Here is a 115,343-nt window from a genome sequence, read left to right as displayed (position 1 = left end):
ACTCGAACCCCCACGGTCTCCCGCCAGAACCTAAATCTGGTGCGTCTACCAATTTCGCCACATCCGCTCAAACTTACAAGCTAATAACCTTATACAAGCGGCGTCTCTATACCATTAATTACGGGAAAAAAGCAAACAAATATATTAAAAAAAACAAAATCTATGCTTTTCATACATAACTGCTTACGCTAAAAGTCAATTATGTTAAAGACATTCGATATCCCAATTCATATCATCGGTGGCGGTCTTGCGGGGTGTGAAGCAAGCTGGCAAATCGCTCAATCAGGAATTCCTGTTGTTTTGCATGAAATGCGACCCGAAAAAAAATCAGATGCCCATAAAACCGATAATTTGGCAGAACTGGTTTGTTCAAATTCATTTCGTTGCGATGATTCATTAACAAATGCCGTAGGGCTTTTACATGCTGAAATGCGATTAGCGAAATCGTTAATTATGAAAGCTGCTGATGCCAACAAAGTTCCCGCAGGTAGTGCCCTTGCTGTTGACCGTGATGGATTTTCAAAAACCGTTACGACAGCAATCGAAAACCATCCTCTTATAACAATCAAACGTGAAGAAGTTCAAGAAATTCCTAAAGCTTGGAAACATGTTGTCATTGCAACGGGTCCCCTTACATCACCTGCACTTGCTCAAGAATTACAAGCAATAACCGGTATAAAAGCTCTTTCTTTTTTTGATGCGATTGCACCTATTATCCATACCGATAGTATTGATATCAACATTTGTTGGTATCAGTCTCGCTATGATAAAATTGGTCCTGAGGGAACAGGAAAAGATTATCTTAATTGTCCCCTCAACAAAGAACAATATAAAACATTCGTTGAAGCATTAAAAAATGCTGAAAAAACAGAGTTTCGTGACTTTGAAAAAACGCCCTATTTTGATGGATGCCTCCCCATTGAAATTATGGCTGAGCGCGGACTTGAAACGTTAAGACACGGTCCTATGAAACCTATGGGCTTAACCAATGCCCATAACCCTACAGTTAAACCCTATGCTGTCGTTCAATTACGCCAAGATAATAAACTTGGAACGCTTTACAATATGGTCGGCTTTCAAACAAAACTGAAATATGGTGAACAAATTCGCATTTTTAGAATGATTCCCGGTCTTGAAAAAGCAGAGTTTGCGCGTCTTGGTGGTCTTCACCGCAATACCTACCTCAACTCGCCAATTATTCTTGATCAAACCCTTCGTTTAAAACAAAAAAAACAACTACGCTTTGCAGGGCAAATTACCGGATGTGAAGGTTATGTAGAATCAGCGGCAATAGGGCTTCTTGCTGGACGTTTTGCTGCTGCCGAATATCATCATATTTCCCCTTGCCTACCCCCACAAACGACAGCATTCGGAGCCCTTTTGAATCATATTACAGGGGGACACATCATAGATGAAAAAGCAGAAACACAGTCCTTTCAGCCAATGAATATCAATTTCGGACTCTTTCCCCCTATTGCTTCTATTAGACATTCAGGAAAACGCTTAGCAAGTAAAGAAAAAAAATTAGTAAAAAAACAAGCCATCACAGCAAGAGCTCTCAATGATTGTACTCAGTGGTTAGCAGATAAAGAATCAAAGAGTTCCTTATAAAAAACACACGATTCGCCTCTCATCTACTGAATAGATCTTTATGACTCTCGTGAAAAAATCATTCTAAAGCCTTTTAAAGACTGCTCCCCCAATCAATAAATACTACTCTACGTTTCACCATTTATTTAATTATGTAGGTGCTTGTAAAATAACTTTTGGCGATAAAAAACCTTTACCGCTATCAACAATTTAATCTGATTTAATGACTAAAAATAAAATAATCATATCAATATATTATGAATAATAAAAAATTAAATAGATGGAAAATACACAAACAATACTGTATTATCTCTATTGAGAGTTTTTATATTACGTAATATACATTATTTTATAAGGGTAATTTTTCTGTTTTTTAACTTCCTTCATCAAAATTTGTGTTATTCTCTCACTTTAACTTTTGTGTGATGAAGAAAAAGCGCTCGCTTGCATATCACAAGTGAAATAGGGATATGGAAAAAATATTTGTAGGATAGAGCTGGATCTATCTCTTCCCTCTCAAATGCCAAGAAAAATCACAATATTGAAAGTGAAATCTAAATATCATAAGATTCTTTCATTTCAGAATCTCTTATAATAAATCAATAAAACTTATCCTCTTGGTGCGTCACAAGCAAGGTTGGCGTATAAGTAAAAGAATAAAACTATTCCTTATGCACTCATCTCAGATGTTAAGGGCTAGTCGCAACATTATAGGAACTGAGAAAAACAGTACGATGGCACCAACATGCACTTTTATTAAGCGTAAATGGCGGTATATAATAACTTTTATAGACTTTACAGAGTTTTTTGCCTCATACTATTTACGGATCTTGTTTTGAAATAAATACCGTAACTCTTCAGCGTAATAAAAGTTAACATTACATTTTATAAGCCACACGGGTACTGCATTAATACAGTGCAATATTTTACTGAAAAGGCTAAAAAATATATTTTAAGCTGACAGTATTTTATACAACACTTAAAATTATTTTCAAAAATACCAGCGATACATAAAAATAAAAAATACCGCAAAAATCTCAACGTGTTATATGAAAAATGGGCATAATACATGTGCTAAAAAAAACCCGCTTATAAATAAATCGGGTTTTTTTATGTAGCTTAAATTATTTTTTATTAACTGCTTCTTTAAGGCTTTTTCCTGCAGAAAATTTGGGTACAGAACGTGCTGGAATATCGATTTCAGCACCAGTTGAAGGATTACGCCCCTTTGTTGCGGCACGATGAGAAACTTCAAAAGAGCCAAAACCTGGAAGACGAACATCTCCCCCTGAAGCCAAAGCTTCTGTTATAGAAGCCATAAAAGCATCAACAACAGCACCAGCTTGCGCTTTCGAAACACCTGCCTTTTCAGCAACGGAGCTAACCAATTCACTTTTATTCATAAAATATTTCCTTTCCCTATATTACCTGACAACATGACTTAATCATGTTATTGGTCAGTTTATTGAAAAGTACAGCAAACAGAAGTCTTATTTTTATCCAAAACATTGTTTTTTTAGCAATAATCACAGTTATTCACGGAATTTTTTACTTTTTCCAACAAAAAACAGAATAATAACCTCAACAACGCCTTCTACCACCTAAAAAATGCCGTTATAAATGAGATAAGTGAATCAGTGTGCAATCTGTATTCCTTCACTATCACTGCTCTCTGACCGGATTGGGACAGCCACCGTAGAAGGTTCTTTCCATTCAATAGTGTCTGGAAAACGAACCAAAGCGTGTTTCAAAACTTCACTTACATGATTTACCGGAATAATTTCCATATTATTTTTGACATCGTCAGGAATATCAACCAAATCTTTTGCGTTTTCTTCAGGAATAAGTACCTTTTTTATCCCTCCTCGAAGAGCTGCTAGAAGTTTTTCTTTTAATCCACCAATTGGTAAAACGCGTCCACGTAAAGTAATTTCACCAGTCATTGCAATATCTTTATGCACAGCTACTCCTGTAAGAACCGAAACAATTGCTGTCACCATTGCAATCCCAGCAGATGGGCCATCTTTTGGCGTTGCACCCTCTGGAACATGAACATGGATATCGCGTTTTTCAAAAAGTGGAGGTTCAATACCAAAATCAACAGCACGAGAACGTACATAAGATGCTGCCGCTGAAATGGACTCTTTCATAATATCACGTAAATTTCCAGTTACAGTCATCTTACCTTTGCCAGGCATCATAACTCCTTCAATGGTCAATAACTCTCCACCGACTTCTGTCCATGCAAGTCCTGTCACAACACCAATTTGATTTTCTCCTTCAATCTGATTGTAATGATAACGTTTAACACCCAAGAAATCATGAATATTACTTTCTGTAACTTTTACAGATTTTTGATGTGTTTTGAGAATTTTTGTAACGGATTTGCGGGAAATTTTCATGAGTTCACGCTCAAGGTTACGAACGCCTGCCTCACGTGTATAAAACTGAATAATTGACCTTAGTGCTCCATCAGAAATACTGAGTTCTTTTTTAGACAAACAGTGATCTTTTAGCGCCTTTGGTAAAAGATGCTGTTTAACAATTTCCATTTTCTCACATTCAGTATAACCAGCAATACGAATAATTTCCATACGATCCATTAACGGACCTGGAATATTAAGCGTATTGGCAGTTGTGATAAACATGACATCAGAAAGATCATATTCAACTTCCAAATAGTGATCAATGAATGTACTGTTTTGTTCAGGATCAAGAACTTCTAATAAAGCGGATGAAGGATCTCCACGAAAATCTTGTCCCATTTTATCAATTTCATCAAGCAAGAAAAGCGGATTAGATTTTTTGGCTTTTTTCATAGACTGGATAATTTTTCCAGGCATAGAACCAATATATGTTCGGCGATGTCCGCGAATTTCTGCTTCATCCCGCACGCCTCCCAATGAGATACGAACATACTCACGCCCCGTCGCCTTTGCAATAGAGCGCGCTAATGATGTTTTCCCTACACCAGGAGGACCTAACAAACAAATAATAGGACCTTTTATCTTTGACGCGCGACTTTGTACGGCCAAATATTCAATAATTCGCTCCTTAACTTTTTCAAGACCGAAATGTTCATTATTCATGACCTTTTCAGCAAAATCTAAATTGTTTTTAATCTTAGATTTTTTACCCCAAGGCATTGCTAATAACCAATCAAGATAGTTACGGACAACTGTCGCTTCTGCAGACATAGGAGACATATTCCGTAATTTTCTCAATTCTGCCCCAGCTTTTTCCTGTGCTTCCTTGGATAGTTTTGTATTCTTGATACGTTCTTCTAATTCAGAGAGTTCATCTCGGCTATCATCACCTGCCCCTAATTCTTTTTGAATAGCCTTCATCTGCTCATTGAGATAATATTCTCGTTGGTTTTTTTCCATTTGCCGTTTAACATGCGAACGAATACGTTTTTCAACCTGCAAAACAGAAATTTCTCCTTCCATGAAGGACAGAACACGTTCAAGACGGGCCCGTACAGGTAAGAGCTCTAGTATTTCCTGTTTTTCTGCAAGTTTTATCATCAAATGAGAAGCAATCGTATCGGCAAGCTTAGAAGGATTATCAATCTGACCAATCGCATTAACAACTTCAGGAGAGATTTTTTTATTAAGCTTTACATAGTTTTCAAAATAAGCAATCACTGACCTTGAAAGAGCTTCAATCTCAACATCACTTTCTCTAGATTCTTCTGTAACAGTCGCATATGCCTGATGATAACCTTCACTTAAAGCAAATTGACTAATTTTTGCACGTGCAGTTCCTTCAACCAAAACCTTTACAGTACCATCAGGAAGCTTTAAAAGTTGAAGAATATTAGCAAATGTACCAATATGATAAATATCCTCTGATTTTGGATCGTCATCAGAAGCATTTTTTTGTGTCACCAATAGTATTTGCTTGTCAACCGCCATCGTTTCTTCAAGAGCACGAATTGATTTTTCGCGGCCCACAAAAAGTGGAACAATCATATGGGGGAAGACAACAATATCACGAAGAGGTAAAACAGCATAAACCCCATCTCTTACTTCATCTGTCTTTTTATCAATATATCGCATAACTCTCCTTTCTGGAGCCTATGAGCTATCTACAACAACCAGCCCACCTTTAAAAAACCTCAGCTCTTCACAATACATGAAGTTGTAATTACTAATACATAAATCAAGCATTATAATGATATTATTATAAACACCCATCAAATACCGTTCATTACCACCTTTCATATTGTGCTTAGCACAATATCATGCTGATACATTTTCTTTATCTTCTGCACGTTCTGAGTAAATATAAAGAGGACGCGCTTTCCCATCAACGACATCACTCGAAATAACCACTTTTTGAACGCCTTCAAGAGCCGGTAGCTCAAACATCGTCTCAAGAAGGATCTTCTCCATAATAGAACGTAAACCACGAGCACCAGTTTTACGTTCAATTGCTTTCTTCGCAATAACACGTAAAGCATCTTCATGAAATGATAACTCGACATTCTCCATTTCAAAAAGACGCTGATATTGCTTTACTAAAGCATTTTTAGGTTGTGATAGAATTTGCATGAGGGCATTAACATCTAAATCCTCTAAGGTAGCGACTATAGGAAGGCGCCCAATAAATTCTGGTATTAAACCAAATTTTATAAGATCTTCCGGCTCTAAATCGCGAAAAATTTCACCGACACAACGCTCATCAGGAGCCTTAACGGTCGCAGAAAAACCAATAGAGGTTTTTTCACCACGCCCTGAAATAATCCGTTCTAAACCTGCAAAAGCCCCTCCACAAATGAATAAGATGTTTGTGGTGTCAACCTGAAGAAACTCTTGTTGCGGATGCTTACGTCCACCTTGAGGAGGAACAGAAGCAATCGTTCCTTCCATAATTTTTAATAACGCTTGCTGAACTCCTTCCCCCGAAACATCTCTTGTAATAGAAGGATTGTCTGCTTTACGAGAAATCTTATCGACCTCATCAATATAAACAATGCCACGTTGTGCACGTTCAACATTATAATCTGCTGCTTGAAGAAGTTTCAAAATAATATTTTCTACATCCTCACCTACATAGCCTGCTTCCGTCAAAGTGGTCGCATCCGCCATCGTAAAAGGCACATCAATAATACGTGCTAATGTTTGTGCAAGATAAGTTTTACCACAGCCCGTTGGACCAACAAGAAGAATATTTGATTTAGCCAACTCAATATCATTGCTTTTAGACTGATGCGCCAACCGTTTATAATGATTATGAACAGCAACAGAAAGAACACGCTTTGCATGCTGCTGACCAATAACATAATCATCAAGAACTGTTATAATTTCCTGTGGCGTAGGAACACCATCACGCACCTTAACCCCAGAAGACTTATTTTCTTCCCGAATAATATCCATGCAAAGCTCTACACATTCATCACAGATAAATACAGTAGGCCCCGCAATGAGCTTACGCACCTCATGCTGACTCTTGCCGCAGAACGAGCAATAGAGAGTATTTTTTGATTCGTTCCCGCTATTGCTAATTTTGCTCATTTTTCTTTCCTTTCACCACGATATATGAATACTTTTCCTTTTCAAAGGAAGCTTTTCATCATGAAAACTAAAAGACATATAGAAAACCATGCATGTCTCAATATTTTTAGGTGTTTCTCTTATTTTGCGATATTTTTTATAAAACTCTGTGATTTAAAGTAGCTGTTTTTTCTATAAAAATTCTTAATCTTTTTCTTCTTTTTCAGTTTCTGCACGATATTGTATAACATCATCAACTAAGCCAAACGCTTTGGCTTCTTCTGCTGTCATAAAATGATCGCGATCGAGAGTTTTCTCAATAATCTCATAATCTTGACCTGTATGTTGAACATAAATTTCATTTAAACGCCGTTTCATCTTTATAATATCTTGCGCATGTCGCTCAATATCTGAAGCTTGACCTTGAAAACCACCGGATGGTTGATGCACCATAATACGTGCGTTTGGCAATGTAAAACGATGACCCTTTGCTCCAGCTGTTAACAATAAAGACCCCATAGATGCCGCCTGCCCCATGCAAAGCGTAGAAACAGGAGGGCGAATAAACTGCATAGTATCATAAATAGCCATACCAGATGTTACGACACCACCTGGAGAATTAATATAAAGACTAATTTCTTTTTTAGGATTTTCCGCTTCCAAGAAAAGCAATTGTGCACAAACAAGCATTGCCATACCATCTTCGACAGGACCATTAATAAAAATAATCCGCTCCTTTAAAAGACGGGAAAAAATATCATAGGCCCGTTCACCACGATTGGTTTGTTCAATAACCATAGGAACAAGGCTTAATGCTGTTTTCATTGGATCACTCATATTTCTACTTTCCGTTCATATAACAACCGCTCTTTACACATTCAATGTTTTTATCCATACGTTAACATTACTCTCTTGTGCAAGCTACAATCAAGAGCTGTTTAAGATAGATTAAAATCCCAATAGTTAAAATAGCAATAATAACTCTACTTAAACAAATGATGAACATCAGGAATGCGAGATACCGCCCAATGGTAAAAACTTCCTTCCCGAGGTCTTTTCGTGGTCTTTGTCTTTCTGTGAATATGAAAGCCTATCAAGCGTGAATCTGTAAGCGGCTTTACGCCAAAAGCTGGTTCAAAAATACGTTCAGCTTTTCGCCCAGTCCAATAATAAAAAGTTTCCTTTTCCTTTGCTTCATGAAAAAAACCATATCGTTTTGCTAATCGCGAAACACCATCATTGCCAAATATCGTAACGCCAAGAGTTCCTGGCAAAATCGGTATTTTTTTCCTCTTTAACCAGAACGGTCTCCAAACACGACGCTTAAACCCAAGCCAATGAGGAATAATTTCTGTGCCTGCCCAATAATCTTCAAATACTTTTATAATAGGATTATTAGGCGGAAAATAAAGTGCAGAAACGCCTACTCTTGTATTATTTTCTCTTGCCAACCAAACCTTATCCGCATCTGGATGAAATTGTTTAACAAGGTAAACATCTGTATCTAACCAAACACCTTGTTGATATTTCATCAGCATAACACGAAAAAAATCCGAAAACTGAACAATTGTACACCCTAGTTTATCATCAGAAAAATCGGGATCAAGGCGATAAATTGCTGAGCGTGGTAAAATTGATTCGGCCTCATGCAACTCAACACCGGCAGGGAGATTATCTATTTTTTTATCATAACTAAAAAGCTTAACGCGCTGTCCAGTTTTAACCATTGAGGACAAACAAAGCCTATCCACCAATCTTAATTGTCCACTATACCAAAAAGTACAAATATCCATAGATAATATATCAAAAATATTCTAAACTTACGCGAAAGAGTTGTTCAACATCACGAACCCTATCAGCAAGAGCAAAAATCACTATTCTATCACCAGACAAAATGCGCGTATCTGCCGAAAGCTGTATTATTGTCTTATTGCGATAAATTGCACCAATTCTCAAACCATCTGATAAATTGAGCTCTGATAATGACTTACCAACCAATGAAGATGTTTGCATCACTTCAGCTTCAATAATTTCTGCTCGGCCATTAAAAACTGAATGAACAGAACGAATACGCCCACGGCGCATTTGTTGCAAAATTCTCGATATTGTAACGCTATGGGGATTAAGATATGCATCCACACCAACGGCACGACTAAATTCTTGGTAGGCAACATTATTAATCAATACCATATTGGCTTTGCAGCCCAATCTTTTAGCAATAATAGCGCTTAAGAGATTAACCTGATCTTGATTGGTCAATGTAATCATTAAATCGGACTGATCAATTCCCGCATCTTGTAGAATCACTGGATCTAACACGTTACCGTATAAAACTGTTGTTTTTTCAAGCTGATCGGCAATTGTGAGAGCTCTTTCTCTATGTGATTCTATAATCTTCAATTTTAATTTATGGAAACGCTTTTCAATAGCCTGTGCAACATAAAGACCAATGTGACCGCCCCCTGCAATAATCATGCGATGGGCATCTTGTTCTTTATGACCAAAAAGCCCAACAGCACGACGCATCTGTTCACGAGAAACAACAAGATAGGTTATATCACCAACGCGTAATTGCGTTTCTGAATGTGCAACCAATAATTCCGCGCCACGTTTAATAGCGGTAACCGTCGTATGAAGATCTGGAAAAAGCTCTGTTAATTGACGCAAAGGTGTATTAATAACTGGACAATCTTCCATGCATTCCAAGGCTAGCGCAACAACATCATCATTACAAAAATAAAGAACATCTATTGCACCAGGTAAAGCAATACGGCGCAAAACCATTTCCCCAACTTCAACTTCTGGCGAAATAACCACATCAATGGGAATATTCTCTCTGGAAAAAAGCGTCTTATAACGTGGTTCTAAATAAGATTGTGAACGAATACGAGCAATTTTTGTGGGCACATTAAATAATGAATGTGCTACTTGGCAAGCTACCATATTGACTTCATCAAACAAAGTGACAGCAATCAACATATCAGCTTTGTCTGCATCTGCAGCCAAAAGAACTTCAGGACGTGAGCCGTGACCAACAAAACCTCTCACATCCAATGTATCGCGAATCTTTTCAATTAATCTCGTTTCAATATCAATAACAGTAACATCGTGATTTTCAGCAGCAAGACGCTCTGCTATCCCATAACCAACCTGTCCTGCTCCGCAAATAATAACACGCATAATCTACGAAACTCCAAGCGCTTTAAGTTTACGGTGCAAAGCTGAACGCTCCATGCCTATAAATTCAGCAGTACGTGATATATTTCCACCCAAACGCCCAATCTGTGCCACTAAATATCTCTTTTCAAACAATTCTCGTGCTTCACGTAACGGCAAATCCATTATACTTTCATCTGAATCCATTTGAAGACGTGGCAAAGAATCACTTACTTCACTGGGAAGAAAGTCCGCTGTTATAGGACCATCACCATCCCGCACAAGAATAAGAAGACGCTCAATATTATTACGTAATTGCCGCACATTACCCGGCCAAGCATGCGTTTGCAAAATAGCAATCACATCATCACTGATTGCACGCGGTTTAATCCCAACCTGCTGTGATATTGTTTTTACAAAATGATGTACAAGTTCTGGAATATCTTCACGACGCGCTGAAAGAGGCGGAACAGCAATAGGAACAACGGAAAGACGGTGGAAAAGATCTTCTCTAAAGCGCCCATCGGAAATGAGGTTTTCAAGATTTTGCGCTGTCGAAGAAATAATACGGACATCCACCTTAACACGTTTTGTGCCGCCGACTCTTTCAAATGTCTGCCCCGTTAACACCCGAAGAATCTTACCTTGAGTCTCACGTGGCATGTCAGCAATTTCATCAAGATATAATATACCACCATGAGCTTCCTCTAAGGCACCAATCTTGCGCTCTCTTCCTTCCATTTCACTGCCAAACAGCTCTATTTCCATTCTTTCCGGAGTGATCGTTGCAGCATTTATTGTAACAAATGGCCCATTCGAACGCGTTGAGAGCGCATGAATAGTTCGTGCAACAGTCTCTTTTCCTGCCCCTGAAGGACCTGTTATCATGATGCGACTATTGGTTGGTGCTACTTTTTCTATGATTTGACGCAAATTTTTTACAACTGTCGATTTTCCGAGCAACTCTAATGACTCGTTCGAACGCTTTCGCAATTCTAAAAGCTCACGTTTTAAATTTGAGTTTTCAAGTGTTCTCTCTGCAACCAATACAAGTCTATCAGCTTTAAAAGGTTTTTCAATGAAATCATATGCCCCTCGTTTTATAGCGGAAACAGCCGTCTCAATATTACCATGACCAGAGATCATAACGACCGGAAGAGCTGGATATTGCGTTTTAATTTCATCAAGCAGTGCTAAACCATCGAGACGACTGCCCTGTAGCCAAATATCCAAAAAAATGAGCTTTGGAATACGCTCACTAATTTGAGCCAATGCTTCATCAGAATTACAAGCAACACGCGTTTCATAACCTTCATCATCTAAAATACCAGCAACAAGCTCACGAATATCTGCTTCATCATCAACAATCAAGATATCTGATACCATACTATTCCCCTATCTTATGATTTATGGCTTGTATAATACTACCCTGCTTACCCCCATCCACCGGAAATATCAAACGGATCATCGCACCACGACCTTCATAAAAACTCTCCGGTGCGTCATGAAGCTCCATGGAACCACCGTGATCTTCAATAACTTTGCGCACAATGGCTAACCCGAGCCCTGTTCCTTTTTCCCGCGTTGTTATATAGGGCTCTAATAACTTTTGTCTTTGCTCTTTAGGAAGTCCTTTCCCATTATCAACAACATCCACAACCACCCATTCCTCTTGACGATAAGAACGAACAAGAATATGACCGTGAATATTTTCCTCTCGCATAACTGAATCTATAGATTCGCTCGCGTTTTTGATAACATTGCAAAAAGCTTGTACAATGAGACGGTTATCAAATGCACCCATAAGTGGTAGACTTCCTAAATCTTGCTCAAAATGAATATCATGTCGTGTCACTTCTATCAAGAAACATGCCTCGCGCAACAATTCTCGTATATCTAAAATATGCATTTGTGGTTTAGGCATACGTGCAAAAGAGGAAAACTCATCAACCATACGCCCAATATCTCCAACCTGTCGAATAATTGTCTCAATACACCGCTCAAAGACCTCTCTATCTTGTGTAATAACTTTGTTATAACGTTTACGAATGCGTTCAGCGGATAACTGAATGGGTGTGAGGGGATTTTTTATTTCGTGTGCAATACGCCGTGCAATATCCGCCCACGCCGCTGTACGTTGTGCTGCAACAAGGTCTGTAATATCATCAATTGTTAGAACCCAAGATTGCCCCTGTCCATCATCCTCTTCCATCGTAACTTGAACATTACAGACACGCTCTTTTCCTGCAACGTTTAAAGTAACCTGCTCACGATGATTTTTACGATCCAATGAACGTGAAAACTGAAAAACCTGCCAAATTTCAGCACTTAAAGATAAAAGACTTTGTCCAACAACCTGTTCAGAACGAATATCAAACATCGCTTCAATAGACCGATTAATAATTGTAATATCACCATTATCATCTATACCTGCTACTCCTGCTGTTACACCCGATAACACTGCTTCAGAAAAACGCCGTCTCTCATCAATTTGATCACGCACTGCAATCAACTCATTGCGCCGACTTTTTAATTCACTGACCATGTAATTAAAAGTTTTGGATAATTGCCCAATATCTCCATCCTTCGCGCGTACCGGCACAAAAATTTCCATATTTCCAGTAGCAACATCATCAGCAGCACTAATGAGAAGACGAATAGGACGTACTAAGCGATCAGCAACAGCAATAGCGGCCCAAATAGCTGATAGAAATAAACTAAAAAAAAGACATAAATAAAGCATACCAAATGCAATTTGCGTCAGCAGGCGATTTTCATTTAAATCACGATAACGATCTGTATTAACTTCTGTCAAACGCAAAGCAGATAAAACACCTTTATCAACGTCACGCACCAAATATAAAAATGTATTTGGAATGTTGGTAAATTTTAAAATAATACCAAAATAATCATGCACGCCTGGTTGAAAAGAAAAAGGCCTCGCACTGGTTGCACGTTCAATAAGATTGGAAGGAGGAATTGGCAGTTTATCTTCATCACCAAGAGCACTCGATATAAAAATAGCTCCGCTAGAACTTAACAAAAATGCACCACGCAAATTGCGTCCTATAGCATGACGCGTCAATTGCATCCTATATTCAGCTGGATTACGTTCTAAGAGTTTTTTGTTATCAAGTGCAAATGCCATCGCGTAGGATAAATTTTTTAAATTTTGAAGCATTTCATCTGCATAAGCATTTGCTAAATCAATAGAAGAGCCCACAATTTGCCGCGTTGTTGTATCAAACCATCGATCAAGTCCTAAATTTAGTGCTGGACCCGATACAAGAGCTACAGCAACAGCCGGCATTGTCGCAACAAGTGCAAACAATGAAATAAGGCGCACATGAAGACGCGATCCTGCACGCCTTGAACGCCAAGCACGAATGATCGGAATCATCTCATAAAAAACGATGACAATAAGCCCTAAAACCCAAAAACTATTAATCCCTATAAGAATAAGGGTTACTGTTCTACTGGGAATAACAGGGGTTAGTCCAATAAGAATAATAAATGAAACAGAGGCCGTAAGTAAAGCCAATACAATAATTGTAATCCCTAAAAAAATATATACCTTACTTAAACGATACAACTCATCGTTATAAGTATTTTTATCTATGTCTTGAAGATTTGTCACAGATGTTATATTCGTCATGAGCTTACATACCTTTATCCCATTATTCTCATATAAACTTTTGTAGCAAAAATTGACAATACTAATACTACATTTAAAATAGGGCAAATATAGTCAATGAGAAAGAACTTCTACATTTTGCAAAATATCTTAAAATAAACTGTGTTCGACGATAATTTACAAAGGAAATGAGATGCGATTAACAAAACAAACAAATTATGCTCTTCGAATGCTCATGTATTGTGCAGATAATCAGGGAACTCTCAGTCGTGTTCCAGAAATTGCTAAAGCATATGCCGTTTCAGAACTTTTTTTATTTAAAATCCTTCAGCTGCTTGTTCAAGCAGGTTTTATACAAACAGTGCGTGGACGCAATGGTGGAGTTAGATTGGCGAAACCCGCAACAGAGATTTCAGTCGCTGATGTTGTGAAAGTAACAGAAGACAACTTTTCCCTAGCAGAATGTTTTGATACTGCAGAACCAACTTGCCCCTTGATCGATTTTTGTGGTTTAAATACCGCACTTCAAAAAGCATTAAATGCTTTTTTTGAGGTGTTATCCGTGATATCCCTTGCTGATCTACAACAACCATCCTTTCAAAATCATTTTAAAATTAATGACAAAAAGGCAAACTAAGATTATAATACAAGGAGATTAGGTATTTCTATTGCAGCAATAATATTAGCCGCTGGACGCGGTGAAAGAGCAGGCTCTCCCCATAAAATTCCAAAACAATATCGGCTTCTAGGACAAAAGCCGATTATTTATCATACCGTGCATTGTTTTTTGCAGCATCCAGCTATCACAACAATTATTCTTGTTATTCATCCAGAAGACCGTCAAATCTGTGAACAAGCTATTGGTGATTTTAAAGAGCGCCTTATTATCGTTGAAGGAGGAAATACACGTCAAATCTCTACCTTACATGGACTTCAGGCACTCAAAAAATTCAATCTCCAATATGTGCATATTCATGATGGTGCACGCCCCTTTATCGAAAACAAGCTTCTTGATAACATTCACAACACAATCACGCCTCAAGAAGGTATTCTTCCTGTTCTTCCCATCTCTGATACCCTTAAACGTGTAAATAATCAGCATGTTTTAGAAACAATTCCTCGTACCCATCTTTACAGTGCACAAACTCCACAGTGTTTTCCTTTTGAACATATCTTAGCGGCCCATAAACAAGCAAAACAAGCTTGCAAAAAAGAATTTACCGATGATTCCGCAATCGCTGAATGGTTTGGAATTCCTATGCGCACCGTTCCTGGGGATCCTAACAATATAAAAATTACATGGCAGGAAGATTTTAATACTGCACATTTATATCTCCAAAAGAAAATGCAAATGTTTCCTGATATCCGCACCGGCAATGGTTATGATGTTCACTCTTTCGAGGATGGTGATTTTCTTATTTTATGTGGTATAAAAATCCCTTTTCATAAAAAATTAAATGGACACTCCGATGCGGATGTTGCTCTTCATGCGCTAACAGATGCCCTGCTCGCTACGCGAGGTGCTGGAGATATTGGCACACATTTCCCTCCCTCTGATCCTCAATGGAAAAATGCATCATCAGAAATTTTTCTCCGTCATGCTCTTGATATTCTAAAACAAGCAGGTGGTCGTATCGCCAATGTTGATATCACAATTATCGCTGAAAATCCTAAAATTGGTCCCTATCGTCATGCCATGACAGAAAATCTTATGACAATACTTTCAATGACACCTGATCGAATCTCTATCAAAGCCACAACAAATGAAAGGCTTGGATTTATTGGTCGCGGTGAAGGAATTGCTGCTCTTGCAACAGCAAGCGTTCTTTATTCAGGAGAACTTCCCCAATGACATATCTTTGTGAAAAACAAGCACATGAAGTCCTTAATACCTTTCGCCAAAAAGGTTTGCTATTAACAACTGTAGAGTCTTGTACAGGAGGACTCATTGCTGCAAGCCTCACAAATATTGCAGGCTCGTCAGATGTTCTCGATTGTGGATTTGTTGTTTATTCAAATGAATCCAAAACACGCCTTGTTGGCGTTTGTGCTGAACTTATAAGAACTTATGGTGCCGTTTCAAAAGAAGTTGCTCTTGCAATGGCTGAGGGTGGATTAAAACATTCACAAGCTGACATTGCAGTCTCTGTAACAGGAATTGCTGGTCCAGGAGGAGCAAGTCTTGATAAACCTGTAGGACTTGTGCATTGCGCAATTGCTTATAAAAATCACTCCCCCCTGCACAAAGAAATGCACTTTGGTCATCTTAACCGCAACGTTGTTCGCCATGCAACTGTTGAAAATGTTTTTAAAATGATTCTGGAATTGCTTCACTGAATTCCCCATACTAATTTCAAAGCTCTCTATTCCACATTGAGTCTATAATCGTCAACATCTTGGAAAAATGATTTATTGCATCACAACTTGAAATTGCAATTAGTCAAATTTATTCACTTGCACACCACAAGAAAAAAACTTTATAAATAAAATGATTAAAGAAAGGGATACTTGTACCTCTCTCAAATGCTAAGAGCTGGCGCAACATCTTGAGAGATGGCAATAAATGGTGCAGGCTAACTTCTTCATAAGTGTAAAAATGTGGATTTATATACTTTTACGAGGATCTATACTATTTATTATGAGCGCTATTATGAAATGGATATGACGCAAGCATGTCCTATTTGGGCGTTTTTTTGGATGGGCCTCTATTAAAAAAGGAAAACAAAAGCGTGAAGCTGAGCATCATCTTAATCATTTAAAATGATATTCCTTTCATATGCTTTTCAAAGCTGAAAAAGCTTAATTAAAAACAAATAATAAAGATGGAAACCGATTTTCACCTTCACGCTATTATAAGCAATACGTATTGTTAAAAAATAACAGAATAGACTATGTTATCGCAGAGCCATAAATCTGATGCGCACGCTTCTCAAAAGCATCGGTAAATTTACGAAACGCAATATCAAACATTGAGCCCATCACTAATCCAAGCGTTTTACTTTTAAATTCATAATCAATAAAAAACTCTACATTACATGCATTGGTATTTTTAATATCATGAAAGTCCCAACGATTTTCAAGATATTTGAATGGACCATCAATATATTTAACTTCTATAAGATTTTTTTCCGGCTGAAGAAATACTTGAGTCGTAAAAGTTTCATGGATAATCTTATAGCCAACGGTCATATCCGCAAGAAGCAATGTTTTTTTCCCATACTCTTTTCGAGAACGTACTATTAAAGACTCACACATTGGTAAAAATTCAGGATAACGCTCTATATCTGAAACCAGATCAAACATTTCACTGGCACTATGGGTGATCTGCCGATGTATTGTAAAAATCGGCATAATTATCTCTGTAAGGAAAATTTTTCATCACGCGCTTTTTGCAAAATAGCAAAATCATCTCCAGCATGATGAGATGAACGCGTCAGAGGATTGGAGGCCATATGTAAAAATCCTTTTACTTTACCAATCTTGGCAAAAGACTCAAATTCTTCAGGAGGCACAAAACGAACAACTGGATGATGTTTTCGTGTAGGCTGCAAATATTGTCCAATCGTCATAAAGTCAACATCAGCAGAGCGCAAATCATCCATCAATTGCAAAATTTCATTTCGCTCTTCCCCAAGACCAACCATAATTCCCGATTTTGTAAAAATTGTTGGATCAAGTTCTTTAACGCGTTGTAATAAACGAATTGAATGAAAATAACGTGCCCCTGGACGAACCTTCAAATATTTAGAAGGAACTGTTTCTAAGTTATGATTAAAAACATCAGGCTTAGCAGCAACAACAACTTCTAAAGCGCCATCCTTATGGCGAAAATCAGGTGTCAGAACTTCAATTGTTGTTTTAGGAGTTTTTTGACGAATCGCATAAATAACTTTTGCAAAATGCTCAGCACCACCATCAGCAAGATCATCACGATCAACAGATGTAATGACAACATGTTTTAATTCCATCCGTGCAACAGCATCGGCTACACGTTCTGGCTCATTATCATCAACGGCAAGTGGAATACCTGTTGCAACGTTACAAAAAGCACAAGCACGCGTACATATTTCACCTAAAATCATAAAGCTAGCATGCCGCTGGCTCCAACATTCGCCAATATTAGGGCAACCAGCTTCTTCACATACAGTCACTAACTTATGCGTACGTACAATACTATGTGTTTCCTTATAAATTGGTGATGTTGGCGCTTTTACACGAATCCAATCTGGCTTTTTTTGAACGCTTGTATCAGGACGATGCGCCTTTTCAGGATGACGCAAATGTCTATTTGTAACTCTATCAACAACCGTAACCATTTAAGCCTTTGCCTTATAAATACGAAATAACAATCAAAAATAATAAATCTTTCATACAATCTAGTCATCAAGCGTTTAAAACTTGACCATAAGCATCCAATACACTTTCTTTCATCATTTCCGATAAAGTCGGGTGTGGAAAGACAGTATGCATTAATTCTTCTTCTGTTGTTTCAAGATTCATGGCAATAACAAAACCCTGTATCAATTCTGTCACCTCAGCCCCTACCATATGGGCCCCAAGAAGCTGTCCCGTTTTTTTATCAAAAATAGTTTTCACTAATCCTTGATCTTCCCCTAAAGCAATGGCCTTACCATTAGCGGAAAAAGAATAACGACCAATACGTATATCATAGCCAGCCTCTTTCGCTGCTGCTTCTGAAAGCCCTACAGAGGCAACTTGTGGTGTGCAATATGTACATCCTGGAATTTTTCTTTTATCAAGCGGATGAGCGCTCTTCAGACCTGCAAGATGTTCAATGCATATCACACCTTCTTCTTCTGCTTTATGTGCTAACATAGGAGGACCGGCCACATCACCAATAGCATAAATGCCTTCCACACCCGTCCAACCCCATTCATCGGTTATAATGCACCCGCGATCAGTTTTTATGCCCAACGCTTCCAATCCAAGATTCTCAATATTACCCTGAACCCCAACAGCTGAAATCAGCCTATCAGCTGAGATTATTTCTGTCTTACCCTTCACATCAATATGCGCAGTGACAAAATCGGAAGCTTTTTCAACCTTTGTTACTTTTGCTTGTACAAGAATGCGGATGCCTTTTTTCTCTAACTGTTTACGAGCAAATGTTGAAATTTCAACATCTTCAGCCGGCATAATGTGAGGCATCATTTCAACAACAGTCACCGCTGCTCCCATATCATGATAAAAAGAGGCAAATTCAATACCAATCGCCCCAGAACCCATTACCAAAAGCGACTTCGGCATGGTATGTGGGATCATAGCCTCAAAATAAGTCCAAATGAGCTTTCCGTCTGGCTCAATCCCAGGAAGAGAACGAGGACGTGCACCTGTTGCAATAATGATATGCTTTGCTTGATAAGTTCCCTCCCCTAACGTCCCTTTAGGGATTGGATTTTGCGGTTGCATAATCGGTTTGGAGGATGAAGAAACCATAATTTCCGCAAGCTGGCTTCCTTTGGCTCCCCTGGTTAACTTTGCTTCACCCCAAATAATGTCTATTTTGTTTTTTTTCATCAAAAAACCAACGCCAGCATTTAAACGCGCTGAAACCCCGCGTGAACGTGCTACGACATCTTTGATATTGGCTTCAACTGAACCGTGAAGCTTTAGTCCATAATCTTTCGCATGTTCAGCAAAATGCTTCATTTCCGCCGAACGCAAAAGTGCCTTGGTTGGAATACAACCCCAATTTAAACAAATCCCACCAAGATGTTCACGTTCAACAATTGCAGTCTTGAAGCCGCACTGCGCTGCACGAATTGCGGTTACATATCCGCCTGGACCTGATCCAATCACAATTACATCATAAAGATTTGCCACAGTAATTCCTCCATGGATATATATAAAACGGATATGCATTTTTTGAACTTAAGACTGTAAAACAACATCACAGAATTATCTTATGTCTTTTTCTTTAAGCTTCACGTAAATGCTTTACCCAAACCAGAAATAGCAATAACATTGCTCTTCAAACTCTTAAATTTGTTTTTATTCTCTTAACACACTCTCTCACAATTTACGTGAAGAACTGTTAAACAGTTCAAACCAACATTGCTAATGGATTTTCAATCATCTTCTTAAAAGTCCGCGCGAGCTCTGCGGCTAAAGCACCATCGACAGCACGATGATCCGCAGAAATTGTAACTGACATAACTGTCGCAACAACTAATGCACCATTTTTAACAACGGCGCGTTGCTCCCCTGCACCAATCGCAAAAATCGTCGCATGCGGTGGATTAAGGATAGCCGAAAAACTTTTTATACCATACATCCCCATATTTGATACAGCTGTTGTTCCACCCTGATATTCTTCTATTTTTAATTTTCTCTCACGCGCACGCTTTGCAAAATCCTTCATCTCTTTGGAAATAAGTGATAACGACTTTTCCTCTGCATGGCGAATAATCGGCGTAATTAATCCATTGGGAATAGAAACAGCAACCCCAACATCACAATGTTTATGATGAAGCATTCCGCCTTCAAGCCAAGAGACATTCGCATCAGGAACAGCTTTCAAAGAAAGTGCGACAGCTTTGATCACCATATCATTAACAGAAAGCTTATAAGTAGGCTGAGTTTCTTCCTGCCTCTTAATCATTGGTGCAGCAGCATTCAGTTGTGTACGCAGTGCTAATAGTGCATCAAGTTCACAATCTACCGTTACATAGAAATGTGGAACTCTCTGTTTTGATTCCATCAAACGTGTTGCGATTGTTTTACGCATATTATTATGGGGTGCGAAGATATATTCATCCTCTTTAAAGAGTTTCAGTATCTGTTTGTCAGAAGCACCTGTAGCTACTAGCTCCGCTATTTGTGATGAATAAGACACTTTAGCAATATCACTACTCACAGCTTTTTCTACATCGCGCTTGATAATACGCCCATGCGGACCACTTCCAGAAATAAGGGATAAATCAAGACCTTCCTGAGATGCTAATCGCCGCGCTAAGGGAGAGGCAAAAAGCCGCGCTTCCTTTTTATCTTGCTGTATTAATTGCTGAGCTGATGATTCATGAGACATTTTTGTACCCTTTGAGTCCATCTGTTTCAGAGAATCTGTCTGTTTTACGCCCTCTGGTTCTTGTTTTGTAGAAGAAGAGATTTCTTCTGAAACTTTTGCAGCTTCAGCTAAATCTTCACCTTCTTCTGCTAAAACAACAATTAAAGCATTTACTTTAACGCCTTGTGTTCCAGCAGGAACCACAATTTTGGCAACCCTACCTTCATCAACGGCTTCGACTTCCATTGTCGCTTTATCCGTCTCAATTTCAGCAATAACATCACCAGAGGAAACCTTATCTCCCTCCTTAATATTCCATTTTGTTAAATTTCCCTCTTCCATCGTAGGGGAAAGTGCTGGCATTGTAATTTTAATGGGCATTATACTTTCCTCCGTCATGCTCTGTATGTCACAGCCTTAACGGCCTCAATAATCTCAGCAGTATTAGGCAAAGCCAACTTCTCAAGATTAGCAGCATAAGGCATCGGGACATCTTTGCCAGAAATCGTAGCAATTGGCGCATCAAGATAATCAAAAGCCTGCTGCATAATACGCGTTGCTATTTCAGTTCCCACGGATGACTGAGGAAATCCCTCTTCAATCGTTACCAAACGACCCGTTTTTTTAACTGAAGAAAGAATTGTTGCAAGATCCATCGGGCGAATGGTTCGTAAATCAATCAATTCAACATCAATACCAAGTTGTTCAATTTCCGGCAACGCTTGAACGGCATAATGCATTCCAATTCCACACGCAACAATCGTCACATCTTGTCCAAACTTATGAATACGCGCCTTACCAATAGGCAAAACAAAATCATCCAGTTGAGGGACATCAAATTGATGCCCATACAAAATCTCATTTTCAAGAAAAATAACAGGATTATCATCACGAATAGCAGCTTTCAGCAAACCTTTTGCATCTGCAGCACTATAAGGCATAACAACTTTCAGACCTGGTACATGACTATACCATGCAGCATAGCATTGAGAATGTTGAGCACCAACACGGGCAGCCGCACCATTGGGACCTCGGAAAACCATAGGAGCGGTCATTTGTCCACCAGACATATAACGGGTTTTTGCTGCGGAGTTAATAATTTGATCCATCGCCTGCATCGCAAAATTAAAGGTCATAAACTCGACAATGGGACGTAACCCTCCAAAAGCAGCCCCAACAGCCAACCCAGCAAAGCCGTGCTCTGTAATTGGGGTATCAATAACGCGGCGCTCTCCGAATTCTTCCAATAAACCCTGACTAACCTTATAGGCACCTTGATATTGCGCGACTTCTTCCCCCATGAGAAAAACCTTTTCATCACGCCGCATTTCTTCAGCTAAAGCCTGATTAAGCGCTTCACGAACTGTCATTGTAACCATTTGTGTTCCCGCTGGAATATCAAAATCAGGAGACGTATCAAAAGTAGGTACCTGCGGAACTGACAAAGGCAGAGAAAGTGGAGATTCCTTGGGTTTTTGTGTTATATCCGTAGGTTGCGAAATATCCTCAGCACGCTCACCTTCTTCTAACAAAATCGCAATAACAGTGTTAACCTTTACACCTTCAGAACCTTCAGGCACAAAAATTTTACCAAGAGTACCTTCATCAACGGCCTCTACTTCCATTGTAGCCTTATCCGTTTCAATTTCAGCAATAACATCGCCAGAGCTAACCTTATCACCTTCTCTCTTGAGCCATTTAGACAGTTTACCTTCTTCCATAGTTGGTGAAAGCGCCGGCATCAAAATATCAATAGACATACTTGCTTCCCTCGCATCAAACTAAAATATCAGTATAGAGCTCAGAAGCATCTGGCTCTTGATCACTTTGTGCAAAATCCGCCGCATCAGCAACAATTGCACGAACCTCTTTCTCAATAGACTTTAAATCATCTTCGTTCGCCCAATTCTTCTTAAGAATCCGACTTTTTACTTGATCAATCGGATCGTGTTCCTCTTTTATTTTTTGGACTTCTTCCTTTGAACGATATTTTGCTGGATCAGACATGGAATGACCACGATAGCGATAGGTCTGCATATCAAGAATGATCGGCCCTTTACCTGAGCGTGCCCAAGAAATTGCTTCATCAGCAGCTCCTTTTACTGATCGAACATCCATACCGTTAACAACAATACCTGGAATTTCAAAAGAAAGACCACGGCGAGAAAAATCAGTTTCTGCAGATGCACGTGAAACTGACGTTCCCATAGCATACTGATTATTTTCAATAATATAAACAACGGGAAGCTTCCAAAGTGAAGCCATATTAAAACTTTCGTAAACCTGCCCCTGATTTGCGGCACCATCACCAAAATAAACCAATGTTACATTATCTTTACCAAGATATTGATTCGAAAATGCCAAACCTGAACCAATTGGAACCTGCGCACCAACAATACCATGTCCTCCATAAAAGTTCTTTTCTTTAGAGAACATATGCATCGAGCCACCTTTCCCTTTGGAAAAGCCACCTTGACGTCCCGTTAATTCTGCCATGACACCACGTGGGCTCATCCCAACGGCTAACATATGACCATGATCACGGTAAGACGTAATAACCTGATCACCTTCTTTTGCCGCTTTCAATGTTCCTATAACAACGGCTTCCTGACCAATATAAAGGTGACAAAATCCCCCAATAAGCCCCATACCATAAAGTTGTCCTGCTTTTTCTTCAAAACGGCGAATTAAAAGCATTTCACGATAAGCATCAATTTCTTCTTCTTTTGTAAAATCTGCTATTGGTGCTTTCTTTGTGGTGCTTGATAATGCAGTGCGCGCCACCGACGCAGAATTTTTTTTAAGTCGTTCTGCCATATTAAACTCCCTTTTATGATTATTTAGGAATAACCTTTACGAACAAAAGTTACAAGCCTTATCAATCGGCTTAAACAATATCATTGCTGATTGTTGTTTAAATTAAGCGATTTTTCATTTACCTTTGGTATCATTTCAAGGTATTAAGATTGTCAGTTCATTTGGCTTAGAAAAGTTCAAATTCTTTCGGACATACTCATCCAGCATATCTTTTTCTATATGTCCATTGCGTAAAAGAGAAATACGCTTTTCCATGAATATCCGCTCAGCTTCTATTTTATGAAGCTCCTTTTCTAATTCGCTAATATGCTGATTAACTTCACTGCGTGAATACAATCCATACTCACCATGATAAATGTGATAACTGAAATAGCTTAAGACTCCCACCGTCATAAGAGGTAGTACAAAGCGCACTTTGATTGATCGACGTTTCTGCTTTGTCCACATAAAATAGCACAGTCTTTACAGCACAAATTTTTTAATATTTTGCCCAACTATGCACGATTTTGATTAATACCTCATTACCAAATCTATACACTCAAACAATTTGTTATCACCAATTTATCCCCCCCCTTAAATACAATCAAAGTAAGCTGAATGCCCCACTTTTTGTATTACAAATATTGGATATCCCACTAACTTGTGATTTTACACCCATCTTTGTCTTTAAAATTTCCTGTTAAAATGACTATAAAATCAATCAATACCCAAGGTGTAATTATCAAAAAAATTCCTATAAGCCCTACCGGCATAAATATTACACTTATTATAAGTATTACACTTATTATATTTATAAGAAGCATTGCAATGCCCGTTCCAACTTTACCAACCATAAAACGATGAATTCCTAGTCCACCTAGAAAAAAACAAACGACCGCTAACGTCACTTTTGATTGCTGTGACTGACCTTCAGTCAAGATAGGGAAAATAGATTTAATGGTATCCCCTTCACACACAAAATCAACGACGTCACCAACTTTCGGCGGCGTTTTTCCTGACCAATCCCAATTCGCAAACTGATAGCGCTTACCATCAGCCCCTGAAATGAAATAATCTCCTTGATCATGACCAATAATCTTACCTTTCATCTTCACCACCTATAAAATTGTTATTCATAAAGAAGCTTTTCTTCTAATATGATAATATGTTGAATAAACCTCACAGCATGAATACAGTCTGTATTCACCGTGATATATGACAATTTAAAAAGCTAAAAATCCCCCAACAACTTAAAATTCCCGCAATTACAAGTGGTAATACAAAGCACGCTGTCCGATTTGCACCTTTGCTTTTTTCATATGAAATAGTACAGTCTTTTTCAATAGTTTTATTTAAATATTCATAATTTTCTTTAATGTTTCACATTTAAAGACATATATTAAAATAATTTACATTATTAAATTAATATATTGACAACATTAAAAGTAAAGAAAATTCCTAGCTCTTTACATTTTATATTATTCTAAAATTTCTACCAATTTATAATTTTATCCCCGTTTTCATCCCTAAAATATCCGGATAAAATAACTATAAAATCGATAAACGACCACGGTATAGTAACTAACAGCCCTATACCTGTTATCGTTATAAGAAGCATTGCAATGCCCGTTCCAACTTTACCAGCCATAAAGCGATGAATTCCCAACCATCCAAAAAACCAACAAACAAGTGCTATCGCCAATCTTGATTTTTCTGACTGCGATTTACTCAAAAGAGGGAGAACAGATTTAACAACATTATCTTCATATACAAAATCAACGGTATCCCCTACCTTTGGTGGTTTTTTTCCTAACCAATCCCAACTCGTAAATTGATAACGCTTACCATCAGCCCCAGAAACAAAATAATCTCCTTGATCCTGACCAATAATCTTACCTTTCATCCTCGACCACCTATAAAGCTTCTCCTCATGTGTTATTCATAAAGAGATTATTTCTTTTTATAATATGCTGATTAACCTCACGGTGTAAATAAAATTTGTAGCAGCCGTGATAAACGTGAAATTAAAATAGTTTTGATTCCCCCCCAATGAGCTAATGTTTTCTGCTGCTATAAGCAGCAATACAAAACACACCTTAGTGGATTTACACCGTTGTTTTACCCACATAAAATAGCACAGTCTTTTTCAATACTTTTATTCAACTGTGCATATTTCTCTTAATATCTCACATTAAAGAAATAGAGTACAACAATCTTGCATTATGCAGCTTACTATATTGATCAAAATAAAAAGTAAACTTAATTATTTTCTTTTTATTATAAATTTTTAAAAATCTGTAATCTGATTTCCATCTTTATCCGTAAATCTTCCACCAAGAATGAGTATAAAATCAACAATTGCCCAAATACCGGTAATTATCAATCCAAACAATGATAAAGATAGAATCAGCATTAAAGCACCAGTCCGAACTTTACCAACCATAAAGCGATGAACACCAAAGATACCTGAACACCAACAAAGGAGTGCGAACATTATCTTTGAATTCTCTGTACCTGGTCTCAACAATGGAAAAACAGAACTGACAACACCCCCCTCACAGACAAAATCAACAGTATAACCGATCCTTGGCGAATTCTTTCCCATCCAATCCCAAGTCGCAAACTGATAACGTTTACCATCATCACCCGAAACGAGATAAGTTCCTTGATCTTGACTAATAATTATACCTCTCATCTTAATCCCTATAAATTTAAACACTTAAAAATTATTGCGTATATGCCTTTGATAAGAAATCTCAATTTCATAGTCTAAATGATCTTATACTTTCATATTTTGCACTCACAACTATACACGATATAAATCACCAGCATAACGCGCTTGGGCTCCTAGCATTTCTTCAATACGAATAAGTTGATTGTATTTTGCTAATCTATCCGAACGTGCAAGAGAACCTGTTTTAATTTGTCCACAATTTGTTGCAACCGCAAGATCTGCAATAAAAGAATCCTCTGTTTCGCCTGAACGATGAGATATAATGGCACGATAACCTGCTTTATGTGCTACTTCTACAGCATCAAGTGTTTCACTCAATGTACCAATTTGATTAACTTTTATGAGAATAGAATTGCCTACCCCCATTTTGATGCCATCACGCAAACGTGCTGAATTCGTTACAAACAAATCATCGCCAACAAGCTGACATTTTCCTCCAATTGTGTCAGTGAGTAACTTCCAACCTTCCCAATCATCCTCTGCCATTCCATCTTCAATTGTAATAATAGGATAATTTTTCACAAGCTGCGCTAAATAATCTACCTGCTCTTGGATGTCACGGCATTTCCCCTCACCTTTATAAAAATACGAACCATTTTTATAAAATTCGGTTGAAGCACAGTCTAAACCAATGGCAATTTGTTCCCCTGGTTTGTAGCCACATGTTATAATAGATTCCATAATAAAATCAATTGCTTGATCAGCACTTTTAAATTGAGGTGCAAAACCACCTTCATCACCAACATTGGTATTATAACCCGCATCTTTTAAACGCTTTTTCAACGCATGGAAAATTTCAGCGCCATAACGGATAGCTTCTCTTACAGTAGGGGCTCCTATAGGAATAATCATAAACTCCTGAAAATCAATCAAATTATCAGCATGAACGCCGCCATTAATAATATTCATCATAGGGGTTGGAAGAATATGCGCTTGTGTACCACCAATATAACGATACAAAGGTAAATTTAATGAATCCGCAGCTGCTTTTGCAACAGCTAATGAAACACCAAGAAGTGCATTAGCACCAAGACGGGCTTTGTTTGGCGTTCCATCCAAAGCAATCATTGCTTGATCAATAGCGATTTGATTTGTTGCATCCCGCCCACCAAGTTCTTCAAGAATTTCGCCATTAACTGCAGCAATCGCTTTTTCAACACCTTTCCCTTGATAGCGCAAACCACCATCACGAAGCTCTATAGCCTCGTGTGCTCCTGTTGAAGCTCCCGATGGAACCAGAGCACGACCAAAAGCTCCATTCTCCAAATGAACATCAACTTCTACCGTTGGATTACCACGGCTATCAAGAACCTCACGTCCAATGATATCGACAATTATAGTCATATGTGTTTCCTTATCCAATAAAAGTCTCGATTCATTTCTAATGCCCTATTAATAAAATATTTTTTCTCTTCTTAATTCAACTTCTTTGACAAATAATCAAACTCCATTAAAGTCTCAAGCAATCTTTTTAAATTATCAACTTTAACCATGTTGGGTCCATCAGAAGGTGCATTATCTGGATCTTGATGCGTTTCTAAAAAAATACCTGCTACCCCAACAGAAACAGCCGCACGTGCTAAAACTTCAACAAATTGACGCTGTCCACCAGATGAAGCACCCTGTCCACCAGGTTCTTGAACTGAATGCGTTGCATCAAAAATAACAGGAGCACCAAATGAACGTAAAATAGGCAACGAACGCATATCAGAAATAAGTCGGTTGTAACCAAATGACGTGCCGCGCTCACAAAGCATAACATTCGGATTACCACTGTAAACAACCTTTTTTAAAACATTCTCCATGTCCCACGGCGCTAAAAACTGACCTTTTTTAATGTTAATAACACATTCTGTTTTGGCGGCTGCTACCAAAAGATCTGTTTGACGACATAAAAAAGCCGGTATTTGTAAAATATCAACCGTAGAAGAAACAATTGTACATTGCTCTTCTGTATGCACATCAGTTAATATGGGACAATCAAACTCCTTTTTTAAATCAGAAAAAACAGCCATTGCTTTTTCAAGACCAATACCACGTGCCGCCCCTAAAGAAGTTCGGTTAGCTTTATCGTAACTCGACTTATAAACAAACCCGATACCAAGCTGATCGGTAATTGTTTTAATACGACCAGCCATTTCAAAAGCATGATCGCGACTTTCCATCTGACACGGCCCTGCAATTAATGAAAGAGGCATTTCATTTGAAAAAATAATATTTCCAACTTTCACACGGGCATTTGGTTTAGTCATTTTATCCCTCAAAAGCAAAGTAACCCAATTTATGCATTAAACCAATCGACTTTGTTCTACAGCGGCTTCAATAAAAGAAGAAAAAAGCGGATGTGGATCAAAAGGACGGGATTTTAATTCTGGATGATATTGAACACCAATAAACCATGGATGATCTGCATATTCTATAGTTTCTGGTAAAATACCATCAGGAGACATCCCAGAAAAAATCAAACCACACTGTTCTAACTTATCCTTATAATCAATATTGACTTCATAACGATGACGATGTCGCTCGACAATCTTGGTCATCCCATAAATTTGAGCAATATGACTCTCTTCTTTTAATTCAGCAGCAAAAGCACCAAGACGCATTGATCCGCCGAGATCACCATTTCTTGTACGTTTTTCAAGAACGTCTCCTTTAAGCCATTCTGTCATTAAACCTACAATTGGATTTTCTGTTTCGCAAAACTCACTTGATGAAGCATTCTTAATTTGTGCAATATTGCGCGCAGCTTCTATACAAGCTAATTGCATCCCAAAACAAATCCCTAAAAATGGAACTTTACGCTCTCGTGCAAATTGAATTGCTCGAATCTTTCCTTCTGCCCCTCGTGCCCCAAAAGCACCTGGAACCAAAATTCCATGGGCTTTTTGTAAAGCTGAAACAGAATCTTCTTTTTCAAAAAGTTCTGAATCAATCCACTCAATATTAACTTTTACTTTATTCGCTAAACCACCATGCGCAATCGCTTCAATAAGAGATTTATAAGCATCCTTTAAACCCGTATATTTTCCTACAACAGCAATCGTAACTTCTCCTTCAGGATGGTGAATACGATACGTAATATCTTCCCAACGATCCATCTGAGGGGAAGGTGCCGAATCGATTCCAAAAGCGCAAAGAACTTCAGAGTCCAAACCCTCCTTATGATATGCCATAGGAACATCATAAATTGTTGGCATATCTAATGCCTGAATGACTGCATTGGAGCGAACATTACAAAAAAGTGATAATTTGCACCGTTCTGTTTCTGGAATAGATCGATCTGCACGTACAAGCAAAATATCAGGAGAAATACCAATTGCTTGCAATTCTTTGACAGAATGTTGTGTTGGTTTCGTTTTTAATTCACCTGCCGAAGGTATATAAGGCATTAATGTGAGATGGACATAAATGACACTTTGTCTTGGTAGCTCATTGCGAAGCTGACGAATCGCTTCTAGAAAAGGCATTGCTTCAATATCACCAACCGTTCCACCTATCTCACACAAAACAAAATCAAACTCTTCATTTCCCATCGTAATGAATCTCTTAATTTCATCCGTCACATGAGGAATAACTTGGACTGTTGCCCCCAAATAATCACCACGCCGCTCTCGTTCAATGATATTGCGATAAATACGCCCTGTTGTGATATTATCTTGGCTATTTGCAGAACGCCCAGTAAAACGCTCATAATGACCAAGATCAAGATCCGTTTCTGCACCATCATCGGTCACAAATACTTCACCATGTTGATAAGGTGACATCGTACCTGGATCAACATTTAAATAAGGATCAAGTTTGCGAAGACGTACACGATAGCCACGAGCCTGTAATAACGCTGCTAACGCCGCCGCTGCGATGCCTTTTCCAAGGGAAGAAACCACACCACCAGTAATAAAAACATAACGTGCCATGGGCTTATGGTGATAAGCAATTTATAATGATTTTTCCAGCAAAAAATGCAAAAAGAAACAATTTTTCTTCTAAAATTAAAAAGGTGAAAAAATCACCTTTTTAATAAAGTCTATATTTTCTTAAAAAACTATTTTGTACTGTTATCCGGAACTGTATTTTCAAGAACCGGTGGAACTGGACTTTCTGCTTCAGGATTTGTGGACTGTTTCTGTTCCTGCGGAGAATTCGAATTGCCTCCTAGCTGTTCAAGAATAGAAGGGGAAGACTCACCATCTGATGATGGGACTGATTCTGAGCCTTTCTTGGTAGAATTCTGCTCTGAATTAACCGGTATACGCTTTAAAATATCAGAACTAGAATTTGATATATTACCCACCACGGTAAGCCCAATAGACACAACAAAAAAACAACAGGCTAAAATAGCAGTCAAACGTGTTAAAGGATTTCGAGATCCACGAGTTTTCATCAACCCTGAGCTATTACTCACACCTAGCCCACCACCTTCTGAAGGTTGGATTAATATAACACCAACCAAAGTAATCACAATCAACAAATGAATAACTATAAGTACTGTTTGCATAAATCCTGCTCTTCAAATAACTCTTTCATAGCTATTTACACATAAATAACACATAATCCAAGGGGAAACTCAAATTTCTCTACTATAGTTTACGACAAACATCGCAAATAGTTAAAAAATCAATCGCTTTTAAGCTTGCTCCACCTATCAAAGCACCATTAACATGAGAAATGCTTAAAAGCTCAAATGCATTGGATGGCTTTACGGACCCACCATAAAGCAGACGTATCTTATTGCCTTCATCACCAAAACGAGAACGCACCTTATCACGAATGAAATGATGTACTTTTGCAATATCTTCTGGAGTCGCTGTATTGCCGGTGCCTATCGCCCAAACAGGTTCATAAGCGATAATGGTATTCTCTGCTGTTGCATCATCTGGTAAAGATTCTTCAAGCTGCTGCGTGAGAATATCCAGCACTTTATTATTATTACGCTCCTTCAATGTTTCACCAATACACACAAGAGCCACAAGACCTGCTCGCCACGCAGCTTGCACTTTGGCACAAACAATCGCATCATTTTCCTGATACACTGTACGACGTTCTGAATGCCCAATAATGACATGACTTGCTCCTGCTTCTTTAAGCATAAAAGCTGAAATATCTCCAGTATAGGGACCATGATCATCAAAATGACAATTTTGTCCTCCCAAAAGGAGATTTTCACCATCCAGCATATCAGAAGCACGAGATAAAAGCGTTGCTGGAACGCAAATAAGCGCCTCAAAAAGATGACTGAGATCAGAGCTAACGCCTGTAGCAATAGCACGCAACTCTCCAAGTGATTCACTCGTTCCATTCATTTTCCAATTTCCAGCAAGAAAAGGCCGAGTATTTGGAGACATATTTTCACCTCAAGAGCTCTTAACAATACATTACAATACACTGTTTATCTGTAGTTACCAAATTATAACATGAAAGCAAGTCTTTAAAGCTTGCATCTTTCATCTCTTTATTGCAAATTCCATTACAGCTTTGATAATAATTCACATTAAAAATGGACTTGAACAATGCTTGACATCATAAGAAATGCTACAAATTCTTGGATTTCTAGAATTTTCCTTGCTATTTTACTCTTATGCTTCATTCTTCTATGGGGAATACCGCAATTACACAAAAAAAGTGAAAGAGATCTTATTACTTCTGGAAAGTCCACAGTAACTGTCGATGATTATCGTCTTGCACTTGCCGATCAAAGCGCTCGTTTAGCATATGCTGCTCATCTTGGACGAATGTTTACAGCAAATGAAATGCAGCAATACCAAATTCCTGCTTTTGTGTTTAATCAATTACAACAAAATGTATTGCTTGATGAACAAGTACGTAAAATGAAAATAAGTCTTTCAAAAGATACAATAGCTCATACGATTGGTTCTGATAAGATGTTCCAAGTAAATGGCACTTTTGATAAAAATTTGTTTTATAATTATCTTCAGAATTTACGTATTAGTGAAAGTGCTTTCCTTAATTATTACACCAAACAAGAAAAGCGTAACCAACTTATTTCAGCTTTACTCTCTGATATGAAAGCACCAAATCTCTTTTATAAAGCACTTGCTCTTTATCAAGGAGAAATGCGTATTGCTGATTATCTCGTTATTGATCTAAAAGAAAAGAAAACAATTGCTGATCCTGATTACGAAACATTACAAAAATGGTTTGAAACACATCAAAGTCAATTTCGTGCTCCAGAATACCGCACTGTCTCTTTGCTATCTATGGAACTTAATGATTTTGTAAAACCTAAAGATATCTCAACAGATGAGGCGAAAGCCTATTATACACAAAATGCTTCACGTTTTGTAACGCCTGAAAAGCGTACATTTGAAGAACTGCGATTCCCCTCACGCGAAGAAGCCGATAATGCAGCAAAAAAAATAGCTGATGGATTGAGTTTTGATGAACTGGTAAAAGCTGAAAAAAAGACTCTTAATGACATAAAAAAAGGGCCTCTCGCAGAAAATGAACTTCCTAATCATCTGACATCTGAAGTTTTTGAACTTCAACAAGGACAAGTCAGTCCTGTAATAAATGACTTACAGGGACCTGTTATCATTCGCGTCACGCATATTGAACCTTCAAGCTCTCTTCCTTTTGAAAGTGTCGAAGAAAATATTTGCCAAACACTTGCCAAAAATCGTGCTACTGATGATATCCGTAACAATTATGTAGCCATTGAAAATGCTCGTTTTGAGGGTGCTTCTCTCAAAGAGTTAGCTGACAAATACAAGTTATCTTTGCGCACAATTACCATTGATAAAACGGGAAAAACGCTTGAAGGTGCAATACTCACGGATTTACCTCAAAAAGATATTTTACTGAATGCCATCTATCAATCAAACGAAGGAGTCGATCTTGATCCTCTCTCTTTTCAAAATGGTGGATATCTCTGGTATAAGGTCGATAAAATTATTCCTGCCCGCGATAAGACACTTGAAGAGGCTAAGCTAGATGTTCTTTCTCAATGGAAAAATGAAGAAATCCAACGTCTTCTTGATGAAAAAGCCCAAAGTGCTCTCAAACAGCTCACGGAAGGAAAAAGTCTTGTTGCTCTTGCTCGTACTCTTGGTGTTACAAAACAAACAACACCAGCCCTCCGGCGTCAAGACTCATCTGAATCCCTTGGCGTTGAAGGGATTAAAGCATTATTTTCTGCTCCCAAAGGTCATTATGGCATCATAAAAGGTCCAGTTGCAACAAACCGTATCATTTATCAAATAAAGACTGTAAGCATGCCTAAAGATATCACGCCTCATACTCTTTCAACTGAGGTCCGCGCCAATATAGATACGATGATACGAGAAGATCTCAAGCTAGAAATACTACAGGTTGCCAATAAAGAACATCCTTTGGAAATTAATAGCACAAATTATAATCAGATCTTTAACGCTCTTCAATAAAAAGGTTGTGCATAATTTAAAGAACTTATTTGATAGAGTTTCCATCAGCTCTTCGTCCATAGTTGAAGAGGTAAGATAGGTTTCTTGTTTGCATATCTTAGGGTCAGCATTTGTATAATGATTAATTCTCTCGCAAATCAGTGCATGTATGGATTTGCGAGAAAATATTCAACGGAACGCAGAGTCGTTTTCGCAACGCCTTAAAAAATGTTATCCATCCAAAGGTTGTAAAAGTTGTCGCCCACTAAGCTATACCCATTAGCTATAAATGTCATCCCTATCGTCATTCATTTATAGCTCATCGTATTGCTACCCTTAATATTCATTCATAAGGAGCGTATTGCTTCTTCTTTAAATGATTTCATTTACACACCCAACTTATAATATACAAAAAACTATTTTTAAAATTCATTATAAATCAATATATTCATAAATCATAACAGTCATCAATTATGATTTTATACTTTCTCAAAAATAAGGGTTTTTTATAGTCCCATAGACTGCCAAGATAACTTCTCTCATAAAATTTCTTATTCTTTTGCGCTTATAACAACCAAAACATCAACATTTTTTATAACAAAAAATGGTTTGGAATCACAATAGCATCTTTTTTTATATGAGAAAATCAGTCTATACGTTACGCATTTCAACGTGGTAATATTCTTTTACAATATCTTTGGAAAATTGCCGCTTATTGCTGCTTTTGTTATCAACCAATAGCGATATATCAATGGCAACGTTGCACTCTCTTGAAAAATTACAGCACCTAGCTGTATAGCTTTTTGAAGAGAAGCCGGTACAATGACCAATGGAAGAAAAGCTGGCTTAAGAACTCTAGGTAAAGCACAAGAATACTCGTAAAATTGGGTATAATGATCGCGCGATAATGCTACCATAGCTTCAACAATACGACCCTTTTGTTGATCACTGAGACGGTGAGATTCCAAATCTTCCCTATTCACTCCTACAGCCTTTAATATATCAGTAGGTAAATAATATTGATATCGTGATTGCATGAATGATAAAAGACGTAATATACCGCTTAATCCTTGAGAAATCCCTCCATGTTCATAGATATCTGTAAACTCTTGTGCAGTATCAGGATCTAATATCTGACAAGAAAGCTGTAAAATTATGCTTGCTGTCTCACCACAATAATGCTCTAGATCATGAAGTGTTTCTATTGGATTGTGATAAAGATCTAAAATTTGTGCATTACAATAACGTAAAAAAGCTGCCTTAGGTAAATTAAAAAGAGTCATTGCTTTCAATAAATCACTCAAAATCGGATTATTTCCACTCGTTTGCATTTCACCATGAGCAATAGAATCATACCACCAACGTAACCGTATTTCTCCTATGAGTGGATCATGTACACTTTCGCGAATACGAGAAACTTCAGCGTTAAATACATAAAGAGCAGCCAATGCTTGGCGCTTTTTTTTAGGCGCAAATAAAACCGATATATAGCGATCACGATCTATGGTACGTAAAATATCAAGACAATAAGGAAGAGAGCCTATCATTCGAACCTATTAACGTCCCTTTTTTAGTAATGAAATTAATATCCTCTTTTTATTCATATTAAAAAATGAGGGATAAGCAAATACAGTTCAGAAAATAAGATTTTTAAATCTGTCTCTTAACTGTATTGTGAATTAAAATTTCTTTTCTAGTCACTTTTCGTTTTAGAAAGAAAAAAATTAAATAAATAACTTTTCTGATAAAACTTATCTTATCGGACTTCAAGTTTTCATTTACAGTAAAAAAACTAAAAACTAATCGTAACATGCATAGTGAAACTTAGAATAACAAACAACGCAAAATACTTTTTCACTGAATAGATGACAATGTTATTTTATAAAAAATGCACTGATCACAAAAAATTCATCAAATCATTGACATCCTCCCCATCCTAAAGGACAAAGATTCTTACCAATACCAATTTGTAAAAAATCCAATTGCTCTCGGTGAGTTTCTATTACTATCAACACATTTATTTATAATGATAATTCATTGTTTTATATGTTAAATTAGAATCCCAAATATCGTAGAATGCTTTCATTTCAAACCAATTCCATGTTGAATCAATCAAAACTATTCCCTTGCACGTCACAAGCGAGGCTGGCTTGTAGGTAAAAACTGTATAAGAAAAAATTAAAATGCCTCTTATGAACTGTCTCAAGTGCCAAGAGTTGATCACTCATGTGATTCATTGAACTACGAACAAGCTCTGCCCTGGATACTTGCTGCTGTATTTAAAAACACTTAATGTGTTAAGTTATGTATATTTTATTCCCCTTATATCAGCACTTTAAACAACGGTATTTTACGGCGCAGTAAAATAACCATACAAATCTTTCATACTAAACGAGAGCATTTGTTTTATTAAACAATACTCTAATCTACCGCAAATAATAATGCCGCAACAGCGCGATCTTCAGCCAATAAAACATTAAATGTACGCACCGCCGCTCCCGTACTCATTGTATCTGAGGAAATACGTTTTTCCCATAAAAGACCCCGTAACTCTTCAGGTAATCGCAATAATTCAATTCCAGTACCTATTAATAAAACTTCGATTTCAGAAGCTTCTTCTAAAATACGAGATATATCCTCTTGAGTGGGAATAGGCCCTGCCATGTCAATGCCATAAATACCTGATGGTACACAAATAATAGAACCTCTATGAGACATATCAGCAAAACGAAATCCACCATTTCCATAAGCATCAATAGGTGCGCGACTTGGAAAATGTGCTTCACGAATTTGAATTGCATCGAACATGAACAAGCACCCTTTATTTTTGAATAATCCAATTGTCTTTGCTACTTCTCACCATAAAAATTAAAGGAAGGCTGATATAAACATTGATATCTTAACCATAGCCTAGTATTGAAGTGGAAATTTTATATAACCCCCTAATCTTCTCATACAACAAGTATATGAAAATTTGATAATAAACCGCAATCAAATTGCTATACCTGCTTCAATAAATCTATCTTTTAAAAAGTTTTTTTCAGCTTATTTACTCGCAATTTTTTTTATAGAAACAATGATCTTGTTGCGCAATATTCTATAAATAAAGCAACTATTTTAATAATCTCAAGGAAACAAAAACTCCATTTTCTGTAGCCACTATAAAAGATACTTTTCCAATGAAATTGTCCTGATCTTGCCAAGCTTTTTATAAAAATGCTTAAAAAATGTAATAAACTGCCATTACACCTTAAGATTCATTTTCTTTTGATATAGCTTTTTTCTCTTTAGAGACACTCATATTTTCTTTCGTTGTCGTTTTAGATTTAGACTTTTGTGATGTTTTTGCTTTAGCATTAAGCTTTGATTTTTTTTCTGCAATCGGCTCACCTTTAACGCGCACATCAGCTAATGTTGAGCGAATAACACGAATATTCATACTCTCACCAATTTCAACCTCTAATTCACCACTCTCGTCGTGAACCTTCGTAACTTTGCCGATAATACCACCACCCGTTATAACTGTATCACCACGACGTACTGCATTAAGCATTTCTTGGCGTTTTTTCATTTGGGCACGCTGTGGACGAATGATAAAAAAATACATAATTGCAAAAATTAAAATGAGAGGGACTGCGCTAACAAATGAAATTCCACCGGAAACATCGCTTGCAACTTGAGCATAAGCGTTCGTAATAAACATTTTTATCTCCTATAGTTAAACTTCAGGTATTTCCCACTCTATTAAAATAAAATTCCGATTCAGAAAAAAATTCTTAAAGAATTTATCATAAAAAGCAATAACTACATAATCTAATCACAGCTTTACAAAAATGCAATAAATCCTTAAGAGACAGGATACCAAAATACAATGAGAAAAATCTTAAAAAATAGATTCATTTTCCCCTATTATATATCCTACAATATAAATCTTTTCACTAACTCAATAAATGATACAAGATAATTTTTCTAATGAAAAAACTTTAATTTATATAGATAATTTATCGTTTTGATATCGAATAACAGATCTAAGTACAGTCAAATGCTCCCATTTCAAACCCTCTGAATTAATCAAAACGATTTTCTTGCACGTCATACATATGAATGAAATGAGCCTGTAGATAAAAACCTTTTAAGAAAGGCGTGAAATATCTTTTTTCATGCTTCTCTCAAATGCAAGAGCCGTTGGAACACTGAAAGCTGACAAATAAGTATGATACTATTGTTTTACACTTTCATAAACACAAAGATAGTAATATCTAACGATCCCAACGAACTACTCTCCTTAAACCAATGATTTTTTGCTGAGTGTTATTGATTTAAGAAAATCAATTGTTTTTCATGAAGTTTCTATAAACTGTAAGACTATTCAAATTTAAAAGTCATCAATAAATTAGTTTTCTAAATATTTAAGGGGATCAACAGGTAATGAATTCTTACGCATCTCAAAATATACACGTGGCGTTTTAACATTTCCTGAAACACCAGATTTAGCAATCTCATCACCGCGTCTTACCCTTTGTCCTTTGTTAACAACAAGCTTACTGTTACATCCATAAATAGTGATAATATTATTTTCATGTCGAATCATCACAACATTACCAAGCTCTTTTAGTCCATCTCCCGCATAAATAACCACACCATTTTCTGCCGCCTTTACCGAAGACCCTTCAGGCACTGCAATATCTATTCCTCGATTCATTACTGTTCCCTTTTTTTGACCGAACTGGCTTAATAAACGCCCTCGTACTGGCCAACGCATCTTAGAAATTCCTGTGGCTTGCGGAGTCGTCATATTATCTGTATTCGTAACAGTACTTGACAAACCAGCCTCATGTTTCAATTGCGTCATCTGTTTAGAAAAATTTTTCTCAGAACTTGATTTGTTCATCTTTGCAGAGGGTGGCGTTGTTACAGGAGCTTTATATATAGGAGAGGACTTCTTGTTTTTTATAGAGGACATCACTTGAGACTGGGATGCAGATTCTGTTGTTGACACTGCCCAATCGTTATTATTGTGTGCATTTGAAGCTGCTAATGTACGCCTGCTTGGAACAACAAGTACCTGACCGATATAAATGGAATTGCTGTTTATACCATTTGCTAATTTTAATGCCTCAACACTAACCCCTACTTGTCGTGCAATACTGAGCAGTGTATCTCCACTCTGAACAATATAAGAATTCCGCCGAAAAATAGGAGATTTATCCATTTGTGAACGAGAAAGTGTTCCAAGATTACGTGGAGGGGCGCCCATAACGCGACCATCAGAAGAAGTTATCCTACCTTGATGTGGAAAATTATAGGGGGAATTGTCATCTCCCCACGAATCATCGCTTGATTCCACAGGTGGCAATTCAGTGCTTTGTATCATACCACTACCGTATGATAGCATTCGCGGATCTGTATACATAGTGCTTGATATATTTGATTGAGATGATACCGTACGATGAGAGACAATGTTGGAAAAACGCTGTGTACCAGAACTACAACCAGCAACAATAGTTACCACCGCTAACAAAGTTATTCTCTGAGAATTATGCTGGAAAATATTATCCAAAGCTTTTAGACACATCGTTTTGCTCACTCATCAATAATCAACTCACTCCATTAAAGCTTTTTTAAATTACCGAAGAGTTAAAATGAGATGTTTTATTCATAAATATCTTTATATAAGATCAAAATGAATTTAACGTAGACAATTTGCAGAAATTTCTTAGCTTTTAAAAATTAAAGTATTTCTGCAATGCCTTTAATAAAAGGTTGGTAACGCACTTGGAACAGTTCTAAACACTCAAATCGACTACCAATTTTTGTATAGCGCGTCACCGTTTGTACCCCTTCGTCAGGTCCTATCGCCTGAATGAGAATTCCATTTTCAGCTAAAAGTTCTAAAAATTCCTTTGGTTCATCAAAACGTGATGGCCAAATAAGAATGCGATCAAACGATCCCAAGCCCGTCACACTATGACTTCCATCAATCTGCCGTATAACAATATTTTCAATTCCTAAAGTTTGAAATTTTTGGCATGCTAAATCAACAAGCGTTTTATAACGATCAATCGTTGTCACACGGTCACTCAGACATGCCATAAGAGCAGTACAAAAACCAGATCCTGTACCAATTTCTAAGACACGATGCCTTTTTTTCAACGATAATGCCGAAAGAATTAAGAGTTGTTCTTCCAAGCGTTCCATATATTCACCACACTCAAGGGGAATAACTTTATTATCGTAAGCGCTATTAAACCAAGGAGCAGAAACAAACTGTTGACGCGGAATTTTCTCTAATGCCGAAAAAAATCGCACATCATCAATGCCTTTGCTACGCATTTTCAGTACAAGAGCGGCTAACTCTTCACGAAATTGTAAAATACCCTTTTGCCCCATAGTATCATTCAATCTCCAATGGAGCTGCACTTTTATCATACTGACAAACTGCTTCTTTTAAAATGGCAAAAACTTGCGTTTGCATATCATCACCTCTTGGCAATAAACGCATATTGTCTCTCCTTTCGTAAAATTAAGCAGTAATACAACGCATGCCTCCCATATAAGGTTGTAAAACATCTGGAACAATAATTGATCCATCAGCCTGTTGATAATTTTCAAGCACGGCAATAAGACAACGTCCAACAGCTGTACCAGAACCATTAAGACTATGAACAAAATGCAATTTTTTATCGCCTTCTTTACGATAACGCGCATTCATACGACGACCTTGGAAATCTCCACAAACTGAACAGCTAGAAATTTCACGATAACATTCTTGACCAGGAAGCCAAACCTCGATGTCATAGGTTTTACGCGCTGCAAACCCCATATCACCTGTAGAAAGCACCACTGTGCGAAAAGGCAAACCAAGTCGTTTTAATATATCTTCTGCACATTCCGTCATACGTTCTAATTCAATTAAAGACTGCTCTTCACTGGTAATCGAGACCATTTCAACTTTCCAAAATTGATGCTGACGCAACATACCGCGTGTATCACGACCGGCTGCTCCCGCCTCTGAACGAAAACAGGGAGATAAAGAAGAAAATCGCAGTGGTAAATCTGATATTTCAAGAATTTCATCGTTGACCAAATTGGTTAATGGCACTTCTGCTGTAGAAATAAGCCATCGACCATCTGTTGTACGAAAAAGGTCTTCAGCAAATTTCGGCAATTGTGCTGCTCCGTAAACAATCTCATCACGAACAAGAAAAGGTATTGAGACTTCTGTATAACCATGCTCATTGACATGCACATCAAGCATAAATTGGCCTAATGCTCGTTCTAGCCGTGCTAACGCCCCTGAAAGTATTGTAAAACGTGTTCCAGACAAACGACTAGCTCGTTCAAAATTCATCTGCTTGAGATCTTGACCAAGATCAAAATGTTCCTTTGGTGTAAAATTAAATGTTGGAGGTGTACCAAAATGTCGAATGACGACATTATCACTTTCATCTTTACCTTCTGGAACATCATCTAATGGAATATTTGGAAGTGCTGAAAGAATTTTTTCAAGACTCTCCGTCAGCTGTTTTTCTTCCGCTGTTGCAGAAGAAAGAAAGACTTTAATCTGTTCACCTTCAGCTCTAAAACTTTCAGCCATTTGCTGATCAGATACAGCTAAAGCCTGTCCTATTTCCTTTGAAACCACATTGCGACGCTCTTGCGCCAATTGCACCTTAGCAATATGCGACCGACGTGCAAGATCAAGTTGTATTAACCTCTCAGCTTGTGGCTCAAGACCTCTACTTACGAGTGCTTTATCTAATTTCTCAGGATTATCACGAATCCACTTAATATCAAGCATAAAAACTCCTTATTTATATTGTTTTTATTCATTTCTTATCTCATAAGATTATACATTTTTCTTAAGCGGATTTTCTTCTCTTTTCTATACTGTAAGCAATTAAAATTGAAATCTCGTAAAGTGCTATCGTTGGTAAAGCCACTGCAAACATCGTAAAAAAATCCGACGGCGTTATGATTGCCGCAATGATAAAAGAAAGTAAAATAGCCCATTTTCGTTTAGACGCCAAATCATGAGACGTTAAAAATCCAACTTTTGTTAAAAGACTGATGACAAGAGGTAATTGAAAAATCAAACCAAAAATTAGGATAAATGATGTCATAAAGCCCAAATAATCAGAAATACGCACTATAAATTCTATTTTTAAATGAACATCTGGAAGAAATTGTTGAGAAAGGCTAAACCATAGTATTATTGGCGCTAATAGACCATACACAAACGCTCCCCCAATACAAAATAAAATAGGCCCCCCAATGAGAAATGGTAAAAAAGCCATACGCTCATTTTTATAAAGCCCTGGTGCAATAAAACTATAAAACTGAAAAGCCGTATAGGGAAAAGATAAAATAATTCCCCCAAAAGCAGAAAGCTTCATCTTCGTTAAAAAAGTTTCCCATACTTGCGTTGATTGCAAACGAATACCCTCAGGATTACCCTCTGCTATTTTCATTGCCCACTGATATGGCCATAGTAAAAAATTTAAGATATAATCTTTAACAAGAAAACACATCATAAAAGCGATCATAAATGCAACCAAGGCAGCAATAATTCGCTGACGAAGTTCAATTAAATGTTCCAAAAGTGGTGCCATATGGGCATCAACCTCATCTTTCTTAACATTCATGACACATCTTCTTTATCTTTAGAAGCTATAGATCCTGTCATATCTTTATTGGTTACGTTGTGATCGCATTCCAAAATTTCTTTACCTTTTTCTGATTTATGGTGTGTTGCCTTAACATCCAAATTATCGTGGATATCTTCTAATGTATTTTGAATGGGATCAAAAGTCTCTGTCAACTTCTTGCTTGAATCGCTAATATCCGAACATGTTTTTTGCAAATCATCGAGCTCGATTTGTCTTATTGCATCATCAAACTGATGACGAAGTTCATTTGCCATTAAAAACATATAAGCTCTTACCTTTGCTATTGTCTTTAATATTTTAGGTAAATCTTTCGGTCCAACAACAATGATGAGAACAAGTAAGATTACGACAAACTCTGGTCCATCAATCCCAAACATCTCTTAATTCGACTTCCTCATCAAAAAATAACGCACAATGATGATTACGTTTTTGTTATTTGACACGCTGTTTTTTAGCAACAGATGTTTTGCTTCTTTTAGAAGCAGAAGAAGCCTTTCTGCGCGCTGTTACATGTTTTACCGATAACGGCTGAGATTGTTGAGATTGTTGAGATTCTACATCAATTATTTGGGAAGTAGTAGCCATTTCAACTTTATCCTCAATGCCGTCATCTTCTTCCTTCATATTTTTTTTGAAGGCTTTAATTCCCTTAGCAACATCGCCCATTAATTCAGAAATCTTACCGCGACCGAAAAGCACAAAGATAATCAGTAAAATTATAATTAAATGCGTTGGTGAAAAAATATTACCCATTACTCTCTCTAACTTTATGCTTTTAAATTTGATCTCATTTATTCATGCTTCCTCTGAAGAATGTATCAAATATAATATCTTAATTATATATTTTCTTCTTAACTTAAAAACAATCACACGCTTTTATTGCAAAAGAACTTTTTATCCTCTCATCCCTTCTTAGCGTATTATAACACAAACCATTCAAAAATGATAAACCGCTTCATACAAAATTCAAAAGGATTAAAAACTTTTCTAAAATAACTTCATCTGATCTCTTAGTTACCCATCTTCCTGTAAATACTATAGCTCATGTCTTTCCTTTTAAACAATGTTGTACCATTACAAACATTTCCTCCAAATTATCCGTTACTGATAAAAATCATACCATGCTGTAAAAAAATTTACGTATTCAATTAAAAAATTCAGAAAGAAAAATCTCTAAAAAACTTTCTTGACACATCATCAGTCTCTTCAAAAACTATCATCTTACGCATAAGATTTATTCTTTGCGTTGGTGGGAATTTTATCATCCATTATTCCATATACAATACGAAATATGAGCCATCATCGCATTCAATTAAATATCTGACGTGTAAATAAAAACTATTAGCGGAAAGCGTAAAAATGCACTTTATGAATCAGGTCAAGTGCTAAGAGGTATGGCAATACTGCTAAAAAATAAAAATGGTACCAGCTTGCGCCTTTATTCAGTAAAATATCTCCATATAACCAGCTCTTTAAACCGCTGCATATCATAACTATTACAAGTCTCCGGATTCTGGGCATGCATTCTCATAATATCATGTGCTTAACCTATCTCAGTATTGAAAACAGAATGGGCATTAATAGAAACTTACATTCAATCAAAAGCATGGAATCGAAGCATAATCCATGTAAAAGAACTTCTTATTCTAGTCTTTTTATAAGATTATCTCATAAATCAGCTAGATAATACAGTGTTAGAGATAGATAAACCTATTTACTTTAGTTAAAAATCCCTCATTTTATTGAGATCGCTTGCAGAGAACATATCACTTTTCAAAAGTTTTATTTTAGCATCATACACAATAACCTAGCCATTTAGCGTGTATAATATAAAGCTTGGGCTCCGCTTAAACCAATGAGATTCATCCACACTTTTACAAAAATCTATCACTATAATACCAGCACTTTATTGCTCTATCCATAATTTTACGCTCGCTAAAAAACTGATAAATGTAACAATGTTTTTATCAAGCATTTTAAATTCTTTAATCTTTAAACAAGTAAATTTATGAATGAATTTGAAAGATAACCTTAATTTTTTTAACAAACTTCACTAATATTCTCGTTAATTGCTTGTCTTTTATATTTTTCCTGAAAGAGTCCGTAATCATAAGAAACTTCTCTTACAACACAACTATCTCTATTGAAATGTTTGCCCTCTTCCTATCTATTTTTTATATAAAAAATTTAAAATCTTAACGATGAATCTCATAATATAAAAATAGCCCAGTGAATAAATACTCCCATGACATTAATATTTTTTCTGTAGGGTATTATTTGGGAGTGAGGGTATTATTTGATTTCTATAAGAGTATTTTTATGGATATCAATTCTAATATTCTATGCTAATAATCCGGTACAGTTATACATATGATAGAGTTTACTCCATGAATTATCGGCATATTTATCATGCTGGCAATTTTGCTGATGTTTTTAAACACATTATTGTCACTCGCATTGTAGAATATCTCAAACGCAAAGAAAAAGCTTTTCGCGTTATAGATACGCATGCTGGAATCGGTATTTATGACCTTTCTTCTTTAGAAGCACATAAAACAGGAGAGTGGCGCGAAGGTGTCCAACGGCTTTTTTCAACACCTATCCCAGAGGATTTAAGAGCACTCCTTCGTCCATGGTGTAATATCATTGATGCCCTCAATAAAGGGAAAAAAGAAATTGTATTTTATCCTGGATCTCCTGTTCTTATTCGTCAATTATTACGGAAACAAGATCGCCTCACCGCAATAGAATTGCACAACGAAGATTATCATATTTTAGCAAAAAACTTTGCAGGAGATTATCAGACAAAAGTTTTGCATTTAGATGGTTGGCTTTCTTTAAATTCTCATGTACCACCAAAAGAAAAACGTGGACTTATCCTTGTTGACCCTCCCTTTGAAAAAACTGGAGAATTTTCCCGCCTTATTGAGGGATTAACGAAAGCCTATCGTCGCTTTTCTGGAGGGATCTACGCTTTATGGTATCCTGTTAAATATGACAAAGAAATTGAAAGTTTTCTTCACGCGCTTTATCAAACAGGAATTCCTAAGATTCTACAGCTTGAAATGCGTATCCGAAAAAGTGTAAGTCCACCGACAATGAATGGAAGTGGTATGATTATTATTAACCCTCCCTACCTTTTGGAAGAAGAAATGAAAAAACTCAGCCCCTTTCTTATCAACCGTCTGGGACAAGATGAAAATGCCAAAATAACGCATAAGTGGCTTCAAAAAGAACATCTATTATGTTAGATCTTTCTCATATTTTTCCTAAATCAAATATCATGTTGTAAGATACAAAGGCATAAAATGATAAAGTTCTTTGATTTTTTAAATAATATCAATATATTATAATGATAAGCTAATAACGATCAGCGTGAATTAATTTTTTTCTTTTAGAAAGTCTATCTTCTTAATCATCATGAATTTCCTATTCCAATCATTTTAATGGATAAATTGGGCAAATTTATAAAGCTGTTTTAGAATAACAACTCTCATATTTTTTATGAAAAACCGGCTCTCTAAAATCGTACTATTATGCTATAAGCATATTATTTATAGAAAAAATTATAAAGATATAAATAATCATTATTTAATAAAAAAGAATATTTCATATATTAAACAAAAAACATATTCTTAATAAACGGAATGGTTCTGAAAAATAATATAAATTGTCCGAAAAATGAGCGGGAAAAGCTTTCTTTTCTCTCTAACATTACATGGAATAATGCCAATCAAAGTAATGAGAAATATCAATTCCAAGGTGTCAAATTCATACAAGAGTTTGTTAGACACCTTCCGCATAAGCCAGGGGTTTACCGGATGATTGGTAAAAATGGTGATATTCTCTATATTGGCAAAGCTCGTAATCTCAAAAAACGTGTTTCAAATTATACACGTGAACAAGGACACAATAATCGTATTACCCGCATGATTCGTGCAACATATCATATGGAATTTATCGTCACCCATACAGAAACAGAAGCACTCCTTTTAGAAGCCAATCTCATCAAAAGATTGCATCCACATTTTAATGTATTACTCCGTGATGATAAAAGTTTCCCTTATATTATGATTACAGATGATCATCGAGTGCCTGGACTTTACAAACATCGTGGTGCCCGAACACGAAAAGCTCACTATTTTGGTCCTTTTGCTTCTGCTGGTGCAGTGACACAAACAATTCATGTTTTACAACGCGCCTTCTTATTACGAACCTGTACTGATTCAGTTTTTGAAAACCGTACACGTCCCTGTTTGCTTTATCAAATTAAGCGATGTTCTGCACCTTGTACCCATGAAATTAGTGACAGTGATTATAAAGAACTTCTGAGGGGAGCAAAAGCGTTCCTTTCGGGAAAAGATCAATCTGTTAAAAACAATATGGTTCAAGCTATGCATAAAGCCGCAGAAAATCTTGATTTTGAACAAGCTGCTTCCTATCGTGACCGCTTATCAGCCCTTTCTCATATACAAAGCCATCAAGGTATTAATCCTCAAGCGATAAAAGAAGCGGATGTATTTGCAATTGCGCAAAAAGAAGGAATGACCTGTATTCAAGTGTTCTTTTTTCGCATGGGACAAAATTGGGGAAACCGTGCCTATTTTCCTAAAGCGGATCCCTCTTTTTCCCGTACTGAAATTTTAGCGAGTTTTCTTGCCCAATTTTACGATGATAAACCACTTCCCAAAAGCATCCTTTTATCTGAAGAAATTGAAGAAAAGACACTTCTTACAGAAGCATTGAGTCTCAAAGCAAATCACAAAGTGTCTCTCTCTTTACCCAAACAAGGTGAACGGAAAACTCTTGTTAATCATGCCTATCTCAATGCTCATGAAGCACTTGAACATAAGCTTTCTGAAACAGCTACTCATACAAAATTGCTTCAAGGTCTTGCTAAAACATTCCAACTACCTTTTCCTCCACGCCGAATAGAAGTCTATGACAATTCTCATATCATGGGAACAAATGCTGTAGGGGCTATGATTGTTGCTGGTCAAATGGGATTTGTTAAAAATCAATATCGCAAATTCAACATTCGCTCAATAGATATCACGCCTGGCGATGATTTTGGCATGATGAAAGAAGTGATTAAACGAAGATTTTCACGCCTTATAAAAGAGCATGATCAGCCCAATAGAAGTCATGACATAAAAGATAATGATCTTTTTCCCATTTGGCCTGATCTTATCTTAATCGATGGTGGTGAAGGACAAATCAATAGCGTACATGCAATACTTGCTGAATTACAGTTAAATGACCTCTTCACAGTTGTTGGAATCGCCAAAGGTGTTGACCGTCATGCGGGACGTGAACGATTTTTTATAAAAGGTATTCCCCCCTTTACACTTCCTCCACGTGATCCTATCCTCTATTTTTTGCAACGTCTGCGTGATGAAGCACACCGTTTTGCAATTGGAGCTCATAGGATAAAACGAAAAAAAGAAGCATTCAAAAACCCACTTGATGAAATCGAAAATATCGGTCCGACAAGAAAGCGTGCGTTGCTTCATCATTTTGGAAGTGCCAAGGCTATTGCTAGTGCTTCACTTGAAGATTTAAAAAAAGTTACGGGAATCTCTATGACAATTGCACAAAAAATTCATAACCATTTTCATGAAAAATAGGCTTGTTTCATAACCTTCGCCTTGTTAGGTTTAGGTAATATATTCTCTTTCACAAGAATTAAAAATGGCTCCATGAAAAATCATACTTTTTCTTTTCCAAATATTTTAACTTATGCACGAATTGTTGCAGTCCCAATGGTTGTTGCATGCTTTTTTTTAGAAGGGCGATTACAATCAAGTGATATCACTCGCTGGATTGCTGTGTCCATTTTTATCGTTGCATCCATTACTGACTTTCTTGACGGTTACCTTGCTCGTATTTGGGAACAAACATCCAATATTGGTCGCATGTTAGATCCCATTGCTGATAAACTTCTCGTCTCTGCTTGTCTGCTCTTGCTTGCCGCAGATAGTACCATCGCTGGGTGGACACTATGGGCAGCTATTATCATTCTTTGCAGAGAAATTCTTGTATCAGGATTACGTGAATATTTAGCTGAATTAAAAGTTAGTGTTCCTGTCTCTCGTCTTGCAAAATGGAAAACTTTTGTACAGATGATCGCTATTGTATTTCTTTTAGCTGGACCAGCCGGTAATAAAATTTTCCCTTACACAGTAGAGTTTGGCATTACTATGCTGTGGATTGCTGCCCTCCTTACATTGTGGACAGGATGGGATTATTTTCGTGCAGGTTTAAAACACGTCATCCTATGAATAGTATGGAGATTTATCTTTTTGTACTTAAATAAGAAATGAGGATAGCATAAGATTGATTCATTTTAAATCTATCAATGATAAATCAATAAAATACTTTTTTGCACATTACAAGTAAGGGGGCATGTAGATAAAAGCTCTTCAAAAAAAAGAGTAAATAGATTTTATATTCTCACAAAAACAGTTGCAATATTAAAAGCTGAAAAAACGATGAATGCTCCCTATGCTTTCAAAAAATTCTATAATCTTAAAAGCAAAAATCCGAAATATAGTGTTTCGGATTTTTGCTTCCTGTATACGCTTTATTATTATAAACGCTTTATTAACCAACAATTTCTACCTCAGAAAACCAAAAGGCGATTTCTGTTTTTGCCGTTTCAGCGCTATCGGATCCATGGACAGAATTTTCGCCAATCGATAAAGCATGAACCTTACGAATTGTCCCTTCTTCTGCATCACTAGGATTCGTAGCCCCCATTATTTCACGGTTTTTAGCAATTGCATTTTTGCCTTCCAAAACTTGTACAACGGTTGGACCAGAAGACATGAATTCAACCAATTCACTAAAAAAAGGGCGTTCTTTATGAACAGCATAAAAATTTTCAGCCTCACGTTTGCTCATCCAGACACGTTTAGACGCAATAACACGTAGCTCCGCATCCTCAAGCATTTTAGTAATTGCGCCAGTCAAATTACGACGGGTTGCATCTGGTTTAATCATCGAAAAAGTACGCTCTAAAGCCATTTAACCACCTTTATTTCATTTATAATATTCTCTAGCCATTTCTATAGCGAGCAAGGAGCCCTTTGCCAAGTGACACTGCAAAAATCTACACAAATTCTCAAAAATATAGAATAAATTATAACGAAAACTATAAAAATACCTGTAATTGCTCATCCTATCATAAAGATGCGCTACCGACTCTCAATGAATATTGAACCTTCTTGCATAATTTTAAAGGCCTCTCATCAAATTTATCATTGAAGCAATAAAGAAACATAAGAAAAAACATGCAAAATATATACCTTTTTGAAAGCATTCTTCTTTAAAGAGGATGAACCTAGATACTTCGATCTAGGTTTGAAAATCCTTCTACACACATTGAGATCAATCAAAAAATAACCATATAATTAAAAACTATAGCGTACACCTAAAATACCCTGAAGGGACTGTTTTGTTTTACGTCCTTTAACATAATGTGCCTCACCATATAACTTTAACTTCTCACTCACTAAACTGCTCAAACCGATTCCTAACTTACCTGCATTCCCTGATAAGTCAGTGGTAAATGAATGCCGTTGATTAATCAATGTATGGTTATTATCTTTATTCTCACGCAACCATGCTGCTGTAATGTACGCAAGTGATGAGGAAGCCATGCGAGAACCAAATTCATATCCTAAAGATATGCCAACCTCACTGCGTAATGAAGTGAATGGACGCATGTTACCTATCATGTCATTCGATAATTTGATTTCTTTACCCTCAACTTGCAACCATGTAAATTGTCCATAAGGCTGCAACCAACTGCTCTTTGACGTCTTAAGTCGATAACCTGCTTCAAAGGAAGTGCCCACCGCCCATTGCCTATAACTTCCCTCAATCCCTAAACCATTCGTTGAAACTGCCTTTAGAGTATTCTGATAATGATTATATTTTAAAATACCATCTAAATACCATCCACTATGATCCAAATAAGTGACATAAGCGCCAATGCCATAAGTATTGATACCGCTCATACCACCCCGTGCATGCCCAATGCGTGCGCGGTCATAACTGCCAAAACCACCTATATAAAATTCTCCGTTTTCCCACTCACTTAAACTATTGATCCCTAAAACAATACCTGTCTGATCCAACTTAAAATCTATATGCTCTGTAGCAATACTCTCTTTAGACTTGATCGCATAGGTCCATAAAGCTGCATTCTTGTTACTTTTATCTAGAATTCCTCTTCCCGCACGCACGGTTTGCATTTCATTGTGAAAAACCATCGCTGGAACCACAGACATAGACAATACCGCATCTGTAGAAGGAGTGGTTAAAAAGTGAGAAGCTGAAAGCGTCTCTCTCAATTGTGGAGAAGGCTGTTCTTTATGAACTGGACGCAAAATCATTTGATCGGATAAAGATGGTGAAGATTCTGAAACAATAGCCTGTTGCTTTCCATCAGAAAAATAAAGAGGACTTGCTGGAGGAGACTTCACATGAGTGCGATTTTCTTGAGAGGGAGATACCGAAACACTAGAGACATTCTGTCTTTCTCTTAAATGACGTGGAGGACGTGGCTTAGATTGCTCTTTTTTAGTAGGTTTACGAGGTCCGGTATTTTTTCCTCCAGAAGGAAAACTTTGATCTGATAATGCAACAGGGACCTTCGTTTTCTTGTTTACACACTGTGTTTCAGTATTCGAACGTGTCGTACCTTCAGAGGCTCTACTTAAATACCAAATTGCAGAATAACCACTAGAACTAGCACATCTTTCTCTCTTCAGCAATTGATACTGATAGGTTCCACCATCGACAGCTGTAATGTCCTTGCCCAAAAGATCTTCCAGAGTAAAAGAAGCTCCACCATCTTGGCTTCTATCGGTAACTAACGGAATCTCAGTACCCAAACTATTTTTTTGTGAAAAAAGACCTGTGATTTCACGACCAGAATCTGTAACGCTTATTTTATGATTACCTGCGCCGTAATCAATTGACAAGTAATCACTCAAATCTCCCGTAGCACTAATATTGAATCGAAAATGCAAACTTCCTGAAAGTCTCTCAACATGAAGTGAAATATGACGTCGATCATATGGAATAGAAGTAAAAATAACAGTTCCATCCTTCCCCCCTAAATCTTCAATTTCAATCTGAGGCTTTTCTCCTATATTCCGCTCACCAACCTCAAATATTGTTTCCTCAGGTCTTCCTTCTATAGGAATCTTTTTCTTAGTCGTATGATTTGTCCTATCACCAGCAAATAAATAAAGTTCTCCGTGATCATTGACCCTTACTTCTCCAACAACTTTCTGAATACCAGAGTGAAACCATGACCTAGCAGAATCCGTAATTGTTAAAGTATTCACAACCCCTTCAGGATATACAACTTGAATAGCATGATCTTTCAAATTAGTAGCATAAGATTCTCCTAACGCTAAGACGTGCTGTCTCCCATTCCCAGAGACCTCAGCATACATTGATTTTCCCCCCTCTTTTCTTTCTCCCGAGTAAAGATTTTGTTCTCCATCTTTTCCTACTTTCGTATTCCAACCCCATGCTCCATCATACACATTTTGCTGTCCCACTACTCCATCACTACCAGTAACTGTGGAATTATATGCACTACTTTTTCTCTCCACGCTTGTAAGATCAAGACCTTTTTCTTCATGAATAAACTGCTTACCACCAAGGATTTTAGCATCTATTGCATTTCCTCCACGCGTAACTATCTGCATCCCTCCTTTTTTAATAGAGGAACCCACAGAAGTTGCTCCATTTTCAACAATCTCAACACTGCCATCTCCAATTTTACTCTTACTACTGGGAAAACTATTTGTAATCAGTGCTGAACCTTTTGGTATCTCTGCTCCATTTCTTACATGTTCTACTATTGTTAGCTCTCCATTCCTGTTTTCAACTGCACTTGCAACTTGTACAAGACAACTACTGATCATTAATACTGAAAAACTTAACTTATGTTTATACTGCATTATCGACACTCCACTCTCAATTATTTAGAAAAATATCCCACGGCTACGTAGGTAACTCGTCTTAGATTGTATCGTAATGTGTTTTATTTATGTTTAAAAACACTTTTTAAGTGTATTTTTTAATATAGACAACTTCAAGTTGTGTGTCTATAAGCAGCTAGAAAGTTCTAACTTAAGGCAGAAAATCTGAATAAAATTCAAATTGTTAACTTGAATTCAAGAAACAATTTGCAATATTTGAAGTTATAGATGAAAAAAACGCTCGTGCCTTCAAAGGAGAGTATAAAGATATCCTTACTATTTGAGAAGATCTCTACACTCTCAAGAAGATAAAATCGAGCGTTATCTGTTTAAACTTGCAAAACAATTACATTCATAAAATTAATCAGCCGTGTACACACATATTTAGAAACTATAGCGTAATCCTAAAATAGCTTGAAGAGCATTCTTAATCTTATGTCCTTTTAGATAATGTGCTTCTGCATAAAGTGTCAGTTTATCATTGACCGAACCGTTTACACCAATTCCCAATTTACCTGCATTACCCGATAAGTCTGTAATAAATTTATGCTGGTTATTAATTGTCGTATAATTATTATTTACATTCTCACGCAACCAAGCTGCCATAATGTAAGCTGTTAATGAAGTTTCTGAATTCACAAAGAATTCATGTCCTGCAGTTAATCCAACTTCACTGCGGAATGAAACCAATGGGCTTAGATCACCTATCATTCCATTTGAAAGTTTTATTTTTTTACCTTCAACCTGCAAACCTGTTAGCTTGATATAAGGCTGCATCCAAGTATTCTGTGCCGGTGTAAAATAACAACCAATTTCAAATGACCCACCTATCGCCCACTGATTGTAATGACTTTGAATAGCTAAGTCATTCGTGGAGATAGCTTTCAAATTATCTCGGTAATAATTATATTTCAAAACACCGTCCATATACCATCCACGATGATCAAAATAAGTTGCGTAAGTTCCAATGCTATAAGAGCTCAGATCACTATTACCACCTCGTGCATGAGAAATACGTGCTTGATCATAACTACCGAAACCACCAATATACAACTCTCCATGCCCTAATTCACTCAACTGATCAGCACCAAAGACTAAACCTGTCTGCCCAAGCTTAAAGTGTGTATGGCCTGTCGCAATACGTTCTCTGCTCTTAATCGCATAAGTCCATAGTTCGATATCTTTCCTATTTCTGTTCCAAATTTTTCTACCATTCCTTACAATTTGCAACTCATTGTTAAAAACAAGTCCAGGAACTACGGACAACGTTAACACTGCATCTGTAGAGGGTGTTGTTGATGTCTCACCAGGAACAAAAGGATTTTCCGGATCTGGAATAGAGGTTTCTGGTCCACTAAGGCGGTCTGCAGATAAAAACCACACTTTTCCATTTTCATCCTTTCTTTCTTTCAAATCATACATATAAGTTCCACCATCAATGGCGTTAATTTTGTCACCCTTAAGATCTGTCAGCGTAAAATGTGCGCCACCACTTTGATCCATAATTAAATCACGCTTATTTGAAAAAGGATCCGTGATTTCAACTCCAGAATCAGCAACACTTATCGTATGATTCCCAGCACCTTTCTCAACCAAAAGATAATCACCACGGTTATGGGCAATCGTAGTATTGAACGCGAAATGTAAATTTCCTGAAAGATTATTCACATGAAGCTGAGAATAATATGGATCAGAACCTGTAAACGAAAAAATAACACTCCCTTCACCACTTAATTTTTGTATCAAAGAACTTTTTCCATCAAACTCATCAGTAATAGAGTACAGTTTTGTATCTTTTCCATTTAAAATAATATCTTCTACTATGGTACGATGTTGATCATTCCCAGCATAAAGATGAATCTGCCCAGAATGATTTACCTGTGTCTTCCCTTCTAATGTGGCCCCAGCATGCACCCATGATTTTGTTTCATCATTCATTTTTAGATTTTTTACAGATCCATCAGCATATATTTCCTGAATAGCGCTCTCATTTAAAGTAACTCCTATAGCCTTACCGCCTTTAAAGATACGCTGTTTACCACCGCCAAAAACTTCTGTATCAAATGCAAAACCACCATTTTTAGCACTTTGAGATTTTTTTCCAACCTCTTGTACGCCCCCTCGCATAACTTTCGTATCCCAAACTTTTCCGCCATCATATACTTTTTGTTGGCCTAGTGTTTCATCTTGACCATAAATGATAATATGAAAAGCACTACTCCCATTAACTTCTCCTCCAACATCCCCCTCCCCGAAAACAAGTTGCTCACCACCATAAATTTTAGTCCCCTCTACTTTTCCTCCATTTCCAACACTTTGTCGTCCTCCTTCTTTAACGACAGCATTTTTTGAAAAGCCTTGTTTTCCCTTTAAAGCCTCAACATTTTCAATTCCACCATGTTCAATTTTACTATTCTCACTGAGACCTCCTGCATACACATAAAGCTCTGCACCATTCCTTACAGTGTTATTAATGGATCGCCCTGGGCTATCACTCTCCCCATCATTTGAAATGTATGCTTTACCTTCATTATCAAGGACATAATTTTCTAATAGCGCCCCATCTTTAATGAAGATAAGTTCAGGTTTTTTAAGAAACGCAATATTTTGTTCTTGTACATTATACCTGACATTGTCACGACGACTGCTGTCAAGCTCCTGTTGACTCGCAAACACTCTAGTGCCCTTATCCTCAGTAAAATCGCTAGGCTTTTTTAAAAAGCCTAATTCGTTGCGCGCACTTATAATAACATCATTAGATGCTCCGAGTATGCATCTTCCTGTTTTCATATCCTCGTTGTATTGATCCTGAAATATTTTGCCATTTTCATAACTTGAAGATTGACAAAAAAGTGGTATTCCCCCCTCATTTGCAGCAGCAGCTTGTACAAAACAGCTGCTCAACATGAGTATCCAACAATGTCGTTTCCATTTATATTGTAGAGCCATATCCTCCCCCCCTTCACGCCTGCATAGACACTAAACGTAATTAGCTCTACAAAACATATTTTCAACCTTAGATTGCAAACAATCCTTCTTAAAAATCCTCCTTATCTCATACAAAACTGTTCTCTACAGGTTTTTTAATACTTTTTTGATCAAGAATATAAGGGCGTTTTTATAGTGCTTTTTTAGCATTTCCTTGGAGTTTTCTTATCAAAGAAAAAAGTAATGCATAATTAAAGTATATAAGGGTATACAGTCTATCATGAAAAGCGAAGCTGCATGCTCTGAAAAATTGTTTTCTGAACCTTCATTAAAGGCCTTTACAAATAATCATATATTTAAAGATAACTAAAAAATAACCATATAATTAAAAACTATAGCGTACACCTAAAATACCCTGAAGGGACTGTTTTGTTTTACGTCCTTTAACATAATGTGCCTCACCATATAACTTTAACTTCTCACTCACTAAACTGCTCAAACCGATTCCTAACTTACCTGCATTCCCTGATAAGTCAGTGGTAAATGAATGCCGTTGATTAATCAATGTATGGTTATTATCTTTATTCTCACGCAACCATGCTGCTGTAATGTACGCAAGTGATGAGGAAGCCATGCGAGAACCAAATTCATATCCTAAAGATATGCCAACCTCACTGCGTAATGAAGTGAATGGACGCATGTTACCTATCATGTCATTCGATAATTTGATTTCTTTACCCTCAACTTGCAACCATGTAAATTGTCCATAAGGCTGCAACCAACTGCTCTTTGACGTCTTAAGTCGATAACCTGCTTCAAAGGAAGTGCCCACCGCCCATTGCCTATAACTTCCCTCAATCCCTAAACCATTCGTTGAAACTGCCTTTAGAGTATTCTGATAATGATTATATTTTAAAATACCATCTAAATACCATCCACTATGATCCAAATAAGTGACATAAGCGCCAATGCCATAAGTATTGATACCGCTCATACCACCCCGTGCATGCCCAATGCGTGCGCGGTCATAACTGCCAAAACCACCTATATAAAATTCTCCGTTTTCCCACTCACTTAAACTATTGATCCCTAAAACAATACCTGTCTGATCCAACTTAAAATCTATATGCTCTGTAGCAATACTCTCTTTAGACTTGATCGCATAGGTCCATAAAGCTGCATTCTTGTTACTTTTATCTAGAATTCCTCTTCCCGCACGCACGGTTTGCATTTCATTGTGAAAAACCATCGCTGGAACCACAGACATAGACAATACCGCATCTGTAGAAGGAGTGGTTAAAAAGTGAGAAGCTGAAAGCGTCTCTCTCAATTGTGGAGAAGGCTGTTCTTTATGAACTGGACGCAAAATCATTTGATCGGATAAAGATGGTGAAGATTCTGAAACAATAGCCTGTTGCTTTCCATCAGAAAAATAAAGAGGACTTGCTGGATATGCTCCTTCAATAATTTGACTTCCAAGAGTTGAAACAGTTAGAGATACAGAAGCTGGAGATTTTTGCCTTAAGTTTTGGCGGTTTTCTCTTCGATGTGGCAACTTAATCGTATGCTCTTTTGTAACGGTAATAGTTGAAAGAGAAGAGACTAATTGATTTTGATTTAAATGCCGCGCAGACCTGCTCCTACTACGCGGCAAACTGTTGAGAAATGAAACATTATCAATAAATACCGCAGATAAATACCAAACTTTTTCACCCCCATCCTCATCAATTCTCTGTTTTAAACCATACGTATAGGTTCCGCCATCAATAGTTTTAACATTTGCACCAGAAAAGCTTCTCAGAGTAAAATGTGCTCCTCCACTTTGATCAACAATTAAATCAAGTTCTGTTGAAGAAGGATCAACAATTTCAATACCGGAATCTACAATACTTATTGTGTGAAAACCCCGGCCATTCTTGATAAAGAGATAATCACCCTCTCCTTCTGCAAGGCTGACATTAAAATCAAAATGTAGACTCCCCAAAAGATTATCAATATAAAGCTTAGAGTAATGTAAATCGGATTCTGTAGAAGTAAAAATAATATTTCCCACACCGCTTAGCTTCTTAATATAGGTTTCTGTGTTTCCATATCCAGTAGAAATAGAGTATAATTTGGTGTTTTCTCCCTCTAAATTAATATCGTCTACTGTTGTCTGATAATTTTTATATTCAGTATAAAAGCTATTATTTCCAGCATAAAGATGGACTTGTCCAAAATCATGAATCTTTATTTTTCCTTTCAACATAGCACCAGCAAAAACCCATGAATTGGCTCCTTCTTTAATTGTTAGATTTTTTACAATGCTACCAGCATGAACTTCTTGAGCAGCATGGCGGTGTAAAGTCACAATATCCGCCTCTCCTCCCGCTAATACCCGCTGTACCCCACCCGCGAAAACCTCAGTATTCAGGGCTAAGCCACCACTTTTTTGTATAAAACTATCATCATCTGCAAACCATTTAGCAAGAGTTTGTATTCCTCCACTCATCACTTTTGTTCCCACAGCCATCCCATCATCATATACATTCTGCTGTCCCAGCGTGTCACCTTGACCATAAAGTGTCGTGTTATAAGTGCTGCTCCCCACAATTTCACCATTTACGTAACCATCTCCGAAAACAAGCTGCTCACCACCATAAATTTCAGCTCTCAATGCGGATCCTCCTCCCTCCACTCTTTGTTTTCCACCCTCGTAAATAATCGTAAATTCTGAGATCCCCTGTTCCCCTACAATCTCTGAACCACCATTTTCAATTGTTGTATTCTTACTAAAACCACCAGTCTCAACATAGAGTGTTGCAGTTTCTGGAACTGTATTATTAATGGATAATTTAAAATCATCCATTTCTCCATCACCAGCAATATACACTATGCTATTGTCACTGAGTATGGAGTTTTGCAAAATTTTTTCACCTAGACCAGTAATGAAATCCTCTGCATAAAAACTGAAATCACCTGTATAAGAATTGGCTATAGAATCTTCCGAAGGAGAAATAGTATCTTCTTGCTCAAAAGAGTTATCTATAGGCAACTCCGTATGAGATGGAGGAAAGATAGGAGTAGAAATTTTTTCCGATGTAGATGGTGTCGATAAAGACCAAATCTTTCCACCGTTATGATCTTTTTTCTTTAGAGCGTACATGTAGACTCCGTTATCAACAGTAGCTATCTCTTCACCCAAAAAATCTATCAGAGTAAAATGCGCATTTCCGCTTTGATCATGAATTAAATCAAGCTCCAAAACTAAGTTCTGATTTTGTAGAAGAGAATTGGTCATTTCAACACCAGAATCGATAACACTGATGGTGTGATGACCTGCTCCTTTTTTTATAAGAAGATAATCACCGCGCTGTTCTGCAAAATTAGTATTAAACCGAAAATGTAAATTACCTGAAAGATTACCGACCTCAAGTTTAGAGTAATGTGGATTAAACACGGTAGAAGTAAAAACAACGCGTCCATTCCCGCTTAGATCCTCAATCAAAGAGCTTTCACCATCCATCTTGGAAGCAATAGAGTATAATGTGGTATCTCTGCCATTTAAAACAATTTTTTCTACTTCAGTATGAGATCGCGCAGCACCAGCATAAAGATAAATCCGTCCAGAATCATGAATTATGGTGTTTCCTTCTAATGTTGCACCAGAATGTAACCACGATTGTGCTTGATCCTTAATCGTTAAATCTTTTACATAACCTCCTAAATCTATTGCTTGAAAAGCATTCCCTTGTAAGAGAACACCAATCGCAATTCCTCCCGCTAAAACGTGTTGTTCTCCACCAGAAAAGATCTTCGTATCAAATGCAAAACTGCTATAATGGTCTAGATCTTCTTCCACAAAAAGATTTTGTACCCCTCCTTCCATGATCTTTGTGCTAAAAACCTCTCCATCATCATATACATTCTGGTAGCCTAGCACTCCATTTTTACCAGAAACGACAGTGTCATAGGCGCTACTCCTTACCATCTCACCTTTGATATCAGACTTTCCTGAAACAAACTGCTCACCACCGTAAATTTTAGCCCCTTCAGCTTTCCCCCCATCTTCAACCTTTTGTTTTCCGCCTCTCTTAACTGTACTATCCTGTGAAAGACCCTGTGTTCTAATAAGTTCAGTACCGCCTCTTTGAATTGTCGTATACAGACTAAAACCACCGTTATAAACGGAAAGCTTTCCAGCATCTTTAACTATATTACTAATTGAAGTTTCTCCATTGCTATCAACTTTCTCACTGTTACTATCAAAGCTAGGATCAGCAATCGTAACAATCATTCCCTTTTCAATTGTGCGGTCTGTGAGATCATTCGAGAATGAGGCCAGAGCAGATGATTGCAAGTTAAAATCAGAAAATAAAGAGGTATTTACCTCATCAAGAGCATAATTCGCATCTAAATACCAAATTTTACCATTTCTTTTATTTTTTCTATGTTTCAAACTGTACATGTAGGTTCCGACATCAATAGCTCTGATTTTTTCACCAAAAGTGTTTGTCAGAGTAAAATGAGCGTTTCCACTACGATCAGAAATTAATTTAAGCTTTTTGTAGGAAGGGGTTGTAACCTCACTTCCAGAATCAGTAATACTTATTGTATGATAACCTGAACCACTTGCTTTAATAACAAGATAATCACTAAGATGCTTGGCAAAGTTGACATTAAATTCAAAATGTAAAGAACCTGATAGGTTACCAATATTAAGCTTAGAGTAACGCTTATCAGCCCCAGAAGATGTAAAAATAACTCTGCCACTTCCAGTTAAATTCTGGATATTAACCTGAGAGAGAGTAGCGTTATTTTCAGTTGCAATAGAGTATAGCTTGGCATCTTCTCCATTTAAAATAAGATTTTCTACTTCCGTAACAGCTTCAACATTCCCAGCATAAAGATAAAGGTTGCCAAAATCATTAACATTTGTATCCTTATCCAATATCGCACCAGCAAAAATCCATGATTGTGCTTGGTGATTAATTGTTAAATTGTCCACGTAGCCAGAATCATATATCTTCTGAGTAGCTCTATCATACAAAGTAACTTCGCTCGCATTCCCTCCTGCTAAGATATTCTGCGCACCATTTTTAAAAAGTTTGGTACTAAGTGCAAAAGCCCCCTCATTGATTGTAAAATCCTCAATTTCTGTATCAGCTGTATCAGTATCTTCTGAGAATCCATTATTAAAATTCTCTTTACCATCAAGATTCTGGACACCTCCTTTCATAACCTTTGTGTCAACAACCATCCCCCCACTATAGACACTTTGTAGTCCTAGGATTCCATCTTCAGCATAAATTTCGGTGTTATAAGCACTACTTCCCTTATCTTCACGCAACAAACCAGTTCCAAGGACCCCTTTACCAAAAATAATCTGCTCACCACCATAGATTTTAGCCCCCTCAGCATTTGCACCACTCTCAACAATTTGTTTACCACCTTTTTTAACAGTGGCATATTCTGAATTGCTCAGATTTTTGACAAATTCAATACCACCACTCTCAATTGTCGTATCCCTGCTAACACTTGCTGCATCAATGTAGAGTTTTCCACCTTCTCGAACCGTATTATTGATAGAATAGCCTGCATCTTCATATTTAAAGCTATTTATTTCAGAATCTTCAGAGTCACGATTAGTAATATAGATAGTAGCACCATCACTTATTATTGAATTTGTGAGTACTTCAAAGAATAGGTTTTCTAATCTCTTCCTTTCCTCTTCTGAAGACTTATTTCCTTCTACTATCTGTTTATTCTCTATCCTTTTTGATCCCCCTTTTTTTTCTTTTAATCCCCTCACTTCCGATAACAATTTTTTTGTCTCTTCTAGATGTTCACTGATACTTACTGGTGTTAATAACTTTTCTTTTGGTGTAGCTACTCCATCTGCACTCGCAATCTTGACAAAAAAACCACTGGTCATTAATGCACAAAAACTTAATTTCAAATTGCGTTGCATTATTCACACTCCATAATTTCAAATTTAAATTCCCCCATTTAGAAAAAAGTGCATAGACCAAAACAACTCAATGCAATTGCTCAACCTCATGTTTTTTAAGATAACAAAGCGTTGATGGATTAAACTCTGATAAATCAAATATACACCCTGTGTTTTAAAATGCATGCACAACTAAAAGATTTAATTTCTTTTAGATACGCTTAAAAAGTGTTATAATTACATCTATGAAAAATATTTTTGAGATACCAAAGGCTGATCTATAAATAAGATTGATCCCTCAATAGATAAAAATGGCATTAAACATTAAAGAAAACAGTAATGTTAATGAGAGCGGCCTTTGTATCCACATATTTCTTCCTCTACAGCATTTAAAACAGTGTCTTTATTCTACTTAACTTGGATAATCTAAAGAACACTTATTCATGCTCATCAAGCCATAATCATTGTTCTAATATATAAGAAACGTCATAATACCGACTCGACAGTGATTTGAAATTTTTATAATTATAGTCAGTTAACTCATCATTTGATTTGTCATATACTGAAAGGGACATTCTATTCATGTCTATAAACTTAGAAATGCAAGGTACAAGAAACAGAAATTCCCCTCGTCGCATTTTGTTTGCAAGCCTTATTGGCCCAACAATTGAATTCTTTGATTTCTATGTCTTTGCCACTGCCGCAGCTCTCATATTTCCTCATGTGTTTTTTCCAACACAAAATGATCAGATTGCCATTTTACAATCTTTCCTGATCTTTGGAGCGGCCTTTTTTGCTAGGCCCTTTGGATCAATTGTTTTTGGACATTTTGGAGATAAAATTGGAAGAAAAGCAACACTTATTGCTTCTCTTCTCACAATGGGTCTTTCAACAGTCATTATTGGTTTTCTTCCTACTTATGAAACCGCTGGATGGTTTGCCCCTTTCCTCTTGACCTTGTGCCGTATTGGACAGGGAATGGGATTAGGAGGAGAATGGGGAGGAGCTGTTTTGCTCGCAACAGAAAATGCCCCTCCAGAAAAGCGCGGCTGGTACGCGATGTTCCCCCAATTGGGTGTTCCAATCGGTTTATTTTTATCTATTGCCGTTTATTTAGGTCTGTTGCATTTCCTTGATCATGAGGAACTTTTAGCTTGGGGATGGCGCATTCCTTTTATTGCTTCAGTTGTTTTTATGATTATAGGATTATGGGTCCGTCTTTCAATCAATGAAACTGTTCAATTCAAAAAAACTCTTGAAAGTAAAGAACGTGTCAAAGTTCCTATCATCGATGTCTTTTTAAAATGTCCACGAATCCTATTTCTTGGAATATTTTCTGGTATGGCAACATTTGTTTTGTTTTACTTGGTCACCGCATATTTGTTAAGCTACTCAACAAACCATCTGCAATTGCCATTTTATCAAGCTCTTCAAGTCGAAATTGTTGGTGCTATTTTTTGTGGAATTTTTACTGTCATCACTGGAAAACTCGCTGATCGTATTAGACGTAGAACTTTGATGATTTGGGTTACAATCATCACCGGTAGCTATTCTTTTGCAATTCCTTATTTCTTAAATTCTGGAGTTATAGGAGTCCTTGCAATGTCTGTTATCGGTTTGTCTATCATGGGGATGATATACAGCCCTCTTGGTGCTGTTTTGGCTTCACCATACCCAACAGCAATTCGATATACTGGTTCTTCTATTACTTTCAACTTATCGGGTATCGTAGGAGCCTCTCTTGCGCCTTATATTGCAGAATATCTGGTACAACATTTTGATACATCTTATATCGGCTATTATTTGCTTCTTGCTTCTTTTATTTCACTGATTTGCTTCGTCGGATTTACAGATGATGAAATATCCAACTAAAATATAATAAAGAAGAATAAAATAAGTACTGGCAGCAAAAATGCTGCCAGTTTCATTTTTAAAGACATGGGTTGCGGTATTTTCCACCACAATATTCCCGCGAACAAGGCACTCAAAAAGAAAAATAAAAAATCTGCAATATTGCTTATATAAGCAACAGTAAACATTCCTGATAGGATATGTGTTGTTCCCAACCACGAAACGCAAAAAAAAGCCAATATCACAGCCCATAAAACAAGCAAAATCCGATCAATTATCATGATGCCGTTTCATTTTTTTAATTGTAGACCATATCTTTAATATGCCTAAAAGAAAAATCACAATAAAAACCCAACGTCCTCCCCCTGATCCTTTCGCAATAAAAAGCGCTGGATTTACTATACCTACCAATCCTATAAAAATCAGAACAACAGAGATGAGACGCATTAAACTTGTTTTTCCCAACAACGATCTTCAGTCTGTTGCCAATACGTTAAATTATGATTTTCCATTTTATATTTTTTCCACTGTGCACGAACAAGACTCAACTGCTCATCATCTCTACCATCAAATATCACAACAAGCCGTTGATAAGTATCAATATTCGAACATACGGCTCCCTCTATGAGAAAACGAATCTTTGAATCATTCGGATTTTCTTGTCCTGTCGTCAGAAATACAGGCTGAAAGTTTGAATATTGATCACACTCAGTTCCATGTCCAATAAATGATTCATCCGCATAAACCCATAAATGCATATCCATAGAATCGCGTTGTTCTTCACTTACACATTGTATTGTTACCTTACCAAAACGAGCCAATGCACGCTCTACAAGCGTTGGCAAAATATCTTTCAGCGTTGACTGCGACAAATGATAGAATAGAATATCCAACCTCTTAAGCCCTCATCACTCTTTATAAAAGCTAACATCTTTTTTAGAGAAACTTCCATACCCACAGTATAAAAAGAAACAGTTCAAGATATAAACCCTCTTTTTTGATTGAGATGCATTATCTTTTTGCACGTGTCTTTAAAAGACAAAAATTTTTAATTTCAACGTTAATAAAAAAGTTTTTTAAGTTATTTTCTAGATTCTTTGTAGACTATAGTTGAAAATAAAATATAATGTATGGGAAATTTAAAGAGGACCTCATAGGCAATTTTATATTATTTATTTGGTTAAAATATCCAATTCATGGAAGGATGTTTTTTCAAACTTTATTACATTTTAACCGAAAGCAGTACAAATATTTGCTATCGAATTAAAGACTGAGGATTTTCCCCAATTTATGCGTATTATTGAGTTCTACATCCTGAAACGTGTCCTTGTTTTGTTTAGTTCTGTCATGATTGCGGCAGTGGGCGTTAGTTGGACGGTACAAATTCTCGCACGGATAAACTTTCTCACAACAAGTAAACAAACACTCCTCACAGTCTTACAATTTTCACTCTCATTGGTTCCTTCTGTTGTTTTTCTTGTCATTCCATTTGCATTAGTGATCGCAATTACAACCATCCTTTCAGCAATGCATCAAGACTCAGAACTTGCTGTCATCAATGCCTCTGGTTTTCCTAAAAGTACTGTTTGGAAACCTATTCTTCTTCTTGCTATTATTGCATCCTGTATCTCCTTTTCTATAGCTAATTTTGTTGTTCCTCAAGCGCGTCTTCATATGCGACAAATGCTAGCAAGCGCTCATTTTGACCTTATTAATCTATTCATTAGTGAAGGAAGCTTCCAAAAACTCGCCAATAACCTTTACATAGAAATTGGCGAACGAAATCCAAATGGAACACTTGAACGCCTTTTCATTGCCGACCAGCGTGATCCTAAGACTGATCTTTTTTATTATGCAACAGACGCATCCATTGTGAGCAATAAAAACGGTAGTTTTTTGGTTCTCAATAACGGTGAAATAGAAAGAGTCAACCATCAAAATAACAGTGTTTCAATCGTTCAGTTTAGCTCATATACTTTTAGCCTAGGAGAGTTTATCCCCAGTGATAAAGCACCTACTCTTTATCCAAAAGATCGATCTCTTTCTTATTTACAAAATCCTGATCCAAAAGATCCCTACTATCAACGAAAACCACTCCAATATAAAGCTGAGTTTCACCGCAGATTAACACAATGGCTCTACCCTATTGTTTTTTCACTTATTGCATTAGCAGCAGCAGGGGATGTATGCTCCCATCGACAAGCTCGTCATTCCGCAAATTTCTCAGCAATTGCCCTTTCTTTTCTGGTGTATTGGATAGGATATTTTTTCGCAGAAAAAGCAAAGAACGATCTTGCATACGTTCCACTCCTTTATATTATGCCCATAGGGACAAGTGCATTTGTCTTTTTTATGCTTTTAACGAATCATAAAATTGGGCTCCCCACAAAAGTTAATGAGATTATTCAAATCACTTTCCAAAAAGTAATGAACAAATTTGAACATCGAAAATCTCAAGATTCCTCGGATGAAACATCATGATTGGGTGGACACTTGGACGATACTTTTTTATACGTTATCTTAAAATAACTTGTTATTTCTGGGGAAGCATTTTTGTTCTTGCTCTTTTAATCGATTTCACAGAGAACTCCGGTAGGCTATCCTCCATTCCACATCATACAGCAAAAGATGCATTTTTCCTCTCTGTTTTACGCATCCCTTTTATCATGCAACAACTTATCCCTTTCATTGCACTCTTTTCTGCAATGGCAACACTTATCTCGCTCAACAAAAAACTTGAACTTGTGGTGACTCGTTCAATCGGTGTTTCTGCATGGCAATTTCTTATGCCAGCTTGTTTGGGAGCTTTTCTTTTGGGATTATTTTCAATTCTCCTCATTAATCCACTTGCTGCATGGGGATTTTCTCAAGCAGAAAAAAAGATGACTGAATGGCGCAATAACAATGTACTAACACCTCTTCATAATACAGGTATCCACTGGTTAACACAACGTACAAATTTAGGCAGAACAACCATTGGTGCTAAATTTATCACCGACCAAGGACTTTCTCTTCTCGATGCAACCTTTGTACAATACAATGACAACGCAACCGTCAAAAATTGGATTAACACCCCAAAAGCAACCTTGACTAATGGATCTTGGCTATTAACAAACGGAACAATCTATAAAATAGGGCATCCTCCTGAAAAATTTACCGTGTTGCAAATAAAAACCAATCTAAAACCTGAATTTTTAACGGAACGTTTAGCGAATCCCGCGACTATTCCATTTTACCAATTGCCAAAAAAAATTATGATTGCACGTTCATTTGGCTATTCTGCTAATAATTTTGATATGTATTTCCAATCTTTGATTGCATTACCGGCATTGCTTGTGGCAATGACCCTCATTGCAGCAACTGTATCTTTAAATTTTACGCGTTTCGGACAATCTAGAACGTTGATTCTTGGTGGAGTAATAGCTGGGTTTATGCTTTATGTTATTTCCGTACTTGTTCAAGCTTTTGGTAATGCTGGATATATTCCACCAATTATTGCAGCTTGGACACCCGTTGTTATTGCGTTATTCTTAGGAATCTCTTTTTTACTTCATAAAGAGGATGGCTAAGTGAAAGCATTAACACTTAAAAAAATTATTTTAAAAAAATTAAGTGCTCTCGCTTTTAAAAGTGTTATGGGGGTTATTTTAGGAGGCGCTTTGTCTTATTGTGCGCACGCTCAAAGCCTTATGTCTCCTTCTCAAAGTCGCATTCGAAATCCGGAACGTCCTCTTTTGCTCTCTGCGGATGAACTCATCTACAATCGTGATGAAAACACTGTTTCTGCACAAGGTAATGTCCAAATCGAATATGATGGCAATAAAGTTGTCGCTCAAAAAATTATTTACAATCAAAAAACAGGACGGCTTATAGCACAAGGGAACGTTGAAATTACTGAAAAGGATGGTAATAAAATTTATTCCAACCAAATTGATATGACCAAAGATCTTGGCGAGGGTTTTGTAAACGCCTTACGTATTGATACAGCCAACAATGTTCACTTTTCAGCCCAAAATGCTACACGCAAAAACAATCACATAACAGTCTTTGAAAATGCAACCTATACAGCCTGTGAACCTTGCTCTTATAAACCAGATAGAGACGTCCTATGGAAAATTAAAGCAAGAAAGATCATATGGAATAATAGCATCAAAAAAATTCGGTTTGAAAATAGCAGTTTTGAAGTTTTTGGTGTCCCGATTATAAAATTTCCAAATTTTGAGATCTATGATCCAACTGTCAGGCGTGCTAGCGGTCTGCTTACTCCTCATTTTTTTTATACTGATTATCTCGGTATGGGGATAAAGAATTCTTATTTTTGGAATCTCGCCCCTCACTATGATTTTACCCTTTCTTCTACCGTTTATACCCAACAAGGGCTTTTAACCGAAGGAGAATGGCGTCAACGTTTTAAAATGGGCAGTTATAATATTCGCTTTGCTCATATATACCAAATGAAACGGCATAGATTTGATAATGATACGATTGACGCACAGCATAAAAACCGTTATATGCTGGCAACAAAAGGGGACTTTCGTATTAATTCACACTGGACTTATGGATGGGATATTCTTGCACAATCAGATCGGCATTTTAGTCGTGCCTATAAACTTGAAAACTATAGCAATCCTACACAACTTTCTCAGATCTATCTGAATGGTCTTGCAGGAAAAAATTATTTTGATATGCGTTTTTATCATTTTAAAGTTCAAGATTCAATATTGAATGATCCTCATTATGAACGTCACTCTCGGCAAGCTTGGGTCCTACCGCGCATCGATTATTTTTTCACACCAGATGAACCCATTTATAATGGAGAGCTTACCTTCCATAGTAATATGCAATCAATTTATCGTCGTCATACTGACTTCAGTTCTACCGACCAAAACGGAAACCCGCTCAACATAGTAAGACTTTCTGGTATGGCTGGAAACAGTTTGCGTTTAACAAACGAGCTTCAGTGGAAAAAGCGCTTCAACACGCACAACGGACTCATCTTAACCCCCCTTCTCTCTCTACGAGCTGATATCATTACAACCAATGCAAGCGAAAATTATACAGCTTCTACAGAAAACAATTCCTCATCCGCAATTCATGGTTCAACAATTCGTGGCATGGCAACAGCAGGGTTAGAACTACGCTATCCCTTCCTTATTACAGCGGATCATTCTACACATATTATAGAACCAACCGCACAAATTTTTATACGCAATAATGAACAATATATTGGACAAATTCCTAATGAAGATGCTCAAAGCTTTGTCTTTGATGCAACCACTCTCTTTCAACGAGATAAATTTTCTGGTTATGATCGTGTAGAAGGTGGCACAAGAGCCAATATAGGTCTAAGATATTCTGGAAGCTTTAATGACAATTGGTCTCTTTATGGTCTTGTTGGACAATCCTTTCATCTAGCAGGAAAGAATTCTTTTGCAGAAAAGGACTTTGTCAATGTCGGTATTCATTCTAGCTTAGAGGCAAAACGTTCAGACTATGTTGCAATGTTTGGTGCAACCCATAAAAGTGGTTTTTCCTTAGAAACGCGTGGACGCTTTGATAAAAAAACAGGAAAAATCCGCCGTAGTGAAATCGAAGCATCACAAAAATGGCAAAATTTTTGGGCGGCTCTACAATATGCCTATATCGCAAAGCAACCAGATTATGAATATCCTCAAGAGCGCCAAGAAATTTCTTTTCAAACAGGACTTAAACTGGCAGATTATTGGTCTATTAATAGCAACGCCGGTTATGATTTAGTATCTGGTACATTTGTAAAGCGAGGAATTAGCTTGAATTATACAGATGAATGTTTCGGGTTAACATTCGGTTATCAACAGGTAACGAATCCAGGCAGGAAAACACCCTTGCAAAACTTTAATTTCTCTCTTTCATTGCGTACGATTGCAGATATCGGAAAAAAGATAGATTAATTTATAAAGAGAATGTATCAGTCATTTAACTTATCATTGTTTTTATGAAAAAAAACGTATATTTTGAGTAACTGATAAGAATTGATAAACAATGCGAAAGCCTATTCACATGAATAAATTGAAAAAGCGTGTTCTTGCTTTATTTTATATTGCGTCTTTGAGCATAAGTAGCCTGCTAATAAATGAATTTTTGATTCCAACGGTCTTTGCGCAGACTTCTATTGTTGTTACAGTTAATGGCAACCCCATCACAAATTATGATATACAAAGGCGCCTAGCTTTTCTCAGATTACAACAAAGGCAAGGCAATTTGGTGGCCCAGGCTAAAAAAGAGCTTATCGATGAAACGCTAAAAAATATTGAAATAAAACGTCGTAATATTGAAGTAAGTAATGATGAAGTTGATAGAGCTTTTGAGAATTTTGCGACACAAAATAATATGACGATTGATCAGCTCAACCAGATTTTGATCCAAACTGAGATCACTGTGCAACACTTTAAAGATTACATCCGTGGACAAATAGGATGGGGGCGTCTTGTTAGTGCACGCTATCAAGCTGAAACAGGTATGATTAGTGAACAAGAAGCTGTACGCAGGATATTAAAAAATGGTGGTGTAAAACCTTCAACCAATGAATATACATTACAGCGAATTGTTTTTGTCATTCCTGCACATCGTCGTTCAGAAATTTTTGAAAGACGTCAAAGAGAAGCAAGCAATTTTCGCGCACATTTCCGTGGATGTGCCAATGCTCACAATCAAGCAAGAGGTATTTTAGACGTTACTATCCGCCACTTAGGAAAGTTTCTGGAGCCCCAACTTCCCAATGCATGGGAACAAGCTATTCTTGCAACGCCTGCTGGAAAAATGACAAAATTACAAGAAACATCTGATGGAATCGAAGCAATTGCTGTCTGCAAAATAAAAAGAGTTTCTGATGATTATGTCGCTCGACTGATATTTTCTCTTCAAGATAGTAAAAAAAGAAGCCCGCAAAAACTTGAAGAATTAAGCGACAAATATTTAGGAGAACTGCGGCGAGTGGCACGCATTCAAAATTCATAATGGCTGCTCTTATTGTTAGCGGTGGTGATCCTGCTGGAATTGGTCCTGAAATAGTACTAAAAGCGTGGAATTTGCGTGTTACGCGCCAAGTTCCACCTTTTGTGCTTCTTGCTGATCCAGATGTTATTCGTTCGCGCGCTCGTTTTTTACAGATTGATGTTGAGGTGCAATCTGTTTTAATCAATAATTCCGCAAAAAATTTTCAAAATGCTCTTCCTATCATACCGTTAAAAAACAAACAAAGTGACCAATTAGGTATACCTTCATCGAATAATGCCGCTGGAATCATTGAAGCAATTCAACGCTGTGTTCAATTGATTCAAAATGGCCATGCATGTGCACTTATCACTTGTCCTATTGCAAAAAAGAATCTTTATGATGCCGGTTTTCAATTTCCAGGTCATACAGAATTTTTAGCCGATTTAGCCCATAAAGCTTTTCATAAATGTTACCATCCAGTTATGATGTTAGCAGGACCTCGATTAAAAACAGTACCAATAACTGTTCATATTCCATTTAAAAATGTTCCTTCACAGCTTACCCGTGATTTAATTATTCAAACGGTACTTATTACTGAATGTGACTTAAAAACACGGTTTAAAATAACGTCACCCCGACTAGCTGTTGCTGGTCTTAATCCTCATGCTGGAGAAGGAGGTGCAATGGGAAAAGAAGATATTGAAGTTATCACTCCTGCTATTGAATATCTTAAAAAGAAAGGACTCAATATTGCAGGACCGCTGCCTGCCGACACAATGTTCCATGAATGCGCAAGAAAGGCATATGACGTTGCCATTTGTATGTATCATGATCAAGCCCTTATCCCTGTTAAAACATTAGACTTTGATAGTACTGTTAATGTCACGTTAGGTCTCCCTTTTATTCGCACGTCTCCAGATCACGGAACTGCTTTTGACATTGCTGATAAAGGGATAGCCTCTCCCGAAAGCTTTATTGCTGCTCTTAAACTTGCAAATCAACTTGCCGAAAATAGTTTAATACCATGCCAATAGATAATCTCCCTCCTCTACGTGAGGTCATTGATATATATGGATTACAAGCGCATAAATCTTTGGGGCAAAATTTTCTTTTTGATCTTAATTTAACATCTAAAATTGCTCATCACGCAGGTAATATAGAAGGAAAACCTGTTCTTGAAATTGGTCCTGGTCCTGGAGGTCTCACACGTGCCTTGCTAGCAAAGGGCGCCATTGTAACAGCAATAGAACGCGATGAACGCTGCATACCAGCTCTCTTAGAAATAGAAAAACACTATCCTAAAAAATTAAAAATTATTTGTAATGATGCACTGAAGCAAGACTTCTCAAAACTCTTTGAAACAAGCCCAGAAAAACCTCGCATTATTGCAAATCTTCCCTATAATATTGGGACACAACTCTTATTAAATTGGCTTTTGACTGAACCATGGCCTCCTTTTTATGAATCAATGACATTGATGTTTCAACGTGAAGTTGCCAAACGGATTACAGCTAAACCTCAATCTACTCATTATGGACGTCTTAGTGTCTTAACTGGCTGGCGTACCACTGCTAAAATTGCTTTTGATGTGCCCCCTCAAGCCTTCATACCAATACCTAAAGTAACTTCTTCCGTTGTTCATATTATTCCGCGAATACAACCTCTTGCCTGCTCTGCACAAAAACTAAGCCTCGTCACAAAAACCGCCTTTGGACAAAGACGAAAAATGCTTCGTCAAAATCTCAAAACACTTGGAGGTGAAGTGCTGTTAGAAAAAGCTGGAATTGATGGAACACGCCGTGCTGAAACGCTATCGGTTTCAGAATTTGTAACTTTAGCGCATCTAGTGCTCTAAAAAACTGCACTTTTTGTTATGCAACCTTTTTTAATCAAGACATTTATCGATCTTTTCAGCAATAAGCCCATCAACAAAAGAGTCAAGATAAGAACAGCGCTTGCGTTTTACGGTTTCAGCTAAATAAATTGATTTAATAAAAGATAAAGACTGATCTAAATCTTCGTTAATCACAACATAATCATAAGAACGCCAATGCGTTAACTCCGTTCGTGCATTTTCCAATCGTAAATTGATAATATCTTGACTATCTTCTGCTCGACGATGTAAACGCGAAACAAGCTCTTTCATTGATGGTGGAAGAATAAAAACAGATACAGTGTCTCCTAGCATCTTTTTTTGCAGCTGCTCGGTACCTTGATAATCAATATCAAATAACATATCACGGCCAGCACTCAATGCTTTTTCAACAGTTTCATGTAAAGTGCCATAATAATTTCCGTGAACTTCTGCCCATTCAATAAATTCATCTCTATCACGCTTATATTCAAACTCTTCCTTTGAAATAAAGTGATAATGCAGTCCATCTACTTCACTAGGACGCCTTTTCCTTGTGGTCATACTTACGGAAAGCTCTAATTGTCCATCTTTTAGAAGTAATCGAGAAATTGTTGATTTACCAGCACCTGAAGGTGAAGAGAGAATAAATAAAAAACCGCGGCGTTGATTTATTTTTATAGCACTCAATTTACTTTCAAAGACTGTCATTACATCACTCTACTTTGTTCATAAATGTTTCTCCAAAATTTGAATTATACATTATCTCAACCTTTCCCCTAATCAATGTGTTTTCTTAGCAGTTCTCAATGTTATTCTGCTCTTTTTTGAGATAAGTTATTAGCAGTGTATTCACTGCTTTCTTAAATATTTTTATCCATACGCTAATCCCACTTGTGACAGACAAGAAAATGATTTTTATCATTCTCATAAAAAGTTTAAAGAGAAAATTTTTACGATATTTTGCATTCTCATTTACGATGCAAAAAGATGTGTTATCATTATAAATTCAATGTCTCGCCTTTAATTCTCGCCACTTGCGAACATTCATATTATGTTCCTCTAAAGTTCGAGAAAAAACATGTCCTCCTGAACCATCCGCAACAAAATAAAGTGCATCACTGCTTGGTGGATGTGCCACCGCTTTCAAAGAATCTCGACCTGGATTTGCAATAGCTGTTGGAGGCAAACCATTAATTTTATAAGTATTATATGGTGTTTCCTTCTCAAGATCTGAACGATAAATTGCACGACCTGATGGTTTTCCTTTTCCTCCAAAGAGACCATAAATGACTGTTGGATCCGATTGAAGACGCATATGCTTTGTAAGGCGGTTATAAAATACCGCAGCAACCATTGGTCTTTCTGCTGCAATTCCCGTTTCTTTCTCAACAATTGAGGCTAGTATAACAAATTCATCAATTGATTTAATGGGTAAATCAGGTGAACGTGTAGCCCATATAGCATGAATTAATTTTGTCTGCCCTTCACGCAACCTGTTTACAATCTCTTTACGCGTTGTCCCCCGAATAAAACGAACAGTATCCGTCATTAAACAGCCCTCTGGAGGCAAAATTTTTGGAAGGTCTCCAATCAAAATTTCATTCGCAGCTAATCGATCGAAAACTTGCTGAACCGTTAAACCTTCAGGTACTGTAAATGTATACTCAATAGATTTTCCTTTCACAAGAATATCCATAATATCCTGCATCGAGGAATGAGCCGGAATTAAATATTCACCAGCCTTCAGATGCGTTGTTTTTTGATGATAACCAACCCCATAAACAAAAATATCTGATGATCGAATGAAACCACGTTTTTCTAGCAATGAAGCAATTTCACGAATTCCCGTGCCAGGATGGATAAGAACAATTTGTTCTTCCTCAATTTTTCCCTTTTCTTCAAAAATACTTTTTCCAATATAAAGAGGAATACTTATGGCGAAAAGAATAACCACAATCAGCATAAGAAAAAAATGACCGAGAATAACCAACGGATTACGGACGATAGATGATTTCTTTCGTTTTTTATGTACTAACATGTCATAACTATCTGCTAAATGATTCGAAGAGGAATCACTTACGTCCTTTAATGATTTTCCTTTTTTCACATCGGACATAACCCCTCAATAGCGATTAAGGACAATATTATAATTTCTCATTCACCTTATAACAAAGTAGAAAACTCAAAAGCAGAAATTAAATAAAAATACTTATTATCCCCTAAAACGTCGCATCACCAACGATGCATTTGTCCCGCCAAATCCGAAAGAATTAGAAAGAATCGTATCAATCTTTCGTTCACGCGGTTTGTGTGGTACAAGATCGATTTTCGTTTCAATCGATGGATTGTCAAGATTAAGTGTCGCTGGAGCTATATTATCCCGTATAGCTAGAACAGAAAAAATAGCCTCAGCAGCACCGGCGGCACCAAGTAAATGCCCGATAGATGATTTCGTTGATGACATGGATACTTGTGGTGCATAATTCCCTAAAACACGCTCAACAGCTGATAGCTCTATGGAATCAGCCATCGTTGATGTACCGTGAGCATTAATATAATCAAGTTCACTCACATTCACTTGTGCACGCTTAAGAGCAGCCATCATACTACGCTGAGCCCCTTCACCACTTTCTGAAGGCGCTGTAATGTGGTAAGCGTCACCAGATAAACCATAGCCAATAACCTCAGCATAAATACGCGCTCCTCGTTTTTTGGCGTGTTCCAGCTCTTCTAAAACAACAATTGCTGCTCCTTCCCCCATCACAAAACCATCACGATCAGCATCATAAGGACGAGATGCCCGTTCAGGATCATCATTGCGACAAGTAGAAAGAGCTCTACAAGCTGCAAAACCTGCAAGAGATATCCGATTTATCGGAGACTCGGTCCCCCCTGCCACCATGACATCTGCATCACCAAACATAATCAAACGTGCTGCATCACCAATCGCATGCGCCCCTGTCGAACAAGCCGTTACAACAGAATGATTAGGCCCCCGTAAACCATATTGAATAGACACATAACCAGAAGCAAGATTAATCAAACGACCTGGAATAAAAAAAGGAGAAACCCGACGAGGTCCCTTATCACGAAGCGTATAACCAGCTTCAACAATGCCCTCAACTCCCCCAATTCCCGAACCAATTAACACACCTGTACAAATCTGATCTTCATCACTCTTAGGAAACCATTCGGCATCTGCAAGCGCTTGGTTAGCAGCAGCCATTGCATAAACAATAAATGCATCAACTTTACGTTGCTCTTTAGGTTCCATATACAAATCAGCATTATAGGTCCCCTCTGTTCCATCCCCTACGGGGATACGCGCAGCAATCTGGCATGGCAAATCTGACACATCAAACTCAGTGATACGTCGGACACCACTTCTTCCTTCAAGAAGTCGTTTCCAACTATATTCAATATTACCAGCTAATGGAGATACTAATCCTAAACCAGTAACAACAACACGTCTCATAACTTCTAACCTTGAACTAAACTTCACCTCTCAAAGCTCTCTTTTCAAAAGAGCTCCGAAGAATATAGGCAAAAGCAATTTATGCCTTTGCCCTTTAGTAATCATGCAGAAGCTTTATCAATGAACTTGACTGCATCACCAACTGTGAAAATCGTTTCAGCAGCTTCATCTGGAATTTCTACCCCAAACTCTTCTTCAAAAGCCATAACGAGTTCAACCGTATCAAGGCTATCAGCTCCTAGATCATCGATAAAGCTTGCATTTTCTACAACTTTATCAGCATTAACCCCAAGATGTTCCACAATAATTTTCTTAACGCGCTCTACTGTATCACTCATGTTGAAATCCTCGAATTTATATTTTCCTATAATTTGGTTAACTATATCGGCTCATCTAATCAAGCAATAGATGCATTACTTTAAAAGATTTTAGCAATGATTTAAAACATCCTGTGGATATCCCCTACAAAATGAACCAATCTGACATTGCGACATCAATTGATCAACGGTCATGTTAAAGAAATAGATGCATCTTTCTATTTCAATCGTTACTATCTAAAATAATACAACTCATAAATCAATGTGGAATAAAATAAATACTCAAATCATTGCCATTCCACCATTGATATGGAGTGTTTGACCTGTCGTATAGGCTGCTTCATCGCTTGCTAAATAAATAGCAGCAGCGGCTATTTCTTGCCCACTTCCCATACGCTTCATTGGAATCGCAGCCATAATGGCCTCTTTTTGCTTTTCATTAAGCTTGTCTGTCATTGCAGATTTAATAAATCCTGGAGCAATACAATTGACAGTGATGTTTCGCGAAGCAATTTCTTGTGCCAATGCTTTAGAAAAACCTATCAAGCCTGCTTTTGCAGCACAATAATTCGTTTGTCCAGGATTTCCCACAACACCAACAACAGATGTAATGTTAATAATCCTTCCATAACGGCGGCGCATCATAGAATGTATTAATTCACGCGTCAAAAGAGAAGCTGCTGTTAGATTAACTTCTAAAACATCATCCCAGTCTTTGTCTTGCATACGCACAAAAAGACCATCCCTAGTGATTCCCGCATTGTTAACCAAAATATCGACACCATCCATTTCTCTTTCTGCAACTTCAGCCAATTGTTTAATCGATTGGCGTTCAGAAAGATTAGCGGGAAATACAAAAACATTCTGCCCTAATTCTGCCGCCACTTCTCTAAGCTTTTCTTCACGTGTTCCATGAAGTCCAACAATGGCTCCTTGTGCATGAAAGCAGCGTGCAATTGCCTCACCAATTCCTCCCGAAGCCCCCGTTACAAGAGCTTTACGTCCTGTTAATCTAAACATTTTTTTAACTCCTTATAGATTAAACGCCAAGCATGCCTAGCGCTGATTCTATTTCATCAACTGTTCCAATTGTTACCCCCTTTATATCTTTGTTAATACGACGCGTTAGACCTGTTAATACTTTTCCAGAACCAACTTCGAAAAGCGTATCAACCCCATTAGCAGCGATCCATTCTATTGTTTCACGCCATCGCACTCTCCCAGTCACTTGTTCAACAAGAAGAGTAGTAATACGCTCTGGATTGCTCTCAGGTGCAACAGAAACATTAGCAATCAAAGGAACAATAGGGGGCATTTTGTTAACAGTCAAAAGTGCTTTCTTCATGGCATCAGCAGCAGGTTGCATTAAAGATGAATGAAAAGGGGCAGAAACTGGAAGAAGAAGTGCACGTTTTGCACCTTTTGTTGATGCAATCTCTACCGCTGTCTCAACTGCTTTTGCTTTACCTGAAATAACAATTTGCCCACCGCCATTATCATTAGCAATCTGACATAGTCCTTCTCCAGAAACAGTTTCGCAAATTTCTTCCACAATGTGCTCTTCCAAACCAATCAGTGCTGCCATAGAACCTTCACCAACCGCGACAGCAGCCTGCATAGCATTGCCACGAATACGCAAAAGTCTTGCCGTATCTGTGAGAGTAAATGTACCAGCAGCACAAAGAGCCGAATATTCGCCTAAAGAATGACCAGCAACAAACTTTACCTTTTCTTCTATACGAAGCCCTAATTGTTTCATCACACGAATGACGGCCATGGATACAGCCATTAATGCCGGTTGTGCATTTGCTGTTAACGTTAAAACATCTGCTGGTCCTTCAAAAATGATCTTTGATAATTTCTCACCCAAAGCATCATCAACTTCCTCGAAAACCATCCGTGCGGCAATAAATTGCTCTGTAAGCGCCTTCCCCATACCAACAAGTTGACTTCCCTGCCCTGGAAAAATAAAAGCTGCACCCATTTATCAACTCCTAAAATTGTACAATTAAATTATTTTCTTTTGACCTTATTCATCCGCACAAATCAAGATAAAGCCCTTTATTTAAAACGAATACCACTCTTAAAATTATATTTTAAAGGCGGAATTTGATATAAAAACTTAGGAAAGTAGGGGGCTATAAACTGAATAACACCCAAACTTATGAAACTTCCTAAAATTGCACCTGCTAAAATATCAAAGGGATAATGTACACCCACAAAGATGCGCGCCCAACAAATCAAGCACAAAAACACCGTGGCAAATTTAAAAGCAACTTTGTATCGGTAAAAATAAAAGTTAGCTGCATAAGATGCAATGGTCAAGGCATGATTACTAGGAAAAGAAGCTGTTGCACGATGTTGAATAAGCGGTGTCGCCAACCCTATCACGAATGGGCGAGGATGGAAATAAAAAAGAGAAATGAGATAACCTACGAAAAGAGCCGCACAAATACTCATGCAAATGCTTAGTACGACACATCGTTCCCTCTCCCCACCACAAAACCACAACGCACAAAGATGGAGAGGAATAATATAAATTAAAAACTTTGCACAAAAAATACTAAACAAAACTACAATCGACCAAGCTTGATGATTGCCGACAAACATTTCAAAGAGTGTAACATCAATCTGATTTAAAAGGTCCATTTTTCTCTCCTTTATGTTACAGTACTATCTTTTTGTAGAAGAGGGAAATATATCAAGATTTAGCAAATCAATTTTTTTATGTGCATAAACTTGCTATTTTAAAAGATAACCTGTAGATATGAAATATTCGTTGCCGGCACTTTAGCTGGAGGTTGAACGGAGGGCTGTAAAATATCAGTAGGAAATGCCATGTTTCCGGCCTCCCGTGTCTCCGCTCTCGGATGTCTCGAATCGTAAACGCGTCCTTTCTTCTTTGGATTTCCAAAAAAGACAAGTCGCAGAGGCTTTGCGCTAAAACCGGTAAGATTTAATTGAAGAAAGGCAAAACAATGGCTCTTTATGAACATATGTTCCTTGCCCGACAAGACATTACACCGCAGCAAGTTGATGAACTTTTGAGTCTATACAAAGGTGTCATTGAAGCACATGGTGGAAAAGTTGGGCGTATAGAAAATTGGGGACTTCGTCCTCTTGCTTACCGTATTCGTAAAAACCGTAAAGCTTATTATACCTTGGTCAATATTGATGCACCAGCTTCAGCAATTGCTGAAGTGGAGCGTCAGATGCGTATCAATGAGGATATTTTGCGTTATATGACCATTCGCGTAGAAAAACACGAAAAAGAAAAATCTGCTATGCTCTCACACCTCGATCGCAATAGTCACATTGGACACGATGAAGAACGTCCTCGTTTTCCACGTCGTCAACGTGAAAATGCTATAGAAGGGGTAGAATGATGACTGATACTAATCAAAACTCTGCACGTCGCCCCTTTCATCGTCGTCGTAAAACATGTCCTTTTTCAGGGGCCAATGCTCCAAAAATTGATTATAAAGACATCAAGTTGTTACAACGTTATATTTCCGAACGTGGGAAAATTGTTCCTTCACGGATTACTGCTGTTAGTCAGAAAAAACAGCGTGAATTAGCTAATGCTATCAAACGTGCTCGCTTTTTAGGCTTACTTCCGTACGTTATAAAGTAAACGATCCACACGCTAAGCAACTGGAGAGTTTCTCCAGTTGCTTTTCTTATATGGTTTTAAATATGATTTTAAAAAATAGCTTGTTGCATCCTATGTTAAGCTATTACATGTCAAAGTTGGGGTATTGACACGCCCCTAACTGCAGAAAGCAGGACAGCAATAAATGAAAAAAAATCGTACCTATGAGATATTAATCGGTATTTTAGCAGGATTATTTGCTGTTGTAATAGGAATGGCAATCATCAGTGTTGCAAATATCGCGCCCTTTTTTTCTCTTCTTCTTGGCTGCTTTCTTTCATTGCCAATTTTTATTGTTGCGTTCGGTCAAGGGACATTAGCCAGTCTCATCGCCCTCATAAGTGCCACTGTTGTTCTTATCATAACCACTAATACCTATATTGCTCTTGGCTTGATGTTCTTATTTTTCCTTCCTGCTGTCTATGCCTCTTGGCTTCTTGGGCTTGCACGACCAGCGCAAAAAGAAAACGAACTGATATGGTATCCATTATCATCGGTTATTTTTCATTTAACTAATTTTATCGCTCTTATAGCAACTTTCATTGGGCTCTATGTTCAAACCCGTCCTTCCACACCCGTCATTGCAAAAAAAATCACCGAAAACATAGCACAAACTCTGCAACAATCACAGTCAATAAAAGAAGCCGATATACGCGCTTTTAGTGAGCTTTTAATGACGCATCCAGCAACTTTTACTGCTGTTTCTTTGACTCTTTATAGTTTGGTTTTTCTCATTGGTAACCTTTACTTTTCCATGATAGCAGCACAACACATGAAATGGCTAAAAAGACCCCGTGATGATTGGAGCCAAACTCTCCGCCTTCCAATTTCTGGAATTGTTATTTTCATTATTGTTTGCATAGCATCGATGATTGAGTTGAGCGCTTCTCTTAACTTGAGTACCCGTGTCTTTAGTACTGCATACACTGTCATCATATTAATTAGCGGTCTAGCATATCTTCACAATATTACAAAAGGGGTAAACGGTCGGATTATTATACTTTCTCTTGTTTATATTGCTATTTTAACAGTCGTTTTTACTCCACCTATTGTTTTCATGATGCTTTTGATGGGAATTTGGGCTGCTATTCAATATAATTTTCAATCACGCAAAAAACTCCACTAAATTTATTTGTTCGAAAGGAAAAACTATGGATATTATTTTACTTGAGCGCATTCCTCGTCTTGGTCAGATGGGTGATATTGTCTCAGTTAAAGATGGTTATGCGCGTAATTTTCTCTTGCCTCAAGGTAAAGCTTTACGCGCAAATGAAGCCAATAAAAAACATTTTGAGATACAACGTGCACAACTTGAAGCACGTAATCTTGAACGCAAAAGCGAAGCGCAAAAAGTTGCTGAAAAACTTGATGGACAATCATTCATTGTTGTTCGTTCTGCTGGTGAAACAGGACAACTTTATGGTTCTGTATCAACACGTGATATTGCTGAAATTATAACAGATGAAGGCTTTTCTATTGGGAGAAATCAAGTCGAACTTAACCATCCAATAAAAATGATTGGTCTTCACACTATCACTCTTAGCTTACATCCTGAGGTTCAAATTTCTGTGATTATTAATGTTGCGCGTTCTACCAGTGAAGCACAACGCCAAGCAGAAGGTGAAACTCTCACTTCTGCTAAAGAAATATATAATATTCAAGAAGAATTATTAGAAGAAAGTCAGGAAGACTTATTGGTAGAAGAAATTAATGACAACGATATAAACAGTTCTCATCAAGAAGATTAATTGCTATTTTTCTGTTTTATATTTTTTATTCTATTTTAAATATTGCTCATAAAATACTCACACTTTAAAATTGAGTATTTTATGGCTATCATACATAAAGAACCTAATTTTTATGAAAGAATTAGCAATATATTATTTAAAGGCATTACATGCCGATAACGATGATATCACTAAGAGGAAATATCTTTTGTTTTCAGCATATAAAGCAAAAATAATTTAAAGTTCTACCTTTCAGGGTAAGGCTTGTATGAGCAGTAAGTTGATTGTATCCTCACATGATCTGAAATAATTTCAGTTATAAAAGAGTAATTCTAATTACACAGATATTGGAATTTTAAGGTCATGTAATTTCAAAATACTTAAATTTAGAGTACCAAAACTTCCACTTTGAAATCACATATTATAAAATAAAATAGATGGACGTTACATAAATAATACACAAATGATAAATGAGCAACGAAAAGAGAGTTTTGAAAAATTATATAATTTTAACTTAAAATGAAGGGTTGTAGCTCTATTCTTTTAATTATACGATTTTCAATTTATCGCCTAAAGTAGCTAGACTTGGAATTTTAGTGGAAAAATATTATGGAAGAAACTAACGTTGTTAATGTCAGCTCTTCAAAAAAAGAGGATTCTCCTTCTTTTCGGCAACTTCCGTATAATATTGAAGCTGAACAGGCATTGCTTGGTGCCATCTTTATCAACAATGATTCTCTTGACCGCGTTTCAGATTTTCTAAAACCAGAACATTTTTTTGAACCATTGCATCAAAAAATTTATCATGTTTTATCTCACCTTATTAAAACAGGAAAACGTGTAGATCCAGTTACAATCAAGCCCTATATCCAAATGGAAGAAAAAATTGGAGATATTACTGTATACCAATATGTTGTTCGCTTAGCTACAGAGGCAGTCACTATTATTAACGCTGAAGATTATGGACGCGTCATTTACGATCTTTTTATCCGCCGATCTTTGATTAACCTTGGAACTCAAGTTGTCAATACAGCCTTTGATGCTCCTGTAGAGCTCACGCCTACCCAACAAATTGAAACTGTTGAAAATCAGTTGTTTGAATTGGCAGAAAAAGGGAAATATGGAGGTGGATTTGAAAATTTTAATGAGGCTATCAAAAAAGCTATCGATATGGCAAGCGCTGCGAAAAAGCGCTCTTCACAATTATCAGGGATAGCCACCCATATTAAAACACTTGATGAAAAAATGGGAGGATTACAAGCATCTGACTTAATTATCCTTGCGGGACGCCCTGGTATGGGTAAAACCTCACTGGCTACCAATATTGCCTTTAATATTGCTAATGCTTATAATCGCAATGCCAATATTCAAGAAAATGAAGGCGGCATTGTAGGTTTCTTCTCACTTGAAATGTCCTCAGAACAGCTTGCAACACGTATTATTTCTGAACAAACAGAAGTCTCTTCTTCTGATATTCGGCGTGGTAATATTTCAGATGAACAATTTTCAAAAATTATTCGTGCGGTGAACCAACTACAAAAGGCACCACTTTATATTGATCAAACTGGGGGAATATCAATTACGCAATTAGCTGCTCGTGCGCGGCGTCTTAAGCGACAACATGGTTTAGATATCTTGTTTATTGACTATATCCAACTCATGACAAGCAGTTCAAAGCGTTCATCAGAAAATCGTGTTCAAGAGATCACAGAAATTACCACAGGATTAAAAGCATTAGCGAAAGAATTGAACATTCCTATTATCGCTCTCTCTCAACTTTCACGTCAAGTAGAAAATAGAACAGATAAACGTCCACAACTCTCAGATTTACGTGAATCTGGTTCAATTGAGCAAGATGCCGACATTGTTCTGTTCGTCTATCGCGAAGAATATTATCTCAAAAATGAAGAACCAAAGTTAGGTAGCTTGGAACATACAAAATGGCAAGAAATAATGGACAAAGCTTTTGGAAAAGCTGATGTTATTATTGCAAAACAGCGCCATGGGCCGACAGGAATCGTGCCACTTGCCTTTCAATCTGATTTCACACGATTCAGTGATCTGGCCGATAGCAATTATCTTCCAGAGCAAATTGGTTAAATCAACATGGCGCGTAATCGTATTCAATTTATCTGTCAAAATTGTGGAACTGTCCATTCTCGTTGGGCAGGAAAATGTAGTGCTTGTGGAGAATGGAATTCCCTTGTTGAAGAAACTATAAATAGCGGTATAGGAAGTGGTCCTAAGCAGAGTGCTCGTAAAGGACGCATCGTCACACTCACATCTCTTTCTGGAAATATCGAAGATGCTCCACGTATTCATTCTGGTATTGCTGAACTTGATCGTGTTACCGGTGGGGGCTTTGTCCGTGGATCAGCACTCCTTGTTGGAGGTGATCCGGGTATTGGTAAATCAACATTGCTGACACAAACAGCTGCTGCTTTATCACGCAAAGGATATAATGTCATCTATGTTTCAGGTGAAGAGGCTATTGCGCAAATTTGTCTGCGCGCACAAAGGCTGGAAGCTAACAATACAGAGGTAAAACTTGCTGCTGAAACCAATGTTGAAGATATTCTGGCAACCTTAAGCGAACATAAAAACCTTGATATGGTGATTATCGATTCAATTCAAACCCTATGGTCAGATACAGCAGATTCATCACCCGGCACTGTCACACAAGTACGTATCGGTGCTCAAGCAATGATCCGTTTTGCCAAGAAAACAGGAGCCGCCGTTGTTCTTGTTGGTCATGTTACAAAAGATGGGCAAATTGCTGGTCCTCGAGTTGTTGAACATATGGTTGATGGCGTTCTCTATTTTGAGGGTGAAGGAGGACATCATTATCGCATTCTTAGAACTGTAAAAAATCGCTTCGGACCAACAGATGAAATTGGTGTCTTTGAAATGTCTGATAAAGGATTACGCGAAGTGATAAATCCATCCGAATTGTTTTTAGGAGAACGTAATGAAAAAGCACCAGGTGCTGCTGTTTTTGCGGGAATGGAAGGGACACGCCCGATACTCGTAGAAATTCAAGCGCTTGTTGCTCCTTCTTCCCTTGGGACACCAAGACGTGCGGTTGTCGGATGGGATGGAAATCGCCTTTCTATGATTCTTGCCGTTTTAGAAGCCCATTGCGGCATTCGTTTTGGACAGCATGATGTCTATCTGAACGTAGCGGGTGGATACCGCATATCAGAACCCGCTGCCGATTTAGCTGTAGCCGCTGCTTTGGTATCCTCTCTTGCCAATATCGCATTGCCAACGGATTATGTATATTTTGGTGAAGTCAGTCTTTCAGGAGCTACCCGCGCTGTTTCACATTCAGCACAGCGCATCAATGAAGCAAAAAAACTCGGCTTTCAAGGAGCATTTCATCCCATAACAACAACCGAAATGATGAAGTCGCTCAATTTTCAACAAAAAACTTTCTCCGACCTTCCCGAACTCGTTGCTACTCTTACCGTAAGTAAAAAATGATTTGCACCATAGATATGATAATATAGAAAAAACTCTATAAAATACAAAAGATCCTTGCTATAAGAACAAAAAATATATTTGCACATAGACTTAGAAGAACACAACTTTATGTATAAGGAACAAACAAATGATCATAACAATCCTTGATGGAATTGTCGTAGTAATCATCCTGTTGTCCGCTTTTCTTGCTATGCTTCGAGGGTTTTCACGTGAAGTGTTATCGTTGATTTCTTGGGCAGTTGCAGCTATTACGACACTGTTTTTATTCAAGCCTGTCTTACCTTTCTTTGAACACTATCTCTCTAATAAAATGATTGCATTGATCACAACATTGGTCACGATTTTTATTATTGTTCTCATTATTACTTCAATTATTACAATGAAGATCTCTGATTTTATTATTGATAGTCGAATTGGTATCCTTGACCGTGCTATTGGTTTTATTTTTGGAGCACTTCGCGGTTTACTTATCATGGTCATCGGTATATTGCTGATTAATGCACTGATTAAACCCGAGCTTCAAGCGAATTGGTTAAAAAATGCAAAAACAAGGCCTATTTTAGATTCACTAGGACAAAAAGTTTGGGAAATACTCCCAAAAGATATTGGATCGGTTCTCGAAAAGGCGGAAAATTTGTTTAAAGACAGCAATAAACATACGTATGAGCAACACTCTCATGAAAAGATAATTTTAAAAAATAGAGAATAGCTTTTCATGAGGAAAGAGAACTAAATGATGTAGAATGTGATATTAATGATTCCTTCGTATCACAACTGAAAGAATATGATGATAAAGAGTGATGTTTTCTGTCAAGAATTTTCATTAGATGATGATACCCTTCATGAAGAATGTGGCGTTTTTGGTATTCTTGGGCATGAAGATGCAGCAACATTAACAGCTCTTGGACTCCACGCACTTCAGCATCGTGGGCAAGAAGCGGCTGGTATTGTTTCCTACCATAATAAAATGTTTCATCAAGAAAAGCATTTAGGTCTTGTTGGTGATCACTATACCAATCCTACAACACTTGCACGCTTACCAGGAAATCGCGCTATTGGACATACCCGTTATTCAACAACTGGAGAAGTAGCATTACGCAATGTTCAACCCCTTTTTGCTGAGTTGAAAGCTGGAGGCATTGCTATTGCTCATAATGGTAATCTTACCAATGGTCTTACATTACGCCGTGAACTCATCGCTTCTGGAGCTATCTGTCAATCAACATCAGATTCAGAAGTTTTTCTTCATCTTATTGCCCGCTCACGTTATGAATCGTCCTCTGATCGTTTTGTTGATGCAATTCGGCAAGTAGAAGGTGGATATGCTATGTTAGCGCTCACGCGTACAAAGCTTATTGCTGCACGCGATCCAACAGGGATTAGACCCCTCGTGATGGGGGAACTTGATGGTAAGCCTATTTTTTGTTCTGAAACTTGTGCTCTTGATATTATTGGAGCAAAGTATGTCCGTGATGTTAAAAATGGGGAGATCATCATATGTGAAATACAAAAAAATGGGGAAATTACTAAAAAAATTATAAAACCAAAAAATGAAAAACCAGAAAAACTTTGCTTGTTTGAATATGTTTACTTTGCCCGTCCGGATTCAATCGTTGGAGGGCGTAGTGTCTATGCAACACGCAAAAATATGGGAATCCGTTTAGCACAGGAAGCCCCTTGTGAGGGTGATGTTGTGGTTCCTGTTCCTGATGGAGGAACTCCTGCTGCAATTGGCTATGCACAAGAAATTGGAATTCCCTTCGAGCTTGGTATTATTCGTAATCACTATGTTGGTCGTACTTTTATCGAACCAACACAACAAATTCGTGCTTTTGGTGTCAAGTTAAAACACTCTGCAAACCGTCCTGTGATTGAAAGAAAACGTGTTATTCTTGTCGATGACTCTATTGTACGTGGAACAACATCTCTTAAAATTGTGCGAATGCTCCGTGATGCAGGAGCAAAAGAAGTTCATATGCGCATTTCTAGCCCTATGATTTTCTATCCCGACTTTTATGGTATTGATACACCTAAAGTTGAAAGCCTTTTAGCAAATCAATATCCAGATTTAAAATCTATGTGTGATTTTATTGGAGCGGATTCAATAGAATTTCTTTCAACGGATGGATTATATCTTGCTGTAGCAGGGGAAAAACGGAATAACGCCGATCCACAATTTACTGACCATTATTTTACTGGATATTATCCTACGCAGCTGGTTGATCAAGAAAATCTCTCCAAAACTCATCAATCATCTGTTCTTAAAACAAGAGATTAATGATGACAAAATGTGACTTTAGTCTCCATGGGCGTGTTGCACTTGTTACTGGCGCATCAAGAGGAATTGGTTATTATTTGGCACTCGAGCTTGCTGCTCGCGGCGCTCATATTATTGCTCTTGCACGAACAGTCAGTGGACTTACTGAATTAGATAATCAGATCCAAGAAAAAGGAGCTCATGCAACCCTTGTTCCCCTTGACTTGCATCATATGGAAAACATCGATACTCTTGCTATCTCAATTGCCAAACGCTGGAAAAAACTTGATATTATCGTTGCAAACGCAGGAATCCTTGGAACACTCTCACCAATAGCGCATATAGAGAACACGGTATTTGAAGATGTTTTTCAAATAAATCTTTTCAGCCAATGGCGCTTAATGAAAGCTGTTGAGCCTTTATTACGAGAATCTGACGCTGGACGAGCCATTCTGTTATCCTCAAGCGTTGCGCATGCTGCGCGCCCTTTCTGGGGAGCTTATGCAGCCTCTAAAGCGGCTTTAGAGATGATTGCCCGCTGTTGGGCAGAAGAACTCAAACAAACCCCTATAAAGGTTAATTGTGTCAACCCTGGTGCCACACGCACTGCCATGCGCGCTGAAGCTATGCCCGGTGAAGATCCACAAACTCTCCCTTCACCACAAGAGGTTGCAAAAAAGATAGTACATTTGTTATCACCTGATTTAAAAGAAACTGGAAAACTCTTTAATGTCCATAAAAATCGGTTTGTAGATTATCATGTACCTGATTGATCATCATCGAAGAAGTAAATCGTTTAACTCTCTCTTTTTCCTGTGCTTCTCAACAGAAGAATAAAACACTTTATGATTCTTGGATAGCTTTAGCATCAGCCTTTTTCTCTTCTAAAGTAGCACGTTTATTATAAGCGATAAAACTACAGGGGAGAAAAATCATATAGCTAACAGCTGTAATCAATAAAGTTTTCCATGTGTAAGTCGCAAGAAAACCGACATAAATAACAATGACCAACATGCACGGTATAACGATATCGCGCCTTAAATTTTGATCAATTGTTTTTGCATTCCATACTGGTAAACGACTAATCAAAAGAAAAGCAATAATTACAGTATAAAGACTAAAAAATAATGCCCACCCCCAATTGGGGACCAAACCAAGAGCGCCTAAATAGGTAGGCAATAAAAGGAGTAATGCTCCTGCTGGTGCTGGAACACCAACAAAATAACTTTTCTGCCACTTAGGTATATTGGTGTTATCCAACATCACATTAAAACGTGCTAATCGCAAACAACAAGCAACACAATAAACAAGGGCTGCAACCCAACCAATGTGATTTGCTTGATTCAAGATAAAGGAATAAACAATAAGTGCAGGGGTAACACCAAAATTTATAACATCAGCAAGAGAATCCATCTGTGCCCCAAAAGATGAACTACCATCTATTAAACGGGCAATGCGACCATCAGCACCATCTAAAACTGCGGCCAAAAGCACCATTAAAATAGCAGCTTCATAGCGATGTTCAAAAGCCAAACGAATGCTGCTCATCCCTGCACAAATTGCTAAAATAGTAATGATATTGGGAATGACATACCGCATTGATGTAGGTGAACGCCGCCGACTTGCAACATCATCATGCTGCCCCTCAGGATTGAATGAAGAAAATGGCGAAAAATTTTTCATTGTGAGTCCTAATCGTATCTGAAGTCCGTTGTGGCACTCTTATCATCAAAAGAACCCAAAACTGTTTCTCCAGCAATTGCTGTCTGTCCAACTGCAACACGCAATTTCATTTCAGTTGGTATATAAATATCAAGGCGAGAACCAAAACGAATCAATCCAAATCGCTCACCAGTCATAACGGCATCGTTTTCTTTTGACCAACAAACAATCCGGCGTGCAACCATTCCCGCTATTTGTACGATACCGATTTTACCATGTTTGCTATCAATTACCATCCCATTACGCTCATTAAACTGGCTAGCTTTATCAAACTCAGCATTGGTAAATCGACCTGGATGATAAACGATAGACTCTACTGTACCACTGATAGGAATACGATTAATATGGCATGAAAAAATATCCATAAAAATGGAAATACGGATCATTTCATCTTTCCCTAATCCTAATTCTTCAGGTGGAACACATGATTCCACAAATGAAATACGCCCATCGGCAGGAGACATAACCCAATTTGAATTCAAAGGGACCACACGATCTGGATCACGGAAAAAGTATATACACCACACCGTGAGAACGAGACCAAACCAAAACAACGGACTCCATATCCAACCAAGGATGAGCGAAATAACAAAAAACGCTACAATAAAAGGATAACCTTCTTTATGAACCGGTACAAAGCTATTATGGAAAGATTGCAGAATACTCATATAATTTCCTATTCATCGTAAACTTAAACAAGCAACAAATCTTTTTGTTCCTCTTGTATCTTTTTATGTATTTAATCAATCACTCCATATAAAGATATAGATTACATTTTGCCCTATTTATTTTTTACGATTAACAACACTCGTCTCATCTTCTTCACGTATTTTACGTAATTTTTCTTCAGCTTTCGATGCTTCAAGCTGCTTATTCCACATTGAAGCATATAAACCTTTCTTGCGTAAAAGCTCTGTATGCGTCCCATTTTCAATAATACGACCACTTTTAAGAACCAAAATTTCATCAGCATTGATAACAGTAGAAAGACGATGAGCAATAATCAATGTTGTACGTCCACGGCTTACAATATCCAATGCTTGTTGAATTTCCTGTTCCGTCGCCGTATCAAGAGCCGATGTTGCTTCATCTAGAATAAGAAGTGGGGGGGCTTTTAAAAGTGTCCGTGCAATAGCCACACGTTGTTTCTCACCACCTGATAATTTGAGACCTCGCTCTCCTACCATAGACTGAAAACCTTCCGGTAAAATTTCAATAAATTTTGATATTTGTGCCATTTCAGCAGCTTTGCGCATCTCTTCATCTGTAGCACTTGGACGCCCATAGCAAATATTATAGGCAATTGTATCATTAAATAACACTGTATCCTGTGGGACCATGCCAATCGCTTCACGCAAACTCTTTTGTGTTACGTCACGAATATCCTGCCCGTCAATTGTGATAGAACCCGCATCAACATCATAAAACCGAAAAAGCAACCGAGAAATAGTTGATTTACCTGCACCAGATGGACCGACAATGGCGACTGTTTTTCCTCCAGGAACTTCAAAATCAATATCTCTGAGAATCTGACGTGTCGAATCATAGGAAAACTTTACCTGATGAAAACGAATGGTCCCATCGCTTATCTCTAACGGTTTAGCATCCGATTTATCAACGATCTCCTTCTGAACATCTAAAAGATCAAACATTGCTTCAATATCCGTTAAACCTTGTCGAATATCACGATAAATTGAACCAATAAAATTCAGTGGAATGGAAAGTTGCATTAAAAGTGCATTAATAAAAACAAAATCACCCAAAGTTTGTGTTTTATAAAAAACTTCATAAGCTGACATCAGCATCATGATCGTCATTCCAATACCAAAGATAAGAGCCTGACCAAAATTAAGCCAGCTTAACGATGTCCAAATCTTTGTTGCGGCTTTTTCATAACCTACCATAGAAGCATCAAATCGATCGGCTTCTAGAGTTTCATTGCCAAAATATTTCACCGTTTCAAAATTCAAAAGAGAATCAACTGCACGCGTATTGGCCTCAGTATCTGCTGTATTCATTTGTTGCCGAATACGAATGCGCCAATCACTCGCCTTAATGGTAAACAAGATATATAATCCAACCGTTGCAACAACGATGAGAAGATAATGCCACCCATAACTTATGTAAAATACAAGTGCCGTTAATATAAACTCTAGAACTGTCGGTACTGTGTTCAGAATTGAAAATCTTACGATCGCTTCAATTCCTTTTGTACCACGCTCAATCACACGAGAAAGCCCACCAGTTCGGCGTTCCAAATGAAATCGCAAGGATAACTCATGCATATGTACAAAGGTTTTATAAGCTAATTGACGAACAGCATATTGACCAACAGTAGCAAAAAGAGAATCGCGTAATTGATTTAATCCAGCCTGCATAATACGTGCGACATTATATGCCAAAACGAGCATGGTGGGAATAATCAAACTGGATGGGAACCATTCAGGTAGCTGAAAGCTTGAATCAAGCACATTCGTAGAATATTTAAAGAAATACGGTACAGATATGAGAACGAGCTTAGCCAAAACAAGATAAAATATTGCCCATAGCACACGTATTTTTAGATCACGTCGCCCTACTGGCCACATATAGGGCCATAAATTGTAAAGTGTGTGCAGAGTTCTGCCTGTATCTGATGATACAGTTTTTGTCATTTCATTGCGTTTCATAAAGTCCTTACTTCTCTATCATCCACACGAAAAAGGCAAAATACCCCCCTGTGGTTGTTTATAGATTTATCTCTTCATTACGCTTCCAATAAGCTATACCCACTCATTATTTAAAGTTAGACTGTTTTTGAAAAAGGAACAAGAAATAATCCACTATACAATTTATTATTTTGATCTGTATTTTCATACCACTCTGCTGCAAATAAATTTTCAACTTTTACATGTTTTTTTTTCAATTCTGCCTGAAGCCACTTTTTTGTTTTACCAATCTCTTTAAGTCCATCATCAATAACTTCACCATTTTCTATTAAAATCGTCGATTTCTTCCCCTCTTCCTTTTTAATGACAGTGAAATCACCATTGGTTTCCAAACGAACAAAAGCGGCTTCATGTAAGTGACACCCTTTAAGACGTAACATCGTAATGAGATTATTAACATTGATCCCTAAGTTCTTAATCTTATCTATTTGGAAAACCCCATCTAAAACTAATGTAACATTCCGCCCTGCAATAAGACGACGAAAAAAAACTGAATAGCGTGCAAAAAAATTAAAAGATGTAATCAAGGTTTGCCAGATGAGTAAAACAAGCAATAATTGAATGCTACTAATATTCTGATTATAAATAACGCCTCCAATAATACCTCCCATAACAAAATTACTGACCAAATCAACTGGTGTCATCTGACTAAGACTGCCCCGCCCCGTCGTTCTTAAAATAAATAAGAAGGCAACAAGACCTACAGCCAGCTTAAGCGCGATATATCCATAATGATATAAAAATTCCATCAAACTTTCCTCCCTTTATTTATGTAAGCTGCTGGAATAGGAAAATTAAAATCGTTTTATTTCCCACACAGTTATGCGCTCACCACTCTGCGGATCCTTACTGTCTTTTAAAAGAACCCCCTCGGCTGCAAGCTCATCACGAATTGTATCCGCTGCTTCCCACTCTTTATTATGGATAAGTCGTAGTCTTTCAGCAATACGTTGATCAATAAATTTTGAATCAAGAAAAGTTTTTTTTATAAATAATGGGCAGTCTATTTCTTTAATCCATTCTTGTCGTAACAGTCCTAATAAATTCATCCCATTAGCAAGAGCCAGCGCATTCCCTTCTTTATAGAACTTTCGCAAAAGAGTCAGTGCTTTTGGAGTATTAAGATCATCACTGAGTGCATCTATCAAAGTATCATTAATTGCTTCATTGTTTTCCATCTCACTTTTTTTGCTGCGAAGCAATTCATACCAACGATACAGTTCGCCACTCGATTGTATTAAACGCTGCGCTGTCCAATTTAATGGTTCACGATAATGCGTTTGCAACATCGAAAAACGCGCAGACAAACCAGCCCAATTTTTCTTCATTTCATCGATTAAAATACCATTAAACTCCAAAAAATTATTTTCTAAAACAGAACGAATAGTGATGAAATCGCCAAAGCTTTTCGACATCTTTTTGCCTTCAACTTGTAAAAAACCATTATGCATCCAAAAATTTGCCATTCGCTCCGTCCCAAAAGCTGAACAACTTTGTGCAATCTCGTTTTCATGATGAGGAAAAATTAAATCAAGTCCACCACCATGGATATCAAAAACATTCGCGGTTGGATCATCACAAGTTAAACCACCGCCATAGGGCGCTAATAACTTTGCCATTGACATCGCAGAACATTCAATATGCCAACCTGGACGACCTAAAACAGGAATTCCGGCCGGCGATTCCCAACCTGGCTCCCCTTCCACAGAAGGTTTCCATAAAACAAAATCCATCTCTTCCCTTTTATAAGCAGCAACATCAATACGCGCCCCCGCCCTCATTTCATCTAAAGAACGATTTGCAAATGCCCCATAGTGGGGAGGATTTTTTATGCTACTTACAGAAAATAATATATGATTTTCCGCTTTATAAGCGTGCCCCTTTTCAAGCAATCTTTCAATTAAAGAGCGCATTTCCTCTAAATGCTCGGTTGCGCGCGGCTGACTGGTTGGTAATAGACAACCAAGTGCTATTGTATCTTGTTGAAACTGGAAATATGTACGTTCTGTTAATTGACGAATGGCGTCATTCAATGACAAGTTTGGATATTCAAAAGCTGCTCGTGCATTAATTTTATCATCAACATCTGTAATATTACGCGCATATAGAACATGCTCATTGCCATAAACATGACGCAATAAACGAAATAAAATATCAAAAACAATGACAGGGCGTGCATTTCCTATATGCGCATAATCATAAACTGTCGGACCACAAACATAAAGACGTACTCTTGTCGGATCTATTGGTGTAAAATTTTCTTTTTTACGTGTCAGCGTATTATAAAATCGCAACTCTCTCATTATTGACTCCATAGACGATACTATGCACCGCTCCTTTTAGATGCATCTTATCTCAAATTATCGTATTACGCGGTTTAGGCTAAAAACTTTTTTCTTATAGTAAATTCTTCTTACCATTTTCCCATTGTATTCACGGCTGTATCCATCATTTATCATAAAAACAATCTATTTTATTTGATTGAACAAAAGCATTCTATCATTAGAGATGCTTTCTCTTCTTAAAGAAAACGAGCTTAGAAAAAATTCTATAGGCAACACAATATAAAATAAACCTATGTGAAAAATAGATAGCTTTCAGGAAGCAAATCTTAAATTTTTAACCACACAAAGCTTCGTCAGTATTTTCAATATTCCACGATGGGTTCCTTACTGCCTCTTACGCCCTATATTTTATAATCAATAATTGAGAATAATGTAGCAATTAACTCTATTTTTTTACACAGTTCTCATGACAAAATTATTTTATCTGTACAGAGTTTTATTCAAAGAAAGCAATAAAAATAATGCATAATAGATTGATGAACATCATTATTTTAATATTTCTTGTCATTTCAATGCCAACCTTTGCGCAACAATCTCCACCTTATGAAAAAAAATTACTCCGACTAGCAGAAATTTTGGGATCATTGCATTCTCTGCAAAATCTTTGCGAGCCTCCAACAAACCAATGGTATGATTATATGAATGCACTAATTGAAGCAGAACACCCCATTCCACAAAGACGTGCTTATTTTTATGAAGCGTTTAATGAAGCGTATCGTGCTTTCTCAGAAAATTATCACCATTGTACACAAACAGCCATTGAAGCCAATCAAAGATACATAAAGGAAGGAAGAATTTTATCTGAAAACCTCCTCATGCATTATAAATAATTAATCTATACAAAAAGTATCTTTCTCCATTTTAGCGATATCAATGATATTCCTCTCACAAATGCGGGGAGCAATAAACCAGCTCTGAAAATAGAGAAACTTTTAAAGAATAATGTCTCGATACGCTTTTATTCGTATAAGCGCCTTTTTCCCATACAAAATCGTTCTTTGGCTTCCTCCCCACACCTCAAAGGATGAAGATTGTTAACTAAATTTGCTCTGTAAATAATCTAGGTTCTTGTGAATAAGATTCTTCTTGGCTTCCCACTCATGTAATTTGCTTCATAGTTTCTACAAATAAGCCTAAGAATATTCACCCCGCATAAAAAATACTTATGTGCCAAAGAGGCTGACATACCCTATATCATCACTCTAAAAGATGATATTTTACGGCATACTTTTTAATCTGTTTACACCAAAGTTTCCATAAATTTAACAGGCTCTCCTTGTGAAGGTGTGACAATTTCACCTTCCCACATAACGCGCATACCACGGATAATAGTCCCAACAGGCCAACCTTTAACTTTTTGACCATCATAAGGTGTCCAACCGGCACGCGAACCAATTAAGCCATTCGTAATAATTTCTTCTCTCTTAAGATCAACAATGGTTAAATCAGCATCGTACCCAACAGCAATGCGCCCTTTACAGCTTATACCAAAAATACGACTAGGGCCATGTGAAGTGAGATCAACAAAACGTTCAAGAGATATTTTTCCTTCATTCACATGTGTCAACATAATTGCTGCTGTTGTTTGCACCCCTGTCATTCCTGAAGGTGAAGAGGGATAAGGTTGAAGTTTTTCTTCAAGAGTATGAGGCGCATGATCTGAGCCTAAGACATCAATAATTCCTTGTTGAACACCGTACCAAAGAGCTTCACGGTGGCGCGACTCACGAATAGGCGGATTCATCTGAATTAATGTACCAAACTTCTTATAATCATCAGCCGTGAGAGTCAAATGATGTTGTGTCACTTCAATTGTTGCAACATCCTTATGTTTTTTTAGAAAATCAATTTCTTCTTCTGTCGAAAGATGTAACACATGAATCCGTGCTTTCGTCTCATGGGCAATTTTTACCAAACGCTGCGTACATTTTAATGCCGCAACTTCATCACGCCAAATCGGATGTGACGATGCATCCCCTTCAATACGCAATATTTTACGCTCTTTGAGCCTCGCCTCATCTTCAGAATGAAAAGCTGCACGACGGCGTGTATTCTTCAAAATAAGGCGTACACTTTCATCATCATCAACCAAAAGATCACCGGTAGAGGACCCCATAAAGACTTTAATTCCAGCCGCACCAGGAAGTCTTTCTAACTCAGAGAGTTCATGGGCATTTTCACGCGTTCCTCCAACCCAAAATGCAAAATCACAATGCATTCGATGAAATCCGCGTTTAACCTTATCGTTTAATGTTTCTTCTGATGTTGTCAACGGATTGGTATTAGGCATTTCAAAAACTGCCGTAACACCCCCTAACACAGCAGAATACGAGCCACTTTCCAAATCCTCCTTATATTCATTTCCTGGCTCACGAAAATGCACTTGGCTATCAATAATTCCTGGTAAAATATGAAGCCCCGTACAATCAATGACCTCACTAGCCGATGCACATGTAAGGTTGCCTATTTCAGCAATACGACCATTTGTAATACCAATATCACGCTTGCTTCTTCCATCATGATTCACAAGTGTTGCACCTTTAAAAATTGTATCAAATGTTTTAAACATAGCCACGCTCCTTACATATTGCTCACTTATCGATTATGTAACTTTGAGCAGAAAGGCAAGAACCATGATTGAAAAACAAAATGCCATTTGCTTAAAAAACCGCGGACTTATTCAAATTACAGGCGAAGAAGCAACAGATTTTCTACAATCCTTGATCACGACAGATGTAAAAAAAATCAGTCCACAGGAACTTTTCCCTGGAGCCCTTTTATCCCCACAAGGAAAGGTTCTTGCTGATTTTCTTATCGGAAAAAAAGAAAATGGTTACCTGATTGATATCAGGATGCCTTTAGCTGATACGCTTCACCAACGTCTGTTGCTCTATAAGCTGCATAAAAAAGTAGAAATTACACAACCATTACAAGAGCTTGTTACGGTTTCTTTGAATAATGAATCAGATGCTTTAAATTTTGATTCAAGTTTTGTTGATAAACGCTTCCCACAACAAGAAAAAATAATACGAATCTATGGCAAAAAACCTTTTTTGACTTCAGAATATCATGATACATGGAATCAATTGCGTATCCGTTATGCAATTGCGGAAAGTGGTCAAGACTATGAAGTTGGTAAAGTCTTTCCTCATGATATTAATTACGATCAAATCAATGGACTCTCATTCAATAAAGGATGTTATATTGGACAAGAAATTGTTTCACGAATGCACCACCGCCGTGCAGCACGTCGCCGTATTTTTATTGTAAAAGGCCAGTGTGAATTAACCCCTCAATCTAGCATTGAAGCAGGAACAAAAGTGCTTGGCTACTTGGGAACGTGTGTAGAAAATGAGGCTCTCGCTTTAATGCGTATTGACCACGTCAAAGATTCTATGGACCATAACATCCCCTTTACTGTAAAAAACATTCCTGTCACTATAAACATTGCTGAAAATATGAATTTTACCTTTCCTGAAAATACTATAGAAAATACGCATGGCTAAAGCTGAATTATTAAAAAATGGAGAAGCACGCGCTTGGCAAAGAATGCTTTCTGGACGCAGACTTGATCTTCTCAACCCTTCTCCTTTTGATGTTGAAATTGAAGATATTGCCCATGGACTTTCTCGCGTGGCACGTTGGAACGGTCAAACACGAGGGGAGCATGCCTATTCTGTTGCACAACATTCACTTTTGGTTGAACAAATATTTCAAAAACTTTTTCCACAATCGGGACGCAACGAATGTCTTTATGCTCTTCTTCATGATGCTCCAGAATATGTCATCGGCGATATGATTTCCCCCTTTAAAGCTGTCATAGGAAAACAATATGAACGCATTGAAAAGGGCATCCAAGATGCTATCCACATGCGCTTTTCTCTTCCCGTTGATCTTTCTCAAAAACTTTTAAAAAAAATCAAACAAGCCGACCGTATCGCTGCATATTATGAAGCGATTACGCTTGCTGGATTTAGTACAGAAGAAGCCCTTCGCTATTTTGGCTCTCCCAATAATATTTTACCCGATGATCTTAATTTATACCCCTATTCTACCCAACAAATTGAAAACGCATTTTTAACTCGCTTCAATGACTTGGATGCCCAAAGATTATAGACTCTTCGCATTGTTTCTTCCTTATCATTAAAGACTCATCACACTGATTTATAATAATAATTCATTGTTTTTTCATGTTGAATGAGAGCCCTAATATCGTGAGATTCACTCATTTCAAATCTGTTTATATTGAATCAATCAAAATCATTCTCTTGCACGTCATAAGTGGGACCGGCATATGGGTAAAAACTTTTAAAGAAAGAATTTGAAATGTCTCTTATGAAGCGTAAAGATGCTAGTGCTCTGTAAATTGTACACTTCATAGGAGCTTTACCGTTATACCATTCACAAAAGCCGTCGCGAAATAGGAGTTGAGTTCCTTAAGAAAGCTTTCTTAAAAAAATCACAGCTCAAATTGCATACAAAATATATGAAATAATACACTTTCATTATCAAAATAACAAATGTTCCCTTGTAAAACTTTTCATCTTAAACTGAAGTTTATTTTAGTTTATAAACTTCATTATCCGCTGGGAAAGCACGAGATGTGACATCCTCTGCATAATTCTTTATTGCAGTGTCCATGGCTTGTTCAAGGTCTCCATAACGGCGTACAAATTTTGGCACATGAGCACCATAGCCCAACATATCTTCCATAACCAATACTTGTCCATCGCACTGATTGGATGCACCAATACCGATCGTAGGGATAGAAAGCTTTTCTGTCAGTTTTACTGCTAAAGGTTCGACAATCCCTTCTAAAACAATAGCAAAAGCACCGGCCTCCTCAATTGCAGCCCCATCGGCTTCAATTCTTTGCCAATCACTCTGTTTTCGTCCTTGTGTTTTGAAACCACCAAAACGATTCACCGCCTGGGGTGTAAGACCGATGTGCCCCATCACTGGAATGCCACGTTTACACAAAAAATCAATTGTTTCCGCTATATAAACACCACCTTCAAGCTTAACTGCACCACATCCCGTTTGAGCAAGAATACGCGATGCATTAAAAAAAGCTTGCTCTGGACTTTCCTCATAAGAGCCAAAAGGCATATCAATAACCACAAGAGCTTTTTGAGATCCACGCACCACGGCTTGTCCGTGTAAAATCATCATATCTAAATTAACAGGAAGCGTTGTCTCAAACCCATACACAACCATACCAACGCTATCACCAACCAAAAGGATATCGCAATATGGATCAGCAATCCGCGCAGTATAAGCCTGATAAGCTGTTAAGGAAACAATTGGCTGTTGTCCCTTTCTTGCACGTATTTCGGAAGATGTTATACGCTTTACGGTTTTATGTACACTCATTTTTCGTCCTTCTCTTGCAAGATATATTGATCAATCAACCTTACCTCTCCAAAGCGAACAGTCAGAAGTAAAACTGCTGATTTATTCAATGTTCCTTTAACCACACATAAAGTTTCCATATCCCGTAAATCTATTGCTTCAATGATTGCACGCCTTTCTTGTTGTAAAATATCACGAACAGTTTTGCATAATTTATCAACCGACCGTTCACCTTCATGGTAAAGCTTTTCAGCGACTTTTCCACTTTCAGGAATAATTTTGGCAGCTTTACGATCTTCTAATGTTAAAAGCTGATTGCGTGAAGAACAAGCTACACCATCTGACTCCCGTAGAATAGGAACTCCAACAATTTCAATAGGAAAAGCCAAATCTTCAACCATACGCCGAATAATTAAAATTTGTTGAAAATCCTTTTCCCCAAAAAAAGCCTTATCTGGTTGGACAATATTAAAAAGTTTAGCAACAACGCTTGTTACACCACAAAAGTGCCCTGGACGTAATTTTCCCATCAAAATACGTGATAATTTTTTCACTTGCACAATTGTATCATTTCCTAGTGGCCACATTTCATCTACAGAAGGGGCAAAAACACATTCAACACCTGCTTCTTTTAACAAAGCACAATCGCCCTTCAAATCTCTTGGATATTGAGAAAAATCTTCATGAGGTCCAAATTGCTTTGGATTGACAAAAATAGAAACCACTACGCGATCACACATTGCTCTTGCATACTGTACTAATGCAAGATGACCATCATGCAATGCCCCCATTGTTGGAACAAAACCAATCGAAAAACCTAAACGTCGTTCCTCTGAAGTATATTGGCGGACTTCAGCAATTGTCTTTAAAACTTTCATTTTCCCATTCAATTATCATCAGATCAACAAATTAATGCTTGTATACCAAATTGGCGCTCAAACAATTGTATCAAATTCATGCGCACTGACGGCTGCTTTATATCTCGTGGCTCCCAGACATGACGCATAAGAAAAAAACCCGTCAGTATAAAACCATTTATTATGTCACTAGAATCAGTAGGACGAATCGTTCTTTGCACAAGAAACTGTGGTAGAATGAGAAGCTTTTTTTTCCAAGGTTCCCCTGCTTCTTCACAGATAGCCCGTCCAGATTTTGGTGATACGTAATGAAGCCTTTCCTGACGACCTGTTGCAGCACAACAAGATAAATCAAGCCCAAAACCAAGTTCTTCAAGAAGCCGCATTTCAAAACGTACAAGCAATTCTGCATTTACAAATGGTTCATCAAAATTCTGCATAAAAAGGTGTAAAATATCATATAAAATGGGGTGCGGATCACGTTCGGGAAGAAGCCGCAAATGAAAAGCTATCAATTGCAAAGCATAAAGTGCTTCTGGTAGACAGATTAATCGTGCCGCATGTAAATCAAGAGCTTCAAGCCGAAAAAGTCCCAAATGTTCTTCTAAACGAGCCCACCATTCAGCCTCCACAAAATTTCCAGGTTGAAGAAGAGCTGCCATACGACGCGATCGCCCCCCTTTTACCACTCCCATATAACGACCATGTTCACGTGTCATAACCTCAAGAATAACACTTGTTTCACCATATTGGCGTGTACCAAGAATAACGGCTTGTTCTTTCCACTTCATTTTACTTTAATTATTTTTAAAAATCTTATTTTAAAAAATCCAATCCCATTTCGCGATAACGTTCTGGATCGGTATCCCAATTATCGCGCACTTTCACAAAGAGAAAAAGATGAACCTTTTGATCCATAATTTCCATGAGTTCTTTACGTGCTGCTTGACCAATCGCTTTAATTGTATCGCCTTTTGCTCCTAAGACAATTTTTTTCTGACTCTCACGCTCGACATAAATAACCTGATTAATTTTAACGGAACCATCTGAACGCTCTTCCCAGTTTTCTGTTTCAACTGTTGAGGAATAAGGAAGTTCATCATGAAGACGAAGAAAAAGTTTTTCACGCGTAATTTCAGCAGCAAGATGACGAATGGGCATATCGGAAATTTGATCTTCCGGATAATACCATGGTCCCTCCTGCATCATATTACTCAACGCATGAAGTAAATCCTTGCAACCAGAACCGTTTAGAGCAGAAATCATAAATGTTTGCGCAAACTTTACACGTTCATTTATTTTAGTGGTTAACGCTAGAAGAGATGATTTAACAACTGTATCAACCTTATTAAGAACAAGAACTTTTTCTTGTTTCATGTTGTTTACAATATCTAACATCATATCAACTTCATCCGAAAGACCAATTTGAGCGTCAATTAAAACGAGCAGAACATCAGCGGTCTTAGCCCCTCCCCAAGCAGCAGAGACCATGGCACGTTCTAAGCGCTTATGGGGACGAAAAACACCCGGTGTATCGACCAATACAATTTGCACATCATCATGAATGACAATACCGCGGATTAAAGTTCGTGTTGTTTGTACCTTATGCGTTACAATTGAAATCTTTGTTCCAACCAATTGATTAACCAATGTCGATTTACCGGCATTAGGCATCCCAATAAGCACAACAAACCCAGAACGCGTTTTCATAACGTCACTCATGATCATTTTTTCCCACTGTTTTCCATACACCCTCTCGTCGCAAAATTTTTTCAGCTGCCATTCTTTCGGCATATCTTTTGGAACTTCCCTGCCCAATCTCTGAAGCAAACCCAGAAATACTTACCTCTACCATAAAAACAGGATCGTGATCTGGACCTGAACGTTTTATAACCTGATAATGTGGTTGTGCATTGCCTTGGATATGCGCCCATTCCTGTAATTCGGTCTTGGCATCACGTCGACCAGCATCCATTTTCTTTGCCCGACTATGCCAATATTTTTGAATAAAAGGGCGAACACTTTCCAATCCTCCATCGAGATATATCACGGCAATTAAAGCTTCCACGACATCTGCATGCATATTGATGAGTCGACGCCCCTCGAAATTTTTCATCTCAAAACCAACACGGATCATATCAGGCAGCCTCATTTCACGCGCAATATCAGCACACGTCTGCGCATTGACCAGATGATTCAAACGGACTGATAATTCACCTTCACTTGCCTGAGGAAAAAGTTGATACAGCATTTCTGCAATCAAAAGCCCTAAAACCCGATCCCCTAGAAACTCTAGTCGTTCATAATTCCCCTGTTCCGAATCTTGTACACTCGAGTGTGTTAATGCCTTTTTTAACCTCTCTTCATCTTTAAAACGATGCCCCGTCAACTTGAAAAGTTGATCAATCATTAGACGTTTCATCGTTGTTTCCTTGCTTGATAAGCGGCAAATCATGAACCGTATTTATGAAAGAAAACAAACGCTTCCAACGCACATCAAATGGCCAGCGCCAAATCTGCCAAGCACTTGAACCGTTACTGATAGAAAAGAAAATCACGCTCGCGCGACCAATAAGATTTTCTTCTGGAACATAGCCTACATCTAAACGACTATCATCTGAATTGTCGCGGTTATCTCCCATCATAAAGTAATGTCCTTGAGGAACTTCAAAGACTTTTGTATCATCAACTTTCGGGATGAAAGCTAAATCAAGTGTATCATAACTGACACCGTTAGGCATTGTCTCGCGATAAACCTCAACAGGATAGTTAACCTCTGTTATATCAGAATTATCAATCTCCCCCATAAAGTGACGTGAAACAGCCTCATCATTAATATAAAGAACACTTTGACGGACTTGTATACGATCACCTGGTAACCCAACAACGCGTTTTATATAATCAATCTTCGGATTACTTGGTAAGCGAAAAACGACCACATCTCCACGTTGAGGTTGAGATGCCCAAATCCGTCCAGAAAAAAGAGGAGGAGAAAAGGGGATGGAAAAACGAGAATACCCATATGCATACTTAGAAACAAACAGATAATCTCCCACCAACAAAGTAGGACGCATTGAACCGGAAGGAATACTAAAAGGCTGGAAAAAAAGTGTCCGAATAAACGCTGCTAAAAGCAGAGCCTGTATTAAAACAGAAATAAATTCACGAAGCCCACCTTTTTTTTCTTTTTTATGCACTTTATCTTTTTGGATCATCACCAACTGCCTTCTCATCACAGATATAATTTTTTTTCATCATAATATTCAAATAACAAAAGCACAATCTCTCACACCATCTATCCACGTGGAAGTGCTTCGATAATAATAAATGCCTGTGCCCAAGGAAAATCATCTGTTATGCTAAGATGGATAACTGCATCATGATGAGGAGGTAATAACTTTTGAAGTTGCACTTGCGCACGATTTGTTAATTGCATTATTGGTTTACCAGATGGCAAATTAACTACCCCCATGTCTTTCCAATTAATACCACAAGCGATTCCCGTTCCTAAGGCTTTAGAACATGCTTCTTTAGCAGCAAATCTTTTTGCATAGGAAGAGGAGCTTTTTTTGAGATTTTCAGATCTATTCCTTTCAATATCCGTAAAAATACGTTGGGTAAAACGCTCACCATAACGAACCAATATTTTCTCAATACGTCGTATATCAACCAGATCATTTCCAAGACCAACAATCATACGATATTACCCGATCTTTCTTACGATGAACGCTTCTTAAAACGCTTTTTTTTTATAATCTTTTGATATCGCTTTTGTTTAAAACGAACCGTTGCTCTGTAAACACCTATATAAGATAAACCACCAAAAACAATACCTAAAAGAGTTCCACCTAAAATCATAGGACTCATAATTGTGTCCCATGCGCCTTTAAAGAGGAGAGAGAGATTTGACAATGTCAAACCATTAAATAGAGCACAAATTTGCAAAAGAGAAATCTCTTTGACATCACTAAAAAGTGATAAACAAAAATACCCTACTTTATAATCAGCCATGACAATCAATAAAAATGTGAGTGGATTAGAAAAAACCGTCCCAATGATTGCGGCAGCAAAGTTTGCACGCAAAAGCCAAGATAAAAATATTGCCAAAATAATATGCAACCCAAAGAAAGGAGAACAAGCTAAAAAAATGCCAACAGCAACCCCTAATGCTACTTCATGCGGTGTTGCTGATATACGCAAAATACGTTTATGTATGTAGCAAAATGAGCGAGAAAATGAACGACGTGGCCATAACCAAAGTCGAATACGCGTTACAAAATCTATTGGTTCTCGACTACGAAAAAGCATATGACTCTCAATATACATCTTTTGATGATGAAATAATCTATATCATCCAAATTAATCTTTTTAAGCTTTTGCACAAAAAAAAACAGAAAGACAATTAAATATTTCGACTGCCTGGTTTAATCGCTGGAAGGACAGAAAGCTCTGCAGGAAGTGCATCACTAGTATAAGAGGTTATCTCATATTCAGCAAGCGCAATCAATGGAACTCCAACATTGACCTTACCACCAGAACGATCAAGGATACATGCACTGGCCAAGACCTCTGCTCCTGCTGCAACGAGCGCCTCAATAGTCTCACGAATGGAAAGACCCGTTGTCACAATATCTTCGACAATAACAACCCGTGCACCCTTCTTGATTTCAAAACGACGCAATTCAAAGATGCCATTTACACGCTCTACCCAAAGAGAAGGAACACCAAGGTGACGTGAAGTTTCATAGGAAGGAATAAGACCGCCAATTGCGGGACCAACAACATAATCAATTTTTCCCTCGATAGATTTTTTGATTTTTTCTGCCAATCCACGACATAACTTTTCCGTTAAGTCAGCATGCATGAATACTTTCGCTTTTTGCATATAAGTCGCACTATGGCGCCCCGATGTTAAAATAAAATGCCCTTCTAGAATAGCATCTGCTTGTTTAAAAATATCAATGACGTCTTGTGTATTCATTGCAAAATCTTTCTTTTTATCCATGAACCCGCCGTACTGTACTTACTGAACCTGCCTCTTTTAACTGAGAAAAAATACGATTCAAATGTTTTAAATCCCACACTTCCAAATCAATCATAATTTCTGTAAAATCCGGTGCTGTACGGATAAAAGATAAATTTTGGATATTGGCATCGTTAGCAGAAATTATTTGTGTGATTTCAGCCAAAGAACCAGGACTATTTACAACCAAAATATTCATCCGTGCAGGAAAACGTTCATTCATTTGGGCATCAATATCCCAGCGGACATCAATCCATCGTTCTGGCTGATCATCGTACGCCATCAAAGCTGAAGACTGTATTGGATAAATAACGATCCCAGCCCCAGGCTGCATAATACCAACAATCCGATCTCCAGGTACTGCTCCTTCCGGTGAAAAACGTACGGGTATATCTCCACGGGTTCCTCTAATAGGCAATGCTTTAGATTGATGATTCTCGACCATTGCATTCTTTTCATTTTCTGGAACTTTAAAAATCATACCTTGAGCATTCTCAATATTAAACCAACCTTCTTCCCCAGGCTTAAAAGATGACTTTTGTATCACACGGTGATCTTGATAATCAGGATAAACCGCTTTAATCACATCAGCGGAAAACAGCTCTCCACGCCCAACAGCAGCCAATACATCCTCTACATCTTTACGTGCTAAACGTGGCAAAACTTTCTTCAAAACGTCTTTTGAAAATTGTTTTCCCATATATTCAAATGAACGCTCTAGAATACGATATCCTAAACCCGAATATTGTTTACGTACCGCGGCACGACTTGCTCGTCGAATAGCTGAACGTGCTTTACCTGTGACAACAAGAAATTCCCATGCAGCTGGTGGAATTTGAGCGTGTGAACGAATAATATCAACCTCATCACCATTTTTTAATTTGGTCATTAAAGGCATAATACGACCATTGATTTTCACACCCACACAAGAATCACCGATGTCGGTATGGACGGCATAAGCAAAATCAATAGGCGTAGCTCCTTTAGGAAAAGCAATTAATCGACCTTTCGGCGTGAAACAAAAAACTTGATCTTGAAAAAGCTCAAGCTTTGTGTGTTCTAAAAATTCTTCCGGATTATCTCCATCTGACAAAGATTGAATCGTTTGACGCAACCATGCATACGCATTTGTTTCATTTGATAACCTCGAAGCCGAATAATTAGAACCTTGCTCTTTATAAATGGAATGTGCCGCAACGCCATATTCAGCAATTTCATCCATAGCAGCAGTTCTAATCTGCAATTCAACACGTTGTCGCGATGGTCCCACAATCGTTGTATGAATGGAACGATAATCATTCTGCTTTGGTATAGAAATATAATCTTTAAAACGACCAGGAACCATTGGCCACGTCGTATGAATAACACCAAGAGCGCGATAACAATCATGCACTGTTTCAACAATCACACGAAATCCAAAAATATCGGATAATTGTTCAAAAGAGAGCGCCTTGCTTTCCATTTTGCGAAAGACGGAATACGATTTTTTCTGACGGCTTTTAACATTCGCTTTAATGCCATGCTCGAAAAAAAGTTTCGTCAACTCGTTTTCAATTGTGGAAAGCAAATCACGGTTGCGTTTTGATAACTCAGAAAGACGATTGGTAATCGTACGATAACCTTCTGGATTTAAATAAAAGAAAGAGAGATCTTCTAATTCCTCTCGCATATCCTGCATACCCATACGACCAGCAAGCGGCGCATAAATATCCATCGTCTCCTCAGCAATTCGCCGGCGCTTCTCATCACGCATAACACCAAGGGTGCGCATGTTATGAAGACGATCAGCAAGTTTGACTAAAAGAACACGAACATCATCAGAAATGGCAATAAGAAGTTTACGAAGATTTTCTGCCTGTACGGCTTTCTTGGATACAAGATCAAGCTTATTAAGCTTTGTAAGTCCTTCAACCAACTTCCCAATTTCAGAACCAAAAAGCTGATCAATTTCTGCTCGTGTAGCGCTTGTATCTTCAATTGTATCATGCAAAAGAGCAACAGCAATCGTTGCCTCATCCAACCGCATATCTGTCAAAATAGCAGCAACTTCTAAAGGATGAGAAAAATAAAGATCGCCTGAGGCACGCTTTTGATGTGCATGCTTTCTCATTGCATAATCATAGGCCTTGTTTAAAAGAGCCTCATCTACGTCAGACTTGTAACGTTGAACACGTCCAACAAGCTCACACTGACGCATCATACGAGCATATCCTTTATCTTTTCACACCCCTAATCTCTATTGAACACGTCTTATCAATAAAGACAAGAAAAACAACCGCTCCTTACAGACAAAGCATCTTTACCCCTGTAATATAAATTACCGCAATTAATAATCGTCACTTTTTTCTGGAACAACCAAACCTTCAATACCCGCCAAAAGCTCTTCTTCTGACATATGATCAAATGAAATACCTTCTTCTTGCGACGACGTATTAAAAACACTTTCAGCTTCATCCGAATGGGTAATAAATTCACTTGCCATTTCTGGCTCATCTACTTCTACATGCTTTTGCAGAGAATGAATAAGGTCTTCCTTTAAATCAGCAGGCGACAATGTCTCTTCTGCTATTTCACGCAAAGCAACAACTGGATTTTTATCATTATCACGATCAACTGTAATCTGCGCTCCTTGTGAAATCTGACGCGCCCGATGACCTGCTAAAAGTACCAATTCAAAGCGGTTGTCAACTTTATCAATACAATCTTCTACCGTTACGCGGGCCATTTATGCCTCTTTCTCAAATAAAAAAATTAATAGCGGATAGGAAAGTATATACAATAATCAAAATAAAACACAAGAAAAACAACACAAAATTTTATATTTTTTGATTAAAGAACTTATTTAAGAAAATTCTTAGAAAATTTATAAAAATGTATAACCTATTCATGCTCGTTATCAAAGCTGCTCTTAAAAGCATTCCAATAGATTGGCTTCAAACAAAGGGAGGTCTTTCTTGACAAAATGCTTGTCTGGAGTCTTTATCCTTTTAAAAGGAATATCAGCTGTTTAAAATCCTTTGCAATAACAGCAACCTTATACATACTTTTTATGATAATATCTTTATTTAAAGAAAAAACTTTTTTCTTTGAACATCATGTGTATTGTACTCTTATTCATCGAATAAATTACTGAAAGATCACCTCTCTTTACATAATAATTAGCAATAAGTTTATACTAAATTTTATTTATATTCATTATAGATTGTTTCTCAAAACATAACCCGTCATATACGCTATAAAAGACTCAAAAAAATAGAAAAAACGATTGATGCCTAACACCATGAATAGCCAATTAACACCACTTTGCCCAGAACCAGCCCAAAATTGCAACTTATGTCCTAGGCTTCATCAATTTATCGCTGGCTGGCGTGTAAAAGAACCAAGTTGGTATAATGCACCGGTGCGCCCATTCTTTCCTTATAAAGGGCCAGACACAACACGCCTTCTTATTGTTGGGCTTGCTCCTGGATTACGCGGAGCAAATCGAACTGGACGTCCATTTACTGGTGATTATGCTGGGCACTTACTTTATTCAACTTTAAAAAAATTTGGTTTTGCCCAAGGAACCTTTAAAGAAAGAGCAGATGATACTCTTGAACTTATTGATGCAGCAATCGTTAACTCTGTTCGTTGTGTTCCACCAGAAAATAAACCCACCGGTGCAGAAATCAACACGTGCCGCTATTTCTTCTCACCTCTTTTAACAAATCTTCCCAAACTTAAAGCCGTTATTACCTTAGGCACCATTGCGCACCACTCAACGATACGTGCCCTTAATGCAAAAGTTTTAGCTCACCCTTTTGGACACGGCGAAATCAATAACATCGGCAGATTACGCATCTTTTCGAGCTATCACTGTTCTCGTTATAATACAAATACTGGACGCCTGACAGACGCCATGTTTCACCAAATTTTTCAGGCAGCAAAAACATACTTAGATCAATGCTAAAACTGTTTTAAATAGCGCTATAAATAAAGGATATCTAGATCGCATCCGTCATCCATATCTTTTTAAAAGTCTTGCTTTTTCACGTCCCCAATCGCGTTTTTTTTCCGTTTCGCGCTTATCATGAAGCTTTTTCCCCCGCGCTAGAGCGATCTCCAACTTAACGCGCCCTCGTTCATTAAAATAAAGTTTGAGAGGAACAAGTGTCATTCCTTCACGAGACGTTGCATTAAAAAAACGTGCCATCTCACGTTTTGAAAGTAATAATTTGCGCAAACGTCGTGGTTCATGATTAAAACGATTAGCCTGCGTATATTCAGGAATATAGCTGTTTACTAACCATAATTCCCCATTCTCAAAACTCGCATAGCTTTCAGCAATATTGGCATGATTAGAACGTAAGGACTTCACTTCCGCTCCCTGAAGGACAAGACCAGCCTCGAGATTATTAAGGATTTCAAAATTAAAACGTGCTTTACGATTGTCAGCAATTATTTTCCGTACGGGCGCGTTCTTTTTTTTATTCATGGCTTTGTCAATATCATTGTTATGCTTTTAAAAGACCAGCATGACTGAGGGCTGCATCAATAATCTTCTTTGTTCTTTCTGTTAATGGAACAATCGGAGAACGCACAGTATCACCACAAAATCCTAATTTTGCAGCAGCATATTTAATACCTGCTGGACTAGGTTCAATAAACACAGCTCGATTAAGAGGCATCAAGCGATCATTTAATTCTCGTGCTGTTTTATAATCACCACGAAAACAAGCGGACTGAAGCTCTGCACAAAGCTTTGGAGCAACATTGGAGGAAACTGAAATACACCCCATACCTCCATGTGCATTAAAACCTAACGCTGTACAATCATCACCGGAAAGCTGTACAAAATCCTTCCCACACTTTTCACGTTGTTCACTAACGCGTTCAATTCTGCTCGTTGCATCTTTTACACCAATGATATTTTTAAAATCTTGATAAAGGTCTTTCATCGTTTCCACAGCCATATCGATAACAGAACGACCAGGAATATTATAAATTATAATCGGAATAGAAACAGCTTTGGCAATGGAAGAAAAATGTTTGTATAAACCAGATTGATTTGGTCTATTATAATAGGGAGTGACAACCAAAACTGCATCTGCACCAGCTTTTTGCGCGTATTGTGCAAGCTCTACAGCCTCACTTGTACTATTTGATCCCGCTCCAGCAACAACAGGAACACGCTTGGCGACCTGCTCAACACACAATTCTATAATCCGCTTATGTTCTTCATGACTTAACGTTGCTGATTCACCGGTTGTCCCAACTGGGCTTACACCGTTAATCCCTTGTGTGATCTGCCATTCAATAAAATCACAAAACGCCTTCTCATCAATTGCGCCCTTATTGTCAAACGGTGTAATAAGCGCAGTTATAGCTCCCTTGAGCATGATAAACTCCCTATAATGTTCGCTTTTATTTTTTTAATAATCGCCTTTTATAAATTTTAAATAGAGCATAATCTTGCTCTATCATTGAAGCAAGATGAATTTCAAAAAAAGCCCTCATAAGATAAAAATCTCCCTCCTTAAATGTTGCACATTTCTTTAAAATAAACCGTCTATATTAACGCGTTTTTCATGCTTGTGTTCTATAAATCCTTAAGTTTTTACAAAAAGCAAGGTCTTAAGGTCTTTTCTCTATGCGTGTATTTTCCACCTCTCTTTTCGTACCAACCTTTATTGCACTTATACTGGCAATAAGAATTTTATTTTCAAGTGCATACGCGCAAACACCCCTTTTGCACGGGAAAGCGCCAATCCCTTTGTTGCGCCCTACTCCCTTTACCGAAAAAGAAGCTCTAGAGCCTCTTCAACAGATACACACGACATCACACAATACTGCTACACTTCAGCAACTGAAAGCTGGGCTAGATGCACTAGCAAACAACAATATTGCAAAAACAATAAATCTTCGTAATTCAATGGAAAAACATAGTCTTGATCGTTATATTTTGACATGGGCGCTGGGGGTATCAAACCAAGCTAATATACCAAGTTCTGAAATATTTAATGCAATCAACATGCTAAAAGGATGGCCAGGTATAGAAACGATGCAACGCAATGCTGAACGTGCTTTTCTTAACGAAACCAACGTTACACACGCAATCATCCAAAAATTTTCTCATCACCCGCCCCAAACAGCGCAAGGAATGGCTCTCTTCGCTAAAGCACTTATCGCAACGGGACAAACCACCCGTGCTCGACACGTTATTGCGCCATGGTGGCATAAAACACAGCTTAATGCAAAAGAAGAAATATTTGTTCTTAAAAATGCAAGCGCTGCATTAAAACCTATTGATCATTTGAAACGCATGCAGTTTATGCTGTATGCATATCGTTTTGATTCAGCAGCACGCATTGCAAAATTAGCCCATGCTCAATCTCTTTTTGATGCTTTTGTGGCTGTTGAAAAAAATGATCCTAGAGCTACACAAAAATTAAAGGCTGTAGAGAGATCATGGCAAAAAGATCCTCTTTTTCAGTTTGCTCGAATACGCCATCTTCGACGAACAGAGCAATATGATGCAGCTGCAGCACTCATGATGAAAACATCAAAAAATGCACTCCGCCTTATGAACCCTCATTCATTGTGGAAAGAACAACGCGCCCTTTCTCGTGAAATGCTCGATTTAAACAAACCAAAAATTGCTTACCAACTCGTTGCAATGCACACTGGTATAACATCTGCATTAGCTATTGATGCTCAGTTTCATGCAGGATGGTACGCACTACGGTTTCTTCATAACCCTAAATTGGCAATGCAGCATTTTTCACGTATTCCTCAACTCTCTTCTTTACCTTTTTCTGCATCACGTGGATATTACTGGATGGGACGAACAGCAGAAACGCTAGAAGAACATAAAAATGCCCAGCTATACTTTCATCGTGCAGCTCATTTTGGTGCAACTTACTATGGTCAATTAGCCGCTGCACGACTCAACCAAAAAAAGCTTAAAGTTTCCTTTCCCAAACCAACAACCGCTGAGCGACAACATTTTAGTGCACGAAAAGCGATCAAAGCAATTCAACGTCTTGAAGCAGCCGGCTATGCTGATTTTGCTAAAATTTTTTATAGAGAGCTCGGAAAAAAAATAGAAAGCCCCGGCGAATTAGCTCTTCTGGCTGTTATGGCAGAAAAAAATGGAGACTATTATACCAGCCTCAAAATTGGAAAAATGGCTGTTTTTCAGGGAAAAAATGTTGGTGCACTCTCCCATCCTCTGGGAGCTATACCAGCTTCTACTAATATTTCTGTAGAGGAAAAATCACTTATCTATGCCATTGCACGCCAAGAAAGCGAATTTAATCCAACAGCCATATCAAAAGCAGGTGCACAAGGTATACTCCAATTGCTTCCTACAACAGCAAAAGCATTGGCAAAAAAATACTCAATCGCATGGTCTCCTAAAAAATTTAGCAGTGATGCTCATTATAATGCAACATTAGGTGCCCATTTTCTCAATGAACAATTGGAACGTTTTAATGGATCCTATATACTAACTCTTATTGGCTATAATGCGGGTCCCCGTCGAGTCAATGAATGGATAAAACGTTATGGCGATCCTCGAGGACAACCTCTCGATAACGTCATTGATTGGATTGAGCGTATTCCTTATACAGAAACACGTAATTACGTGATGCGTGTCATGGAAAATTATGGTGTCTACAAAGCAAGACTCACTGGGAAAATAGATATAAAAACCGACCTGCTTTCTGGTCAACGGAAATAATATGCCTTAACTTCACAAATAGTATTTGAAAGCGTTCATAAGAAGTGTTTTTATTCCTTTTTAAATAGTACCCACATACCAACCTGCTTATGATGTATAAGCAAGTAATTTTAATTGATTCAGTATCAATAAATTCGAAATGAGAAAACCCTAGCCTATTCGGGGCTTTTATTTCAAATACAAAATGATGAGTTATCATTATAAATCAACATGTCGTACAAATAGTTCATTTCTTCTTAACATAAACGACAATATCATAGATGATTACAAATATAAGAGGAGAATGAAACAAATAGGTCATTTTATTGTTGCTTATTAGTGTCAATATTCAAATCTTGTGCAACAACATATTTAAAGACTATTTTGTTCTGCTTATAACATTTCTATACCAAATTAAGAGTACGTTTATTATATATATATATCGTTTGGATTATCTCTGATAACAGAAAGACAGACTCATTGAGTTAGAAAGCCTTAAAGACAAACAATTCTCTTCTACCCCTTCCCTTTTCATTCGGTTTTACGACTTTTAAATATGTCAATATCTTTTAATGATGAAGATAAAGCTTTGCTTTTTTCCCCATTTTTACATATAAGCTCACATCCTTCACACAAAACAGAGCATCCCAAAATAGTATGTTTTTCTTATTTATATTCTTGTTTTAATGTTTCTAAGCCCATTTCACAACGGTGTATCTGAAAAGTACTTACAAAAATCCTTTCATGAATGGCATAAAAAGCGATTAGACACAATTAACCTTTACTGAATAAAAGCTATAGCTCTATCATACCTTAACTCCCAATGTTGTAACAGCCCTTTCATTTAGAGCATTCATAAGAAGTATATTCACTGCTTTTTAGAAGTTTTTACCCATACTCTCCCTCAACTTGTGTCATAAGTAAGCGAATGGTTTTGATTGATGCAACGTCAAAAAATTCGAACGAACTATATTTTAACTTTCATTCAAATTATAAATAATTATTATAAATCAATATATTATAAGAAAAGCGCCCCATATAAAAAATCAACTAAATATCAGGGACACTCTGATAATTTTGTTCACCTTTGATGCAGGGGGCGGAGGAAAAGTGCCAACACGTTGAAGTGCCACCATAGCTAAACGATCAAGTTCTGGATCACCAGCAGAAACTACAACACGGCTAGAAAAAATACTCCCCTGCTCATGTACCCTAAACTCTAACTTTACCGCTCCTTTTGCACGGCTAGTACGATGTCCAACAACATATTCTTTTTGCCTTTCTAATTGTGCTTGTACCTTTGCCAACCATTCCATTAACAGTGCATCCTCAAGCGCTGCTGCATTAGCACTCTGACTGGTAGGAGAGGAAGGTATCGCCTTTGTATTGGAGCGCTTTACTTTAGCCTTTAGCATCGGTATTGTTTTTTTGACGAGCGCTTTATGCTCCACTTTTTGAGGAAGAGGTTCTTCCAAAGACTTGAAATCATCTTTTTCTACAGTATGCTGAGGCTCCTCGGGTTGAACTTCATCCATGAATTCCTGTCCCTCTTCCTCCTGCTCTAGAAGGTCTGACTGTAATACTTCTGGCTCTGTATTAATGTCCAATAAATCTATATTAACATCTGGATCTACAGTCTCTTGCGCAAAAGTCAGCATAATCGTCGACGAAAGCGAGCCATTACTTACACCAGTACTTTGAAAATAAAACTGTGCTGCCAATAATACATGCAAAAAGAAAGCTCCAACAAATGCACCAATCCAAAGAGTTAATAATTGCCTTGTATTTGCAAAATTCATCGTTTCTTCTGCCACTATTTTAAGCTTAATATTGGTGTTCAACCTCATTAAAACAGGCTATTTTGAAATTGCAACTTTTTTCTTGACTGATTTTGTCATGTTTAATATGGTTTTTCAATGATTTTGTGCTGTTCTCAAAATCATTTCTACTTGGCTGGCAAGTTTTAATCAGCGAGTCCAGCCTTTTTGTATAAATATAAATTTCAAAACAGAGAGGGGATGTTAAAAGGGTTGTGATGTGTTATGCAAATAAGACGAAAAAATATCTATAAAAGCTGTATAATTTTAAGTGCGTTATCGGTCTGTACCCCTTCATTTGTTCTTGCACGAGATGAAGAGCGTGGTGCTGTAACTGAACTTAAGCCAATTGTTATTAAAGGGAAAAAAATAGAAGATTCTTCAGGTTCAGTAACCATTTTGACCAATCATAAAACCGCTAAGGATATTAATGAAAAACAAATAAGTGATGTCCATGATGTTAGTCGTCTTGATCCGTCCATAACTTACAACACAGGAAAAAATAGTTTTGTAATTCGTGGGTTAGATGCAAATCGTGTCCTTACAACTATGGATGGTATCGCTCTTCCATGGTTCGATGATATATTGCGCGGGAACGGTGGAAATACAACATTTGACTTTGGTGCACTTTCTACATTTGATATTATTCAGGGATCAGATTCTAGTCTTTATGGATCTGGTGCTCTAGGGGGGGTTGTTGCTTTACGTACTCTTAATCCTGAAGATCTTATCAAGGAAGGGAGGAATTGGGGTGGTCTTATAAAGGGTGGTTATCATTCTGTTGATAACAGTTGGCGAGTAGATCAAGCTATTGCGGTGCGTAATTACCAAACATTGTTTCTTTTTCAAGGGTCTCATGTAGAAGGTCATGAACGTAAAAATAT

At 37.5% G+C, this 115,343-nt stretch carries 96 protein-coding genes and 1 tRNA gene (2 of these 97 running past the window's edge); 30 read left to right on the top strand and 67 right to left on the bottom strand.

Going from position 1 to position 115,343, the window contains the following annotated elements; genetic code table 11:
* Positions 1–67 (bottom strand) — tRNA-Leu (locus tag ACFINF_RS02120); it reaches 16 nt to the left of the window's first position.
* A gap of 134 nt (positions 68–201) precedes the next feature.
* Here ACFINF_RS02120 and trmFO point away from each other — a divergent pair.
* The gene (gene trmFO / locus ACFINF_RS02115; protein ID WP_273788337.1) at positions 202–1,611 is read left to right on the top strand and encodes a methylenetetrahydrofolate--tRNA-(uracil(54)-C(5))-methyltransferase (FADH(2)-oxidizing) TrmFO; all 1,410 of its coding nucleotides are present in this window, start codon (positions 202–204) and stop codon (positions 1,609–1,611) included.
* Between the two features lie 1,103 nt (positions 1,612–2,714).
* Here trmFO and ACFINF_RS02110 read toward each other — a convergent pair.
* From ACFINF_RS02110 to ACFINF_RS02075, 8 genes are all read right to left on the bottom strand, one after another.
* Entirely contained in the window at positions 2,715–2,993 is a 279-nt protein-coding gene (locus ACFINF_RS02110) for an HU family DNA-binding protein (protein ID WP_120122030.1), read from the bottom strand.
* Positions 2,994–3,224: 231 nt separating this feature from the next.
* Positions 3,225–5,651, bottom strand: a complete 2,427-nt coding sequence (gene lon, locus ACFINF_RS02105; RefSeq protein WP_375619461.1) for an endopeptidase La — start codon at positions 5,649–5,651, stop codon at positions 3,225–3,227.
* Between the two features lie 183 nt (positions 5,652–5,834).
* The gene (gene clpX / locus ACFINF_RS02100; protein WP_012755013.1) at positions 5,835–7,109 is read right to left on the bottom strand and encodes an ATP-dependent Clp protease ATP-binding subunit ClpX; all 1,275 of its coding nucleotides are present in this window, start codon (positions 7,107–7,109) and stop codon (positions 5,835–5,837) included.
* A gap of 183 nt (positions 7,110–7,292) precedes the next feature.
* Positions 7,293–7,925: an ATP-dependent Clp endopeptidase proteolytic subunit ClpP gene (gene clpP / locus ACFINF_RS02095; protein WP_375619460.1), complete on the bottom strand. Its 633-nt coding sequence runs from the start codon at positions 7,923–7,925 to the stop codon at positions 7,293–7,295.
* 146 nt (positions 7,926–8,071) lie between these two features.
* The gene (locus ACFINF_RS02090; RefSeq protein WP_375619459.1) at positions 8,072–8,881 is read right to left on the bottom strand and encodes a hypothetical protein; all 810 of its coding nucleotides are present in this window, start codon (positions 8,879–8,881) and stop codon (positions 8,072–8,074) included.
* A gap of 10 nt (positions 8,882–8,891) precedes the next feature.
* A complete protein-coding gene (gene trkA, locus ACFINF_RS02085) occupies positions 8,892–10,268 on the bottom strand; it encodes a Trk system potassium transporter TrkA (protein ID WP_375619458.1) in 1,377 nt (458 codons plus the stop codon).
* Positions 10,269–10,271: 3 nt separating this feature from the next.
* Positions 10,272–11,630 (bottom strand): sigma-54-dependent transcriptional regulator, encoded by a 1,359-nt coding sequence (locus ACFINF_RS02080; protein ID WP_375619457.1) that lies wholly within the window; start codon positions 11,628–11,630, stop codon positions 10,272–10,274.
* Position 11,631: 1 nt separating this feature from the next.
* Positions 11,632–13,899 (bottom strand): ATP-binding protein, encoded by a 2,268-nt coding sequence (locus ACFINF_RS02075; protein ID WP_375619456.1) that lies wholly within the window; start codon positions 13,897–13,899, stop codon positions 11,632–11,634.
* Between the two features lie 172 nt (positions 13,900–14,071).
* Between ACFINF_RS02075 and rirA the strand changes: the two genes are divergently transcribed.
* From rirA to ACFINF_RS02060, 3 genes are read left to right on the top strand one after another with little or no spacing between them, the layout of a single operon-like run.
* Entirely contained in the window at positions 14,072–14,515 is a 444-nt protein-coding gene (rirA, locus tag ACFINF_RS02070; protein ID WP_375619455.1) for an iron-responsive transcriptional regulator RirA, read from the top strand.
* A 24-nt stretch (positions 14,516–14,539) separates the two neighbouring features.
* Positions 14,540–15,730, top strand: coding sequence for a bifunctional 2-C-methyl-D-erythritol 4-phosphate cytidylyltransferase/2-C-methyl-D-erythritol 2,4-cyclodiphosphate synthase (locus ACFINF_RS02065; protein ID WP_375619474.1), 1,191 nt, complete (start codon positions 14,540–14,542; stop codon positions 15,728–15,730).
* Positions 15,727–16,215, top strand: a complete 489-nt coding sequence (locus ACFINF_RS02060; protein WP_375619454.1) for a CinA family protein — start codon at positions 15,727–15,729, stop codon at positions 16,213–16,215. The genes ACFINF_RS02065 and ACFINF_RS02060 overlap by 4 nt, the downstream gene beginning before the upstream one ends.
* Positions 16,216–16,767: 552 nt before the next feature.
* On the opposite strand, the gene ACFINF_RS02055 is transcribed toward ACFINF_RS02060, so the two are convergent.
* From ACFINF_RS02055 to tpiA, 15 genes are all read right to left on the bottom strand, one after another.
* The gene (locus ACFINF_RS02055) at positions 16,768–17,229 is read right to left on the bottom strand and encodes a type II toxin-antitoxin system RatA family toxin (protein ID WP_375619453.1); all 462 of its coding nucleotides are present in this window, start codon (positions 17,227–17,229) and stop codon (positions 16,768–16,770) included.
* A gap of 2 nt (positions 17,230–17,231) precedes the next feature.
* Positions 17,232–18,194, bottom strand: coding sequence for a lipoyl synthase (gene lipA, locus ACFINF_RS02050; RefSeq protein WP_375619452.1), 963 nt, complete (start codon positions 18,192–18,194; stop codon positions 17,232–17,234).
* A 67-nt stretch (positions 18,195–18,261) separates the two neighbouring features.
* Positions 18,262–19,722: a dihydrolipoyl dehydrogenase gene (lpdA, locus tag ACFINF_RS02045; protein ID WP_375619451.1), complete on the bottom strand. Its 1,461-nt coding sequence runs from the start codon at positions 19,720–19,722 to the stop codon at positions 18,262–18,264.
* Positions 19,723–19,942: 220 nt separating this feature from the next.
* Entirely contained in the window at positions 19,943–21,286 is a 1,344-nt protein-coding gene (locus tag ACFINF_RS02040; protein WP_375619450.1) for a pyruvate dehydrogenase complex dihydrolipoamide acetyltransferase, read from the bottom strand.
* A 14-nt stretch (positions 21,287–21,300) separates the two neighbouring features.
* Positions 21,301–22,665 (bottom strand): pyruvate dehydrogenase complex E1 component subunit beta, encoded by a 1,365-nt coding sequence (locus tag ACFINF_RS02035; protein ID WP_375619449.1) that lies wholly within the window; start codon positions 22,663–22,665, stop codon positions 21,301–21,303.
* A 16-nt stretch (positions 22,666–22,681) separates the two neighbouring features.
* Complete coding sequence (gene pdhA, locus ACFINF_RS02030; protein ID WP_375619448.1) at positions 22,682–23,722, bottom strand: pyruvate dehydrogenase (acetyl-transferring) E1 component subunit alpha; 1,041 nt, start codon at positions 23,720–23,722, stop codon at positions 22,682–22,684.
* 135 nt (positions 23,723–23,857) lie between these two features.
* Positions 23,858–24,169: a septum formation initiator family protein gene (locus ACFINF_RS02025; RefSeq protein ID WP_012754998.1), complete on the bottom strand. Its 312-nt coding sequence runs from the start codon at positions 24,167–24,169 to the stop codon at positions 23,858–23,860.
* A 188-nt stretch (positions 24,170–24,357) separates the two neighbouring features.
* On the bottom strand, positions 24,358–24,810 hold the full coding sequence (locus tag ACFINF_RS02020) for a TM2 domain-containing protein (protein WP_375619447.1): 453 nt from the start codon (positions 24,808–24,810) through the stop codon (positions 24,358–24,360).
* Positions 24,811–25,193: 383 nt separating this feature from the next.
* A complete protein-coding gene (locus tag ACFINF_RS02015) occupies positions 25,194–25,604 on the bottom strand; it encodes a TM2 domain-containing protein (RefSeq protein WP_273788348.1) in 411 nt (136 codons plus the stop codon).
* 384 nt (positions 25,605–25,988) lie between these two features.
* The gene (locus tag ACFINF_RS02010; protein WP_375619446.1) at positions 25,989–26,396 is read right to left on the bottom strand and encodes a TM2 domain-containing protein; all 408 of its coding nucleotides are present in this window, start codon (positions 26,394–26,396) and stop codon (positions 25,989–25,991) included.
* Between the two features lie 111 nt (positions 26,397–26,507).
* Positions 26,508–27,779: a phosphopyruvate hydratase gene (gene eno / locus ACFINF_RS02005; RefSeq protein ID WP_375619445.1), complete on the bottom strand. Its 1,272-nt coding sequence runs from the start codon at positions 27,777–27,779 to the stop codon at positions 26,508–26,510.
* 71 nt (positions 27,780–27,850) lie between these two features.
* Positions 27,851–28,687, bottom strand: coding sequence for a 3-deoxy-8-phosphooctulonate synthase (gene kdsA, locus ACFINF_RS02000; protein ID WP_375619444.1), 837 nt, complete (start codon positions 28,685–28,687; stop codon positions 27,851–27,853).
* Between the two features lie 36 nt (positions 28,688–28,723).
* Entirely contained in the window at positions 28,724–30,352 is a 1,629-nt protein-coding gene (locus ACFINF_RS01995; protein WP_375619443.1) for a CTP synthase, read from the bottom strand.
* Between the two features lie 128 nt (positions 30,353–30,480).
* Positions 30,481–30,933 (bottom strand): preprotein translocase subunit SecG, encoded by a 453-nt coding sequence (gene secG, locus ACFINF_RS01990; RefSeq protein ID WP_375619442.1) that lies wholly within the window; start codon positions 30,931–30,933, stop codon positions 30,481–30,483.
* An 82-nt stretch (positions 30,934–31,015) separates the two neighbouring features.
* Entirely contained in the window at positions 31,016–31,780 is a 765-nt protein-coding gene (gene tpiA / locus ACFINF_RS01985; protein WP_375619441.1) for a triose-phosphate isomerase, read from the bottom strand.
* Positions 31,781–31,945: 165 nt separating this feature from the next.
* Between tpiA and ACFINF_RS01980 the strand changes: the two genes are divergently transcribed.
* The gene (locus tag ACFINF_RS01980; RefSeq protein ID WP_375619440.1) at positions 31,946–33,835 is read left to right on the top strand and encodes a peptidyl-prolyl cis-trans isomerase; all 1,890 of its coding nucleotides are present in this window, start codon (positions 31,946–31,948) and stop codon (positions 33,833–33,835) included.
* A 665-nt stretch (positions 33,836–34,500) separates the two neighbouring features.
* On the opposite strand, the gene ACFINF_RS01975 is transcribed toward ACFINF_RS01980, so the two are convergent.
* The 9 genes from ACFINF_RS01975 to tatA form a co-directional block, all read right to left on the bottom strand.
* On the bottom strand, positions 34,501–35,361 hold the full coding sequence (locus ACFINF_RS01975; protein WP_375619439.1) for a phytoene/squalene synthase family protein: 861 nt from the start codon (positions 35,359–35,361) through the stop codon (positions 34,501–34,503).
* An 874-nt stretch (positions 35,362–36,235) separates the two neighbouring features.
* Positions 36,236–36,622, bottom strand: a complete 387-nt coding sequence (locus ACFINF_RS01970; protein ID WP_375619438.1) for an Mth938-like domain-containing protein — start codon at positions 36,620–36,622, stop codon at positions 36,236–36,238.
* A gap of 442 nt (positions 36,623–37,064) precedes the next feature.
* Entirely contained in the window at positions 37,065–37,517 is a 453-nt protein-coding gene (yajC, locus tag ACFINF_RS01965) for a preprotein translocase subunit YajC (protein WP_375619437.1), read from the bottom strand.
* A gap of 690 nt (positions 37,518–38,207) precedes the next feature.
* Complete coding sequence (locus ACFINF_RS01960) at positions 38,208–39,389, bottom strand: peptidoglycan DD-metalloendopeptidase family protein (RefSeq protein WP_375619436.1); 1,182 nt, start codon at positions 39,387–39,389, stop codon at positions 38,208–38,210.
* Positions 39,390–39,544: 155 nt separating this feature from the next.
* Positions 39,545–40,204, bottom strand: a complete 660-nt coding sequence (locus tag ACFINF_RS01955; RefSeq protein WP_375619473.1) for a protein-L-isoaspartate(D-aspartate) O-methyltransferase — start codon at positions 40,202–40,204, stop codon at positions 39,545–39,547.
* Positions 40,205–40,337: 133 nt separating this feature from the next.
* On the bottom strand, positions 40,338–41,615 hold the full coding sequence (gene serS / locus ACFINF_RS01950; RefSeq protein WP_375619435.1) for a serine--tRNA ligase: 1,278 nt from the start codon (positions 41,613–41,615) through the stop codon (positions 40,338–40,340).
* 61 nt (positions 41,616–41,676) lie between these two features.
* Positions 41,677–42,459, bottom strand: coding sequence for a twin-arginine translocase subunit TatC (gene tatC / locus ACFINF_RS01945; protein ID WP_375619434.1), 783 nt, complete (start codon positions 42,457–42,459; stop codon positions 41,677–41,679).
* Positions 42,456–42,860, bottom strand: coding sequence for a twin-arginine translocase subunit TatB (locus tag ACFINF_RS01940; protein WP_375619433.1), 405 nt, complete (start codon positions 42,858–42,860; stop codon positions 42,456–42,458). The genes tatC and ACFINF_RS01940 overlap by 4 nt, the downstream gene beginning before the upstream one ends.
* Positions 42,861–42,915: 55 nt before the next feature.
* Entirely contained in the window at positions 42,916–43,236 is a 321-nt protein-coding gene (gene tatA / locus ACFINF_RS01935; RefSeq protein WP_375619432.1) for a twin-arginine translocase TatA/TatE family subunit, read from the bottom strand.
* Between the two features lie 1,634 nt (positions 43,237–44,870).
* On the opposite strand from tatA, the gene ACFINF_RS01930 reads away from it, so the two are divergent.
* The 3 genes from ACFINF_RS01930 to pgsA all read left to right on the top strand — a co-directional run bounded on the left by ACFINF_RS01930 (position 44,871) and on the right by pgsA (position 48,764).
* Positions 44,871–45,734, top strand: coding sequence for a 23S rRNA (adenine(2030)-N(6))-methyltransferase RlmJ (locus tag ACFINF_RS01930; protein ID WP_375619431.1), 864 nt, complete (start codon positions 44,871–44,873; stop codon positions 45,732–45,734).
* Between the two features lie 396 nt (positions 45,735–46,130).
* The gene (uvrC, locus tag ACFINF_RS01925) at positions 46,131–48,110 is read left to right on the top strand and encodes an excinuclease ABC subunit UvrC (protein ID WP_375619430.1); all 1,980 of its coding nucleotides are present in this window, start codon (positions 46,131–46,133) and stop codon (positions 48,108–48,110) included.
* A 72-nt stretch (positions 48,111–48,182) separates the two neighbouring features.
* Complete coding sequence (gene pgsA, locus ACFINF_RS01920; RefSeq protein ID WP_012754979.1) at positions 48,183–48,764, top strand: CDP-diacylglycerol--glycerol-3-phosphate 3-phosphatidyltransferase; 582 nt, start codon at positions 48,183–48,185, stop codon at positions 48,762–48,764.
* A 322-nt stretch (positions 48,765–49,086) separates the two neighbouring features.
* Here pgsA and ndk read toward each other — a convergent pair whose 3' ends face one another.
* From ndk to bafA (ACFINF_RS01900), 4 genes are all read right to left on the bottom strand, one after another.
* A complete protein-coding gene (gene ndk, locus ACFINF_RS01915; RefSeq protein WP_375619429.1) occupies positions 49,087–49,509 on the bottom strand; it encodes a nucleoside-diphosphate kinase in 423 nt (140 codons plus the stop codon).
* Between the two features lie 386 nt (positions 49,510–49,895).
* Positions 49,896–52,466 carry a BafA family autotransporter gene (gene bafA / locus ACFINF_RS01910; RefSeq protein WP_375619428.1) on the bottom strand — a complete coding sequence of 857 codons (2,571 nt, stop codon included), beginning with the start codon at positions 52,464–52,466 and terminating at the stop codon, positions 49,896–49,898.
* A gap of 405 nt (positions 52,467–52,871) precedes the next feature.
* Positions 52,872–55,436: a BafA family autotransporter gene (bafA, locus tag ACFINF_RS01905; protein WP_375619427.1), complete on the bottom strand. Its 2,565-nt coding sequence runs from the start codon at positions 55,434–55,436 to the stop codon at positions 52,872–52,874.
* Positions 55,437–55,800: 364 nt separating this feature from the next.
* Entirely contained in the window at positions 55,801–61,365 is a 5,565-nt protein-coding gene (gene bafA / locus ACFINF_RS01900) for a BafA family autotransporter (RefSeq protein ID WP_375619426.1), read from the bottom strand.
* Positions 61,366–61,926: 561 nt separating this feature from the next.
* On the opposite strand from bafA (ACFINF_RS01900), the gene ACFINF_RS01895 reads away from it, so the two are divergent.
* A complete protein-coding gene (locus ACFINF_RS01895; RefSeq protein WP_375619425.1) occupies positions 61,927–63,216 on the top strand; it encodes an MFS transporter in 1,290 nt (429 codons plus the stop codon).
* Here the strand turns inward: ACFINF_RS01895 and ACFINF_RS01890 are convergent.
* The 3 genes from ACFINF_RS01890 to ACFINF_RS01880 are packed head-to-tail and all read right to left on the bottom strand — an operon-like array spanning position 63,213 to position 64,088.
* Entirely contained in the window at positions 63,213–63,476 is a 264-nt protein-coding gene (locus ACFINF_RS01890) for a hypothetical protein (RefSeq protein WP_012754973.1), read from the bottom strand. The two genes, ACFINF_RS01895 and ACFINF_RS01890, sit on opposite strands and share 4 nt — an antisense overlap.
* Positions 63,466–63,642 (bottom strand): hypothetical protein, encoded by a 177-nt coding sequence (locus ACFINF_RS01885; protein WP_375619424.1) that lies wholly within the window; start codon positions 63,640–63,642, stop codon positions 63,466–63,468. The genes ACFINF_RS01890 and ACFINF_RS01885 overlap by 11 nt, the downstream gene beginning before the upstream one ends.
* Entirely contained in the window at positions 63,642–64,088 is a 447-nt protein-coding gene (locus ACFINF_RS01880) for a DNA polymerase III subunit chi (protein ID WP_375619423.1), read from the bottom strand. The genes ACFINF_RS01885 and ACFINF_RS01880 overlap by 1 nt, the downstream gene beginning before the upstream one ends.
* A 397-nt stretch (positions 64,089–64,485) precedes the next feature.
* On the opposite strand from ACFINF_RS01880, the gene lptF reads away from it, so the two are divergent.
* From lptF to rsmA, 6 genes are all read left to right on the top strand, one after another.
* Positions 64,486–65,676, top strand: coding sequence for an LPS export ABC transporter permease LptF (gene lptF, locus ACFINF_RS01875; RefSeq protein WP_375619422.1), 1,191 nt, complete (start codon positions 64,486–64,488; stop codon positions 65,674–65,676).
* On the top strand, positions 65,673–66,764 hold the full coding sequence (gene lptG, locus ACFINF_RS01870) for an LPS export ABC transporter permease LptG (RefSeq protein ID WP_273788479.1): 1,092 nt from the start codon (positions 65,673–65,675) through the stop codon (positions 66,762–66,764). The genes lptF and lptG overlap by 4 nt, the downstream gene beginning before the upstream one ends.
* Entirely contained in the window at positions 66,765–69,125 is a 2,361-nt protein-coding gene (locus tag ACFINF_RS01865) for an LPS-assembly protein LptD (RefSeq protein ID WP_375619421.1), read from the top strand. It begins immediately after the preceding gene.
* A 109-nt stretch (positions 69,126–69,234) separates the two neighbouring features.
* On the top strand, positions 69,235–70,191 hold the full coding sequence (locus ACFINF_RS01860; protein WP_375619420.1) for a SurA N-terminal domain-containing protein: 957 nt from the start codon (positions 69,235–69,237) through the stop codon (positions 70,189–70,191).
* Positions 70,191–71,204 (top strand): 4-hydroxythreonine-4-phosphate dehydrogenase PdxA, encoded by a 1,014-nt coding sequence (gene pdxA / locus ACFINF_RS01855; protein WP_375619419.1) that lies wholly within the window; start codon positions 70,191–70,193, stop codon positions 71,202–71,204. The genes ACFINF_RS01860 and pdxA overlap by 1 nt, the downstream gene beginning before the upstream one ends.
* A complete protein-coding gene (gene rsmA, locus ACFINF_RS01850) occupies positions 71,195–72,025 on the top strand; it encodes a 16S rRNA (adenine(1518)-N(6)/adenine(1519)-N(6))-dimethyltransferase RsmA (protein ID WP_273788483.1) in 831 nt (276 codons plus the stop codon). The genes pdxA and rsmA overlap by 10 nt, the downstream gene beginning before the upstream one ends.
* A gap of 30 nt (positions 72,026–72,055) precedes the next feature.
* On the opposite strand, the gene gmk is transcribed toward rsmA, so the two are convergent.
* The 7 genes from gmk to ACFINF_RS01815 all read right to left on the bottom strand — a co-directional run bounded on the left by gmk (position 72,056) and on the right by ACFINF_RS01815 (position 78,466).
* Positions 72,056–72,733 carry a guanylate kinase gene (gene gmk / locus ACFINF_RS01845; RefSeq protein WP_375619418.1) on the bottom strand — a complete coding sequence of 226 codons (678 nt, stop codon included), beginning with the start codon at positions 72,731–72,733 and terminating at the stop codon, positions 72,056–72,058.
* A gap of 298 nt (positions 72,734–73,031) precedes the next feature.
* A complete protein-coding gene (gene mltG, locus ACFINF_RS01840) occupies positions 73,032–74,141 on the bottom strand; it encodes an endolytic transglycosylase MltG (protein WP_375619417.1) in 1,110 nt (369 codons plus the stop codon).
* 96 nt (positions 74,142–74,237) lie between these two features.
* The gene (gene fabF / locus ACFINF_RS01835; RefSeq protein WP_375619416.1) at positions 74,238–75,500 is read right to left on the bottom strand and encodes a beta-ketoacyl-ACP synthase II; all 1,263 of its coding nucleotides are present in this window, start codon (positions 75,498–75,500) and stop codon (positions 74,238–74,240) included.
* 101 nt (positions 75,501–75,601) lie between these two features.
* Positions 75,602–75,838, bottom strand: a complete 237-nt coding sequence (locus ACFINF_RS01830) for an acyl carrier protein (RefSeq protein ID WP_004860281.1) — start codon at positions 75,836–75,838, stop codon at positions 75,602–75,604.
* Between the two features lie 261 nt (positions 75,839–76,099).
* Complete coding sequence (fabG, locus tag ACFINF_RS01825; RefSeq protein ID WP_012754961.1) at positions 76,100–76,837, bottom strand: 3-oxoacyl-[acyl-carrier-protein] reductase; 738 nt, start codon at positions 76,835–76,837, stop codon at positions 76,100–76,102.
* A gap of 19 nt (positions 76,838–76,856) precedes the next feature.
* A complete protein-coding gene (gene fabD, locus ACFINF_RS01820; protein WP_375619415.1) occupies positions 76,857–77,801 on the bottom strand; it encodes an ACP S-malonyltransferase in 945 nt (314 codons plus the stop codon).
* 77 nt (positions 77,802–77,878) lie between these two features.
* Positions 77,879–78,466 carry an undecaprenyl-diphosphatase gene (locus tag ACFINF_RS01815; protein WP_375619414.1) on the bottom strand — a complete coding sequence of 196 codons (588 nt, stop codon included), beginning with the start codon at positions 78,464–78,466 and terminating at the stop codon, positions 77,879–77,881.
* A 329-nt stretch (positions 78,467–78,795) separates the two neighbouring features.
* On the opposite strand from ACFINF_RS01815, the gene rpsF reads away from it, so the two are divergent.
* The 9 genes from rpsF (at position 78,796) to ACFINF_RS01770 (ending at position 87,709) form a co-directional block, all read left to right on the top strand.
* Positions 78,796–79,203, top strand: a complete 408-nt coding sequence (rpsF, locus tag ACFINF_RS01810) for a 30S ribosomal protein S6 (RefSeq protein WP_273788489.1) — start codon at positions 78,796–78,798, stop codon at positions 79,201–79,203.
* A complete protein-coding gene (gene rpsR, locus ACFINF_RS01805; protein ID WP_005773744.1) occupies positions 79,203–79,451 on the top strand; it encodes a 30S ribosomal protein S18 in 249 nt (82 codons plus the stop codon). The genes rpsF and rpsR overlap by 1 nt, the downstream gene beginning before the upstream one ends.
* A 163-nt stretch (positions 79,452–79,614) precedes the next feature.
* Positions 79,615–80,595, top strand: coding sequence for a hypothetical protein (locus tag ACFINF_RS01800; RefSeq protein WP_273788490.1), 981 nt, complete (start codon positions 79,615–79,617; stop codon positions 80,593–80,595).
* Between the two features lie 25 nt (positions 80,596–80,620).
* Positions 80,621–81,217, top strand: coding sequence for a 50S ribosomal protein L9 (rplI, locus tag ACFINF_RS01795; protein WP_375619413.1), 597 nt, complete (start codon positions 80,621–80,623; stop codon positions 81,215–81,217).
* Positions 81,218–81,805: 588 nt separating this feature from the next.
* Positions 81,806–83,296: a replicative DNA helicase gene (locus ACFINF_RS01790; RefSeq protein WP_375619412.1), complete on the top strand. Its 1,491-nt coding sequence runs from the start codon at positions 81,806–81,808 to the stop codon at positions 83,294–83,296.
* Positions 83,297–83,302: 6 nt separating this feature from the next.
* Positions 83,303–84,679 (top strand): DNA repair protein RadA, encoded by a 1,377-nt coding sequence (gene radA, locus ACFINF_RS01785; RefSeq protein WP_375619411.1) that lies wholly within the window; start codon positions 83,303–83,305, stop codon positions 84,677–84,679.
* A 127-nt stretch (positions 84,680–84,806) separates the two neighbouring features.
* Positions 84,807–85,388, top strand: a complete 582-nt coding sequence (locus tag ACFINF_RS01780) for a CvpA family protein (protein WP_375619410.1) — start codon at positions 84,807–84,809, stop codon at positions 85,386–85,388.
* A gap of 75 nt (positions 85,389–85,463) precedes the next feature.
* A complete protein-coding gene (gene purF / locus ACFINF_RS01775) occupies positions 85,464–86,957 on the top strand; it encodes an amidophosphoribosyltransferase (RefSeq protein WP_375619409.1) in 1,494 nt (497 codons plus the stop codon).
* Positions 86,958–86,959: 2 nt separating this feature from the next.
* The gene (locus tag ACFINF_RS01770; protein WP_375619472.1) at positions 86,960–87,709 is read left to right on the top strand and encodes an SDR family NAD(P)-dependent oxidoreductase; all 750 of its coding nucleotides are present in this window, start codon (positions 86,960–86,962) and stop codon (positions 87,707–87,709) included.
* A gap of 70 nt (positions 87,710–87,779) precedes the next feature.
* Here ACFINF_RS01770 and pssA read toward each other — a convergent pair whose 3' ends face one another.
* The 5 genes from pssA to cysS all read right to left on the bottom strand — a co-directional run bounded on the left by pssA (position 87,780) and on the right by cysS (position 93,669).
* Positions 87,780–88,619, bottom strand: a complete 840-nt coding sequence (pssA, locus tag ACFINF_RS01765) for a CDP-diacylglycerol--serine O-phosphatidyltransferase (protein WP_012754949.1) — start codon at positions 88,617–88,619, stop codon at positions 87,780–87,782.
* 8 nt (positions 88,620–88,627) lie between these two features.
* A complete protein-coding gene (locus ACFINF_RS01760) occupies positions 88,628–89,326 on the bottom strand; it encodes a phosphatidylserine decarboxylase (protein ID WP_375619408.1) in 699 nt (232 codons plus the stop codon).
* 117 nt (positions 89,327–89,443) lie between these two features.
* On the bottom strand, positions 89,444–91,327 hold the full coding sequence (locus ACFINF_RS01755) for an ABCB family ABC transporter ATP-binding protein/permease (RefSeq protein WP_375619407.1): 1,884 nt from the start codon (positions 91,325–91,327) through the stop codon (positions 89,444–89,446).
* A 116-nt stretch (positions 91,328–91,443) separates the two neighbouring features.
* The gene (locus ACFINF_RS01750) at positions 91,444–92,115 is read right to left on the bottom strand and encodes a DUF421 domain-containing protein (protein ID WP_375619406.1); all 672 of its coding nucleotides are present in this window, start codon (positions 92,113–92,115) and stop codon (positions 91,444–91,446) included.
* 45 nt (positions 92,116–92,160) lie between these two features.
* Positions 92,161–93,669 carry a cysteine--tRNA ligase gene (gene cysS / locus ACFINF_RS01745; protein ID WP_375619405.1) on the bottom strand — a complete coding sequence of 503 codons (1,509 nt, stop codon included), beginning with the start codon at positions 93,667–93,669 and terminating at the stop codon, positions 92,161–92,163.
* 503 nt (positions 93,670–94,172) lie between these two features.
* On the opposite strand from cysS, the gene ACFINF_RS01740 reads away from it, so the two are divergent.
* A complete protein-coding gene (locus ACFINF_RS01740; RefSeq protein WP_375619404.1) occupies positions 94,173–94,541 on the top strand; it encodes a TIGR02301 family protein in 369 nt (122 codons plus the stop codon).
* A gap of 410 nt (positions 94,542–94,951) precedes the next feature.
* Here ACFINF_RS01740 and ACFINF_RS01735 read toward each other — a convergent pair whose 3' ends face one another.
* Positions 94,952–96,280, bottom strand: coding sequence for a dihydroorotase (locus tag ACFINF_RS01735; RefSeq protein ID WP_273788499.1), 1,329 nt, complete (start codon positions 96,278–96,280; stop codon positions 94,952–94,954).
* A gap of 64 nt (positions 96,281–96,344) precedes the next feature.
* Between ACFINF_RS01735 and ACFINF_RS01730 the strand changes: the two genes are divergently transcribed.
* Together ACFINF_RS01730 and ACFINF_RS01725 are read left to right on the top strand one after the other, a co-directional pair.
* Complete coding sequence (locus tag ACFINF_RS01730; RefSeq protein ID WP_375619403.1) at positions 96,345–97,217, top strand: YgfZ/GcvT domain-containing protein; 873 nt, start codon at positions 96,345–96,347, stop codon at positions 97,215–97,217.
* The gene (locus tag ACFINF_RS01725) at positions 97,210–97,827 is read left to right on the top strand and encodes a YfbR-like 5'-deoxynucleotidase (RefSeq protein WP_375619402.1); all 618 of its coding nucleotides are present in this window, start codon (positions 97,210–97,212) and stop codon (positions 97,825–97,827) included. The genes ACFINF_RS01730 and ACFINF_RS01725 overlap by 8 nt, the downstream gene beginning before the upstream one ends.
* 441 nt (positions 97,828–98,268) lie before the next feature.
* Here ACFINF_RS01725 and panB read toward each other — a convergent pair whose 3' ends face one another.
* The 11 genes from panB to rpoZ form a co-directional block, all read right to left on the bottom strand.
* Positions 98,269–99,084: a 3-methyl-2-oxobutanoate hydroxymethyltransferase gene (panB, locus tag ACFINF_RS01720; RefSeq protein WP_375619401.1), complete on the bottom strand. Its 816-nt coding sequence runs from the start codon at positions 99,082–99,084 to the stop codon at positions 98,269–98,271.
* Positions 99,081–99,941 carry a pantoate--beta-alanine ligase gene (gene panC, locus ACFINF_RS01715; protein ID WP_375619400.1) on the bottom strand — a complete coding sequence of 287 codons (861 nt, stop codon included), beginning with the start codon at positions 99,939–99,941 and terminating at the stop codon, positions 99,081–99,083. The genes panB and panC overlap by 4 nt, the downstream gene beginning before the upstream one ends.
* A 23-nt stretch (positions 99,942–99,964) precedes the next feature.
* The gene (gene recO / locus ACFINF_RS01710) at positions 99,965–100,711 is read right to left on the bottom strand and encodes a DNA repair protein RecO (RefSeq protein WP_375619399.1); all 747 of its coding nucleotides are present in this window, start codon (positions 100,709–100,711) and stop codon (positions 99,965–99,967) included.
* Between the two features lie 25 nt (positions 100,712–100,736).
* Entirely contained in the window at positions 100,737–101,642 is a 906-nt protein-coding gene (gene era, locus ACFINF_RS01705) for a GTPase Era (protein ID WP_375619398.1), read from the bottom strand.
* On the bottom strand, positions 101,635–102,342 hold the full coding sequence (rnc, locus tag ACFINF_RS01700; RefSeq protein ID WP_012754936.1) for a ribonuclease III: 708 nt from the start codon (positions 102,340–102,342) through the stop codon (positions 101,635–101,637). Before rnc ends, era begins: the two co-directional genes overlap by 8 nt.
* A complete protein-coding gene (gene lepB, locus ACFINF_RS01695) occupies positions 102,323–103,135 on the bottom strand; it encodes a signal peptidase I (RefSeq protein WP_375619397.1) in 813 nt (270 codons plus the stop codon). Before lepB ends, rnc begins: the two co-directional genes overlap by 20 nt.
* Before the next feature lie 80 nt (positions 103,136–103,215).
* A complete protein-coding gene (gene acpS, locus ACFINF_RS01690; protein WP_375619396.1) occupies positions 103,216–103,617 on the bottom strand; it encodes a holo-ACP synthase in 402 nt (133 codons plus the stop codon).
* A 20-nt stretch (positions 103,618–103,637) separates the two neighbouring features.
* On the bottom strand, positions 103,638–104,228 hold the full coding sequence (locus ACFINF_RS01685) for a DUF2062 domain-containing protein (RefSeq protein WP_375619395.1): 591 nt from the start codon (positions 104,226–104,228) through the stop codon (positions 103,638–103,640).
* Between the two features lie 94 nt (positions 104,229–104,322).
* Positions 104,323–104,901, bottom strand: coding sequence for an orotate phosphoribosyltransferase (pyrE, locus tag ACFINF_RS01680; protein ID WP_375619471.1), 579 nt, complete (start codon positions 104,899–104,901; stop codon positions 104,323–104,325).
* Between the two features lie 16 nt (positions 104,902–104,917).
* Positions 104,918–107,143, bottom strand: a complete 2,226-nt coding sequence (locus tag ACFINF_RS01675; RefSeq protein ID WP_375619394.1) for a RelA/SpoT family protein — start codon at positions 107,141–107,143, stop codon at positions 104,918–104,920.
* Positions 107,144–107,269: 126 nt separating this feature from the next.
* Positions 107,270–107,668: a DNA-directed RNA polymerase subunit omega gene (gene rpoZ, locus ACFINF_RS01670; protein ID WP_375619393.1), complete on the bottom strand. Its 399-nt coding sequence runs from the start codon at positions 107,666–107,668 to the stop codon at positions 107,270–107,272.
* Positions 107,669–108,223: 555 nt separating this feature from the next.
* Here rpoZ and ACFINF_RS01665 point away from each other — a divergent pair.
* Positions 108,224–108,892, top strand: coding sequence for a uracil-DNA glycosylase (locus ACFINF_RS01665; RefSeq protein WP_375619470.1), 669 nt, complete (start codon positions 108,224–108,226; stop codon positions 108,890–108,892).
* Positions 108,893–108,940: 48 nt separating this feature from the next.
* Here the strand turns inward: ACFINF_RS01665 and smpB are convergent, their stop codons facing one another.
* Positions 108,941–109,417 carry an SsrA-binding protein SmpB gene (gene smpB, locus ACFINF_RS01660; protein ID WP_012231306.1) on the bottom strand — a complete coding sequence of 159 codons (477 nt, stop codon included), beginning with the start codon at positions 109,415–109,417 and terminating at the stop codon, positions 108,941–108,943.
* 19 nt (positions 109,418–109,436) lie between these two features.
* Complete coding sequence (gene dapA / locus ACFINF_RS01655) at positions 109,437–110,321, bottom strand: 4-hydroxy-tetrahydrodipicolinate synthase (RefSeq protein WP_375619392.1); 885 nt, start codon at positions 110,319–110,321, stop codon at positions 109,437–109,439.
* A gap of 251 nt (positions 110,322–110,572) precedes the next feature.
* Between dapA and ACFINF_RS01650 the strand changes: the two genes are divergently transcribed.
* Positions 110,573–112,663: a lytic transglycosylase domain-containing protein gene (locus tag ACFINF_RS01650; protein ID WP_375619391.1), complete on the top strand. Its 2,091-nt coding sequence runs from the start codon at positions 110,573–110,575 to the stop codon at positions 112,661–112,663.
* A 1,025-nt stretch (positions 112,664–113,688) separates the two neighbouring features.
* Here ACFINF_RS01650 and ACFINF_RS01645 read toward each other — a convergent pair.
* Entirely contained in the window at positions 113,689–114,441 is a 753-nt protein-coding gene (locus ACFINF_RS01645) for an energy transducer TonB (RefSeq protein WP_375619469.1), read from the bottom strand.
* Between the two features lie 243 nt (positions 114,442–114,684).
* Here ACFINF_RS01645 and ACFINF_RS01640 point away from each other — a divergent pair, with 243 nt between their 5' ends.
* Positions 114,685–115,343, top strand: partial view of a TonB-dependent hemoglobin/transferrin/lactoferrin family receptor gene (locus tag ACFINF_RS01640; RefSeq protein WP_375619390.1) — the beginning only. 1,519 nt of this gene lie beyond the right edge of the window; 659 of the gene's 2,178 nt are visible here — the first part of the coding sequence; its start codon is at positions 114,685–114,687; its stop codon lies off the right edge, out of view.

This window comes from Bartonella sp. TS25HLJMH (assembly GCF_042193505.1).
GTDB classification, from domain to species: domain Bacteria; phylum Pseudomonadota; class Alphaproteobacteria; order Rhizobiales; family Rhizobiaceae; genus Bartonella; species Bartonella grahamii.
The sequence above is the reverse complement of the archived record's forward strand: the minus strand, read 5'-3'. Positions and strand labels throughout refer to the sequence as shown.

Bases quoted from the DNA above. Each gene is read 5' to 3' on its own strand.
- ACFINF_RS01770 (WP_375619472.1), top strand. From the start codon at position 86,960: ATGACAAAATGTGACTTTAGTCTCCATGGGCGTGTTGCACTTGTTACT.
- lptG (WP_273788479.1), top strand. From the start codon at position 65,673: ATGATTGGGTGGACACTTGGACGATACTTTTTTATACGTTATCTTAAA.
- ACFINF_RS01885 (WP_375619424.1), bottom strand. From the start codon at position 63,642: ATGCGTCTCATCTCTGTTGTTCTGATTTTTATAGGATTGGTAGGTATA.
- smpB (WP_012231306.1), bottom strand. From the start codon at position 109,417: ATGAATAAAAAAAAGAACGCGCCCGTACGGAAAATAATTGCTGACAAT.
- ACFINF_RS01750 (WP_375619406.1), bottom strand. From the start codon at position 92,115: ATGGAATTTTTATATCATTATGGATATATCGCGCTTAAGCTGGCTGTA.
- ACFINF_RS01685 (WP_375619395.1), bottom strand. From the start codon at position 104,228: ATGCTTTTTCGTAGTCGAGAACCAATAGATTTTGTAACGCGTATTCGA.
- cysS (WP_375619405.1), bottom strand. From the start codon at position 93,669: ATGAGAGAGTTGCGATTTTATAATACGCTGACACGTAAAAAAGAAAAT.
- ACFINF_RS01645 (WP_375619469.1), bottom strand. From the start codon at position 114,441: ATGAATTTTGCAAATACAAGGCAATTATTAACTCTTTGGATTGGTGCA.
- ACFINF_RS02035 (WP_375619449.1), bottom strand. From the start codon at position 22,665: ATGTCTATTGATATTTTGATGCCGGCGCTTTCACCAACTATGGAAGAA.
- lptF (WP_375619422.1), top strand. From the start codon at position 64,486: ATGCGTATTATTGAGTTCTACATCCTGAAACGTGTCCTTGTTTTGTTT.
- ACFINF_RS01815 (WP_375619414.1), bottom strand. From the start codon at position 78,466: ATGGACCTTTTAAATCAGATTGATGTTACACTCTTTGAAATGTTTGTC.
- ACFINF_RS01790 (WP_375619412.1), top strand. From the start codon at position 81,806: ATGGAAGAAACTAACGTTGTTAATGTCAGCTCTTCAAAAAAAGAGGAT.
- tatA (WP_375619432.1), bottom strand. From the start codon at position 43,236: ATGGGTAATATTTTTTCACCAACGCATTTAATTATAATTTTACTGATT.
- fabD (WP_375619415.1), bottom strand. From the start codon at position 77,801: ATGGGTGCAGCTTTTATTTTTCCAGGGCAGGGAAGTCAACTTGTTGGT.
- dapA (WP_375619392.1), bottom strand. From the start codon at position 110,321: ATGCTCAAGGGAGCTATAACTGCGCTTATTACACCGTTTGACAATAAG.
- bafA (WP_375619428.1), bottom strand. From the start codon at position 52,466: ATGCAGTATAAACATAAGTTAAGTTTTTCAGTATTAATGATCAGTAGT.
- serS (WP_375619435.1), bottom strand. From the start codon at position 41,615: ATGCTTGATATTAAGTGGATTCGTGATAATCCTGAGAAATTAGATAAA.
- tpiA (WP_375619441.1), bottom strand. From the start codon at position 31,780: ATGTCTCCAAATACTCGGCCTTTTCTTGCTGGAAATTGGAAAATGAAT.
- pssA (WP_012754949.1), bottom strand. From the start codon at position 88,619: ATGAAAAATTTTTCGCCATTTTCTTCATTCAATCCTGAGGGGCAGCAT.
- ACFINF_RS01955 (WP_375619473.1), bottom strand. From the start codon at position 40,204: ATGGGGCAAAAGGGTATTTTACAATTTCGTGAAGAGTTAGCCGCTCTT.
- ACFINF_RS01890 (WP_012754973.1), bottom strand. From the start codon at position 63,476: ATGATAATTGATCGGATTTTGCTTGTTTTATGGGCTGTGATATTGGCT.
- pgsA (WP_012754979.1), top strand. From the start codon at position 48,183: ATGAAAAATCATACTTTTTCTTTTCCAAATATTTTAACTTATGCACGA.
- bafA (WP_375619427.1), bottom strand. From the start codon at position 55,436: ATGGCTCTACAATATAAATGGAAACGACATTGTTGGATACTCATGTTG.
- uvrC (WP_375619430.1), top strand. From the start codon at position 46,131: ATGGTTCTGAAAAATAATATAAATTGTCCGAAAAATGAGCGGGAAAAG.
- clpX (WP_012755013.1), bottom strand. From the start codon at position 7,109: ATGAGCAAAATTAGCAATAGCGGGAACGAATCAAAAAATACTCTCTAT.
- bafA (WP_375619426.1), bottom strand. From the start codon at position 61,365: ATGCAACGCAATTTGAAATTAAGTTTTTGTGCATTAATGACCAGTGGT.
- lon (WP_375619461.1), bottom strand. From the start codon at position 5,651: ATGCGATATATTGATAAAAAGACAGATGAAGTAAGAGATGGGGTTTAT.
- ACFINF_RS01995 (WP_375619443.1), bottom strand. From the start codon at position 30,352: ATGGCACGTTATGTTTTTATTACTGGTGGTGTGGTTTCTTCCCTTGGA.
- ACFINF_RS01725 (WP_375619402.1), top strand. From the start codon at position 97,210: ATGGCTAAAGCTGAATTATTAAAAAATGGAGAAGCACGCGCTTGGCAA.
- rsmA (WP_273788483.1), top strand. From the start codon at position 71,195: ATGCCAATAGATAATCTCCCTCCTCTACGTGAGGTCATTGATATATAT.
- trkA (WP_375619458.1), bottom strand. From the start codon at position 10,268: ATGCGTGTTATTATTTGCGGAGCAGGACAGGTTGGTTATGGGATAGCA.
- ACFINF_RS02040 (WP_375619450.1), bottom strand. From the start codon at position 21,286: ATGCCCATTAAAATTACAATGCCAGCACTTTCCCCTACGATGGAAGAG.
- ACFINF_RS02025 (WP_012754998.1), bottom strand. From the start codon at position 24,169: ATGTGGACAAAGCAGAAACGTCGATCAATCAAAGTGCGCTTTGTACTA.
- pyrE (WP_375619471.1), bottom strand. From the start codon at position 104,901: ATGAATACACAAGACGTCATTGATATTTTTAAACAAGCAGATGCTATT.
- purF (WP_375619409.1), top strand. From the start codon at position 85,464: ATGATGATAAAGAGTGATGTTTTCTGTCAAGAATTTTCATTAGATGAT.
- mltG (WP_375619417.1), bottom strand. From the start codon at position 74,141: ATGTCCGATGTGAAAAAAGGAAAATCATTAAAGGACGTAAGTGATTCC.
- rnc (WP_012754936.1), bottom strand. From the start codon at position 102,342: ATGAAACGTCTAATGATTGATCAACTTTTCAAGTTGACGGGGCATCGT.
- radA (WP_375619411.1), top strand. From the start codon at position 83,303: ATGGCGCGTAATCGTATTCAATTTATCTGTCAAAATTGTGGAACTGTC.
- ACFINF_RS02015 (WP_273788348.1), bottom strand. From the start codon at position 25,604: ATGAAAGGTAAGATTATTGGTCAGGATCAAGGAGATTATTTTGTTTCT.
- ACFINF_RS01665 (WP_375619470.1), top strand. From the start codon at position 108,224: ATGAATAGCCAATTAACACCACTTTGCCCAGAACCAGCCCAAAATTGC.
- ACFINF_RS02020 (WP_375619447.1), bottom strand. From the start codon at position 24,810: ATGAAAGGTAAGATTATTGGTCATGATCAAGGAGATTATTTCATTTCA.
- ACFINF_RS01895 (WP_375619425.1), top strand. From the start codon at position 61,927: ATGTCTATAAACTTAGAAATGCAAGGTACAAGAAACAGAAATTCCCCT.
- ACFINF_RS02075 (WP_375619456.1), bottom strand. From the start codon at position 13,899: ATGACGAATATAACATCTGTGACAAATCTTCAAGACATAGATAAAAAT.
- pdhA (WP_375619448.1), bottom strand. From the start codon at position 23,722: ATGGCAGAACGACTTAAAAAAAATTCTGCGTCGGTGGCGCGCACTGCA.
- ACFINF_RS01675 (WP_375619394.1), bottom strand. From the start codon at position 107,143: ATGATGCGTCAGTGTGAGCTTGTTGGACGTGTTCAACGTTACAAGTCT.
- clpP (WP_375619460.1), bottom strand. From the start codon at position 7,925: ATGAGTGATCCAATGAAAACAGCATTAAGCCTTGTTCCTATGGTTATT.
- ACFINF_RS01940 (WP_375619433.1), bottom strand. From the start codon at position 42,860: ATGTTTGGGATTGATGGACCAGAGTTTGTCGTAATCTTACTTGTTCTC.
- acpS (WP_375619396.1), bottom strand. From the start codon at position 103,617: ATGATTGTTGGTCTTGGAAATGATCTGGTTGATATACGACGTATTGAG.
- ACFINF_RS02110 (WP_120122030.1), bottom strand. From the start codon at position 2,993: ATGAATAAAAGTGAATTGGTTAGCTCCGTTGCTGAAAAGGCAGGTGTT.
- rpoZ (WP_375619393.1), bottom strand. From the start codon at position 107,668: ATGGCCCGCGTAACGGTAGAAGATTGTATTGATAAAGTTGACAACCGC.
- gmk (WP_375619418.1), bottom strand. From the start codon at position 72,733: ATGACAGTCTTTGAAAGTAAATTGAGTGCTATAAAAATAAATCAACGC.
- rplI (WP_375619413.1), top strand. From the start codon at position 80,621: ATGGATATTATTTTACTTGAGCGCATTCCTCGTCTTGGTCAGATGGGT.
- ACFINF_RS02090 (WP_375619459.1), bottom strand. From the start codon at position 8,881: ATGGATATTTGTACTTTTTGGTATAGTGGACAATTAAGATTGGTGGAT.
- ACFINF_RS01800 (WP_273788490.1), top strand. From the start codon at position 79,615: ATGAAAAAAAATCGTACCTATGAGATATTAATCGGTATTTTAGCAGGA.
- ACFINF_RS01760 (WP_375619408.1), bottom strand. From the start codon at position 89,326: ATGAGTATTCTGCAATCTTTCCATAATAGCTTTGTACCGGTTCATAAA.
- ACFINF_RS01780 (WP_375619410.1), top strand. From the start codon at position 84,807: ATGATCATAACAATCCTTGATGGAATTGTCGTAGTAATCATCCTGTTG.
- ACFINF_RS01740 (WP_375619404.1), top strand. From the start codon at position 94,173: ATGCATAATAGATTGATGAACATCATTATTTTAATATTTCTTGTCATT.
- ACFINF_RS01930 (WP_375619431.1), top strand. From the start codon at position 44,871: ATGAATTATCGGCATATTTATCATGCTGGCAATTTTGCTGATGTTTTT.
- panB (WP_375619401.1), bottom strand. From the start codon at position 99,084: ATGAGTGTACATAAAACCGTAAAGCGTATAACATCTTCCGAAATACGT.
- rpsF (WP_273788489.1), top strand. From the start codon at position 78,796: ATGGCTCTTTATGAACATATGTTCCTTGCCCGACAAGACATTACACCG.
- ACFINF_RS01830 (WP_004860281.1), bottom strand. From the start codon at position 75,838: ATGAGTGATACAGTAGAGCGCGTTAAGAAAATTATTGTGGAACATCTT.
- yajC (WP_375619437.1), bottom strand. From the start codon at position 37,517: ATGTTTATTACGAACGCTTATGCTCAAGTTGCAAGCGATGTTTCCGGT.
- lipA (WP_375619452.1), bottom strand. From the start codon at position 18,194: ATGGTTACGGTTGTTGATAGAGTTACAAATAGACATTTGCGTCATCCT.
- ACFINF_RS01730 (WP_375619403.1), top strand. From the start codon at position 96,345: ATGATTGAAAAACAAAATGCCATTTGCTTAAAAAACCGCGGACTTATT.
- tatC (WP_375619434.1), bottom strand. From the start codon at position 42,459: ATGAATGTTAAGAAAGATGAGGTTGATGCCCATATGGCACCACTTTTG.
- pdxA (WP_375619419.1), top strand. From the start codon at position 70,191: ATGGCTGCTCTTATTGTTAGCGGTGGTGATCCTGCTGGAATTGGTCCT.
- trmFO (WP_273788337.1), top strand. From the start codon at position 202: ATGTTAAAGACATTCGATATCCCAATTCATATCATCGGTGGCGGTCTT.
- panC (WP_375619400.1), bottom strand. From the start codon at position 99,941: ATGAAAGTTTTAAAGACAATTGCTGAAGTCCGCCAATATACTTCAGAG.
- recO (WP_375619399.1), bottom strand. From the start codon at position 100,711: ATGAAGTGGAAAGAACAAGCCGTTATTCTTGGTACACGCCAATATGGT.
- ACFINF_RS01980 (WP_375619440.1), top strand. From the start codon at position 31,946: ATGCTTGACATCATAAGAAATGCTACAAATTCTTGGATTTCTAGAATT.
- ACFINF_RS02060 (WP_375619454.1), top strand. From the start codon at position 15,727: ATGACATATCTTTGTGAAAAACAAGCACATGAAGTCCTTAATACCTTT.
- fabG (WP_012754961.1), bottom strand. From the start codon at position 76,837: ATGTTTAGATTAACAGGACGTAAAGCTCTTGTAACGGGGGCTTCGGGA.
- secG (WP_375619442.1), bottom strand. From the start codon at position 30,933: ATGCAAACAGTACTTATAGTTATTCATTTGTTGATTGTGATTACTTTG.
- kdsA (WP_375619444.1), bottom strand. From the start codon at position 28,687: ATGACTAAACCAAATGCCCGTGTGAAAGTTGGAAATATTATTTTTTCA.
- ACFINF_RS02010 (WP_375619446.1), bottom strand. From the start codon at position 26,396: ATGAGAGGTATAATTATTAGTCAAGATCAAGGAACTTATCTCGTTTCG.
- ACFINF_RS01960 (WP_375619436.1), bottom strand. From the start codon at position 39,389: ATGTGTCTAAAAGCTTTGGATAATATTTTCCAGCATAATTCTCAGAGA.
- ACFINF_RS01650 (WP_375619391.1), top strand. From the start codon at position 110,573: ATGCGTGTATTTTCCACCTCTCTTTTCGTACCAACCTTTATTGCACTT.
- lepB (WP_375619397.1), bottom strand. From the start codon at position 103,135: ATGATCCAAAAAGATAAAGTGCATAAAAAAGAAAAAAAAGGTGGGCTT.
- fabF (WP_375619416.1), bottom strand. From the start codon at position 75,500: ATGAGACGTGTTGTTGTTACTGGTTTAGGATTAGTATCTCCATTAGCT.
- ACFINF_RS01970 (WP_375619438.1), bottom strand. From the start codon at position 36,622: ATGTTCGATGCAATTCAAATTCGTGAAGCACATTTTCCAAGTCGCGCA.
- ACFINF_RS01860 (WP_375619420.1), top strand. From the start codon at position 69,235: ATGAATAAATTGAAAAAGCGTGTTCTTGCTTTATTTTATATTGCGTCT.
- eno (WP_375619445.1), bottom strand. From the start codon at position 27,779: ATGACTATAATTGTCGATATCATTGGACGTGAGGTTCTTGATAGCCGT.
- ACFINF_RS02080 (WP_375619457.1), bottom strand. From the start codon at position 11,630: ATGGTATCAGATATCTTGATTGTTGATGATGAAGCAGATATTCGTGAG.
- ACFINF_RS01735 (WP_273788499.1), bottom strand. From the start codon at position 96,280: ATGTTTAAAACATTTGATACAATTTTTAAAGGTGCAACACTTGTGAAT.
- ACFINF_RS02055 (WP_375619453.1), bottom strand. From the start codon at position 17,229: ATGCCGATTTTTACAATACATCGGCAGATCACCCATAGTGCCAGTGAA.
- era (WP_375619398.1), bottom strand. From the start codon at position 101,642: ATGAGTGACGTTATGAAAACGCGTTCTGGGTTTGTTGTGCTTATTGGG.
- ACFINF_RS01975 (WP_375619439.1), bottom strand. From the start codon at position 35,361: ATGATAGGCTCTCTTCCTTATTGTCTTGATATTTTACGTACCATAGAT.
- rpsR (WP_005773744.1), top strand. From the start codon at position 79,203: ATGACTGATACTAATCAAAACTCTGCACGTCGCCCCTTTCATCGTCGT.
- rirA (WP_375619455.1), top strand. From the start codon at position 14,072: ATGCGATTAACAAAACAAACAAATTATGCTCTTCGAATGCTCATGTAT.
- ndk (WP_375619429.1), bottom strand. From the start codon at position 49,509: ATGGCTTTAGAGCGTACTTTTTCGATGATTAAACCAGATGCAACCCGT.
- ACFINF_RS01755 (WP_375619407.1), bottom strand. From the start codon at position 91,327: ATGAAACGCAATGAAATGACAAAAACTGTATCATCAGATACAGGCAGA.